We start from the raw sequence: 114,403 nt of genomic DNA, 5'->3' as shown, positions 1-114,403 counted from the left end.
CCGAGAAGAAGAAAGTGTCGCGAGGGGAAAGCGTGGCGCCGAAGCTTTCCTCGACCTTGCCGAGCGAGCGGCCGTTTTTGAACCGCACGTTGAGCATCGTCGCCTCGACGATGATCCCGGCGTTCAGGCGATGCTGGGCGATGAATTTGGGGTGGCTGACGCGCCACAGGCCATCAGCGCCCAACGCCAACCGCTTGAACTTGTCATAGGCCTTGAGCGCATAGCCGCCATCGGCGATGAACTGCAGCACCCGGGCGAATATTTCGTCCGGCAGCGCCGAATAGGGCGTCGCCGAGCGCACTTCGGCGAGCATCTCTTCGCCCCGGAGGGGCGCGGCGCACGCGCACGCCATGATATGCTGGGCGAGCACATCGAGGGCGCCGGTGCGGAACACCTCGCCATCGAGCTCGCCCGCCTCGACCGCATCGAGTGCCGCCCGCGCTTCTAGATATTCGAAACGATTACCCGGCACGACGATTGCCTCGGACGGCTCGTCGAGCCGGTGATTGGCCCGCCCGATCCGCTGCAGCAGCCGCGACGATCCCTTGGGCGCGCCCATCTGGATGACGCAATCGACATCGCCCCAGTCGATCCCCATGTCGAGGCTGGCGGTGCAGACCAGGCCGCGCAACCGCCCCGCGGCCATCGCGCTTTCCACCTTGCGCCGCGCTTCCAACCCCAGCGAGCCGTGGTGGATGCCGATGGGCAGCTGCATCGTGTTCGCTTTCCACAAATCCTGGAAGATCAGCTCGGCGAGGCCGCGGGTGTTGCAGAAGACCAGCGTCGTCTTGTGCGTCTCGATCTCGGCGATCACCTGATCGGCGGCATAGCGGCCCGAATGGCCCGACCAGGGCACGCGACCCTGGGGGAGCAGGATGGCGATGTCGGGATCGGCACCCGGATCGCCCTGCACCAGCCGCACCGCATCGATATCGCCATCGGGCGCCAGCCAGGCGCGGAAGGCATCGGGATCGGCAACCGTCGCCGACAGCGCGACGCGGCGCGCGGCGGGCGCGATCGCCTGCAACCGCGCCATGGCGAGCGCCAGCAAGTCGCCGCGCTTGCCGCTGGCAAAGCCGTGCACCTCGTCGACGATGATCGTTTTGAGCCCGGCGAACATCAGGAAACTGTCCGGGTAGCTCAGCAGCAGCGACAGCGATTCGGGCGTGGTCAGCAGGATTTGCGGCGGGCGCACCCGCAGGCGCACCTTGCGATCGTGCGGGGTATCGCCGCTCCTCGTTTCGACGCGGATGTCGAGGCCCATTTCCTCGATCGGCGTCTCCAGATTGCGCCGCACATCGACCGCGAGCGCCTTCAATGGCGAGACATAGAGCGTGTGCAGCCCCTCGCTCGGCGCTTCGATCAGCTCGACCAGGCTGGGGAGGAAGCCGGCCAGCGTCTTGCCCGCCCCCGTCGGCGCCACCAGCAGCGCATGCTCGCCGGCGCGCGCCGCCGCCAGCATCTCGAGCTGATGCCGCCGCAGCGCCCAGCCCTTGGCGGCGAACCAGTCGGTAATGGCGGCAGGCAGCGGAGCGCTCATCCCCCCGATATGGCGTGTCGAGCGGCGATGGCCAATTGGGGGGCCAATTGGCGGGCCAATCGGGAGCGAAGTTGACGAAGTTTACACTACGTCCCCCCTTTGTTGCCCCCTCGTGCATCCCGACGATGTTGGAGAAACGGCGATGCGCGGCGGGAGCCATGGCGCGCATTGTGCCTGTGCCGGTCCAGGTAGGACAGCCGCCGCCGCGAAAGCCATTGCGCTGGCGTAAAGCTTGTGTAGCACCGGGCGACATGGGGGATTTGCCGGAAAACGAGGTCGCGCGGGATGCAGCCGCCGCCGCTGCGCCCCCGCTGCCCGAGGACGCGCCCATGGACATCCACAAGCCCAAACCCGTCCACAATCTCCGCGAATTTCTGAGCGAGATCACCGTCATCGTCATCGGCGTGCTGATCGCGCTGGGGTTGGAGCAGGCCGTGGAGGCGTGGCATTGGTACCACCAGGTCGAGACGACGGAACAAGCGTTGCGCGCTGATTTGCTTGAAACCTACGATACCGCGGCAGATCGGATCGCGATCACCGGTTGCCTTGAACACCGCCTCGACGAAATCGCTGCCATTGTCGATCAAGCCGGCGCCACCGGCCGCCTGCCGCCCATCGGCCGGTTGGGCAGTCCCCCCAATTTTGTCGGCAGCCAGGCGACGTGGGAAAGCGCCTTGGCAGGGCAGACGGCCGAGCATCTCTCGGTCCGCCGGCGTCGGGCTTATGCGGCAATGTACAGCTTTGACGCGCGCATGATCGACGACAACAAGCGCGAGAGCGAAGCGTGGAACGCCCTCTACACGCTGGTCGGGCCAGGACGCGCCGTAACCCCGGCTGAGATCGCCAACTGGCGCGCCGATGTCGGGCGCGCCCGCCAGGAAAGCGAAACGATGGCGCTGCTGTCGGTTCGCTTCCAGCAATTGATCGATTCGTCGCCTCTCGCCAAGGATCACAAACCCTATTCGGCGACATCCCGGTCCATGTCGGCAGCGTGCCAGCCCATTGGACCCGCACCGGCGCATTACGGCAGTTCCTTGTTCGTCGATGGTATCGCGCACGCGCGCCAGGCGCCGATCACAAGCGATTTTCCCAAGGATCCCTAGCCATGGCCGAGCCTTTACCGCCCGGCGCCGCGCTGCCCCCCATGCTGCCCGATGGCGAATTCGCCGTCTCCAAGTCCGAGGACGCCCCGATGGACATCCACAAGCCCAAACCCGTCCACAATCTGCGCGAATTCCTGAGCGAGATCACCGTCATCGTGATCGGCGTGCTGATCGCGTTGGGACTGGAGCAGGCGGTCGAGGCGTGGCATTGGCATGAGGAGGTTGCCGCCGAGCGCGCTGCGTTCCGGGCGGAGGAACTCGACGGGCGATCGCTTTTCCTGCTCAGGCAGCAGCTGCAACCCTGCATCGATCGGCGCCTCGCCGAAGTGAAGCTGGTGTTGCAGCGGCATCATGACGGCCAGCCGCTCGGCATTATCGGCCCGCTCGGTCGGCCGAACGGCTCGGGGGTGTCGCTGGGCAGCTGGCAGATGGCGCTGACCGGCCAGGGGCTGGCGCATATGCCGCTGCAGGAAAAACTCGACCTCAGCCAGCGGTTCAGCTCCTACGAAAAATTCAACGCGATCATTGAGGATGAGCAGCGGCTGTGGACCAAGCTTGCGGTGGTGGACGATGCCGAGCTGCTGACAGCCGCGAATTGGAGCGACTTGAGCGACACCTTTGCCGAGGCAAAGGCGATCAACAATCGCCTGCGGACGAACATACCGCCGTTTCTCGCCTTCCTCCCCAAAGAGGCGAAGGACGCCGGCGCACCGCCCGTCGACCCGGATGGCAAGGCCCAAGGCCAATCGGTCTGCCGGCCGATGCTGGCGTCGTCGCCCGGCACGCCGCCGCGCTAGCATCGCGAGCCGTTGCGCGGGCCATATGGTTGTCCGCCAGCAGGCGCGCCCCATATCCAGCCGATGGCCAAGCTCGGCGACTGGATCGAACCACACCCTGAGGGCATCTACGTCCCCGCCGCCGACGCGTGGATCGATCCTTCAATGCCCAAGCCGCGCGCGCTGGTGACGCATGGCCATGCCGATCATGCGCGCGGCGGGCATGGCGCGGTGTGGGCGACCGCCGAGACGCTGGCGATCATGGCGGCGCGGTACGGTGCGCAGGCCGCGCATCCGGTCGGCTATGGCGAGACGATCGACTTTGGCGAAGTGGCGGTGCGCTTCGTGCCGGCGGGGCATGTGCTGGGATCGGCCCAGATCGTGCTCGCGCATCGCGGCGAGACGATCGTCGTGTCGGGCGACTACAAGCGGCGGGCCGACCCGACCTGCGCGCCGTTTGAGCCGGTGAAGTGCGACGTGTTCATTACCGAAGCGACCTTTGGTTTGCCGGTGTTCCGCCATCCCGAAACGGGCGACGAGATCGATAAGCTGACAACAGCACTCGCCGCCAATCCTGATCGCTGCGTGCTGGTCGGCGCTTATGCGCTCGGCAAGGCGCAGCGGGTGATTGCCGAACTGCGTGCGCGGGGGTTTGCCGAGCCGATCTACATTCACGGCGCGCTGCAGAAATTATGCGACCTCTATGTCGCGCACGGGGTCGAGCTCGGCGAGCTGCGGCCGGCGACCGAAGCGAGCAAAGCCGAGCTGGCCGGCCGCATCGTCATCGCGCCGCCCTCGGCGCTCAACGATCGCTGGTCGCGGCGCTTGCCCGATCCGATCACCGCGATGGCGAGCGGTTGGATGCGGGTCCGCCAGCGCGCGGTGCAGCGCGGCGTCGAGCTGCCGCTGATCCTTTCCGACCATGCCGACTGGGACGAACTGACCGATACGCTGCGCGAGCTATCGCCGCGCGAGGTATGGGTCACCCACGGCCGCGACGACGCCCTCGTCCACTGGTGCGCGACGCACCAGATCAAGGCCCGCGCGCTGGCGCTGAGCGGCTATGAGGACGAGGATGATTAGCGGCTCGGGTTATTCATCACCCGTCATTCCCGCGCAGGCGGGGATCCATTGTCGCTGCGGCCAGCGCCTATCTGCCAGCGCCCGCCCGAATGGATTCCCGCCTGCGCGGGAATGACGTCGAGAAAAATCGCTACCCCGCCAGGCTCTTCGATGCCTGCTCGAACATGTCCTTCGACAAGCCCGGCGTCTTGAGGATGCGCTCCAGCTCGGCGCGCATCTGGGTGGCGCGGCCTTCATCGAAGCGTTGCCAGCGGCCGAGCGGGGGGAGCAGCTTGGCGGCGGTCTGCGGGTTGAGTTTGTCGAGCGCGATCAGCTGATCCGCCAGGAAGCGATAGCCGCGCCCGTCCGCCGCATTGAACGCGCGCTGGTTGACGCTGAACGCCCCGACCAGCGCGCGGGCGCGATTGGGATTGGCCAGCGTGAAATCGGGGTGGCGGGCCAGCTCCATTACCACGTCGGGCGTATCGTCGCGGGTCGAAAAGGCCTGGGTCGAGAACCATTTGTCGAGCACCAGCGGATTGTCTGAATAGCGGTTGTAGAAGATGTCGAGCGCGGCGACGCGGGTGTTCGATTGGCCGTTGACGAGCGTGGCGAGCGCGCCCTGGCGGTCGGTCATATTGTCGGCGGCTTCGAATTGCTGGAAGGCGATTTCGTACGCGTCCCCGGCGCCTGAAGCGGCGATATAGCCGAGTGCGACGCCCTTCAGCCGGCGCAGGCCCTTGGCTTGCGGATCGTAGCGATAAGCGCCGGCGTCTTTCCCCCGCGCATAAGCCGCGCGCCAGCGTGCCTCCAGCGACTTGCCGAGGTCGCGGCGCAGGCTTTCGCGCGCGCGGAAGATCGCCTCGGGATCGACGATGGCGAGTTGGTCGCCGATGAAGCTTTCCGAGGGCAGCAGCACCACTTCGGCAATGAACGCGGGGTCGAGCGCGGCATCGTCGAGCGTGTCGGCGACGGCAGCAATGACCGGGGCGTGATCGGCGCGGCCCTGGCGGACGCTGGCGATCAGCGTGTCGAGCATCAGCTGCTGCATCGCTTCGTAGCGCGCGAAGGGATCGTCATCATGCGCCGACAGGAAAGCGAGCGCGCGGGCGCCGCGATCGCTATCGACGATGACGGGCGTCGAGAATTCTCGGTTGATCGACAGCACCGGCGGCTCGGTGATGTCGTTGAACGTCAGCGTCTGGGTCGGCTGGGCGAGCAGGACCAATTGTTCGTCGGTGAGCGGCTTGTTGCTCGTCTCGCCGAACAGCCGGGTCTTGAGCGGCAGCAGCATCGGCGCCTTGTCGGGCTGGCCGGGGGTGGGCGGCACGGACTGGGTCAGCGTCAGCGTCGCGGTGGCGGCGGCGGGGTCATGCGCCAAGGCAGCGGAGACGCGCGGCGTGCCGGCCTGGCTGTACCACAAGCGGAACTGGCCAAGATCGATGCCGCTTGTCTGCTCCATTGCCTGGACAAAATCTTCGCACGTCGCCGCGGTGCCGTCATGCTCGGCGAAATACAGGTCGGTGCCGGCGCGGAACTTGTCCGGGCCCAGGATCGTCGCCATCATGCGGATGACTTCGGCGCCCTTGTTGTAGATGGTCGCGGTGTAAAAGTTCGAAATCTCGATATAGCTTTCGGGGCGCACCGGGTGCGCCAGTGGCCCGGCATCTTCGGGGAATTGCGCGGCGCGCAGCGCGCGGACATCCTCGATCCGCTTGACCGCCGCCGAGCCTTGATCGGCTGAAAAGCTCTGATCGCGAAAGACGGTGAAGCCTTCTTTCAGGCTTAGCTGGAACCAGTCGCGGCAGGTGACGCGATTGCCCGACCAATTGTGGAAATATTCGTGCGCGACGACGGCGGCGATCGCGTCATAATCATAATCGGTCGCGGTGTCGGGGTCGGCGAGGATGTAGCGGCTGTTGAAAATGTTCAGCCCCTTATTCTCCATCGCGCCGAAGTTGAAATCGTCGACCGCAACGATGTTGAACACGTCGAGATCATATTCGCGGCCATAGACTTGCTCGTCCCAGCGCATCGCGGTCTGCAGGCTGGCGAGTGCGTGGCCAGTGCGGGCCAGGTCGGCGGCGCGCACCCAGATGCCGAGTGCAACCTCGCGCCCGCTCATCGTGGTGAAGGTGGCGCGATTGGCGACGAGATCGCCCGCGACCATCGCGAACAGATAGCAGGGCTTGGGGAAGGGATCGTGCCATTCCGCCCAATGCCGGCCATCGGCGAGCTCGCCTTGCGCGACCGGATCGCCATTGGCGAGCAGCACCGGGTAGCGCGCCTTTTCGGCGGTCATCCGCACCTGATAGCGGCTCAGCACATCGGGCCGATCAGGGAAGAAAGTGATGCGGCGGAAGCCTTCCGCCTCGCATTGCGTGCAGAGCAGCCCGCCCGAGGCATAAAGTCCCATCAGCTGGGTGTTGCGCTCCGGCGCGATTTCGCAAGCGGTTTCGATGACGTGGCTGTCGCCGTCGAGCGGCACGACCAAAGTATTGCCCTCGAACGACCAATCGCCGCGCTCGGCGCCATCGACGCGGACATAAAGCGGGCGTTGACCGCCGCCGTCGAGCCGGATCGCGCGCGCGTCTGCGCTGTTGCGGGTGACGGTCAGCGTCGCGCGCACCGCGGTGTTGCTGGCGGCGAGATCGAAATCGAGCGCGATATCGGGCACCAGCCATTCGGGCGCCGTGTAATCGCTGCGCCGAGTGACGTGCGGCTGGGCAGGCGAGGCATTGAGATCGATCATGGCCGCCAGATAGGCCGATCGCTCGCCGACTGCCAATCGAAACCGTCACTTACAGTAAGCGATATTGCGTACCGGCGCGCTGCTGCTATGCCCCGGCAAAACACCGGGAGACGCTATGCCTGTTTTTTCCTTCGCCGCGCGTGGCCTGCTGGCCGGCGCCTCGCTTGCCCTGATCGCCGGCGCCGCCGTTGCGCAGACCAATGCGCCGGCACCCGCGCCCGCGCCGGCCCCGCTGACGCCCGCGCAAGTCAACGCGATCGTCGATGCGCCGCTGCCGCCCGACCAGGCCGCGATGAAGGCGCATGTGATGTTCCTGGCGTCGGACGCGCTCAACGGGCGCGATGCGGCGAGCGGCGATTTCGCGGTGGCGGCGCAATATGTCGCGGCGCAATTCTATGCGGCGGGGTTGCGGCCGGCGGGTGACGATGGCGGCTATCTCCAGCACGTGCCGCTCGTCCAGTATCGCGCGGCGGATCCGGGCAGTTTCGCACTGGTTCACGGCAAGACGAACGAGGCGCTGGCGTTCGGCACCGATTACATCCCGAGCGCCAACCCGGCGGCGCGCGACACGCAGGTGACCGCGCCGGTGGTGTTCGTCGGCCAGGGCATCGTCGCGCCCGAGAATGGCATTGACGATTATGCCGGCGTCGATGCGCGCGGCAAGATCGTCGTGCTGTTCGGTGGCGCGCCGACCACGCTCAACAGCGAGATTCGCGCGCATTTCGGCGGGCTTGCTGCCAAGGCCGCGGTTGCCGGGGCGCATGGCGCGGTCGGCGTGATCCAGCTCGAATCGAGCGCCAAGCCGGGGCGCAGCACGCCGAGTTTTGCACAGCTCAAACTCGGCTATGCCCGGCCGCGCACCATCTGGGCGACGCCCGACGGCGTCGGCGGATCGGTGCCGGGGAGCGCGCCGGTGCTCGGCGTGCTGAGCCAGGCAGGCGCGGCCAAGCTGTTCGCCGGCGCACGCGTGCCATGGGCGAAGCTCGCCAAGCTCTCGGCAACCGATAACCCGCGCTACCGCGCCGAGCCGCTCAAGGCCAAATTGGCGGTGGCGACGCATACCAGCTTCGACGCGCAATCGAGCAGCAATGTCGCCGGCATCATCCCCGGTAGCGACCCCAAGCTGGCGAGCGAAGTCGTCGTGCTCTCAGCGCATCTCGACCATATCGGCGTCAACAAGAACGCCAAGGGCGACCAGATCAACAATGGCGCCGAGGATGACGCGGTCGGCATCGCCTCGCTGATCGAGGAAGCCAAGCGCTTCAAGCAATCGGGCAAGCCGCCACGCCGCACCGTGCTGTTCCTGGCGGTGACGGCGGAGGAGAAGGGGCTGGTCGGCTCGGATTATTATGCCCGCCACCCGACGCTGGGCAGTGACAAGATCGTCTCCGACGTCAATCTCGACATGCCGATCCTGACGTATAAGTTCGAGGATATCGTCGCGTTCGGCGCCGATCGCTCGACGCTCGGGCCGATCGTGAAGGCCGCGGCAGCAGCAGCGGGCGTGCCGACGTCGCCCGATCCGATCCCGGAGGAAGCGATTTTCGTCCGCTCCGACCATTATCGCTTCGTCCAGCAAGGCGTGCCCTCGGTGTTCCTGTGGCCGGGGCAGATGGGGCCGGGCAAGGCCGCGACCGAGGATTTCCTGGCGCATCATTATCACCAGCCTTCGGACGATCTGACGCTGCCGATCGACTGGTCGCAGGGCGTGCGCTTCGTCGACGTCAATTACCGCATCGCCCGCGCGATTGCTGATGGTGATGATCGGCCGCGCTGGAACAAGGGCGATTTCTTCGGCAAGCTCTATCACGGTTATGGCGCCGAGTGACGCCGCGTGGCCCGGCTGCTGATCTTCGGGCTGGGCTATAGCGCGAGTCATCTAGCGGGGCGGGTGCGGGCGCTGGGCTGGGAGGTTGTCGGCACGAGCCGGAGCGGGCGCGAGGGGACGATCGCGTTCGATGATGCGGCGGCGGTGACGGCAGCGATCGGGCGGGCAACGCACATCCTGTCCTCGGTACCGCCGGATGATGCCGGCGATGCGGTGTTGGCGCATTATGGCGCGGCGCTGAGCGCCTCGGGCGCGTGGTTGGGCTATCTCTCTTCGACCGGCGTCTATGGCGACACTGGCGGCGCGTGGGTCGATGAAAGCGCGCCGATCGGGGGCCGGCGCCCGGCGCGCAACGCAGCAGACGCGGCGTGGTTGGGGCTGGGCGCGCGCGTCTTTCGGCTACCGGGCATCTACGGACCGGGCCGCTCCGCGCTCGACCGGGTCAGGGCTGGCACCGCGCATCGCGTCGAGCTCGCCGCCCAAGTGTTCAGCCGCGTCCATGTCGACGATATCTCGAGCGGGGTGATTGCCGCGTTCAGCGGCCCGCCCGGTGCTTACAACCTCGCCGATGACCAACCGGCCAGTCAGAATGCCGTGATCGAGCATGCCGCGCGGCTGCTCGGGCTCGACCCGCCGCCGCTGGTGCGGCTCGCCAGCCTGTCGGCCATGGCGCGGGGCTTCTACGCGGAAAACCGCCGGGTCGCCAACGGCAAGGCCAGGCGGTTGCTCGGCTGGCGGCCGGCCTATCCCGATTATCGCGTCGGTCTCGGCGCTCTCAACGCGATGACCAGCCCGGCAAGCGCCAGCAACGCACCCGCCACCGCCACTGCCGACCAGCGATAATGCTCGAACAATGTTGAAAACAGCATCGCGATGACCGGGATGACGACGCTCGAATAAGCCGCCTTGGCCGCGCCGATCACGCGGATCAGCTGGAAATAGAGCGTGAACGCCACCGCCGAGGCGACGACGCCGAGATATAGCAAGCCGATCAGATACGCCGGGCGCAGCTCGATCACCGGGGCACCGACTGTGGCCCAGGCATAGAGCGCGTCGATCCCGCCGCCGATCAGCATGGCGAGCGCGAGCATCGGCGCCATTGGATAAGCGCGCGCGGTCGCGGTGCCCTGCATGACATTGGCGGTGGACGCGCACATCACCCCGGTCAGCGTCAGGCCCACGCCGGCGAGCACATCGCCCAGTCCGCGCGGCGCGACGCGCGCTTCATGCACGAACAGCAGCGCGACGCCCGCCACCGCCACTACCGAGCCGATCAGCAATTGCCGCCCGAGCACCTGGCCAAGGAAAATCCGCCCGAGGATCGCATTGGGCACCAGCAGCAGCGCGAACACCACCGCGACGAGGCCCGAAGCGATATGCTCCTCGGCGCGATAGACGAAGTTGAAGTTGAGCACGAACTGCATCAGGCCGAGGATTGCGGCGAACCGCAGGCCGCGCAGGTCGCGCGGCAGCGGCTCGCGCTTCCACGCGGCATAGGCGAGCATGGCGAGGCCGGCGGTCAAGAAGCGATAGCTGACCGACCAGCTCGGCGGCACGACCGCGAGCTGGTCACGAATGACGATCCAGGTCGATCCCCAGATCAGCGTGATGATCGCAAACGGCACCAGCACCGCCGCGCGCGTCGACTGGACGCGCACCGAGGGATCGACGGTGATCGTCATGCCGCCATTAAAGCGCCGCGATCGCGTCGGCGAGCGGGCGGATATCGGTTTCGCCCTGCTGCCACGAGACGACAAGCCGCGCTTCGCCCGGGCCCCAATCGTAGAAATCGAAACCCTGGGCGCGCAGCGTCGCGGCCTCTTGCGAGGTCACTTTCAGGAACACTTCGTTCGCCTCGACCGGGTGGACCAGCCGGTCGCCCGCTGCGGCCGCCAGCATTGCCGCGCCGGCATTGGCGGCGCGCGCGTTCCTCAGCCACACATCGCCGTCGAGCATCGCCAATATCTGCGCGGCGAGATAGCGGCCCTTGGAGAGCAGATGCCCGGCGCGCTTGCGGCGATAATAGGTGGCCGCCGCCAGCTCGGGCTTGAAGAAGACGAGCAGTTCCGCCGTCATGCCGCCATTCTTGATGAAGCCGAAGCTCAGCGCTTCGACCCCCGCACGCCACGTCACGTCCGCGGGCGCGCAGCCGAGATGGGCGATGGCGTTGGCGAAACGGGCGCCATCCATGTGCAGCCCGAGCCCGCGCGCGCGGCACAGATCGCCGATCGCGGCGACTTCGGCGGGCGTATAGACCAGGCCATATTCGGTCGCATTGGTGATCGAGACGGCGTGAGGCTGCACCTGATGGACGTCGTTGCGCGTCGCGGCGAGCACGGCGTTGATCATCTCGGGGGTCAGCTTGGCGCCGTCGCCCTCGGCGAGCAGCAGCTTGGCGCCGGCGGTGTAGAATTCAGGCGCGCCCGCCTCGTCATTCTGGATGTGCGCGTCGCGATGGCAGATGACCGCGCCGTGCGGCGGGCAGAGCGCGGCGAGCGCGAGGCAATTGGCCGCGGTGCCGCTGGAGACCCACAGCGCCTTTACGTCAGTCTCGAACAGCGCCGAGAGCCGCGCGTCGAGCGACTGGCTCCACCGGTCGCCATCATAAGCGGTGTCGACGGTGTTGACGGAGGCAAGCGCCGCCAGCACTTCGGGGCAAGCGGGCGCGGCGTTGTCGGAGAAGAAGCGCATGGCGGAGCCCTTGCTGCGCAAGGGCGGCGGCGTCAAGCGGGGCGGGAGGACATCTTCCTCTCCCGCTTGCGGGAGAGGATAGCGCAGCTTAGCGCGCCAGCGCTTAGCGTAGCTTGGTGAGGGCAGCCACAAGGGCGACCGTCGGAATTACCCCTCACCCAGCTCCGACTAAGGCCCTTCCGGGCCTAAGTCTGCGCAACCCTCTCCCCTTCCAGGGGCGAGGGAAGTAATGAGAAGCTAACGCCCCTCCCCCTCCGGCGGCGGGCGTGGTCGATCGCGGGGATCGGGCGCGCGATCGGCGGGCGTATCGCGGCGGGGGCGGTCGCGTCGCACCTTGATCGATCCGTCGCGGCCGATCGAGAGGTTCAGGCCCAGGCCGTTGATGTTGCCGACCACTTCGGGCGCCGGTGCGTCTTCTTCGGGCATCGTGGCGTTGCCCGCATCGGGGCTGGCGGCATCGGGATCGACCAGCGCGTCCATCGCATTGCTGATCGTGCTGAAGATGTCGGGCGCCGGCGCCGCGCGCGGGCCGACATTGAGCGCCTGCTGCATGAAATCGCGCCACAGCCGCGCCGGAATGCCGCCGCCCGACAGCCCGGCGCTGGGTGAGTTATCGTCATTGCCGACCCAGACGCCGCAGACGAGATCGCCGGCAAAGCCGATGAACAGCGCGTCGCGGCTGTCCTGCGTCGTCCCGGTCTTGCCATAGCTCGGGATGCTCAGCGCTGCCTGCCGCCCGGTGCCGGTCGCGATCGAGGCGGCGAGCAGGTCCATCATCTGGCTCCGCACCCGCTCGTCCATGCGGTGCGGGCCGCTGGCCCATTGCTGCAGCCAGCTCTTGTCGGGCGCGTCGGCCAGCCCGCGCGCGCCGACCGGATAGTCGCCACCGGCCACCGCTGCATACGCCGCGGTCAGCTCGAGCAGCGAGCCGGTCGCGGTGCCGAGCGCGATCGTCGCTTCGTTGGGGATCGGGGTGGAGATGCCCAAGTCGCGCGCCGCCTTGATCACCTTGTCGACGCCGACTTGCTGAGTCAGCCGCGCGGCCGCGACATTGCTCGAAATCGCGAACGCTTGGCGGAGCGTGATCTGCCCGCGATAGCGCCCGCTGCTGTTGCGCGGCTCCCATTGGCCGATCTTGATGGGCTTGTCCTCGATGGTGGAATCGGGCGTCATCCGGCTTTTGAGCGCGGCGTAATAGACGAAAAGCTTGAACGTCGATCCCGGCTGGCGGCGCGCCTGCGTCGCGCGGTTGAACGGGCTGTCGTCATAATTCTTGCCGCCGACCATCGCGACGACGCGGCCATCGGGGTGCATCACCACCATCGCGACTTGCGCCTTGCCGAGCCCGATATGGCGGACGCTGCGCTCGGCGGCGCGCTGCAACCGGGCGTCGAGCGTGGTGGTGACGGTGGATGCCGCGCTGATCGCGCCGGCCCGGTCGCGCGCGGCGGGCAGCACCCAATCGGCGAAATAGCTGCCGTCGGGCAAATCGGCGACCTGATCGGGGTGAAGGCGCGCGGGCTTGACCGCTGCGGCGGTGGCGCGGTCGATCAGCTTGTCCTCCGCCATCGCATTGACGACGACCATCTGCCGCGCCTGCGCGCCGGCGAGATTGCCGGTGGGGGCGAGGCGCGACGGCGCCTTCACCAGCCCCGCCAGCATCGCCGCCTGGCCGATCGTCAGCTTGGCGGGCGTGGTGCTGAAATAATGCTTTGCCGCCGCTGACAAGCCATAGACGTTGTCGCCGAAATAGACGTTGGAGAGGTAGCGCGACAATATGTCGTTCTTGCTCAGCCACGCCTCGAGCCAGAAAGCGATCATCACTTCGCGGATCTTGCGCCCGGCGGTGCGGTCGGAATCGAGAAAGGCGTTCTTGGCGAGCTGCTGAGTGATCGTCGACCCGCCTTCGCGCAAGCCGCCGGCGGCGACGTTGCGGAACATCGCGCGGCCGATGCCCCAAGGGTCGACGCCCCAATGGTGATAAAAGCGGCGATCCTCGATCGCGATGAACGCGTCGGTGACATGTTTGGGCAATTTGGCGGCATCGACCGGCTTGCCGATGATCGCGCCGCGCCGGGCGATCGGCGTGCCGTCCGAGGCGAGCAGAGTGACGCTCGGCGGCGCCGGCGGTTGGAGCGATTTGGAGAGCGGCGCGGTCAGCGCCAGCCAGCCGACGCCTATGAAGAACAGCACGAGCAACGCCGCCAGCCCGCGCATCACCCAGCGGAAGCGGCGCGGGCGATAGGCGACGGGCAGGTTGGTGGTGTAGCTGCCGGGCGGCGGCGGGGGCTCGGTCGGCGCAGTGTCGCGCCACGCTGGCGCCCGGCGCGCGTCCGGCGGCGGCATGCCGTTGGTCAGCTCCAGCGGCTCGTCGTCAAAAGGGAATCCGCGCATGCCCGTCATGTCCCGCAGCCCGATACGCGGCCGCGACGCTGTATTATTCGCATAATACGCATATCGCAAGCCGCTTTGCGATGGATGGACGGAGGGGCGCTCGGCATGCCAAGGTGGAGCTTATAGCTGCTTTCGCTCGCGCGGAAACGGTGATTAGGGGTGGCGCCAGGCGTGCGAGTGACGATCAAGGATGTGGCGCGCGAAGCCGATGTGTCGATCAAGACCGTGTCGCGCGTCCTCAACAACGAGCGCTATGTGGGCGAGGAAACGCGCCGCCGCGTTGCCGATGTGGTGGCGCGGCTCAATTTCCGCCCTAGCGTCGCGGCGCGCTCGCTCGCCGGGCGGCGCTCGTTCCAGATCGCGCTCATTTGCGACAATCCCAGCCCTTATTATGTCTATGAGATGCAATCGGGCATCCGCGACCGCTGCGAGGCGGATGGCGTGCGGATGATCGCGCAGCCCTATGATCGCGACAGCCCGAAACTGCTCGACGAGATCGAGAGTCTCGTTGAGGCGACGCATGTCGACGGCCTGATCCTGACGCCGCCGGTCAGCGACCATCGCCAGGTGCTCGATCTGCTCCAGCGGCGCGGGGTGCGCTATGTGCGGGTGTCGCCGGGGAGCGACGTCGATGCGGCGCCGTCGGTGTTCATCGATAACGAGGCGGCGGCGGCGGCAATGACGCGGCACTTGCTCGCGCTTGGGCACACCCGCATCGGCTTCATCGCCGGCCACCCGAGCTATGCAACGAGCGCGCAGCGGCTGGAGGGCTATGGGGCGGCGCTGCGCGAGGCGGGCCTCGCACTTGATCCGGCGCTGGTGGTCACCGGTAATTACGACTTTGCGAGCGGCGCCGCGCAGGGTGAAGCGCTGCTCGCACTACCCGATCCGCCGACCGCGATCTTCGCGTCGAGCGATGATATGGCCGCCGGCGTGCTGGCGGCGGCGCACCGGCGCGGGCTCGACTTGCCGGGTGAGCTGTCCGTCGCGGGGTTCGACGATACCGCGCTCGCTGGCTACGTCTGGCCGCCGCTCACCACGATCCGCCAGCCGACGCGCGACATGGCGTTCGCGGCGGCCGACTTGCTGCTTGGTGGCGAGGGCGAGACCGAGCGGCGCGAGATCGGCTATGAGCTGGTGGTAAGGGCGTCGACGACTGGAGCACGCTAGGTCAGCAGCTTCACCCCCACCACTGCCAGCGTCGTCGCCAGCAGGGGCCCCAGAATCCGGTCTGGCGCGCGCGCCGCAAGCAGGCTGCCGATGATGATGCCGGGGATGGAGCCGACCAACAGCGACGCCAGCAGATCGAGATTGACCGTTCCCAGATAGAGATGCCCCAGCCCCCCTAGCAGCGTAAGCGGCACCGCATGGGCAATGTCCGAGCCGACCAGCCGGTTGACCGGCATCTGCGGGTAAAGCAGGATCAGCGCGGTCATCCCGAGCGCCCCCGCGCCCGCCGAGGTCAGCGTCACCAGCACGCCCAGCACCATCCCGAGCACCACGGTCAGGATCGCCACGCCGTGCGGCTCGATCCGCGCGAACCGCGGCGCTATCCAGGCGATCAGTCGCTGGCGCAGGAAAGTGGCGAGCGCGGTCAGCACCAGGATGATCCCCAGCACCGTCGTGATCAGGTGTGAGATCGCGGGGGATTGCTGGCCGTAATCGCCGATTAGCGCGATCGTCGCCAGCGTCATCGGCACGCTGCCCAACGCGAGCAGGCCGACGACGCGCCAGCTCACCGTGCCGCGCCAGCCATGCACGCTGGTGCCGACGGTCTTGGTCGCCGAGGCATAAAGCAGATCGGTGCCGACCGCTGTCGTCGGGTGGAAGCCGAAGAACAGCACGAGCAGCGGCGTCATCAGCGACCCGCCGCCGACGCCGGTCAGCCCGACGAGCAGGCCGACGAGCACGCCGGCGAGCGAATACATGGGGTTGATCAGCGGCATCGGACGATCACAGGCCTATCGGCCCGAGCCGGGTCGGCGCGACCTCAACCCGCCTTGGCCGCGGTGTTGACGCCCATCTGCTGGAGATAGCGCTTCACGTTGCGCGCCGCCTGGCGCAGCCTTTGTTCATTCTCCACCAGCGCGATCCTCACATAGCCTTCGCCAAGCTCGCCATAGCCGACCCCGGGCGCGACCGCGACCTTGGCATGGACGAGCATTTGTTTGGAGAACTCAAGGCTGCCTAAATGCTGGAGCGCGGGCGGCAGCGGTGCCCAGGCGAACATGGAAGCGGCGGGCGCGGGGATATCCCAGCCGGCGCGGGCGAAGCTTTCGACCAGCACGTCGCGGCGCTTGTGGTAAAGCTCGCGGTTCTGCGCGACGATGTCCTGCGGGCCGTTGAGCGCGGCGCAGGCGGCGGCCTGAATGGGGGTGAAGGCGCCGTAATCGAGGTATGACTTCACTCGCGTCATCGCCGCGATCAGCTTGGGGTTACCGACCGCAAAGCCGATCCGCCACCCCGCCATCGAATAGGTCTTGCTGAGGCTGGTGAATTCGACCGCGACGTCCTTGGCGCCTTTCACCTGCAGGATCGAGGGCGTCGGGCGGCCGTCATAATAGAGCTCGGAATAAGCAAGGTCGGAAAGCACCCACACCTTGTTGTCGCGCGCCCAGGCGACGAGCCGCTCGTAGAAAGCGAGGTCGACCGTCTCTGCGGTGGGGTTGGAGGGATAGTTGACGACGAGCACGCTGGGCCGCGGCACGGTGAACGCCATCGCGCGCTCAAGCGCCTCGAAATAGCGCTCATCGGGCGTGGTCGGCACGGCGCGGATGGTGGCACCAGCGATGATGAAGCCGAAAGTGTGGATGGGGTAGCTGGGGTTGGGCGCCAGCACGACATCGCCGGGCGCGGTGATCGCGGTGGCGAGGCTGGCGAGCCCTTCCTTCGAGCCCATGGTGACGACGACTTCGCGCTCAGGATCGAGCTCGACGCCGAAGCGGCGGGCGTAATAATTGGCCTGGGCGCGGCGCAGGCCCGGAATGCCCTTGGACTGCGAATAGCCGTGCGCATCAGGCTTGGCGGCGACTTCGCAGAGCTTCTCAATCACATGCGCCGGCGGCGGCAGATCGGGATTGCCCATGCCGAGATCGATAATGTCCTCGCCGCTGGCGCGCGCCTCGGCCCGCATCGCGTTGACTTCGGCGATGACATAAGGCGGCAGGCGTTTGATGCGGTAGAAATCGTCGGACATCGTGGCTTTTCGATCCTTGGCTTCGGCTTGTCGGGCGAACATACGCTATTTATCGCCGAGCGGGAATGACGGCGGCGTCGGCCTGCGCTAGAGCAGTCGCGAACCGCCCGAAGGTGAGCGATCCCATGGCCGATTCCCCTGCGCCGACCACGCCTGCCATCCCGCCGCTCCCCAGTCTGGAGGACATGCAGCACTGGACCTGGGTGATGGGCCGCGCTCAGCAGATGGCGATGGAAGCCGGGCTGAAGGGCCTGCGCGAGGCGGGCATGATGCCCGAGATCAAGGGCTTCACCGACGACGCGACGCTTGATCGCGTGCAATCCTTCTGGGATGACAGCTTCCAGCTCTGGCAGCGCTTCCTTGATCCCGAGGCGAAGCCCACCGAGGAGCCGCCCGCGCTCGCCAAGGACAAGCGCTTCGAGGATCCCGCCTGGCGCGAGAACCCGGTGTTCGACTGGCTGCGGCAAAGCTATTACCTGATCAGCGACCATCTGCTGCGCAATGTCGAGGCGGTCGAGGGCGTCGACCCGAAGATGAAGGAGCAGCTTCGCTTCGTCTCGCGTGCTTTCGTCGACGCGGTCAGCCCGAGCAATTTCCCGATCACCAATCCTGAAGTGCTCGATCGCACCATGGCGACCGGCGGCGAGAATCTGCTGGCGGGCATGCAGAATATGCTGGCCGACATCGCCAGCGGGCAGATGAAGCAGACCGATTCCGATGCTTTCGAAGTCGGCCGCAACATCGCGATTACGCCGGGCAAGATCATCAAGCGCACGCCGCTGTACGAGCTGATCCAGTATTCCCCGACGACGGATGAGGTGTACGAGACCCCGCTCATCATCTTCCCGCCCTGGATCAACCGCTTCTACATCCTCGATCTGAGCCCGGAGAAGAGCTTCATCAAATGGGCGGTCGACCAGGGGCTGACCGTGTTCATGGTCTCGTGGAAATCGGCCGACGCGACGATGAAGGACGTGGTGTGGGACGATTATGTCGAAGCCGGGCAGATCGACGCGATCGACACGGTGCGCGATCTGCTGGGTGTCGAGAGCGTTCACGCCATCGGCTATTGCGTTGCCGGCACCACGCTCGCGGCGACGCTGGCGGTGCTCGCGGCGCGGGGGCAGGCGGCCAAGGTGAAGAGCGCGACTTTCTTCACCGCGCAGGTCGATTTCAGCCAGGCGGGCGAGCTGCTCAACTTCGTCGATAACGAGCAGCTCGCGATGATCGCGCAGCTGTCGCCCGACGGCTATCTCGACGGGCGCTATATGGCGGCGACCTTCAATCTGCTGCGCGGGCGCGACCTGATCTGGAATTACGTCACCAACAATTATCTGCTCGGCCGCGATTATGCGCCGTTCGATCTGCTGTTCTGGAACAGCGACACGACCAATTTGCCGGCCAAGTGGCACCTCTCGTACTTGCGCGATCTCTACCGCGACAATCTGCTCGTGAAGCCCGGCGCGCTGTCGGTCAGCGGCACGCCGATCGATTTGAGCCGCATCGAGACGCCGGCCTATGTCCAGGCAGGGCGCGAGGACCATATCGCCCCGCTCGCCAGCGTGTGGAAGCTGACTGAGACGTTGCAGGGCCCGGTGCGATTCGTGCTGGCGGGCTCGGGCCATATCGCTGGCGTCGTCAATCCGCCGGCGGCGGGCAAATATCAGTATTGGACCTATGACGGCGCGGCCAAGACGCTCGACGAGTTCGTTGCCCGCGCGACCGAGACCAAGGGCAGCTGGTGGCCCGACTGGATCGGCTGGATCGCCGAGCAGAGCGCAGCAAAAGTGCCCGCCAAAAAAGCACGGCAGCCGGGCAAGGGTGCGATGAAAGCGCTCGACGACGCGCCCGGCCGTTACGTCCGCGCTCGCTGATAAAAGCCATAAATGCTATAGGCTTGGCCTGCGCCGGAACGCTTTTGTTGCACTGCACAAAAAACGCTTGAATTTCGTTGCGCTCGGTTTATATTGCACTGCAGCAAATAGCTGTGGAGGGCCCGATGGCCGACAAGGATGTAAAGCCCGTCGCAAAGACCCCGTCGCCCGTTGCCAAGGCGGCACCGAAGGCTGCGGCCAAGCCCGTCGAGGCGGCCAAGCCTGTTGAGGCGCCCAAGCCGGTGGTGAAGGCGCCGGTCGCAAAGCCCGCCGCGCCGGCCGTCGTTGTGGCCCCGGCACCCGTCGTCGCCAAGGAAGCGGCGCCCGAGCCGGTCGTCGCGCCGGTCGTCGTCACGCCCGCGCCGGTTGTCGCCAAGGCAGCGGCGCCGGTCGAACCCGTTTCAGTACCAACCAAGCAAGAAGAGGCTGCCGCTCCGGCCGCCGTTCAACCCGCACAGAAGGAAGTGACCATCATGGAAAACACCATCAAGCAGGCGACCGACAAGGCGCAGACCCTGTTCACCGAACTGAACGACCGCAGCAAGGCAGCGGTTGAGCGCGGCACCAAGCTGTTTGCCGAGCTCAACGACTTCAACAAGGGCAATGTCGAAGCGCTGGTCGAATCGTCGAAGATCGCCACCAAGGCGTTCGAGACGCTGGGCCAGGAAGCCGCCGACTATACCCGCAAGTCGTTCGAGCACGCGACCGCGACGCTGAAGAGCCTGTCGACGGTCAAGACCCCGACCGAGTTTATGAAGCTGCACAGCGATTATGTCCGCCAGTCGTTCGACTCGATCGTCGCTGAGACGTCGAAGGCGACCGAGACCTTCCTCAAGGTTTCGAACGACATCGCGCAGCCGATTTCGAACCGCATCGCGGTGGCCGCTGAGAAGATCAAGATCTCGGCGTAACGGCTTCGTTCCCCACCGGGGAGCGCAGACAAAACAGATGGGGCGGCTGCCGATGCGGTGGCCGCCCCATTTTTCGTGGTTTACAGGCCCAACGCCCCCCTTGCCCTCACCGGCCCTTGTCCCATATTTTAGGCTTCCATGATCACGGCGATGCAGATGACACGCGCCATGGCTGATGAAGGCCAGGGCGATGACGACGAGGGCGGCGGCACCGGCGTTGGCGTCGCCACGCGCACGCGCACCAAGACCAAGCGGCCGACGCCTTATCGCGTGCTGATGCTCAACGACGATTATACGCCGATGGAATTCGTCGTGCTGGTGCTCCAGCGCTTCTTCCGGATGAATATCGAGGAAGCGACGCGGGTGATGCTCCACGTCCACCAGAAGGGCGTTGGCGTGTGCGGCGTGTTCCCCTATGAAGTCGCCGAGACCAAGGTCGCGCAAGTGATGGATTTCGCGCGCCAGAACCAGCACCCGCTGCAATGCACGCTGGAAAAGGCCTAAGCTAGGGCGCGCTGGTTAGGCCCGCTTCGGCAGCCAAGTCATATCCAGGCCCCGGCGCGGGTCGCGGCGCGCGGCCAGCCGTTCCAGCCCGCGTTCGTCGACCAAGGTGATCCGCGCCGCTTCGCGCACTGCCAGCCCGAGATCGCCGAGCTTGCCCATCGCACGGATCGCTTCGGCGGGCCGCAGCGCGATCGCTTCGCCCATTTCCTCGGTGGTGAGCGGCGTGACGAAGCTGTGGCTGATCGCCGGGTCGACCGCGCGCAGCCTGTCGCGCAGTTCGATCAGCAGCGCGGCGAGGCGGGCATGCGGCGGCTGGGTTTCGATCGCGATCAGCCGGTCGGTCAGCGCCATCCGCTCGACCTGCTCGTCGGCGAGCAGCAGCAGCGCGAGGCGCGGATGCCGGGTGAGCGCATCGCCCAACGTCGCGCGATCGACGCGGTGGATGACGGCATCGGTCAGCGCGACCACCGTCTCGCTGCTTTCGCGCATCGCCAGCATGCCGGTGCTGACGAGATCGCCGGGCAGATAGAGCCGGGTGAGGCGCCGCCAGCCTTCGGTCGCGGCCATCCGCCCGGCGAGCGCGCCGCGTGCGACGATGGCGAGTTCGGTCACCCGTTCGCCCTCGGCGATCAGCGTTGCGCCGGTGCGCAGATGCCGCTCGCGCTGCTCGATCTCGGTCAGCGCGGCGCGTTCGGCGTTGGACAAGGGGGCGATCCGGCCGATCCGGTCGGCCAGGCTGGCATGCGGCATGGGGTGGGTCCTTCGGCCCGAATTGGCGTGTTGTCAGCAGCGCTAGCACGGCGCGTCTCACCACCAGCTTAATGCGATAACATGTCGGCGGCGTTGCACTTGGGCGCGGGCGCAGTAGTAACGACGGGATGGACCGAATCCTCATCCGCGGCGGCCAGCGCCTGGCTGGCCGCTTGCCCATTTCCGGCGCCAAGAACGCCGCGCTCACCCTGATGCCGTGCGCGCTGCTCACCGAAGAGCCGCTCACCCTGCGCAACCTGCCGCGCCTTGCCGATGTCGATGGCTTCGGCCACCTGCTCAACCAGCTTGGCGTCTCCACCCTGGTCGAGGGCGCGCGGCCTGAGGATTTCGGCCGGGTGATGACGCTGCGCGCCAATCGCCTCACCTCGACCACCGCGCCTTATGACATCGTGCGGAAAATGCGCGCCTCGATCCTGGTGCTCGGCCCGCTGGTCGGCCGCGCGGGCGAAGCGACGGTGTCGCTGCCCGGCGGCTGCGCGATCGGCAACCGCCCGATCGACTTGCACCTGAAAGCGCTGGAGGCGCTTGGCGCCGAGATCGAACTGGCGGCGGGCTATGTGAAGGCGACCGCCCCTGGCGGTCGGCTGGCCGGCGGCCGCGTCGTCTTCCCGCTCGTCTCGGTCGGTGCGACCGAGAATGCGGTGATGGCCGCCGTCACTGCCAGGGGCGGCACGATCATCGAAAATGCGGCGCGAGAGCCTGAGATCGTCGATCTGTGCCAATGCCTCGTCGCGATGGGCGCGTCGATCAGCGGCATCGGGACCGAAACGCTCGAGATCGAAGGGCGCGACCGGCTGCACGGCGCGACCTATCGCGTCATGCCCGACCGCATCGAAGCGGGCAGCTATGCCTGCGCCGCCGCGATCACCGGGGGCGACCTGGAATTGGCGGGCGTCGCCCCGCACGACATGCTGGCAACGCTCGCCGCGCTGCGTGAGGCGGGCGTGGTGGTGGAGGAGCGCGCCGACAGTGTGCGCGTCGCCGCAAACGGCCATCTGGGGCCCCTGACGCTCTCGACCGCGCCGTTCCCCGGCTTCGCGACCGACATGCAGGCGCAATTCATGGCGATGCTCGCGCTCGCCGACGGGGCCAGCGTGCTGACCGAGACGATTTTCGAGAACCGCTACATGCACGTGCCCGAACTGGCGCGGATGGGCGCCGACATCCAGGTGCGCGGCCGCGTCGCGGTGGTGCGCGGGGTGGACCGGCTCGTTGGCGCGCCGGTGATGGCGACCGACCTGCGCGCTTCGATGAGCCTGATCCTCGCGGGCCTGGCAGCGGAAGGTGAGACGCAGGTGCAGCGTGTGTATCACCTCGACCGAGGCTATGAGCGGCTCGAGGAAAAGCTGCAGGCTGTGGGCGCGGATATCGAGCGGGTCAGTGATGGGTGAGGGGCGCCGTGCAACCCGCGAAATAAAATCGTCCGATTACACTGCTAGGGACTGCCTGATCTTAATTTAGGAACCACGGATGTTCGACTTTCTAGTGGCGGCGATGGCGTTGGCCGCTCAGCCCGCTCCCACCGCCGCTACTGAAATGCTTCGGATTGATGTGCCGGACGAATTTCAGGTCGGCTATCATCACCGCACTGCGCACGGCGACCTGATGGAGATGGTAGTTCCCCCTGAAACCGTGGATAACTGGTCAACGCTGATAACGGGCCTGGACTTCTTCGACACCGCCAAAGTCGGTGTTGAGAATTTTTATCCGATATGGCGCCGGGGGATGATTGCCGCCTGTCCGGGAATGACGGAAACTTTTGCCAAGGGGACCGTTGACGGGCATCGGGCCATAAAGGGCGTTTTGTCCTGCCCACTCAATCCCAGAACCAACAAGCCCGAAAACCTGACGGCGATTTTTGTCCAAGGCGACGTCAACCTGCTGAATGTGCAAGTCGCATTCCGTCACAACGTAGGCGCTAAGGATCAGGCTCTCATCGACCGAATATCTGCATCGCTGAAGGTGTGCGACCAGCAAGCGATGGATGCTTGTACGGCGCGTAAAGCAATGGGTTTTGTAGTCGCCCGCTAGGCGGACCATCAAATTTCTTCGGTCTTGATCTTGCGCTACCCCTGCGCCTGCACCGCCCCCGTCCGTTCCAGCTTGCCCCAGCCGACGACCCAGCCCCCCATCGCTGAGGTGATCGCGCGGATGACGACCCAGTACATGATCTGGCGGTAGATGAAGCGCTGGGCGACGAGCAGGAAGGCGGGGTAGCGCTTCTCGCGCACATCCAGCCGATAGGCGATCGCGCCGCACGTCACGTCGATCGCCAGGAAGCCCAGCCAATAGACGCCCATGCGCAGCACGTCGGTCTGCGTCTGCGCCCAGCCATGCTGGGACACGCGCAAGATGGTCGCGATGATCGAGGCGGCGAGCGCGAGGTCGATGAGCGGCGAGATCGCGGCGAAGATGATCTGAAACAGCCACGCCTGCGGCATGCCGACAAAGGCCAGCCCCGGCGGCCGCGCGGTGGGGATCACCCGGCGGTGCTTCCACAGGCATTGCAGCGTGCCGAACGCCCAGCGGAAGCGCTGCTTGGCGAGCGCGCGGAAGCTTTGCGGCGCCTCGGTCCAGGCAACGGCCTCGGTATCGTAATCGACTCGCCAGCCGGCGCGCTGGATGGCGATGGTGAGGTCTTGGTCCTCGGCCAGCGTGTCCTCGGGGTAGCCGCCGACCTCGTCGAGCGCCGCGCGGCGCCACGCGCCGACCGCGCCGGGGACGACCGTCATCGCATCGAACCGAGCAAGCGCGCGGCGTTCGAGATTCTGCGCGGTAACATATTCGACCGCTTGCCAGCGGGTGACGAGATTGACCCGGTTGCCGACCTTGGCATTGCCCGCGACCGCGCCGATGTCGGGGTCGCCGAACCAGCGGGCGAGGCGGCGAATGGTCAGCGGCTCGAACTGGGTATCGGCATCGAGCGCGATGATGACGTCGCCCGAAGCCTCTTTCAGCGCGCGGTTGAGCGCGCTTGCCTTGCCGCCATTGACGAGGGTGAGCAGCCGCACGCGCGGATCGTCGCCGAATGCCTTGGCGACGACCTCGCTCGTCCCGTCCGACGAGCCGTCATCGGCGACGATCAGCTCCAGCGCCGGATAATCGCTCGCCAGCACGCGGCGGACCGAGCTCTCGATCACCTTGGCTTCGTTGTAGGCGGGGATGATCACCGAGATGCTCGGCGTCGCCGCGTCGATCGGTGGCGGCTTGCGGTTGCGATCGCCGATCGCGAGCAGTGCGATCAGCACCGCGCGACCGATGCCGAGACCGATGGCCAGGAAGAACGTCCATTTGAGCGCATAGGCCAGCGCGGCGAGCACCAGGAAGACGCCGATGTCGAAGCGCACTTCGGTCAGGTCGCTGCCGGTGACCGGCGGCATCACCTGGGTCGGGGTCAGGCCGGCGAGCTTGGAGACGGGCACGAACTGATAGCCGCGCGCGCGCAGCTCGGTGATGATGCGCGGCAGCGCCGCCAGGGTCTGCGATCGATCGCCGCCGCCATCATGCAGCAGTACGATATTCTCCGATCGATCGGGGTCGTCGCCTTCCACCTGGGCGATGGTGCTGTTGACGATCTCGTCGACGCCCGGCCGCTTCCAGTCGCCTGGGTCGGCGTGCAGGCCGACAACGGTATAGCCATTCTGCTGCGCGATCAGCGCGGGGAAGAGTTCGTCCGCCGTGGTCGGCTCGGCGTCCCCGAAATAGGGCGCGCGGAACAGCTTGGTGCCGCGCCCGGTATAGGCCTGGAGCAGCCGCTGCGTCGCATTGAGCTCGATCTCGGTGCCGGTACGCGAGACGAGCGCGAGATTGGGGTGGGTGTAGGTGTGATTGCCGATCTCGCTCCCGCCGGCGACGATGCGGTTGAGGATATTGGGGTGCTGCAGCGCATTCTCGCCGATGACGAAGAACGTCGCCGGCACGTGCATTTTCTCGAGAATGTCGAGGATCGGCGGCGTCCAGTCGGGATCGGGGCCGTCGTCGAAGGTGAGTGCAACATAATGCGGATGCGCGCCGGTGCGGCTGACGACATAAGGCGTCGGCAATTGCGCGTATTTCTCGTCGCGGATCAGGCCCTGCGCGTCGAACGTGACGCTGCGGCTGCCCGATTGCGGTGTCGCGGTAATGCGCAGGATTTCGCCCTGGCCCTCGATATCGACATTAGTCGGCTCATTCAGCACGCGCAGATCAGGCCGGCCGCCATTGCGGAAGTGGGTGAGCGCTTCCCACACGCCGGGGTCTTCGCTGCCCAGCCGCCACAGCGCGACTTGCTGAATGCCGAGCGCGCGGGCGGCGGCGAGCTGGTTCCAGGCGGACGCCGCATCGAGCATCCACACGTCGTGATGGCCATCGTCATCATCATAGCCGAAGCCGGCATTGCCGCTTTGCTTGTCGAAGATGATCGAGGCCGTACTGTCATTGGCGCGCGTCCACGCTTCTTCGATGCTCAGCCCCTCGGCCTGCTTGCCTTGCCAGTCATAAGCATAGCTGCCGATCGCGACGATCAGCTTGTCACGCCCGATCTGCGCGATCGCGCGGCGCAGCTCGTTGACGAAAAAGGTCTGCGGCGAAATCGGGCCGGGATCGCCGCCCTGGAAATGGAGGTCATAATCCATGATGAAGATGCGATCGGCAACGTCGGCAAAGGCGCGCGGCGGGAAATCCTCGTCGCCCACCGGCACCGTCACGCCGATGATGCCGCCATTGGGGCCAAGCGCGGTGCGCATGTCACGCAGCAATTGCCGATAGCCGCCCAGCGAAGTGCCGGGAAGATTTTCGAGATCGAAGACGATGCCGGCGTCGTGATTCTGCTTGACGCTCGCCGCCAGCGCATTGGCGAGCTTGGCGCGCTCGATCCGGCTGCCGAGCAAGGCGGCGGCGCCGGCACTGTCCCACACGCCGAGATGCGCGTTCTGCACCATCGGCAGCACTTGCGGGCGGCGCGCGGTCGTCGCGAGGATGCGGCCGAGCCGGGTATCGAGGTCGCGCGTCACCTGGTGAGTCGGGCCGATCACCGAGATGGTCGAGGGCACCAGCCAGTCGATCTGGCCGATATGCTGGGCCAGCGAGGCGCCGCTGGTGCCGTCATCCCAGGGCACGTAGAAGCCGACGGTGAGCGGCGTCAGCTGGCGCGTTACCTTGCCGCGCGGCAGCCAGGCGCTCACCCCGCGGTTGATCGCGTTGATCTGGCCGCGCAGCCGCGCGGGCTGGGCGCGCTCGAACAGCAACGGCAGCGATCCGCGCGGCGGCACGCGCACCACGGTGAAGGCGAACAGCGCCGCCGCCAGCACGACGACCGCGATCAGCAGCCCCACGGTGCGACCGGTCCAGCGCCGGCGCGTGCCGCTGGGATCGTAGAAAACCGGGCGCGTCACTGTCCCCCGCCGCTCCCCCAAATTACCCTCTTGCCCGTTGCCGTAGCCTCAAGCCGTTTGCTCATCAATCGATGCCGTCGATCCTCCCCCGCAAGGGGGAGGTGGCACGCGGAGCGTGACGGAGGGGGCGGACTTACCGCAGGCGTTTGGGCGTCCTCCCCCTCCGTCGCTATCGCGACACCTCCCCCTGGCGGGGGAGGATTGAGATAAGTAGCGGCGACACACATGATCAAATCGCGGCGAGCGCCTGATCAAAATCGGCAATCAGATCGTCGGCATCCTCAACCCCGATCGAGATGCGCACCAGATTGTCGGTGATGCCGAGCGCTTGTTTGCGCGCTTCGGGCACCGAGAGGTGCGTCATCCCCGCCGGATGGCTCGCCAGCGTTTCAGTGCCACCGAGCGAGACCGCGAGCTTGGCGATGCGCAGCGCGTCGAGGAAGGCGAAGCTCTCCTTCTCGCCGCCCTTCAGGAACAGCGAGAAGGTGCTGCCCGCGCCAGTGCAGTGGCGGCGATAGATATCGGCCTGGCGCTCATCGCCGGGGGTATCTTCCAGAAAGCCGAGATAGCCGACGCGCTCGACCTTGGGATGCTGGCGCAGGAAAGCGCAGACCTTGGCAGCGTTTTCGCCGGCGCGGGTCATGCGCAGTTCGAGCGTTTCGAGGCTGCGGAGCAGCATCCACGCGGTGTTGGGATCGGTGATCGTGCCGATGGTGTTGCGCATCAGCCGGATCGTGTCGATCAGCGCCTTGGGGCCGAGCACGCCGCCCGCCACGAGATCCGAATGCCCGCCGGCATATTTGGTCAGGCTGTACACGACGATATCGGCGCCGTGCTTCAGCGGCTGGTGCCACAGCGGCCCAAGGAACGTGTTGTCGATCGCGATCGGCGGTTTCTCGGGCAGATGGCCGAAAATCGCGTCGCGGCTGGCGGCGACGGCTTCGACATCGACGAGCGCGTTGGTCGGGTTGGCCGGGCTTTCGAGATAGATGAGCGCGACGCGGCCCGATGCCGCCTTGCTCAGCACCGTGTCGATTTCCTCGCGGGTCGCGCCGGCGGGGAAGTCGAGGAAATGCACGCCGAAGCGGCCGAGCACGCGCGCGATAAGGGTTTCGGTCGCGGCATAAAGCGGGCCCGAATGGACGATGGTGTCGCCCGGCCGCACCAGAGACAGGAACAAGGTCGCGATCGCCGACATGCCCGACGAGAAGCTCAGCGCGTCTTCGGCTTCTTCCCAGATGCCGAGCCGGTCTTCGAGGATTTCCTGGTTCGGCCCGTTGAAGCGCGAATAGACGAGGCCCTCGGCGCCGCCCGGCCGCTTGCCGGTCACGCCTTCGAAATGGCGCTTGCCGGCAGCGGCGTTGGGGAAAACGAACGTCGAGGTGAGGAAGATCGGGGGTTTCAGCGAGCCTTCCGACAGCATCGGATCATAGCCATGCCCCATCATCAGCGTCGCGGGCTTGAGCGCGTGGCCCCCCACCGTTTCGACGGGTGGCTTGGGGCGCCGGCGCGGGGCGGCGGCGTCGGATTCCTCGGTCATGCTTACTCCTGGGGACGAGCTTATCTTCTGCGGCCACCTATAGAGCGTGCGCGCGATCAGCCAAGCGCGATCAATGCGATCTGCCGGCCATAATCGCTTTCGCCGCGATGGGTGGCGCGGCGGTAGCTGAAGAAGCGATCCTCATCGGCATAAGTGTCGAGCCCGAGCGCTTCGACTTTGCCGATGCCGGCGGCGGCGAGCCGGTGCGCGACATAGGCCTCAAGGTCGAACTGATGATGGCCGGGGCGACCGGGCGCGAAGAAGCGCTCATTGGCGGGATCGGCTTCGGCGAAGCGGTGCAGGAACGCATCATCGACTTCATAGCTGGCGCGCGCGATGCACGGGCCGATCGCGGCGACGATGCGGCTGCGCTCGGCGCCCAGCGCTTCCATGGCATGCACCGTCGCGTCGGTGATGCCGCCGAGCGCGCCTTTCCAGCCGGCATGCGCGGCGCCGACAATCCCGGCCTGCGTGTCCGCGAGCAGGACCGGCGCGCAATCGGCGGTAAGGATGCCGAGCGCGATATCGGGCCGGGCCGTGACCATCGCGTCGGCGCGCGGCCGCAGAAGATGTTCGTACGGCGTGACGATGGTAACGGCGTCGGCTGAGTGGAGCTGATGGACCGTCGCCAGCGCGGCTCCAGGAGCGACCGCCTCCACTGCCCGCGTGCGGTTCTCCTCGATCGCGGCGGCTTCGTCGGCCGAGCCGGTGCCGACATTGAGGCCGGCATGGACGCCGGTCGACACGCCGCCGCGCCGGCCGAGAAAGCCGTGGCGCACCCCGGCCAGCGCATCGGCGCGGATCACCTCGACATCGCTCATAAAGCCAGCCGCATGATATGGTCCTCATCCGCCTGATCACCGACCATGAAGGCGTAGTTCTGGACGAATTCAAAACCGCGCTTTTCGTAAAAGCGCCGCGCCCGGTGATTGTCGGTGAAGACCGAGAGATAGAGCTCGTCCGCGCCGCGCGCCCGCGCCGTCTCTATGGCCCAGTCCATCAGCTCGGGCGCAATCCCCGCGCCATGCCAGGCGGGCAGCACATAAAGCTGGCGCAGCTCGATCGGCCGCCCGCGCGGCTCGAACGGCATGGCGTGCGGACCGAGCTTGCAATAGGCGATCGGCGCGCCCTCGTCCTCGGCGACGCGCACTGCATAGGTGGGGTCGGCAAGCTGTTCGGCCCAGCGCTCGGGCGCGTGCGTTTCGAGAAACGTGGCGAGGTTTTCGGGCGAATAGAGATGGCCGAAGGTGTCGGCGAAGGTTTGCTTGCCGAGCGTGGAGAGGGCCGCGGCATCCGCTGGGGTGGCATCACGATAGCGGATCATCGGAAGCCTTCCGGCGCCGGCCAGCCGGGCGCGGTCAAGGCCAGCGCCTTGAACAGGTTGCCCATCTGGTCGGGCTGGACGAGCCGGTCGCGATCCGCCGCCACCGATGGCCCCAGCCGCGCCGCGCGCGCATCGATGCCGAGCGCGGTCAGGAAGGCGCCCTGCTCGACCGGGCCGTGCGCGGTGGCGCCCGCCGCTTCCGCCGCCGCCGCCAGCGTCGCGAAATCGACATGCGCGGTCAGGTCGCGCTCGCCGGGCGCCTCGAACGGGTTGGCATAAGTATGGCCGCGCACCGCTTGGAGCGTGTCGCCGATCGCCGGGCCTTCATAGCCATAGTCGACGATCAGCGCCGCGCCGCCCTGCCGCACCAGCCGCTCAGCCAGGGCTTGCATGATGGCGACACCCGCCGGGCAGGTTTCGATGATCGCGCCGGGCGGGGCATCGGTGAGCGCTGCGGGGATGATCGCATCTGGCACAGCCTTGCCCCTGATCGGCAGGAACAGCGTATCCTGGCAAGCGACGAGCCTCTCATGCCAGCCATCGGCGCCTCTCACCAATTGGCGGATCGGTAGCGCATCGAAGAATTCGTTGGCGATGATGAGCAGCGGCTGATCGTCGGGTAAGGTCGCGACATCGTCGTGCCACGTCGCCTCGGCCACGCGCTCGGCCTGTGCGGCGCGGAGCACCGGGCTCGTCTCGACGAAATGGACGGGCGGCTTGAGCCCTGCCGTCGCCATCGCGCGTAAGGCATCCGCCGCCAGCGTCCCGCGCCCCGGCCCCAGCTCGACATAAGCGCATGTCCGCCGCCCGGCGCGGTCCCACAGATCGGCGAGCCACAGCCCGATCAGCTCGCCGAACATCTGGCTGATCTCGGGCGCGGTGATGAAGTCGCCGTCCGCGCCCAGCGGATCGCGCGTCGCATAATAATGCGCGTTGGCCGAGGCCATGAATTGCGCGACCGAAATCGGCCCGGCGAGCGTGATCGCCCGCGCCAGCCGTTCGGCAAGCGCCGGTTCGGCCGTCACTACCATGTCAGGCGACGCTTTCTTGGCCCGCCACCGGCTCGACCCGCGCGCGCCGCTGCGCTGCCGTCACGATCAGGTAAATGCCGCCGGCGATCATCGGCAGATCGAGCAATTGCCCCATATGCAGCCCTGCCGTGCCGAGAATCGCGTTATGGGCATATTGCGCATCGGGCTCGCGGAAGAACTCGACAAAATAGCGGCAGCAGCCATAGCCGGCGAGGAAAATGCCGACGAGCTTGCCCGGCTCATAGCGCGCCTTGGTCCGCCAGAAGAAGAACCACAAGATTGCGAAGAGCAGCAGGCCTTCAAGGCCCGCTTCGTAAAGCTGGCTCGGGTGGCGCGCCGGCTCGGGGAAGCCATCAGGCACGGTGTGCGGGAAAACGATCGCCCAGGGCACATCGGTCGGCCGCCCCCACAGCTCGCCATTCACGAAATTGGCGAGGCGGCCGAAGAACAGCCCGAACGGCACGCAGCAGGCGATATAATCATGCACGCGCAGCCAGTTGAGCTTGTGCTGCCGCGAGAACAGGGCGAGGCCGATCGACGTGCCGATCGCGCCGCCATGGAAGCTCATGCCGCCATCCCATAGCCGCAAAATCTCCAGCGGATGCAGGATCATGTCGGGCGCGTAGAACAGCACATAGCCGATCCGCCCGCCCAGGATGACGCCCATCGTTGCGTAGAAGACCAGATCGTCGGCATGGCGCCGCGCCATCGGCGCGCCGGGCTCGGCGAGCAGCTTGAGCAGATACCACCAGCCGACGACGATCCCGGCGATGTACGAGATCGAATACCATTTCAGGCTGAACCAGCCGATCGTGAAGATTCGCGGGTTCAGGCCCAGCTGATCGAAGTGGATATGGGCGTGGGTCGCGACGGTCGAGAGGATCAAGGCTTTTCCCCAGGTTGCGACGCCTCCATAAGGGCGGCAAACGATAAACCCAAGGGGAGAGAATCATGCCGAGCGCGCTTGATCGTCGCATGGACGCCGCAATGGCGGGGCTGGTTGCCGAAGGCGGGATGATGGCGGTCGCGCCGGTCGAGCATCGCGGCCGGACCTGGCCGGCGATCAGCGCCGCGCCGCCCGCGCTGAGTTACTATTTCGCGCATTTCTGCGCCGAGCATGCCGACAAGGAATTTCTCGTCGCCGGCGACGAGCGGCTGACCTTTGCCGAGGTGCATCTTCTGGCGCTCAGCGTCGCGCGCGCGCTGGTCGAGGGCTATGGCGTCAAGAAAGGCGATCGGGTCGGCATCGCGATGCGCAACTCGCCGAGCTGGATCGCGCTCTACATGGGCATCACCATCGCGGGCGGGGTCGCGACCTTGCTCAACGGCTGGTGGCAGGGGCCCGAGCTCGCTGCTGCCATCGCCGATGTCGATTGCGGGCTGGTGTTCGCCGATGGCCCGCGCGTGCAGCGGCTGAACGAAGTGACTGGCGTTGCCGCGCGCATCGTCGCGGTCGATGACCGGCTGCGGCTGCGCGAGGCGCTGATCCACATCATCGATACGGGGAGTCCGGCGGCGGCGCTGCCGATGCTGACCGGCGAGGACCACGCCACCATCCTGTTCACCTCGGGCTCGACTGGCCAGTCGAAAGGCGCGCTGAGCGATCACAAGGGGGTGACCCAGGCGATTTTCAACTACCTCGCCAACGCGATCATGATGCTGCAGCTGTCGACCGAGGACGGCAAGGCGCCGGCGCCGCAGCAGGCGATGTTGCTTAACGTGCCGCTGTTCCACGTCACTGCCGAAGTGCCGGTGCTGCTGCAGAGCTTCGCGATGGGGCGCAAGCTCGTCCTGATGCCCAAATGGGATGCCGAGGAAGCGATGCGGCTGATCGAGCGCGAGCGCGTGACTTATTTCGTCGGTGTGCCGCTGATGAGCTTCGAGATCCTGACGCACCCCAACCGGCACAATTATGATCTCTCCACCGTCACCGATTTCGCCGCCGGCGGCGCGCCGCGGCCGGTCGAGCATGTGCGGCGGCTGAACGAGGAAATGGGTGGGCCGGCGCCGCTGATCGGCTATGGCCTCACTGAGACCAACGGCGTCGGCTGCGGCAATTTCCGCGACAATTACCTCGCCAAACCCAATTCGACCGGCCGCGCCTCGGCGCCTTTGGTCGAGCTCGCCATCCTCGACGGCATGGGGCGGCCGGTGGCGCAGGGCGAGCGCGGCGAAGTCGCGATCCGAACGATCTGCAATTTCATCGAATATTGGGGCAACCCGGCGGCGACGGCGGCCGCGTTCAGCCCTGACGGGTATTTCCTGACCGGCGATATCGGCTATCTCGACGAGGACGGCTATCTCTTCATCGTCGACCGCAAGAAGGACATCATCATCCGCGGCGGCGAGAATATCTCGTGCCAGGAAGTCGAAGCGGCGCTCTATGAGCATCCCGATGTGGCGGAGGCAAGCGTGTTCGGCCTGCCCGACGAGCGGCTGGGCGAAGTGCCGGGCGCGGTGGTGCATCCGCGCGACGGTGCGGCGCTGACGCGTGAGGTGCTGTGCGAGTTCCTGTCGCACCGCATCGCCGCGTTCAAGGTGCCGCAGGTGATCTGGTTCTCCGCCGACTTGCTGCCGCGCCTGGGCACCGAGAAGATCGACAAGGTGTCGCTGCGCGCAACCTATCGCGCGCGCTATCTCTCGGAGCTGGCCGCCGGCTGACCCAATAGCCCATCTGGCGCGGGGCGCGTGGCGCCGCTACAGCGCGAGCCGATGACCTCGGCTCCCCTCCGCCAGCGCCTCGCGACGATCGATCGCCGCACGCTGCTCATCGGCGGCGGCGCGGGGCTGGGGCTGGTGCTCGCCTGGGCAATCTGGCCGCGCGATTATCCGCTCAACCTGACCGCTGCGCCGGGCGAGACGATCATCAACGGCTGGCTCAAGATCGGCACAGACGGCCATGTCGCGGTCGCGGTGCCGCAAGCCGAGCACGGCCAGGGCGTCTACACCGCTTTGCCGCAGATGCTCGCCGATGAGCTCGGCGCGGACTGGCGGACGATTTCGGTCGAGCCGGCGCCGCTCAACCCGCTCTACGTCAACACCATGGCGGTCGACGAGCTGTTCGAGGGGCTGTTCGGCGCGGTGCCCGAAGGCGCGAAGCATGGCCATGCCGCGCGCAACGCGCTGGTGCTGACGGCGGGCTCGACCTCGGTCCGCGCGTTCGAGGACCCGATGCGCGCTGCGGGTGCTGCCGCGCGATCGCTGCTGTGCCAGGCGGGCGCGGCCAAGCTCGGCGTCGCGGCGAGCGCGTGCGACACCAAGGACGGCTTCGTGTTCTCAGGCCAGCGCCGCCTGCGCTTTGCTGAACTCGCTGCCGATGCGGTGCGCTATCATGTCCCCGATCAGTTGCCGATCCGCGATGGCACCGGCGGGCTGTACGGCATCGAGCTGCCCCGGCTCGACACCCCGGCCAAGGTGGATGGGAGTGCCGGGTTCGCCGGCGACGTCCGCCTGCCCGGCATGGTGTTCGCCGGCATTCGCCAGGGGCCGCCGGGCGACACGCGGTTGACGGGCTATGATCGCGCAGCGGCGGCGAAAGTGCGCGGCTTCTTGACCGTGGTCGAGCAGCCCGGCTGGGTCGCGGCGGTCGCGACCGATGGCTGGGCAGCGAACCGCGCGCTGAACGCGCTGCGCCCGCGCTTCGAGACGCAAGGGCCCGTAGTGAACTCGGCAAGCATCGACGCGGCGCTGACCAAGGCGCTCTCGGGTCAGGGCGAGCGGATGGCGGCGCGCGGGGATCTCTCCGCCGTGTTCAAGGGCGCGCGGGTGATCGGCGCCGACTATCGCGTTGGCCTGGCCCCGCATGCCGCACTCGAGCCGATGACGGCAGTCGCGCATTACGACAATGGCCGGCTCAGGTTGTGGCTGCCGACCCAGGCACCCAGCCTGGCGCGGACGGCGGCAGCAGCGGCGCTCGGCATCGGCGAGGGGCGCGTGATCATCCACCCGATGCTGATCGGCGGTTCATTTGGCGCCAATCTCGAGCATGAGGTAGCGGTGCAAGCCGCGATCATCGCGCGCGACGTCGGCCGGCCGGTGCAGCTCACCTGGTCGCGCGCCGAAGATTTGATGCACGATCGCTTCCGTGCGCCTGCCGCCGCGCGGATGACGGCGCGCTTGAATGCCAATGGCCAGATCATCGGCTGGCAAGCGCAGATCGCCGCGCCGGGCACCGGCCGCGAGCTGGCGCGCCGCTTGTTCGATCACGACACCGCCGCGCGCACCGTCGCATCAACCGGCGGCATCGGCGACCCCTATGCGATTGCCGGCGCGGTGCCCTTTTACCGCTTCCCAAGCTTCGCGATCGATCATCACCCCGCTGATATCGGCCTGCCGACCGGCCATTGGCGATCAGGCGCGCACAGCTACACCTGCTTTTTCAACGAGTGTTTCCTCGATGAGCTGGCCCACGCCGCGAACACCGAGCCCCTGTCGTTCCGCGTCGCGCTCGCCGCCGACACCCGGCTGGTGCGCTGCCTGTCGACCGCGACCGCGCTTGGCGGCTGGGAAGGCGGGGTTGCCGGTAGTGGCCAGGGGATTGCCTGCCACAGCTTTCGCGGCAGTTTCATCGCGGTGCTCGCCGAGGCGCATTTCGACGATGGCAAGCCGCAGGTCGATCGGCTGGTCGCGGCGGTCGATTGCGGGCGGATGGTCAATCCCGATCTCGTTCGCCAGCAGATCGAGGGCGGGCTGCTGTTCGGCATGGCGGCCGCGCTCGGCGCGCCGATCGAGATCGATCGCAACCTGCCCACCGCGCGCGGCTACCACGCGCTCGACTTGCCGCGCCTCGCCGACATGCCCGACATCACCGTCGAGCTGATCAAGAGCGAGGCGGTGCCGGGCGGGGTGAGCGAGCTGGCGGTGCCGCCGGTCGCGCCCGCCATCGCCAATGCGCTGCAAGCCTCGGCCGGCTATCGGTTGCGGCAATTGCCGCTGAGTCTGGGCAAATGATGCTGCCGCCCGATCATCCGCCGGTGCCGCGCCCCCGCATCGGCGTGCTGCTGGTCAATCTCGGCACGCCCGATGGGCCCGATGTCACCTCGGTGCGGCGCTATCTCGCTGAATTCCTGTCCGACCCGCGCGTCGTCGAAATCCCGGCGCTGCTGTGGCAGCCGATCCTGCGCGGCATTATCCTCAACACTCGCCCGCGCAAATCGGCGGAAGCTTATGCGCAGGTGTGGCGGCCGGAAGGGTCGCCGCTCGCGGTCATCACCAAAGCGCAGGCGGCAGCGCTGGAGGGCGCCTTCGGTCCAGAGGTGATCGTCGACTGGGCGATGCGCTACGGCAAGCCGAGCATCCCCGACCGGCTCGAGGCGATGCGCGCGGCGGGCGTCGACCGGCTGCTCGTCGCGCCGCTCTATCCGCAATATAGCGGCGCGACGACGGCGACGGTGAACGACCTCGTCTTCGATACACTTAAGGCCTGGCGCTGGCAGCCGGCGCTGCGCACGCTCGCGCCTTATTACGACGCGCCCGAGCATATCGAGGCGCTGGCATCGTCGGTGCGCGCGGGCCTCGCCGGCCTCGATTTCGAGCCGCAGGCGCTCGTCACCAGCTTCCACGGCATGCCGGCACGGACGCTGCTGCTCGGCGATCCCTATCATTGCCAGTGCCAGAAGACGGCGCGGCTGTTCGGCGAGGCGCTGGGCCGCGACGTGACGGTGACGTTCCAGTCGCGCTTCGGCCGCGCCAAATGGCTCGAACCCGCGACCGACGAGACGCTGGAGGAACTGCCCGCCAAGGGGGTCAAGCGCATCGCCGTTGTCGCGCCAGGCTTTTCCGCCGACTGCCTGGAAACGCTGGAAGAACTGGCGATTCGCGGCCGCGAAAGCTTCGTCGAGGCCGGCGGCACCGACTTTGCTTATCTCCCCTGCCTCAATGACAGCGAGACAGGGATTGCCATGTTGCGTGCTTTACTTGCGCGTGAGCTTGCCGGGTGGCTGCCAGCGTCTTAGCGTTGGCGCCAAATCATAACGGAGAGGCTTGATGACACGCGTTGCAATCGTGACCGGCGGCACCAGAGGCATTGGCGAGGCGATCAGCCTGGCGTTGCGCGACACGGGTGTCACCGTTGCCGCCAATTACGCCGGCAATGACGAGCGCGCCCACGCCTTTACCAATCGCACCGGCATCGCTGCGTTCAAATGGGATGTCGCCGATTTCGATGCGTGCCAGGAAGGGGTGAACGCGGTCGAGACGGCGCTGGGGCCGATCGACATCGTCATCAACAATGCCGGCATTACGCGCGACGGCACGCTGCTCAAGATGACCTACCATATGTGGAAGGAAGTCATCGACACCAATCTCGGCGGGTGTTTCAACATGGCGAAGGCGACGTTCCCCGGCATGCGCGAGCGCAAATGGGGGCGCATCGTCAATATCGGCTCGATCAACGGCCAGGCCGGGCAATATGGCCAGGTGAATTATGCGGCGGCGAAGTCGGGCATCCACGGCTTCACCAAGGCGTTGGCGCAGGAAGGCGCCAAGGTGGGCGTAACCGTCAACGCGATCGCGCCGGGCTATATCGATACCGACATGGTCGCGGCAGTGCCGGCGGACGTGCTCGAGAAGATCGTCGCGAAGATCCCGGTCGGCCGCCTGGGTCAGGCGCATGAAATTGCGCGCGGCGTGGCGTTTTTGTGCTCGGAGGATGGCGGCTTCATCACCGGCTCGACGCTGAGCATCAACGGCGGGCAGCATATGTACTGACGGGCGCAGGCCCGCGCGCCGCGGGCCGATGAGCGCAGCGCAGCGCCCGGCACGGCCGGCGGGTCGGGCCTCGCCCGAACCCGGCCGACGGCTTCGCCGTTGGCTCTCCCGCCAAGCCCCACAACAAAAGACCGGCCCGCTCCCACATCGGGAACGGGCCGGCCACCCTCGCTACGCCACGGGAGGGTTGGGCTTAGCGGCGGCAGCGGTTCGCGTCGGCAATCGCGCCGCCCGCGATGGCGCCGCCGGCGGCGCCGACGATGGTGCCCGCCGCGCGGTCATGCCGGCCCGCAACCACGTTGCCGAACAGGCCGCCGATCACCGCACCGAGCAGGGCGCCGTTGGTCGCATCGCCCCGGCAGCGCCGATAATCGTAGCGATAGTCGCGGTAATCGCGATTGTCGTAGCGGCGATAATCATAGCCACGATCATCGTAACCCCGATTGTCATAGCCGCGGTTGTCATAACCACGATAATCACCGCGATAACCGTCATAATCGCGGCCACCATCGTGATAGTAACCGCCCTGATACTGGCCGTAAGTCTGGGCACTGGCGGGCACGGCACCGATGATACCCGTGGTCGCCATCGCGAGCGCGCTTGCGGCAATTGTGATCTTCTTCAACATCGTTCATCTCCTTCGGCAGCTCGTCGAAGCGCCGTGCTTCGAGATTCCCTGTCGTCGTGAGGACTATTTGCTCCAGGCGCGTTGAGCCGATGCTGAATGGCCTCGTTATCTTGCGTTCAGGATCGTTTCGGGACGGATCGGGCCGATTGCGCCGCCCGGAAACGCGCCTAAAGCGGCGGGAATGCGCTTGTTGCTCTCGCTGATCCTGGCCTTGCTGCTCGTCCCCGGCTGGAGCGGGCTCGATCGCAATGCGCCGCTCGATCATGCCGCGCCGTTCAGCCTGACGCCGGTGGTGATTCGGCGCGACGGCGGCAATCGCGTCGGGCAATTGCGTTTCCTGCGCGGCTATCGGCTGACGAGCAACGATCCGGTGTTTGGCGGCTGGTCATCGCTGACCGTGGTGGGGGATCGCTTCACGTTGCTCAGCGACGGCGGTGAGATGTTGCGCTTCAATCTCGACTCGGGAGGCCGTGTTCGGGCGCCCGAGATGCAGAGCCTGCCCGCTGGCCCCGGCACCGGCTGGAGCAAGGAAGATCGCGACAGCGAATCGATGGTGCGCGATCCCCGGACCGGGCAGCTATGGGTGGGGTTTGAGAATTGGAACGCGATCTGGCGCTACGCGCCGGGCTTCGCGCGAGCCGAACGCCATGTCGAGCCGCGTGAGATGGCGGGCTGGCCCCCCAATGGCGGGCCGGAAACGATGGTGCGGCTCAGCGATGGTCGCTTCATCGTCATTGCCGAGCAGACCCGCGACGGCGCTCCGAAGGATCGCCGCGAAGCATTGCTCTTCGATGGTGACCCGACCGAGTCGCGCGCACGTCCGTTGCGCTTTTCCTATGTGCCGCCGCCCGGCGGCTTCGATCCGTCGGACGCGACCGAGCTGCCCGATGGGCGCATCATCCTGCTCAACCGCCGGCTGCATCTGCCCGGCGGCTTTGAGGTGGCGGTAACGACCATCGATCCCAAGGCGATTCGCCCCGGCGGGCGGCTGATTGGCGCCGAGATCGCGCGTTTCGCCGGCGATGTGCTGCACGACAATTATGAAGGGATCGCGGTGGGGCCCGACGCGCAAGGGCCGGTCATCTGGATCGTCTCGGACGATAACCAGAGCATTTCCCAGCAATCGCTGCTGCTGGCATTTAGGCTGGAGCCGGCGCCGCGCGGGCGCCGGTAACCGACTCAGGCCGCGGCCTGTGCCTTCTTGCGAATGTCGCGCTTCAGGCGACGCGCGCGCAGCGACAGATCGTCGTCGCTCGTCTTGAGCAGCCAATTGTCGAGGCCGCCGACATGTTCGACCGAGCGCAGGCCGTGCGTCGAAACGCGCAGCTTGACGCTCTTGCCGAGCGCGTCAGAGATCAGCGTCACATTCTGCAGGTTGGGCAGAAAGGTCCGCTTGGTCTTGTTGTTGGCGTGGGAAACATTGTGTCCCACCTGCCGGCCCTTGCCGGTCAGCTCGCAAATGCGCGACATCGTCGGTAAATCCTGATCTACGGTTGCCCAGAAAGGCCGCGCAGATAGCTGCTTGGGCGCGCGACGTCAACTCTGGATGCCGCAAGAGCGGTAAAAACCGAAGAAACCATTTCGCAGCTTGCCGCGTTACCCGACCAACGATCTGGAACGGGAGAATAACGATGCGAGGGATTTTTGCGCTGATCGGTATCGCCGCGCTGTTGCTTATCGGGGCGATGTCGCTGGGGCTGGTCAACGTCCGGCAGACGCAGCAGGCACAGCTGCCCAATGTCGCACTGCAAGGCGGCCAGGCGCCGGCGTTCAAGGCGGACGTCGCCAATGTGACGGTCGGGACTGAGGAAAAGACGGTGAAGCTGCCGACCGTCGCGCTGCAGGAGCAGAAAGTTGCCGTGCCGGCGATCAAGATCGATCGGCCAACGGGTGCGGCCACGACCGAGACGGCGCAGAATAGCGCGGACGGCGACACCCGCAACTAAGCCACTGGCGGCGCGCGCGTCGCCCCGCCATATCGGACACGCGATGTTTCCGCTGCCCGACCCGATGCGCCGCGCGCTCGATGCCGCGCATGCCGCTGCCCGCAAGGGCGAAGTGCCGGTCGGCGCGGTGGTGATGCTGGGTGACAGCGTGATCGCCACCGCCGCCAATGCACCGCGCGCGCTGCACGATCCGACCGCGCACGCTGAGATGTTGGCGATTCGCGAGGCGGCGGCGGCGCTCGGCCGCGACCGGCTCGATGGCTGCGACTTGTGGGTGACGCTGGAGCCGTGCGCGATGTGCGCCGGCGCGATTGCGCTCGCGCGGATCGACCGCGTCTATTACGCCGCGCCCGATCCCAAGGGCGGCGCAGTCGAGCATGGCGCGCGGGTCTTCGCGCAACCGACCTGCCATCATCGCCCGGAAGTGTTCAGCGGTATCGGTGAAGGAGAGGCGGCTGGGTTGTTGCGCGATTTCTTTGCCGAGCGGCGCTGATCGCGCCCCGACGCATGCGGTTGTCGCCGCCGGCAAAGTAAGGCAAAGCAGGCGCGCAACAGGCGCCATGCAACCGCTTCCTCCTTTTCCCTGGATCGACGTCGCGATCATTTTCGCGCTCATCATCGTCAATGCCGGCTTCGCCATGTCGGAACTCGCGATCGTTTCGGCGCGCAAAGCGCGGCTGGAGGCGATGGCGCGCGCGCATGTGCGGGGTGCGCGGACCGCGATGATGCTGGCGGCGGATCCGGGCAAATTGCTCTCGACCTCGCAGATCGGCATTACGCTGATCGGCATCATCTCGGGCGCTTATTCGGGCGCGAGTCTGGGCGAGCCGACCTCGGCGCGGCTGGCGCTGCTCGGCTTCGGGCCGAAGACCGCCGAGACGCTGGGCTTTGCGCTCGTCATCGGGCTGACCACCTATGCCTCGCTGGTCGTCGGCGAACTCGTGCCCAAGCAGATCGCGCTGCGCAACCCGGAGCGGATTGCCGCGGTGGTCGCGGTGCCGATGCGCTGGCTGGCGCGCGCGACCGCGCCGATCGTCTGGCTGCTCGATTCGACCAGCCGGCTGCTCTTCGCGCTGCTGCGGCTCACCCGCGAGGCCGATGACGATGTGACCGCCGAGGAATTGCACCTGATCGTCGCCGAAGCCTCCAAATCAGGTGTGATCGAGGAGCATGAGCGCTCGATCATCTCGGGCGTGGTGCGCTTAGCCGACCGGCCGGTGCGCGAAGTGATGACGCCGCGCACCGATGTTGAATGGCTCGATGCGACGCTCGATGAGGCAGGCGTCCGCGCGGCGCTGGGTGCGGCGCAGCACAGCCGCTTGCCGCTGGGCGAAGGCTCGATCGACAATATCATCGGCGTTGTCCAGGCGCGCGACGTGGCACAGGCGCTGGTGGCCGGGCGGCCGCTCGATCTGCTGGCGCTGCGCCGCTCGGCGCCGGTCGTCGTCGACCAGATCGACGCGATGGACGCGCTCAACACGCTGCGCGCCGCCGACGTGCCGATGGCGCTGATCCATGACGAATATGGCCATTTCGAAGGCGTGGTGACGCCGGCTAACCTGCTCGCCGCCATCGCCGGCGAATTCGCGTCGGACAGCGGGCCCGACGATGCGCCCTGGGTAGTCGAGCGCGACGACGGATCGCTGTTGGTCGCGGGGCAGATGCCGGTCGATCTGCTCGCCGAGCGGCTCAATCTCGATCTGCCCGAGGATCGCGATTATGCGACGGTGGCGGGGCTGGCGCTGGCGGTGCTCAAGCGTCTGCCAGACGAAGGCGAGAGCTTTGCCGAGCAGGGCTGGCGGTTCGAAGTGGTCGATCTCGACGGCCGGCGGATCGACAAGCTGTTGGTCAGCGTCGCGGCATAGTGGTACGCTTTCACCGCGCCGAACGCTTATTAGGACCTTGGAGCCGATCGATGCCGAAAAAGGATCTCGAGGGGGAACCATTCGATCCCGAGCAGGAATCGCACTTCTACGCAACCATGGTGCGATATTTTCCAGAATTGGACTGGTGGAGTCGATGGAATGACCGCGACGGTCCTGCGGAACCGGTCGAGGGGCCTTTGCCTCGATCCGGCCCGTTAAGCGGTGGCGCTATCGTTGCCAGTCAACGCTCGCGCGAGTTCGGCCCGTCCTGACCGTTGATCCCTTCCCGCGCCACTTCCCGCCAGCCAATGTCGCGGCGGTAGAAGCCGGTGGGGAAATCGATCGCGTCGACCGCGCGATAGGCGGCCCCCTGGGCCTGCGCGACAGTGGCGCCGCGCGCGGTGACGGCGAGGACGCGGCCGCCGCTCGCGATTAGCGCGCCGTCCTTGAGCGCCGTGCCCGCCTGAAACACGATCGCACCGGTTGCCTCCGCCGCGTCGATCCCCGCAATCGCGCCGCCGGTTTGCGGCGTGCCGGGATAGCCCTTGGCCGCCATCACGACCGTCAGGGCGACATCGTCGGCGAAGCGCGCCGCCGGTTGCTCGCCAAGCCGCCCCTCCGCCACCGCCAGCATGATGTCGAGCAGATCGCTTTCCAGTCGTGCCATCAACACCTGGCATTCGGGGTCGCCGAAGCGGGCGTTGTACTCGATCAGTTTGGGGCCGTCCGCCGTCAGCATCAGCCCGGCATAGAGCACGCCGGCAAAGGGCGTCCCCGCGGCCGCCATCGCCGCGACGGTGGGCTTGACGATCTCCTCGATTGCGCGCGCTTCCAACTCGGGGGTCAGCACGCGCGCGGGGGAATAGGCGCCCATGCCGCCGGTATTGGGGCCGGTATCGCCCTCGCCGACGCGCTTGTGGTCCTGCGCCGAGCCGCAGGTCATGATCGCGGTGCCGTCGGTCAGCACGAATAGGCTGGCTTCCTCGCCCTCCAGAAATTCCTCGATCACGGCAGCGCCCGGCCCGGCGAAGATCGCGTCGATCGCCGCTTCCGCCTCGGCCATCGTCATCGCCACCGTCACGCCCTTGCCGGCGGCGAGGCCATCGGCCTTCACCACCACCGGCGCGCCGAACCGGGCGAGCGCGGCGCGGGCGGCGTCGAGGCTCGCAACCCGCTCATACCCCGCCGTCGGAATGACGGCGCGCGCGCACAAATCCTTGGTGAAGCCCTTGGAACCCTCCAATTGCGCCGCCGCCGCGCTTGGCCCGAACACCGCGATGCCCGCCGCGCGCAGGTCGTCCGCCAGTCCCGCAACCAGCGGCGCTTCCGGCCCGATCACCACCAGCCCGATCGCGTGATCCGCGCAGAAAGCCACCACTGCCGCATGATCCGTCACATCCAGGCTTGCGAGCCGGGCGTGGCGCGCTATCCCGGGATTGCCCGGCGCGGCATGGAACGTGCCCAGCCGGGGCGATTGCGCCAGCTTCCACGCCAGCGCATGCTCGCGGCCGCCCGATCCCACCAGAAGGACGTTGATCAACTCTGCCATGGCCACTGACTTCCCCGAAGCGCGCGGCCGGCTGGTAGCCGAGGTGGCGCCCGGCGACAACGCCGCGCCGATGAGCGTGAGCGAAGTCGCCCAGCGGCTGAAGCGCGTCGTCGAGAGCGAATTCGGCCATGTCCGCCTGCGCGGCGAGATTTCTGGCTATAAGCGCGCCGCCTCGGGCCATGCCTATCTGGCGCTGAAGGACGAGGGCGCGGTGATCGACGCGGTGATCTGGAAAGGCGTGGCGGGTTCGCTGCCTTTTGCGCCGCAGGACGGGCTCGACGTGATCGCGACCGGCAAGCTGACGACGTATCCCGGTCGTTCCAAATACCAGCTGGTCATCGATCGGCTCGAGCTGGCGGGCGAGGGCGCGTTGATGGCGCTGTTCGAGCGTTTAAAGGCGCAGATTGCGGCGGAGGGGCTGTTCGCCCCGGATCGGAAGAAGCCGCTGCCCTATCTGCCGCGCGTGATCGGCGTGGTGACATCGCCGACCGGCGCGGTGATCCGCGATATCCTGCATCGCCTCGCTGATCGTTTTCCCAGCCATGTCGTGCTGTGGCCGGTGCTGGTGCAAGGCGAGGGCGCGGCCCGGCAAGTTGCGGCGGCGATCCAGGGTTTCGACGCGCTGCCCCCCGATGGCGCGGTACCGCGTCCCGACCTCGTCATCGTCGCGCGCGGCGGTGGCTCGATCGAGGATCTCTGGGCATTCAACGAGGAGCCGGTGGTGCGCGCGATCGCCGCCTGCCGCATCCCGATCATTTCGGCGGTCGGGCATGAGACCGACACGAGCCTGGCCGATTTCGCTGCCGATCGCCGCGCGCCGACCCCCACCGCCGCTGCCGAAATGGCGGTGCCGGTGCGCGCCGATCTGATCGCGACCGTCGAGGGCCTCGGCACCCGCCTTGATCGCCAGATCCGCCGCCAGATCGAGCGCGGGCGCGAGCGGCTGGCGGCAATGGCGCGGCTACTCCCCCGGCGCGATGCGCTGCTCGGGCCCCAGCGCCAGCGGCTCGACGACGTGGCCACGCGCCTTGATCGCGCGCTCGCAGATCGGGCCAGCCGCGCGCGCCGCGAGCTTGATCGCACCGGCGCCATCCTGCGCCCGGCGATGCTCGACCGGCGGCTGGAGGCAGCGCGCGCGCATCTCGATCGGACCGCGCGGCTCTTGGAGGCGGTCAATCCCGATGCGCTGCTCCAGCGCGGCTATGTCCGCGCCTCGGCCCGCCCCGGCGGCGCGGTGCTGACCAGCGCCGCGGCGGCACGCGAGGCCGGCACGCTCACGCTGCATTTTCGCGATGGCCCGCTCGACGCGCGGGTTGAGGGTGCGACCACCAAGCCTTATGACAAGCCGCAGACCAAATCGGGGCCGGCCGCGCGCGCCGACCAGCCGAAACTGCTTTGACTTGTCGCTACCCGAGTAATGCCGATGCTGATGTCTGCCAATGATCGCCCCGCCCGCCTCCACTATATGGCGAACGGCTTTCGCGTGCTTGCCCCCGGCGATCACGTGCTGTGCGCGGTGACGGGCGAACGCATTGCGCTTGAGGAACTGCGCTATTGGAGCGTGCGCCGGCAGGAAGCCTATGCCAGCCCCGAAGTCGCGACGCGCGCCATGGCGGGGCGATGAAACGCGCGAGCCGATCGGCGTTGCTGGCGCTGACATCGGCCGCCATGCTTGCCCAGCCGGGCACATCGCAGCCGGCGCCGACGCACGTGACGACCGCCAAGACGATGCCGGCCTTGCCGCCGCTCGATCCTCGTCCGCAGCCCGCGACGAAGCGCGCCACTCCAGATGCCAATGGCTTCATCTTGAAGGGCCCGATGACGCAAGGCGGCGCGATCATCGGCCACGCGCCCGCCGGCACCGTCGCGCTGAGCCTGGATGGCGCACCGGTGCCGTTGACGCCCGACGGCCGCTTCCTGATCGCGTTCGATCGCGACGCCAAGCCGATCGCGGTGCTCGTCGCTCGGCTTGCCTCGGGGGGCGTCGTTACCGATCCGCTGACGATTTCGCCGCGCGGCTGGGATATTTCGCGGCTGCCGACTTTGCCCAAATACCCCGTGCCCGAGCCCGAATTCGCCAAAATCCGCCCGGCCGAGCTTGCCCAGATTAATGCCGCGCGCGCGATGGTAACCGATGCGCATGGCTGGGACCAACCGTTCCTATGGCCGGCGCTGGGCCGCATCTCGACGCTGTTCGGCTCGCAGCGCATCTTCGCCAATGGCGAGGCGGGCAGCTATCATTCGGGGACCGATGTCGCGGTGCCGATCGGCACGCCGGTGTTCGCGCCGGCCGATGGCGTTGTCATCCTGGCGGCGGACCATCCCTACAGCCTCGAAGGCAATCTGCTGATGGTCGACCATGGCATGGGCCTGTCGAGCGCGTTCCTCCACTTGTCGCAGATCGAGGTTAAGGTCGGCGAGCATGTGAAGCGCGGCCAGGAAATCGCCCGATCGGGCATGACCGGCCGCGCCACCGGCCCGCACCTCCACTGGAGCCTCAAATGGCGGGAAGCGAAAATCGACCCGCTGCTGATGGCGGGGCCGATGCTGGGACTGCATTAGTAGTATCCACAAGTCCCCGTAATTTAATTACAAAATTCTAATACGTAATTACCGGGACGGAGCTGTTGCACAATTGCTACAGCTCCCATGAAAGCGCTAGTGCCGCTTCGGCCACGCTTTACACGTCGATTCCTGCCCGCCATCAGTCGACCATCAGCGAAAAGGGCGGTTTCCGCCCGGCTCGATTGTGCTTGGCTTATTTGGCGTCGATCAATCGATCGACATGCCTAACGGGAGGAAAAGTTACCGTGAAGAAATCACATCTCGCGCGCACGCTCAGCATGGGCTCCGCGCTGCCGGCCCTGGCGCTGGCGATGAATGCCGCGCCCGCGTTCGCGCAGGCAAAGGCCGATCAGCCTGCCGCCGCCGATGACTCTGCCGATGCCGGCAAGGAAATCATCGTCACCGGCACGCTGATCAAGAATCCCAACCTGTCGTCGTCGACGCCGGTTAGCGTCATCGGCGAGCAGGAAATCACCAAGCGGTCGCCGAACACGGTGGAAGAGTTGCTGCGTCAGGTTCCCGGCGTTTCGCCCGGCATCGGTACGCAGGTCAACAACGGCTCGAACGGTCTGAACACCATCGACCTTCGCGGCCTTGGCGTGCAGCGCAACCTGGTGCTGCTGGACGGCAATCGCCTGGTCCCGTCGCGCGCCGACGGCGCGGTTGACCTCAATGCGATGCCGCTCGCGCTCATCTCCAACGTTCAGTTGCTGACTGGCGGCGCATCGACGACTTATGGCGCCGACGCTGTGTCCGGCGTGGTCAACTTCATCACGCGCAAGGACTTTACCGGCCTCGATTTGCGCTTCGCCAACCGCATTCTCGGTTCGGGCGATGGTTACGGGTTCCGTGCCGACGTGACGGTCGGCGCCAATTTCGCTGACGATCGCGGCAACGCCGTGATCAGCTTCGGCTACACCAAGATCGACCCGGTTTATCAGGTGCAGCCGTTCTCGCTCTTCGGCATCAGCAGCACCACTGGTCGCGCTTCGGGTGCCTCGTTCACCTCGGTGCCGACGACCATTTCGTTCCCGACGGCCGACTTGCAGGTTGATCCGACCAGCTCCTCGCTCGTCCCGCAGTATCAGGGCTTCAACTTTAACCCCTACAACATCTTCCAAACGCCGCTGAACCGGAAGAGCATCTACGCCGCAACGACGTATGACGTTGCCGATGGCATTCAGTTCTACGCGCGCGGCACCTTCTCGCAGAATGTCGTCCGCTCGATCATCGCGCCGTCGGGCGTGTTCGGTAACGCCCTGACCATTCCTGGCCAGAACCCCTATCTGAACACAACGATCCGCAACCAGCTTTGCACGGCCAATGGCATCGCGCTCGGGCCGACGTGCGACAACAACCCGGCGATTCCGCTGCCGGCCGTCTATCGTCGCTTGGTCGAACTCGGGCCGCGTATCGGTAACTACGAAACGCAGCTTTATGATGCGCGCATCGGGACGACCGTTGACATTGCCAAGTGGGTGAAGTTTGACCTGCAGGGCAGCTATGGCCGTTCGGAGCAGACGCTGACGCAGTCGGGTTATGTCATCAACCCGCGCGTTCAGCAGGCGTTGAACGCGACCAACACCACGTCGTGCACCGTCACCACCGGCAACTGCGTGCCGATCAACCTGTTCGGTCAGGCCGGCAGCATCAGCCCGGCGCAGGTTGCCTTCGTCCAGGGTCAGTCGACCACGCGCATTAACACGTCGCTCGCGCAGATCCATGGTCTGTTCACGGGTGAGGTGTTCACGCTCCCCTCGGCGAGCAAGGCGATCAACTACGCTGTCGGCGCCGAATATCGCGATTACAACTATGAGCGTATCCCGGATGCGTTCGCGCAGGATCCCTCGACGCTCGGCGGTGCTGGCGGTGCGGTTCTGCCGTTCGCGGGTGGCTATGACGTCAAGGAAGTGTTCGGCGAAATCCTCGCCCCGCTGGTGAGCGACAAGCCGCTTCTCAATGATCTGACCGCGGAAGCCGGCATTCGTTATTCGTCGTACAACATCCGCGCGGCAGGCAACCCGCACTTCAACACCACCACCTACAAGTTCGGTGGCAGCTGGACGCCGACGTCGGGCCTCAAGTTCCGCGCGAATTACCAGCGCGCGGTACGTGCCCCGAACATCGGCGAATTGTTCTCGCCGACCGCAACCGGCCTCACCAACCTGACGACGGATCCGTGCGCGGGCGCGGCTCCGACCACCAACGCCAACCTGGCGAATGTCTGTCTTGCTCAGGGCGCTCCTGCGGCATCGATCGGTTCGATCCAGAACCCTTCGGCTGGACAGGCCAACGCGACGTTCGTGTATAACCCGGCGATCCGGCCCGAAAAGGCCGACACCTTTACCGTTGGCGCCGTGTTCACGCCTGATCGGCTGATCCACGGTCTGACGGTGTCGGTCGATTATTTCGACATCAAGGTGAACAACGCCATTACCTTCGCCACGCCTGGCGATGCCATCTCTGCGTGCTTCGGCAACGTGACGGCTGCTTCGGCAACGTCGGCGGCCTGCACGGTGATCCGTCGTAACCCCAGCAACGGCCGCTTGAGCGGTTCTGCTGCGAATACGCCGGGCCTGTTGCTGGTCGAGTCGAACCTGGGTCGCTTGGCTACTGACGGCATCAACTGGAGCGTTGGCTACAAGAACAAGCTCGGCAAGGTTGGCCTCGATCTGACCTGGGACGGCGTCTGGACCGATCACCTGCGGTTCCGGGCTTCACCGGCGTCGCTGAACCGTGAATGCGTTGGCTATTACAGCGTCAACTGCGGTCCCAGCCTCGGCCAGATCCTGCCGGCGGTAACCTGGAACCAGCGGACCACGCTGTCGGCGTTCAACATCAGCGCGTCGCTGCTGTGGCGCCATATCTCGCCGGTGAACTATGAACCGGCGGCTGGCACGCTGTTCTCGGGAACTGTGACCAACGCGTCGGGTGCCAACTCGGCGCTGGCGGGCCAGACCTTCAACTTCAACCACATTCCGGCGTACGATTATTTCGACCTGTCGTTCACCTTCGATGTGACCAAGCATTACCAGCTGGTGCTCGGCATGACGAACGTGTTCGATCGGCAGCCGCCGGTGGTTGGTGGCCAGGCCGGGTCGACGACCGCGAACAGCGGCAACACCTTCCCGTCGACCTACGACCCGCTCGGTCGTGCGTTCAGCGCGGCGGTGCGCCTGAAGTTCTGATCGGCATCGGTTTGATTAAAGACGGAAAGGGGCGGTCCTTAGGGCCGCCCCTTTTCATTTGGATCGGCTGGCAGTTCGGCGAGGCGCTGCCCGAACGCGTCGTCAGGTTAGTCGATCAGCGCGTTGGGCAGGGCCATGGCAACCCCAGCGCTGTCCGCGACGCGCTCGGCCCAGGCCATCACCATCTTCAGCTCTTCCGCGTGAACGGCAGCGCGTGCTTCCTGGCGCGAGGCGCGCGCGCCGGCCTCGAATTGCGTGCCGGTCTTGGCGTCCCTGCTGAACACGGCGCGCACGACCTCGTCGCGTTCCGGCGCGCTGCTGTCGATGCCCAGCACCATATCGAGCTGCTCGAGCGCGGCCAGCGGATCGGCAAGCAGCACCTCGGAATTCAAGGTCCGCACTCGCTGAGGCCATTGGCGGGCGATCTTTGCGAACAGGGCATGCTGCGCCAGCCATCCCAGCGCCGCCACCTGCAAATCCGATTGCAGAAAGACATCCTGTTGCGAGACGCCGAGCTCGACGAGCCCGTCCACCCATTGCTTGGCGAGCAGATCGCGCACCCATAGCCGCCCCCACAAGCCCTTGTCGGCAATCGAGGCGAGATAGTCGGCGAGCGGCGCGTGGAGCAGCAGTACGCCCGCTTCGGGCCGAGCGGCGATCAACGCCGTCGCCAAGCCATTCACTACGTTCGACGGCTTGATCACCCCGCGCTCGCCGGCCTCGAATGGCCGAGCACTTACCTCCATCGCGTCGCCCAGCACGGCGGAAACCTGCGCCGCCGGCCCGCCGCGATGGCGCCAGCCGACGATATCATTCAATACTACCGGCTCCTTCAGGCTGAACGCGCGGCCGGGCCGATCATAGGCATTGGCGATCAGCGTCGAACAGCAATAAGCCGAATGGAAGACGAAGCTCAGCTTGGCGCCGGGCGCTCCCGTTACGTCCTGCCGGCGCAGCGCCACCGGCGGATCAAGCGGCGCGAGCAATTCGTCGGTCAGAAACGCGACCTGGCGGCGCTTGTCACGGCTCACCTGATGGAATTGGAAAGCGTCATGGCCGGGGTCGTAGCGGTGCGCCAGCCAGTTGGGCGCCGGTATCTGGCGTTGGGGGGGGGGGGCCATCGGCACGATGTGCCGCGCCCGCGCCCTGCGATCAAGGGTGCGGTGCTTGCCAAGACGCTACGCTCGGCGGTAGCCATTCGCGATGGCCAGCATCGCCCCTTCGCTCCAGGATAGCCTCGCCCGCGCTGCCGCGGCAGGCCGCGCCGGGCGCGCCAATGAAGAACGCGCGATCCTCGATCAGGCGGTCGCGCAGCATCCTGACAGCCCGCACGCCCACAATGCCCGCGGCATGCGCGCGCTCGCCGATGGCGCGGCGGCGCTGGCGGCCGAACGCTTCGCTCGCGCCACAGAGCTCGATCCGCGCGAGCCGGCGCTGCTCATCAATCTGGCGACCGCGCATCGCCAGCTCGGCGATGCCGCGGCGGAGCGTGCCGCGCTGGAAGCCGCGCTCGATATCGATCGCGTGCATTTCGTCGCGCATCTCCGGCTTGCCGAACTCCACGAACGGCTGGGCAATGCAGCACTCGCGGCGCAGCATTGGAGCGGCGTCGTCCAGCTGGTCGATAACGCCGGCGACGTCCCGCCCGCCGCCAAGGAAGCCGCCGCGCGCGGGCGCGCCTTTCTGGCCAATCACAACGCCGCTTATGCCGTCGAGCTGGATGGCGCGCTTGGGCACACGATCGGTGCGGGCGAGGCGGATCGCCGCTTCCGCGCGTGCGTCGATCACATGCTGGGCCGCCGCAAAGTCTATCAGAACGATTGCGCCGGGGTTTACTTCCCGTTCCTGCCTGCCGACGAGTTCTTCGAGCGGCGCTGGTTCCCCTGGTTTGAGGCGCTGGAGGCGCAAACCCCGGCGATCCGCCAGGAGGCGCTGGCGCTGCTCGCCAGCGGCAATGAAGCGATCCGCCCCTATGTCCGCCAGGATCGCGGCACGCCGACCAATAAATGGACGCCGCTCGATGGCTCGCTCGATTGGGGCGCATGTTTTTTGTGGGAATATGGCGTGCGCAACGATGCGGTCTGCGCGCTATGCCCGGAGACGGCCGTCGCGCTCGATGCCGCACCGCTCAGCGTCATTCCCGGCAAGGCGCCGTCGGCCTTTTTCTCGATTCTGCGGCCCGGCGCGCACATCCCGCCGCACACCGGCGTTACCAATACGCGCGCGATCATCCATTTGCCGCTGGTGGTGCCGGAGGGCTGCACTTTCCGCGTTGGTGGCGAAACGCGCGCCTGGCGCGAGGGCGAGGCCTTCGCGTTTGACGATACGATCGAGCATGAGGCGCGCAATCCGAGCAACGAGCCGCGCATCGTGTTGATCTTCGATGTGTGGAACCCGCATCTGACCGAGGCGGAGCAGCAGCAGCTGGTCACCTTGTTCGACGTCGCCGAGCGCGGCCAGGTCTCGCCGCGCGCCTGATCTCATAAGCGCCCGGTCAGACGCCGTCGGCCTCGGCGTCGAACCCTGCGTTGCGCAGCAGGCGGCGCACCCCGTCAAGGGCATGGGCATAATGGCGCCACCGGCCCGACGAGCGCGCATGGAGCGGCTGGCGCACCTGGATGTTGCTCGCGGTGCGCACCGCGCCTGAAGACCCATCGGTCGCCAGGCATTGCTCTTCCCAGTCGAGCCCCATGGCGCCGAGCGCGGGCATCAGCGTATCGTGGGGCGCGCGGACGAGCTGATCGTAATCCAGGTCGATCAGCGCCTCGCCCATCACTAGCCGCCAATGCGCCAGCATTCGGCGATACTGGATATAGTAATGCGCGACATCGGCCAGATCATTGCCATAGGTCACGCCCTCGCCGAAATGCAGGAAATAGACCGACAGGATATTGTCGAGCGCGATGCGCCGTGTGTGGATGATCGGCGCGGCGGGGAATAAACGGCGCACCAGGCCGAGATGAAAGATATTGTCGCAGCGCTTGTCAGTGACGATGCCGGCTGCCGGCAGCCGTTGACCATAGCGGCGCCGATAATCCGCCAGCGTCGCCGGGCTTAGCTGCGGGACGCTGCCGGGATAGCCAGCGATGCGGGCGGCGAACGCCGGTATCTCTTCGCGCTCGCCGCCGCTGGTGATGCGCGAATGGCGGCCAAGCAAGGTTTCGGCGAGCGTCGAGCCCGACCGGAACATGCCGCAGATGAAGGACGGGCGAGTGGAGTCTGCCGCTATCGTCTCCCCGACTTTTGTAATGTCCGGCGAGGCGAAAGCCGCGATCTGGGCGTTGACCAACTGCTCCTGCGCGGCACGCTGGTATGCAGGCGCGCCTAAGCGCCGGGCGATGACGTTGGCGGCCTCATAGGCATAAAAGGCATCGCGATAATCGCCGGCGGCATCCTGCGCGGCGCCAAGCGCGAAGAGCAATTCGGCGATATCGGCGTCCTGACGCGCGGCCGCCAGCGCGCGTTTCAGCGCATCGACGATCTGGCCCGCGCCAGTCGTCGCCAGATCGAGCGCGGCGATGCGCGCATGAGCGCGACCATTGCCGGGGGCGATCGCGAGCACGCGGCGATAGGCATCGCGCGCTGCGTCGAACGCGCCGTGGTCCTCGCGCAGATTGGCGAGCCCGAGCCATGCCTCGACGAAATCGGGCCGCCGCCGCAGCGCGCTATCAAGCGCTGCGATCGCTTCGTCGGTGCGGCCGAGATGCTCGGACAGGATCGCCGCGCGGTTGAGCTCGACTTCCTCGGGCCGCACGATGACGTGCCGCAGCGCCGCGTCATAAGCTACGAGCGCTTCCTCGAACTGTCGATCCGCGCGCAACGCCCAGCCGAGATTATACCAGCCATCCGCGCGCGCCGGCGCTGCTGCCAGCGCGGCGCGGTAAGCCGCGATCGCGCCGGTGAGATCACCCTGGCCAAGCGCGCGATCGGCCGTGCGCAACAGGGCATCGGCGTCGGTCATCGGCGGCAGCGGGCGGGCAAGCGGGGCATCGTGCCGAGCGCGGTGCCACAGCAAGGCCCCGGCCCGCAAGCACGCGTGCTAGGTTACGCTCAGCACCAATGCGCCATCGCCTTCGTCAACATGCACCGTCTGCCCGTCCTTGACGCCGCCTGACAGGATCAGATCGGCGAGCGGGTCTTGCAGATAGCGCTGCACGGCGCGCTTCAGCGGCCGCGCGCCATAGACGGGATCGTAGCCGACGCGGCCCAGCCAGTCGCGCGCGGCCGGCGTCAGGTCGATGCTGATCTTGCGATCGGCCAGCAACTTGCCGACGCGGGCGACCTCGATGTCGACGATCGGCGCCATCTCGCTCTGGCCGAGCCGGTGGAACAGTACGATCTCGTCGAGCCGGTTGAGGAATTCGGGGCGGAAATGCGCGCGAACGACTTCCATCACTTGCGGCTCGACGCTGGCGACATCCTGGCCTTCCTCGATCGCGGTCAGATACTGGCTACCGAGGTTGCTGGTCAGCACGATGATCGTGTTGGTGAAATCGACCGTGCGGCCCTGGCCGTCGGTCAGCCGGCCATCGTCGAGCACCTGGAGCAGCACGTTGAACACGTCGCCATGCGCCTTCTCGACCTCGTCGAACAGCACGACCTGATAGGGCCGCCGCCGCACCGCCTCGGTCAGCACGCCGCCTTCCTCATAGCCGACATAACCGGGCGGCGCGCCGATCAGCCGGGCGACCGCGTGCTTTTCCATGAATTCGCTCATGTCGATGCGGACCATCGCGTTCGGGTCATCGAACAGGAATTCGGCGAGTGCCTTGGTCAGCTCGGTCTTGCCGACGCCGGTCGGCCCGAGGAACAGGAAAGAGCCTAGCGGGCGGTTGGGGTCCTGTAGTCCTGCCCGTGCACGGCGGACGGCGGTCGAGACCGCGCGCACCGCCTCACGCTGGCCGATGACGCGTTTGCCGAGTGCTTCTTCCATATGAAGCAGCTTCTCGCGCTCGCCCTCCAGCATGCGGTCGACCGGAATGCCCGTCCAGCGGCTGACCACGGCGGCGATGTCGTCGGCGGTCACTTCCTCGCGCAGCATGGCGCTCTGGGTCTGGCTCTGTGCCTCTTCCAGCTGCTTCTGCAGCGCCGGGATGGTGCCGTAATTGAGCTCGGCCATCTTGCCCAAGTCGCCGGCCCGCTGCGCCTGCTCCAATTCGGTGCGCGCGGCGTCGAGCTGCTCCTTGATCCGCGCTTCGCCGGCGATCTTGTCCTTCTCAGCCTGCCAGCGCGTCGTCAGCTCCGCCGATTGCTGCTCGAGATTGGCGAGCTCGCCTTCCAGCGTCGCCAGTCGATCGCGCGAGGCGGCGTCCGATTCCTTCTTTAGTGCCTCGCGCTCGATCTTGAGCTGGATGATACGCCGGTCGAGAGTCTCGATTTCCTCTGGCTTCGACTCCACTTCCATGCGGATGCGGCTGGCCGCCTCGTCCATCAGGTCGATTGCCTTGTCGGGTAGGAAGCGGTCGGTGATGTAGCGGTTGCTGAGCGTCGCCGCGGCCACGATCGCCGCATCGGTGATGCGGACGCCATGGTGCAGCTCGTATTTTTCCTTCAGCCCACGCAGGATGCTGATCGTGTCGGGCACGGTCGGCTCGCCGACGAAGACCGGCTGGAAGCGGCGCTGGAGCGCGGCGTCCTTCTCGACATATTTGCGATATTCATCGAGCGTGGTCGCGCCGACGCAGTGCAGCTCGCCGCGGGCGAGCGCGGGCTTCAGCAGGTTGCTGGCATCCATCGCGCCGTCGGTCTTGCCCGCGCCGATCAGCGTATGCATCTCGTCGATGAATAGGATGATATGGCCCTCGCCCGCGCGCACTTCGTCGAGCACACCTTTCAGCCGCTCCTCGAACTCGCCGCGATATTTGGCGCCGGCGATCAGGCTGCCCATGTCGAGCGCCATCAGCGTGCGGTCTTTGAGCGTATCGGGCACGTCGCCATTGGCAATGCGCAGCGCGAGACCCTCGGCGATCGCGGTCTTGCCGACGCCGGGTTCGCCGATGAGGACGGGGTTGTTCTTGGTGCGGCGGGCGAGAATCTGGATGGTGCGGCGGATTTCCTCGTCGCGGCCGATGACGGGGTCGAGCTTGCCGTCGCGCGCAGCCTCGGTCAGGTCGCGGGCGAATTTCTTGAGCGCGTCATAGCGGTCCTCGGCGCCGGCAGTGTCGGCGGTGCGACCCTTGCGCAGGTCGTTGATCGCCGAGTTCAGCCCCTCGGGCGTAACGCCTGCTTCCTTCAGTGCCTTACCGGCAGCGGTGTTGAGGCTGAGCGCGAGCGCGACCAGCAGCCGCTCGACGGTCACGAAGCTGTCGCCTGCCTTTTGCGCGACCTGCTCGGCCTGGTCGAGCACGCGTGCCGCTTCGTTATTGAGGCCGGGTGGCTGGTTGGCGCCGGAGCCCGACACTTCGGGGATTTTGCTCAGCGCCAGGTCGGTCTCGCTCACCGCGCGCCGCGCATCACCGCCCGCCGCCTTGATCAGCCCGGCCGCCATGCCCTGCTCATCCTCGAGCAGCGCCTTCAGCAGATGCTCGGGCGCGATTTGCTGGTGGTTCAGGCGAGTCGCGACGGTCTGCGCCGATTGCAGAAAGCCGCGTGCGCGATCGGTGAATTTTTCGAGGTTCATGGCCATCCCTGTCCTTCGTCTCGCTGTGATATAGTGTTGCCATTATGCAACACAAGCCACCGGTTGCGATCGCCCTCGCCGCGCGATACCGCTAGCGCGTAACAAACGACAAAGACAGGGGAGGGCGGGAATGCGCTTGATCGGACGCTTGGCGTTGGCCTTGGTGCTGCTGCTCGTGATCGCCGCGGTTGGCCTCGCTGTCTGGGAGCCGTTGACCGCGCAACCCCCCGCGCCGCCTGCGGCGCACACTTATGATACCCGCATCGTCCGCGACAATTTCGGCGTGCCGCATATCTTCGGCACCACCGATCCCGATGTCGCGTACGGCGTCGCCTATGCCCATGCCGAGGACGATTTCAGCACGCTGCAGGAAGTGCTCGCCATGACGCGCGGCCGCGCCGGCGCGATGCTGGGCGCGGACGGGGCGAAGGTCGATTTCGCGCTGCACCTGGTCGATGCGCGCGGCACCGTCACTCGCCATTATGCCGAGCAGCCTGCAGACGTGCGCGCGCTGCTCGATGCCTATGCCGCCGGTCTCAATCACTATGCCGACAAGCACCCGGGCGAAGTGCGGCTGGCGCGGCTGTTCCCGGTGACGGGCGAGGATGTCGCGGCGGGCTTTGCGCTGCGCTCGCCTTTCTTCTTCGGGCTCGATGCGGTGCTCGGCGCGCTCGCCGACAACAAGCCGCTGCCCCCCGAGACCGCCGGGCCCAATCCCGACGCGCCCGACCCGACGCCGCTCGCGCCCACCGGCGGGCAAGCGAGCGACGAGGGCAATCGCAACGGATCGAACGGTTTCGCGATCGCGCCGCGCCGGTCGAGCGACGGCCATACCCGCCTCATCTCCAATTCGCACCAGCCCTGGCGCGGGCAAGTCGCCTGGTATGAGCTGGTCGTCCATTCCAAGCAGGGTTGGGACTTCGCCGGCGCCAATTTCCCCGGCGCGCCGTATCCGCTGCTCGGCCACAACAAGACGCTGGGCTGGACCAACACCGTCAACCGGCCGGATCTGGTCGATATCTACAAGCTCGTGCTCAACGCCGATCGCACGCAATATCGCTATGACGGCAAATGGCTGCCGCTCCAGGCGACGCGCGTCTGGCTGCCGGTGAAGCTGTGGGGGCCATTCGTGCTGCCGGTCCCCAAGACGGTCTATCGCGCGGTGCAAGGCCCGGTGATCTGCAACGACAGCGGCTGCTACGCGCTGCATTATGCCGGCGCCGACAATCTCAAGATGGTCGAGGAATATTATCGCCTCAACAAGGCGCGCGATTTCGCCGAATGGCAGCGCGCGCTGGCGATGCAGGGCGTGCCCGCGACAAACTTCATCTACGCCGATGCCGCCGGCAATATCGGCCATTTCTACAATGCGAGCTTCCCTAACCGGAAGCCGGGCTTTGATTATCGCCACGTCCTGCCCGGCGATACCTCGGCGGATTTCATGCCCGGCACGGTGCCCTGGGCGCAAGTGCCGCGCAACGTGAACCCCGCCTCGGGCTTTATCGTCAACGCCAACAATACGCCTTATCAGGCGGCGGGCGCGGGGTCGGAGCTCAACCCGGCCGATTATTCGCCGCTGCTCGGCATCGAGACCGACACCACCAACCGCGCCACCCGCGCGCTTGAACTGCTCAGCGCCAACCCGTCGATTTCGGCCGACGATCTCTATCGCATCAAGTTCGACAAGGGCGTCAGCCGCAACAGCTGGGTGGCGCGCTGGTTCGCGATGGTGCTCGCGGTCGACCCCAAGGGCGACAAGACGATCGCCGACGCGCAAAAGCTGCTCGCCAATTGGGACTGGCAGTTCGACGGCAAGAACGGCGCCGACGCGCTTGCCCAATTCCTGCTGCGCGACGGCAATAAATGGCATCATCGCCGCTTGCCGCCGAGCGATCCGCGCGCGGACCTCAAAGCCGCGACCGACCATCTGATCAAATATTTCGGCCGGCTCGATCCGCCTTATGGCAGCATCATGCGGCTGCATCAGGGGCCGGGGCCGCACACCATCGACTTGCCGCTTTATTGCGGGGCGGATGTGCTGCGGGCGTGCTCCAGCTGGGATGTCGCCGCCAACGGCCAGCTCGCTTCCGACCATGGCGACAGCTTCATCATGTTCGTCGATTGGGACCGCCAGGGCCATGTCAGCTCGCGCTCGATCCAGCCCTATGGCGCGGCGACGACGCGGCCCGACTCGCCGCATTATGCCGACCAGGCGCCGCTGTTCGCGCGCGAGCAGTTGAAGCCCGTGTGGTTCGATCCGGCCGATCTCGCCAAGCATACCGAGCGGAGCTATCGGCCCTGATCGTGCTTGCCGTAGCGGCAGCGCGTGCGCGCGCTGACTGGGCGCGGCCAAGCGCTTGACTTGGGTCAGCGCCCGGTTGAGGGGTGGCGCTACGCCGCCCATGCCGGGCCGGCCGCAGGATCTGGGAGAGACGACAATGGCAGTCGATGGTGTCTATGAAACGGTCGTGAAATCGCCGCTCGGCGACCAGAAGGCGACGCTCACGGTCAAGACCGATGGGGATACTTGGTCGGGCAGCCAGGCTGGCGCGATGGGTACCGCCGAAATCACCGGCGGCAAGGTCGACGGCAACACGATCAGCTGGACGATGAGCGTTACCGTCCCCATGCCGATGAGCCTCGATTGCCAGGCGACAATCGACGGCGACACCGTCACAGGCAGCGTCACCGCCGGCGCGTTCGGCAGCTTCCCGCTGACGGGCACTCGCATCGGCTGATTGCAGCCGATCGGTCGTGGCTAGAAAAGGCCCGTCTCCGCACCCCGGAGGCGGGCCTTTCCCGTTGCGTGGCCCGCAATCGCGCGCCAAGATACCGTGAAAATACTGAACAGGGGGAATGGCTGATGCGTGCTCAATGGCTTGTCGGATCGATGTTGCTTGCCTTGGCGACGGCAGGCGCCGCTGCGCCTGCGCAAACCTATGACGAGCGCCCCGCCGTTGCTCGCCCGACCAACGAAGGCGCCAATTACGAGCGCCGCATCGTCGACATCCCGATGCGCGACGGGGTGAAGCTCCACACCGTCATCCTTATCCCCAAAGGCGCGCATGACGCGGCCGTCCTGATGACGCGCACCCCCTACAATGCCGAAGCGTGGACGATGAACACCAAGGCGGGCGACCTCGCCACCGCGCTCGAAGGCTATGACAACGCCTATGACGTGATTGCCGAGGGCGGTTACATCCGCGTCGTTCAGGATATTCGCGGCAAATATGGCTCGGGCGGCACTTATGTGATGAACCGGCCGCTGGTCGGCAGTTCGCTCAACCCGACCAAGGTCGACGACTCGACCGATTGCTACGACACGATCGAGTGGCTGGTGAAGAACCTGAAGGAGTCGAACGGCAAGGTCGGCATTCTCGGCATTAGCTATGACGGGTACGAGCCGCTCGTCGCGCTGATCAACCCGCACCCGGCGCTCAAGGTCTCGGTGCCGATGAACCCGATGGTCGATGGCTGGCGCGGCGACGACTGGTTCCACAATGGCGCCTTCCGCCAGATGAACATGGAATATGTGTGGGAGCAGGTGGCGACCCGCGACAATTCATTGCCCTGGTTCCACAATTTCGCCGACCAATATGACGAGTTTCTGGATGCGACCAGCGCCGGCGAGCTTGGCCGCCGCCACGGCCTCGACCAGATCGGCACCTGGCAGAAAGTGACGGCGCATCCGGCTTATGACGCTTTCTGGCAGGAGCAGGCGATGGACACCATCCTCGCCAAGCAACCGCTGAAAGTGCCGGTGATGCTGGTCGATTCGCTGTGGGACCAGGAAGACATCTATGGCGCGCTCGCCGTCTATCGCGCGATCAAGCCCAAGGATGTGAATGGCGACATGGTCTATCTGTCGATGGGCCCCTGGTATCACGGCCAGGAAATCAGCAGGGCGAGCAATCTTGGCAATATCGAATGGGATCAGGACACCGGCAAATGGTGGCGCCACCAGGTGCTTGGCCCCTTCCTCGCCCATTATCTGAAAGGCGAGCCGATGCAGGTGCCGCCGGTCAGCGCGTTCCAGTCGGGCAGCAACAAATGGCAGGCGCTCGACCATTGGCCGATCGCGCCGGCGGCGACGCCACTTTATTTGAAGCCCGGCGGCGCGCTCGGCTTTGATCGTGCCGATGGCGACGCGCAGACCGCCGATTATGTGTCGGACCCGGCGCACCCGGTGCCGTTCGTCCCTCGCCCGGTCGCGCCGATCGGCTATGATGGCGATCACTGGACGGCGTGGCTGACGAGCGACCAGCGCAATGCGTCGTCGCGCCCCGACGTGCTGACTTTCGAGACCGAGGCGCTGACCGCACCCGTCACGCTTGCCGGCCAGCCGATGGTGCATTTGAACGCCGCGACCAGCGGCACCGAAAGCGATTGGGTGGTCAAGCTGATCGACGTTTATCCGGGCCAAGTCGCCGGTGACCAGAAGATGGGCGGCTATCAACTCGCCGTCGCGATGGACATTTTCCGCGGCCGTTATCGGGAGGGGCTCGACAAGGCCAAGCCGATCACGCCTGATGCGCCGCTCGATTATCAATGGGCGCTGCCCGCGGTGAACCATGTGTTCAAGCCCGGCCACCGTATCATGGTGCAGGTCCAGTCGAGCTGGTTCCCGCTTTATGATCGTAACCCGCAGAAATTCGTCGACAATATCTTCTTCGCCAAGCCCGGCGATTATCAGAAGGCGACGCAGCGGATCACGGTGGCCGGCGCAAATGCCAGCTATATCGCGCTGCCGGTGGTGAAATGAGGAGCAAGAGCATGCTTGATCGTCGCGATGTGTTGAAAGCCGGCACGGCGCTGGGCGCGGTGGCGCTGATCCCGGCGGCGGCGCGCGCCGCGGTGGGCGAGGGCGCGACGGCGGGCGCCGGCGATGCCGCGCTCTACCAGCTGTTCGATGCGATGTTCGCTGAGGGCCTTGCGCAGAACCCCGAAGGTGCGACTCAGCTGGGGCTCGATACCGGTGCCAACGCGGCCTTGCGCAGCCAGCTCGCGATCGGCAGTGCCGCGCGGCGGGCGCAGCAAAAGGCGCTGACCGAAAAGCAACTTGGCCAGTTGCTTGGCGTCGATACCAAGGCGCTGTCGCCGCGCGCCAAGCTGCAATATGATGTCGTGCTCTACACCTGCCGCTCGGCGCAGGCGGCGCAGCGCTTCGATTTCGGTGGCGCCTCGTACAGCCGCTCGCCCTATGTCGTCAGCCAGATCACCGGCGATTATCAATCGACGCCGACCTTCCTCGACACCAAGCACCCGATCGCCAACAGCGCCGATGCCGAAGCCTATGTCGCGCGCGTCGGCGCGTTCGCCGATCAGCTCGATGCCGATACCGCGCAGATGCAGGCCGATGCGGCGCGCGGCATCGTCCCGCCCGATTATCTGCTCGACGAGACGATCCTGCAGCTTTCCCAGACGATCCAGCCGGCCGACAAGGCAACGATCGTCACCTCGCTGCGCACGCGCGGCGCCAAGGCGGGGGTCGACGCCAAGGTGATTGCGGCCGGCGAGGCAGCCTATACCAGCCGCGTCGTGCCTGCCCTGCAGCGCCAGCTTGATATCGCCAAGGCGCTGCGCAAGACCGCGACGCACGATGCCGGCGTGTGGAAGTTCAAGGAAGGCCCCGAATTCTACGCGGTCGCGCTCGCCGGCACGACAACGACGCGGCTCAGCCCAGAGGAAGTCCACAAATTCGGTCTCGACCAGGCGGCTATGATCGGCGCGCGGCTGGACGGCGAGCTCAAAAAGCTCGGCATGACCAAGGGCACGATCGGCGAGCGGATGGCGGCGCTCTACAAGGACCCCAAGCAGCTTTACCCCAATACCGACGACGGCAAGCTGCAGGCGATCGGCTATTGCAACGATCGGCTGACCGCGATCCGCGCGTTGCTGCCCAAGGCGTTCACCCATCAGCCGCAATATCAGTTCGAGGTGCGCCGCGTGCCGCCGGAGAATGAAGCCGGCGCTGCGTCTGCCTTTTCGCAATCGCCCTCGCTCGACGGCAAGCGCCCGGGGCTCGTTTATTTCAACCTGCACGACAGCGCCGAATGGCCCAAATTCTGCCTGGCGACGACGGTGTTCCACGAAGGCCTGCCGGGACACCAGTTCGAAGGCGGGCTGTCGCTCGCCAACAAGGATTTGCCGCTGATCCTCAAGACCACAGGCTTTTCGGGCTATGCCGAGGGCTGGGCGCTTTATGCCGAGCAATTGGCGGACGAGCTTGGGGCGTATGACGATGATCCGCTCGGGCGGCTCGGCTATCTCAAATTCCAGCTGTTCCGCGCCAATCGCTGCGTCGTCGATACCGGCCTGCACCATTATAAATGGACGCGCGAGCAGGCGATCCAGCGCTTTGTCGAGAATGAAGGCGAAGCGCCGGGCTTCGCTCGCCGAGAGGTCGATCGCTACACCGCGCTGCCTGGCCAGGCGTGCAGCTACAAGCTCGGCCACTCGGTGTTCGTCAAGTTGCGCGGTGAGGCGCAGGCAGCGCTCGGGCCCAAGTTCGACATCAAGGGCTTCCACGATGCCGTGCTGGGGTGTGGCCGCGTGCCGCTGGAGATATTGGAGCAGGTCGGGCGCGGGTGGATTGCGGGGATTAAGGGCCTCGCCTAGCTGTCATGCCAGCGAAAGCTGGCATCGTTCGCCTTGGCCGCACCGTAATTGCCGACGATCCCAGCTTTCGCTGGCATGACGCTGTCGGGTTACCGCTCCAACCGCGTTACATGTCCCATCTTGCGGCCCGGGCGCACCGTCTTGCCGTAGAGATGCAGGTGCGCGTCGCGTTCGGTGAGGTAGGATTGCGCCTTCACCGCTGCTTCGCCGATCAGGTTGAGCATCTCCACCCGCCGCGCCGTCAGCCCCGTATCTCCGAGCGGCAAGCCGCAGATGGCGCGGATATGGTTTTCGAACTGGCTCGTCACCGCGCCTTCGATCGTCCAGTGGCCCGAATTATGGACGCGCGGTGCCATTTCGTTGAACACCGGGCCGTCTGAGCTCACGAAGAATTCGCAGGTCAGCACGCCGACATGGCCCAGCGCCTCGGCAATCCGTCCGGTCAGCGCCGCCGCTTCACCCCACACCGCCGCGATTTCGGTAGGGGCAGGCAGCGTCGAGCGGGCGAGGATGCCGTCGACATGCTCGTTCCACGGCGGCGGATAGCTGACCATGGTTCCATCGGCGGCGCGGGCGAGGATGATCGAGAATTCGTGGCTGAACGTGACGAAACCTTCGAGGATCGCTGGTCGCCCACCGATCGCGGCCCATGCCGCCTCGGCTTCGTCCGCCGCGTTCAGGCGAACCTGCCCCTTGCCGTCATAGCCGAGCCGCAAGGTCTTCAGGATCGCGGGGCAGCCAATGTCGGCGATCGCAGCTTTCAGATCGTCAACGCTCTCGACCTTCGCCCAGGGTGCCGTCCGCCCGCCAAGGTCGCCGACAAACGCTTTCTCGTTCGCGCGGTCCTGCGCGACCAGCAGTGACTTGGGCCCGGGATGGACAGGCAGCTTCGACGCCAGATACTCCACCGGCTCGAGTGCGATATTCTCGAATTCATAGGTCACCACGTCGCACGCGCCGATGAAGTCGTCGAGCACGATGCGGCTGTGATAATCGGCGCGGGTGAAGCTCGTCGCGGTCTGCGCGGCAACGGCTTCCTCATCGGGCGCGAGGACGCGCGTGTTATAGCCCAGTTGCGCCGCCGCGACGCCAAGCATGCGGCCAAGCTGGCCGCCACCCAGGATGCCGATCGTCGCGCCGGGGGGAAGGGGGGTCACGCCGGGTCGGTCGCGACGCTGTCGGTCTGCGCCTGGCGCCACGCCTTCAGCCGCTCGGCGAGCGCGGCATCGCCTAGCGCCAGGATGGACGCGGCGAGCAGCCCGGCATTTTTCGCCCCCGGCTTGCCGATCGCCAGCGTGCCGACCGGAATGCCGCCCGGCATCTGGACGATCGAGAGCAGGCTATCCATGCCGTCGAGCGCCTTGGATTGCACCGGCACGCCCAGCACGGGCAGATGCGTCATCGATGCCGCCATCCCCGGCAGATGCGCCGCGCCGCCCGCACCCGCAATGATCACCTTCAGCCCGCGCTCAGCAGCGCTCGTCGCATAATCATAGAGCCGCGCCGGCGTGCGATGCGCGGAGACAACCTTGGTCTCATACGCGACGCCCAGCGCATCGAGCATCTCGGCGGCGTGCGCCATCGTCGCCCAATCGGACGTGCTGCCCATGATGATGCCGACTTGGGCGTCCATCGGCGGCGCTTAGCGGTCGATCCGCGCTAGAGCAACCTTACTGGCTCTTGGCGGCATCATACCAGGCAGCAAGATCGTTATGCAGCTGGGCGAGGGCATCGGGGTTCAAGTAAATCATGTGCCCTGCCTCATAATATTTGAAGCTGATGTTGCGGCGGCGGCTCTCGTCGAGCTGCATGTGGTTGGCGTCGAACTCGGTGCCGTAGAAGGGCGTTGCCATGTCGTAATAGCCGTTCAAGAACAGCACCTTGAGATAGGGATTTGTCCGCATCGTATAGGCAAGGTCGACGGCGGTGTTGGGTGCGGGCTGCGGCTGGTTGCTGCCCGGCGCGCGATGGCGCCAGTCCCAATCCCAACCCTGTTCACGCGCCGACAGCTTATAGGGCATCTGCGTTTTGAAGCCGAGCGTGCGCGCCGCATAATCGTTGAAGATCGCGGTATAGGCGCCCGTCGTCGCGGTCGAGGTGGGGTCGTCGATCGGGCTTTCGGCATTGGCGTCGGCGACATCGCCCAGATAGCGCGAATCGAGCCGGCCGGTCACTTCACGCTGGTCGCGCAACAGCTCGGTCTGGAAATGCGCGAGATCGACGCGGAGATTGGCGCGCAGAATGAACGCTTCGGAGAGGCCGGTATAGGCCGCCATCTGCTTGGCGACGGCCTGCGCTTCCTCGGGCGAAATCGTGTCGCCCTTGGCGAGTGCTGCCGCATAGGGGCCACTGACGAAGCGCCGCACTTCGGCTAGGAACGCGGGCAGATCGTCGGGCCGATTGGCGAGGCGGTGGTGATACCAGGCAGTCGCCGCATAGCCGGGCAGCAGCACCATGTAATTCTGGTCATAGCCCGGCTGGCGCACGCCGTAATTGAGGATGGTGGACAACAGCACAATGCCGTTCAGGCTCACCCCGCGCTGCTCAAGCACGGCCGCCACCGCGCCCGAGCGCAGCGTGCCATAGCTTTCGCCGAACAGGAATTTGGGCGAGGTCCAGCGGTTGTTCTTGTCGATATAGCGAGTGATCGCGCGGGCAAAGGCGTCGGCATCCTGGTCGACGCCCCAGAAATCCTTGCCGGTCTTGTCGCCCAGCGGTCGCGACCAGCCGGCGCCGATCGCATCGATGAAGACAAGATCGCTCTTGTCGATCAGCGAATTGGGATTGGGCCCGAAATTATAGGGGGCAGGGTGGACATAATCCGGCGTCGTCGTGTTGATCCGCACCGGCGACAAGCTGCCCATGTGCAGCCAGATCGTTGCCGATCCCGGCCCGCCATTGTAGAAGAAGGTAACCGGCCGATTGCCGCCGCCATCCTTGGTGTAGGCGGTATAGAACACGCTGGCGATCGGCTTGCCGTCATTGTCGCGGATGGTGAGCGTGCCGGCGGTGGCGGTATAGGCGATCTTCTCGGCCCGGACGGTGACCGAACCGTGGCTGACGGCGGAAACTTCCTCGACCGGCGGCTTGACCCAATCGGCCTCGGCCTCGGCGATCATCGCATCCTTGTGCGATTTGGGCGCGGGGCCTTCCGCCTTCTTCTCCTGCGCCAATGCAGGCATGGCGGTGGCGAGCAACAGGCTAGCGAGCAACAGACGCATGGCGATCCCCCGGTAAGGCTATGTTATGCCGGTGTGATGCCGCGCCGCCCCGGCGCGTGCAAGGGGGCCGATCAGCGCTCGCTCAGATAATAGCGGTCGGTGGGGTTGAGTGCTGCGTCCAGCTCGTAAACGATCGGCTGGCCGGTCGGGATTTCGAGAGCGGTGATCTCGTCGTCCGGAATGCGCGATAGATGCTTGACCAGCGCGCGCAGCGAATTGCCGTGGGCGGAGATGAGCACCCGCAGCCCGCCCTTCAGCGCCGGGGCGATGCGCGCCTCCCAATAAGGCAGCACCCGCGCGATCGTGTCCTTCAGGCTTTCGGTCGCGGGCACGGTGATGCCGGCGTAGCGGCGGTCGGTGCTCAGGTCATAGGCGCTGCCCGGCTCCAGCGGCGGCGGCGGCACGTCAAAGCTGCGGCGCCAGATCTTCACCTGCGCGTCGCCATGCTTGGCCGCCGTCTCGGCCTTGTCGAGGCCGGTGAGGCCACCATAATGTCGCTCGTTCAACCGCCAGTCCTTCTCGACCGGCAGCCACAGTCGCCCCATTTCCTCGAGCGCGAGGTTGAGCGTTTTGATCGCGCGCGTCTGCAGGCTGGTGAAGCACTGATCGAAATCGAGGCCTTTCGCCGCCATCAGCCGCCCCGCGGCGCGCGCTTCCTCGGCACCCTTCTCGGTCACGTCGACATCCCACCAGCCGGTGAAGCGGTTTTGCAGGTTCCAGGCGGACTGGCCGTGGCGGATGAGGACAAGGCTGGGCATGACGGGCTTTGGTCCTGTGCGGGCTGGCGTGGCGATGCGGCGCTGATAAAGGGAGGCGGCGCCCAAACACAAGCAGGAGAGTCGGCCATGAGCATCGTTCGCCAGACCATCGTTTATGACGGCCCCGGCGGCCCGTTCGAAGGGGTGATCGCCTATGACGACGAAGTGGAAAGCGCGCGGCCGGGCGTGCTCGTCGTGCCCAATGTGCTGGGGCAGAAGGAATTCGACAACCAGAAGGCGGAGGCGCTGGCGCGGCTCGGCTATGTCGGCTTTGCCTGCGATGTGTTCGGTCAGGGCAAGCGAACGACGCGAGCTTCGCCCGATATGGGCATCTATATGAACGAGCTGAATGCTGACCGACCGTTGCTGCGCGATCGGTTGGCGGCGTCGCTCGGCGTGCTCAAGGATTTCGGGCGGGTCGATGCCGGCAAGACCGCGGCAATCGGCTTCTGCTTCGGCGGCAAATGCGTGCTCGATATCGCGCGTAGCGGGCAGGACGTGCTGGGTGTGGTGAGCTTCCACGGGGTCTATGACCGGCCCGGTTATGCGAACGTCACCCCGATCAAGGCCAAGGTGCTCGTCTGCCATGGCTGGGACGACCCGCTCTGTCCGCCTGAGGCGACTGTTGCCCTTGCCCGGGAATTGACCGAGAGCGGCGCTGATTGGCAGATCCATGCGCATGGCGGGGCGGGGCATGCCTTTACCGATGTAGGGCTGAAGGACGTCGCGACGCCGCCGGGCTTTGGCTATCACGAGCCGACTGATCGGCGCAGCTGGCAAGCGATGAAGGATTTTCTGGCGGAATTGTTTGTTTGAAGGCTGCCGGGTAACGGAAAAGATACATTGTCACCCCGGCCTTGAGCCGGGGTCTCGCTTCTTCTGGTGGCGGGCATTGGGACCCCGGCTCAAGGCCGGGGTGACGATAGAAGCAGGAACGGACTAAAGCCTTATTGTCGCCAATCCAGCACCGTCCACCCCCGCGCTTGCGCCATTGCGCGGAGCGGCGGGTGCGGGTTGACCGCGAAGGCCTCGTCCGCCCAGGCGAGCGCCGGCGCGTCGGAGACATGGTCGGAGTAGAAGCGCACCGTTGCCTTTTCCCTCGCGATCCCCTCGCGCGCCAGCCACGCTTCGATCATCGCCAGCTTGGCGGCGCCATAGCAATTCTCGCCCGCCAGTCGCGCCAGGATGCGCCCCTTGGCATCGCGCTGGTTGTCGGTCGCGACGACATCGGTGATGCCAAGCCGGGCACCGATCGCGTCGACATAGAAGCGGCATGAAGCAGTCGCGAGGACGACACGATAGCCTTCGGCCCGGTCCGCCGCGATGCGAGCGAGCGCTTCGGGATAGACACCGTCGGCGATCAGCCGATCGGCGAACGCAGCGGCGACGGGCGCGACATCGGCCGGGTCGACGCGTGGCCCCATCAGCAGGCCTTGCGCGATTTCCTTCAGCCGCCCGCGCCCGATCCACCCTACCGCGTAACCCAGCGCCGCCAGCCCCGCGACCGGCAGCAGCGCCAGCCGCCACGGCGCCTTCGCCCGCGCATACGCCACCAGGAACGGCGTCCAGGTCGGTGCTCGGGTGATGGTCTTGTCCATGTCGTAAATGGCGAGGCGCTGCATCGCCGGCTTATTGGCCGCTATCGACTTGCCGATCCAGCCTCTTTGCCCCTAAGACCGCGACTGATGGCGCGCGACGCAGCTTTTCAGGTGGAAGAGGCCGGCGGCGCGGCAACGCTGCGCATCAGCGGCGCGTTGACGCTGTCGCATCTTGGCGATTTCCCGGAAGCGTTGCGCGGTTATGAGGGGCCGGTGTCGCGCGTCGACTTGTCGGGCATCGAGACGATCGACACGATCGGCGCCTGGCTGGTTCACCGCTTCGCCAAGGACAAGGCCGTCGAGGTGACCGGCCTCAGCCCCGATGCCAAGCATCTGCTCGATCAGGTCAGCGCCGCCGACCAGCCGGTCAGGATGCGGCCCAACAGCGAGGGGCTGTTCACGCGCCTGCTTGCCGAGATCGGCCTGGCGACGCTGATTTCGCTGCAGACGCTGTATGGCCTGCTCGGTTTTTTCGGCGCGATCATCATTGCGCTGTTCAACGTCACCATTCGCCACCCGAGCAAGTTCCGCTTCAACGCGACGGTGCAGCGGTTCGAGGTGGTCGGCGTCACCGCGCTCGGCATTATCGGCCTGATGAGTTTCCTGATCGGCCTCGTCATCGCCCAGCAAGGCGCGGTGCAGCTGCGTCAGTTCGGCGCCGAGGTGTTCACGATCAATCTCGTCGGCCGTATCACGTTCCGCGAGCTCGGTGTGCTGATGACCGCGATCATGGTCGCGGGCCGGTCGGGCTCGGCGTTCGCGGCACAGCTCGGCACGATGAAGCTGACCGAGGAAATCGACGCGATGCGCACCATCGGCGTGTCGCCCCTGGAAGCGCTGGTGCTGCCGCGCGTGCTCGCGTCGGTGCTGATGATGCCGCTGCTCGGTTTCTACGCCTCGATCGTCGCGGTGGTCGGTGGCGGGCTGTTCTGCTGGGCGGACTTGCACATTCCGCCGATCACGTTCGTCCAGCGGCTGCGCGAAGTGACGCCGATGACCGACGTGTTGATCGGCTTGCTCAAGGCGCCGGTGTTCGGCCTGATCATCGCGATGGCGGGGTGCTTTCAGGGCATGCTGGTTGAGGCGGATGCGGAACAAGTCGGCCGCCGCACGACTTCTGCGGTCGTGCAGGCCATTTTCCTCGTCATCGTGCTTGATGCGTTCTTCGCGGTGTTCTTTACCTGGCTCGGCTGGACCTGATGGCGGGCGAAACCGTTATCCGCGTGCGCGGGCTGGTCAATGCGTTCGGCGAGCAGGTCGTCCATGACGGGCTCGACCTCGAGGTGAAGCGCGGCGAGATATTGGGCGTCGTCGGCGGCTCGGGCACCGGCAAATCGGTGCTGATGCGCTCGATCATCGGCCTGCAGCGCCCGGTCTCGGGCGAGGTCAGCGTGTTCGGTGAGTCGATCATCGGCAAGGACGAGAATGACGCGCTCGATGTGCGCAAGCGCTGGGGCGTGCTGTTCCAGGGCGGCGCGCTGTTCTCGACGCTGACCGTTGCCGAGAATACGCAAGTGCCGCTGCGCGAATTCTATCCGCATCTCAGCACCGAGCTGCTCGACGAGATCGCCGCCTATAAGGTGGTGATGACCGGATTGCCCGCCGATGCTGGCCCCAAATACCCCGCCGAACTGTCGGGCGGCATGCGCAAGCGCGCCGGCCTCGCGCGCGCGCTCGCGCTCGACCCCGAGCTGTTGTTCCTCGACGAGCCCACCGCGGGGCTCGATCCGATCGGCGCTTCGGCGTTCGATGATCTCACCAAGTCGCTCCAGCGCACGCTGGGGCTTACCGTGTTCCTGATCACGCACGATCTCGACTCGCTCTACGCAATTTGCGACCGCGTCGCGGTGCTGGCCGACAAAAAGGTCATCGCGGTCGGCACGATCGATGAGCTGCTCGCGCTGGACCATCCGTGGATCCAGGAATATTTCCGGGGACCGCGCGGCCGCGCTGCCGCCTCGACCGATGAACGCATGGCGCTCGATGCGCACGGGGCCGGCGGCGGCGCCGGAATGGGGGACTGATGGAAACGCGATCGAACCAAGTCCTTGTCGGCAGCGTCGTGCTGATCCTGCTGTTGATGGTGGCGGTGTTCCTCGTCTGGCTCGCGCGCGGCTATGGCACCGAGGAGAAGGAGTTTGACATCTTCTTCAAGCAATCGGTCAACGGCCTCAACAAGGGCTCGGGCGTGTCGTTTGCCGGCGTGCCGTCGGGCCAGGTGAAAGAGATCGCGCTGTGGAAGGAGAACCCTGAGTTCGTCCGCGTCCGCATCAGCGTGAAGGAAGACACGCCGATCCTGCAGGGCACGACCGCCTCGATCCAAGGCGTCGGCTTCACCGGGGTGAGCGAAGTTCAGCTCGATGGCGCGATCAAGGGCGCGCCGGCGATCGTCTGCCCGGACGATAATGCGCAGCAGGCGTGCCCCTATGGCGTGCCGGTCATCCCCACACGGCGCGGCGGGCTGGGCGCGTTGCTGAGTTCAGCGCCGCAGCTTTTGGAAAAGCTCAACAATCTGGCGGCACGGCTGACCGAGCTCTTGTCCGACAAGAACCAGGAATCGATCACCGGCATTCTTGCCAACACCAACCGGCTGACAAAGGCGCTCGCCGATCATTCCGAGGATATCGGCGCGACGCTCGCCGAGACCAAGATCACGATCAAGAAGGCCGGCGATGCGGCGGAGAAGATCGGCGCCTTGTCCGAAAACGCCAATGGCTTGCTGAAGGACGATCTCAAGCCGTCGCTGCAGAACCTCAACAAGGCGATCGGCTCGGCGCAGCACAGCATGGATACGCTCGACAAGCTGCTCAACGATGCGCGCCCGGGCGTGCAGAGTTTCAGCAAGGAAACGCTGCCGGAAGCGGCGCAACTCGTCCACGACTTGCGGCAGATGTCGCAAGCGCTGACTTCGGTCGCCGAAAAGGTCGATCGCGGCGGCGTCGGCTCGGTGCTGTCGTCGCCGCGGCTCCCGGATTACAAACCCAGCAAGTCCAAGGAATGAGGCCGGCCATGATGCGCGCATCCCCCACGCTTTCGTGCGCCGCGCTGGCGCTGTTGCCGCTGCTGTCGGGCTGCATCAGCCTGGCGGGCAAGCCGCCGGTGCAGCTGCTGACGCTGACCTCGGCCGAGCAGCCCGCGCCTGGCCAGACGGTGAGCACCGCGACCGCGCATACCCTGTCGCTGGAAATGCCGGTGACGCCCGCCGCCGTCGCCGCGCCGCGCGTGATGGTCGTAACTCGGCCGGGCGCGGTCGCTTATGTGAAAGGCGCGGTGTGGAGCGAGGCGCCGGCGCGCCAGTTCGCTCGCGTGCTAAGCGACACGATCGCGGTGCGCACCGGGCGCGTCATCCTGTCGTCCGCGCAGGCGCTTGGCGATCCCGGTGCGCATTTGTCGGGCGAGCTGCGCAGCTTCGGCATTGACGAGGCCAAGGGCGAGGCGGTGGTCGTCTACAATGCCTCGCTGCGGCGCGGCGTCGACCGCGTTTACGAGACCCGCCGGTTCGAAGGCCATGCGCCGATCGGCAAGATCGACGAGAACAGCGTCGGTCCCGCGCTCAGCGCCGCTGCCAATCAGGTCGCAGCGGAGGTGGCGGACTGGGTGGGCAAATAGCGCCTGTCCTACCGCCGCGCCTCAGTTTAATCCGACGCCGCGCTCTTTCTGATCGTCGACCCCGTAGTCGTTGTACTGATCGCGCAAAGCATCAGGTCGCGCGGCTGGAAACATGCGCATGAGTGGGAACATTAGGGAACATTCGCCGATGGCGCCGGTCTGGCCCGGTGCGGTTATTTGGTTTGTGCGCCGCCGTTCACTGCCCGCACCGGTACTGGCACGTTGCACACATCCGCGCCGCCGGCCGGCTTAATGAAGAACGAATCCTGACGGTTGGCGCGCGCCGTGGCATAATCGGCAAAGGTCGCGCTGGCCGTGTCGAGATACTGGAAGCGCGGGCGCTCGGCGGCGGGCAGCTCGCTCGCCAGCCGGATCGAGGTGATCGGCACGCGCTGCTCGGCCTTCTCGTAGAAGCCCAGCGCGCCGGTGCCGCGCGGCAGGCTCGACAGCTGCTCGATCCCGCTCACCACGCGGCCGACCAGCGCGATGTTGCGATCAAGGTGGCGCGGCGCATGGCCGATGATGACGTAAAGCTCGGCACCCGTCCCCGCATCGGGCGCGAGGCCCCGCCCGACACCGACCATGCCGTAGCAATGGACCGGCCAGGCATGGTCACCGTCCCAGCCGATCGGCCAGCCCGATTTGAAGCCGACATGCGGCGCATAATTGCCGTCGCGGAGGAAGGGAAACCACGTGCCGAAGCCCGAGGCGCGCGGGGTGGCGTAGTCATCCTGCGAGGTCTTCGCCAGGCCCGCCGGCAACGCCTTGGCCTTGGCGCCATCGTCACCATTGGGGTCGCCCCATTGCACGACATAATTGTCCTGCACGCGGTTGATGCTGGTGCCGTCCCACCAATGCGCGCTGGCGAGCGCCCGGATATTGCCGATCCAGGCTTGCGAGAATGGCGCCGGCATCAGCTGGATGATCACGCGGCGCGGGCTGCCGGCGGCATCGGGCGCGAGCGTCATCACCAGCAAGTCGCTCGGCGCGATCTCGACCCAGTCGCCCGGCTTGGCCGCGGCTATGATCTCGCCCGGCGTGCGCGGCGCGGCGGCGGGCGTGGGGGTCGCAGGAGGAACGGCAAGCGCTGCGGCGGCGAAAGCGCCAAGCGCAAGGACGGTGAACGGGCGAAGCAGCATCATCCGCACAACATGCCACGCCGCGCCGCCTTGCGAAAGCACGACACTGCCGCTACGGCTCGCCGCCTTCCAGTGCCTTGATGCGGAGCGGTGGCCGAGTGGTCGAAGGCGCTCGCCTGGAAAGTGAGTATACGGCAAAACCGTATCGAGGGTTCGAATCCCTCCCGCTCCGCCATTTACCGTAGATTCCGGCCTTCCCAAACCTCTGGAAAATGGCTATTCTCTAAGTGTTTGGAGCGATATCGGCGTCCGCAGAAATCCACTCCAATCCGTCCGTTCCTACCAGCTCTGGTGGGAACGATTGTGGGTACTGGAAGGAGGATTCGAACATGGGACAGCTAACCGTCGCGCGCATCAAAGCGATCCGGGAGCCAGGCCGATATACTGACGGCGATGGTTTGATTCTGGTCGTGAAGCCGAGCGGCGCTCAAAGCTGGGTGCTTCGCGTTCGGATCGGTGGCGAACGTCGCGATATTGGCCTCGGCTCAACCAAAGTGCTCACGCTGGCGGAAGCGCGGACCAGGGCGTCCGATCTGCGTCGGGAGATTGCACGCGGTATCGATCCGGTTGCCGAGAAAAAGAAGGTTGTCGATGCCGTTCCGACTTTCCGCGAGGCCGCCGTGCGCGTCCACGAGGAACACAAGGCCAGCTGGAAGAACGGCAAGCATCAGGCGCAATGGATCACGACGCTCGAAACCTATGCCTATCCCTTTCTCGGCGACCGGCTGGTCAACACGATTGAAGGGCCGCAAATCCTGAAGGCATTACAGCCGATCTGGCTGAGCAAGCCTGAGACGGCTCGCCGCGTTCGACAGCGTATCGGCGCAGTGCTCGACTGGGCCTACGTCAACGGATATCGCGACAGCGAGGCCCCGTTGCGCTCGCTGTCGAAGGGCCTGCCGCGCCAGCCCAAGGATGACGGCCATTTCGCCGCCATGTCGTTTGCCGACGTCCCGGGGTTCCTGGCGAAATTGCGTGAACGCGTTTCGGTCGGTCGGGTGGCGCTCGAAGCGCTGATCCTCACCGCCGCGCGTTCTGGCGAGATACGCGGCGCGACCTGGAGCGAAATCGATCTCGAAGCGGCGCTGTGGTCGATCCCGGCGGAGCGGATGAAGATGGCGCGGCCTCATCACGTCCCGCTCGCCCCGCAAGCGATCGATGCGTTCGAGCGCGCCAAGGCATTCAGCGCTCCGTGTACCGATCTCGTCTTTCCGGGCATAAAGCTGAAAAAGCCGATGTCGGACATGACGCTTCTCAAGATTTTGCGCGACATGGACGCGGGCGTTACCGTCCACGGTTTTCGCTCGGCGTTCCGCGATTGGGTTGCGGAAGAAACCACCTATCCCGGCGAGGTTGCGGAAGCGGCGCTCGCCCATGCCAACTCAAACAAGGTCGAAGCGGCTTATCGCCGGACGGATTTTCTCGACAAGCGTCGATCGCTGATGTGCGAATGGGCCGATTTCTGCACGAGCAAAGTCGAACCGTCCTCAAGCTGATCCATTCTCGATCAGCTTGCGCAGGCTGGCCATGGTCACCAGCGTTGCGGTGCCAATCTTGACGGTCTGCAGCTGGCCAGCCTTGATCAGCTCATAGAGTTTCGATCGCCCGATACCGGTCAGCCGGATCGCGACCGGTATCCGCACGGTGAGCGGCTCCAGCGGCAGCGCATATTGCGCTGGCTGATCGCCGGGTCCGATCGACTGGGGCTTGGCGCGGTGCATGGCGGAAGCATCATGCAGCCATTATCTGCATATCAAGCCCTTGGTCACGCTGGTCGCGCTGTAGCGAGCAATCACCTGAAATCGGCGACGTCATTAAATTCCCACCAGGCTGCGAGTTAGGATGCCGCAACGCGTTCGACAACCCGCATCGGCAATACAAGGCGCTCCGACTCCGGCAGTCGAACATCTTGGCCAGCTGGGTCCGGAGATATCGATCAACGGCCTCGATGCCGCACGAAAATGCGGCTCAGTCGCAGCCTCCATTTAGGAAAAGGACGACCCGGTCAGTGTCAGGTCCGGCCATCGATCACGCGCCGACGCGACGGCTATGCTCCGCAAATGCGCGCGCGAGCCGCTTGCCGGGTTCGGGCGGATTGATCATCGCCTCGAAGAAGGCAGCCCGGTCGCGATCCGACAGGTTTAGCGTCTCATGCTCTGCGATGGTCCGCCGCGCGGCCTCGACAATGGCCGTAAGGCAATAGTCGCTGACCTTGCGCCTTTCGAGCTGCGCGGCGCGCTTGATCAACCCCTTGGTCTGTTCGTCGAGCCGAAATTCAAGACGGTGCGCACGGACGATACGTTCACTGCGGGCTGATATTTTGCTGGCCATCGGATTCTCCATCGTGGCGAAAATGTAAGTCAAAACGACGGACACATCGAGCGCATGCTGCCCAGAAGGCCCGATAGTGCCGTAAAGAGCGCTGAAATTACTGGAGAATCTGCTTCGCGCGGCACGCGCGCCGACCGGACGGCACGGCGAAAACCAAGCCCAGTCAAGGGTTTGGGAGGCGCCAGTGCCATCGCTTTCATCTTGCCCTCCTAAATCTCTCCTTCTTCCCCTTCCCGGCCAACTTCCTCTTTCATTTCCGATGGCACGCCAGGACAGCAGGGCACGCGATATACTACGACGGGGCAGCTTATTGCCTTTCGTGACACTCAGCTTTGCTAGGAAGAGCGCATCCCGTTACTACTCGCAAGGTCCAGGAGGCGCTTTTTGGCTGATCTTGAGCTCTTGTTTTCGGCGAGCGGCGGAGATGATTTCCTGTGGCGCTCGCAGGGGTATGTTGCGACGGTGCATGGTGGCAAGCTGATGAACAAGCTGTTCTGAACGACGTGGCCGCACGCGATGCCTGGACCGATGTCGAGAATGACGCGATCGTCGCGGACTATTTTGCGATGCTCGACGAGGATGTGGCGGGCAGGCCTTATAACAAGAGCGAGCGACGACGCGCGCTGGCTGCGCTGATTGGGCGCGGCGAAGGTTCGATCGAGTATAAGCACCAGAATATCAGCGCGGTGTTGAAGGGACTCGGCGAGACCTGGATCGACGGATACAAGCCCGCGTTCAATTTTCAGGCATCGTTGATGGATGCCATCGCGCGTTGGCTGGCGCGACGACCTGAATGGTACGCGCGAGCGGCACGGGTCGATGAGGCATCGACCTCCCGCGTACGCACGATCACCTGCTTTGGATCGGCCCCCCGCCGACGGTCAGCAATGCGCCGCCACCCGACGAACTCGAACAAATGCTGGCGGTTGCCCGACGTTTCGACGTCGCTGCCCGCGACGCCCGCAATCGCGCGCTTGGCAAAGCGGGCGAGCGCTGTGTGTTCGATCACGAACGCGCCACGCTCGCGGCGGCGAACCGGCACGATCTCGTGGAGAAGGTGCGATGGGTGGCCGATCTCGACGGCGACGGGGCAGGTTATGATATCCTGAGCTTCGAGCCCGACGGGCGCGAACGCCTGCTCGAAGTAAAAACCACGAACGGCTGGGAGCGGACGCCTTTCCACATCACGCGCAACGAACTCGCGGTGGCGGACGCGCGCCGGGAAACGTGGCAGCTGATCCGCCTACATTCTTTCGCCCGGCAACCCCGCGCCTTCGCCATCTGCCCGCCGCTCGACGCCCATGTGACGCTGACTCCGACCAGCTTCGTGGCGGGGTTTTCTTGACGGGCGAGTGCCGACGCGCAGCCGGGAGCTGCATCGCGTGATTCACGGCTGCTTGAACGCATTCACGCCCGGTGATTGGGTCGGGCGCTATCAGCGGCCGGAAATGGACCGCCAGTTGCCTGACCGGTTCTGGGATCTCGCCTGCTGAAGCAGACATGTGCTGGAATAGCATACAGCGCGCGCTAATCGCGTTCATTGTCTTCCTGTTCGCGTCGGCGCTGTTCGGGATTGCAGGCGACACCGCAATGCTCAGCAGCAGGCATGTCCCCGGCCGGGATGCCGTAAGCCGCACGAGCGCCAAGCTGTCCGATGTGCCGCCGCTCGCCGATACGCCACGCGCCTATGACCCGTATAAGAAGCTGCCTAGCCTATTGAGGAGCTAAGCCGAGACTGACGTGCGCACGTGTGCGATGCAGAGCTGTCGGCGACGGCTGCCAAGCCCAAGACTGTATTGATCGAGGGCACATAGCTGAGACCCGTCAAATCAGGTAAAAGCCCACGGTTTCAGAGGACTTTTGATTGACCGAGTTAGAGAGCTTGTTTGTCAAATTGCGGAAGATCGTCGGCGATGTGATCCCAGTTTGCTTTCGATCCTACCCAGACATGGGCCGTGATATTGGCATTCGCATCGGCTGAAAGGCTGCCCAAGCGTATCCGGATATGGTCAGTATCCCAGTCAACCTTTGAGAAAACCGGCGCTCCACAAACCGAACAGAAGTGCTTGTGAGCGCCGGGCGATGACTCAAAGGACGTAATCGCGCTAAGCTGCTGGACCACGCGAAAACGGTCCAAAGGCACTTTAGCGTGGGCGGAATAGGCGCTGCCATTCGCCCAGCGACAGAGTTGACAATGACATAGACGGACATCGCCGATTGGGCGGTCGATCTCAAACTGGAACGCGCCGCATAAACAGCGTCCCGAGGTGACGTCCTTATCCATCCAAGCAGTTTAGCATTGTCGGTGGTAAGTTCCATGCCAAGGTCGGCTTGTGTGGCAGCGGACGGCCCGCGGGACGCACCGTCTCAAGTGAAGACATCAGAGTTTTACCCGGAAGGTCACACCATAACGCGCCGGCTGGTTATAATTGACCGTGCGCCCGAGATAGGCCGTGACCCCCGCTCCGGAGGGTGCGGCGAGCAGCGCTTGCGAGATGAGGTTGCGCTGGTCGGTCGCGTTATACGCATAGGCTGACAAATCATATTTGCCGTCGGCAAACCGGACCCCGGCGCGCAAGTCCAGGTTAAACTGGCCGGGCACCTGGGTGTAGATCGATTGCGTCACGCCCGTGCTGTAGTCGCTGGTGTAGGAATATTGTGCGTAGCTGTAGAATTCGGTGTGCGCGCTAATCTTGTGATCAAATGACGGCGTCACCGAAAGCGCCCATTGGGGTGAATACGGCGCGCGCTGGCCGGTCGCATTGACGTTCGCGATACCATTGTAACTGAGTTCCGCCGGCGCCGGCAGCGACGGCGCCCGGGTGTAGACCCCGTCATTATAGTTGCCGTCGAAGCTCAGTCGGATTCCGCCGCCTAGATTGCCGGCCAAACTCCATTCGAACCCTTGCGCGCGAATATCACCGACATTGGTCGCGCCGCGTTGGGAAGTGCCGTCGGGCAGGATGTAGGCGATCGAGGTTTGGAAGCCGTAGAGCGTCTCGCGATAGGCAGCGACGCTGAATGTCAGCCGCCGATCGAACAACGCACCCTTCACGCCGACTTCGATATTTTTGGTCGTGGTCGGTTGGATCGCCGGCGCGGCGGGACTCAATGAGCGGTTGTTGAGGTCGAGCCCACCCGCCTGGAAGCCGGTCGCATAAGTGAAATAGGTGTTGATATCGGGCGTGATTTTGTATGTCAGGCTTGCCGTCCACGACACATTGTCGTTCGAGGTCCGCAGATTCAGCGGATAGCCCGAAGCTGTGACCGTCGTCGGATAGCCCGGCACCGCATAAGTCAGGCCGGTATTGCGCTGGACCGCATCGATCGCGTTGTAAAAGGCGTTGAGCTGCGCGTTGGTCACCCCGGTCGGCAGCGAGGTCGGCAGCAGGCTGGTATCGACCGAGCTTGTACCATTCTTGCGGTCGTAAGTGTAGCGCAGGCCGCCGGTCAGCGCGAGGCTCCGGGTGAGGTGCCATGTCGCTTGACCGTAAACCGCCGCATTGCGGTTCTCGACGAGGGTGTTCTCGATGATCTCTGCGCCAGTCAGCTGCGACCGGAAGGAAATCGGAATGGGCGTGAAGGCAGTGCCGGCGACCGTGTTATAGGCATTGTACCAGGGGATGGCGTCGGCGCCGAACTGATGGACGATATAATGGTCCCTCAATCGCGAATAATAGAGGAAAGCGCCCGCCTGCCAATCGATCGGCCCTTTGTTATCAGAGGCGAGGCGAAACTCCTGACTGAACTGGTCGCTGCGGCTGATCGCCTCATTCTGGTAAATGTCGATCGGCGTGTTGTCGCTGTCCTGCGGCGGATTGAACGTCCAGTAGCGCCACGCGCTGATCGACGTCAGCGTCGCCCAGGGGAATTTATAGTCCGCGGTCAGCGAAACGCCGCCATTCTCGGTGTGGATATGGTTGTAATTGTTGATGATCGACGCGCGCGGATTGACCGTGGGCACCCAATTCTGGACGCCGCCGAAATTGGTGAGCTGTGCCAGCGCGGTGCGCGCGTTGGTCACGCGCGTCTGCTGCGCTGCGGTCGTGTTGATCCCCCAGTTGCCGGGGCCGAACAGCTCGATGATCCCGCCGCCCGAGCTGTATCCAGCCGAACTATCGGCCTCGACATTCAGATCGCCGGACAGATTGATCTTGAGATTGCCGGCGTCGAGCAGGAATTGCTGGCGAAAGCCGAAACGACCGGTTCCGGCCGTCTTGTCGTCGCTGGTCGCGGTGGGCGCATAAATCCCTTGCGCGAGTGCCGCGCTCCGAAAGGTCGGTCGGAAGGGCGTTTGAATCCAGCCATCGGCACGCGTGCCATAGATGGCCGTGCGAAAGGCAATATTGTCGGTAATCGGCCCCGTCAGGATGATCTTGCCCTGGGCGAAATTATACCGGCCATAAGAGAGTTCGACGCTTTCGCCGCGCGTGAAGCTGGGCTTGTTGAACGTGATATTGAGCGCGCCGGCCGCCGCATTGCGGCCAAATAACGTTCCTTGCGGGCCGCGCAGCACTTCAAAACTTTGCACATCGACCAGGTCTTGCAGAACCTGCCCCGGACGCGCCTGATAGACGCCATCGAAATAGACGCCGATCGCGTTGTCGAGCCCGTCGGCGGCGGTCGGCGCATAGCCGACGCCGCGGATCGTCACCGAAAAGTTGCGCGGATTGCCGCCGGTTGAATTCAGGCCCGGCGTCAGGTTGATCAGATTTTGCAGATCGATGATGCCCTTGCGCTCGAGTGTCTCGCCGCTGACCGCCTGCACCGAGATCGGCACATCGCGAATATTCTCGGCGCGGCGGCGCGCGGTGACCAGGATGTCGCCCGTATCCTGGGTATCAGCAGGCGCGGCGGTATCGGCAGGTGCTGCGTCCTCTCGCCCTGCTTGCGCGTGGGCCAAGGTCGGGAAGGCAAGGCCTGAAGCGGTTGCCAGCAAGGCTTGTGCAATCATCGCTTTTTTCATGACGTCGCCCCCAAATCTAATTCCCATTAATCCGATAGGGGTTTTGTCGAGGCAATTCCTACTGACCAACTAGGAAATATGCGCTCGGTGAAAGTTTTCCTGAATCGCCATCGCGTTGGCGCCGGTTGAGATTGATCATCGATGGAGGCGTAAATGCCGAAAATTGAAACGTTCGATGTCAGCCGGCAGGGTTTTGGCGCCATGGGCTTATCCCATGTCTATGGGCAGGCGGATGAAACCGAGTCGATCCGCACCCTTCATCGCGCGATCGATCTGGGGATCACGTTCTTCGATACCGCTACGGCTTATGGCAGCGGGCATAATGAGGAATTGCTGGGCCGGGCCATCGCCGGGCGGCGCGACCGCCTCGTCATCGCCAGCAAATTCACGCACCGCCAGAGCAACGGCGAGCGTGTATCGCCCCGCGACGCCGTCGAGGCCAGTCTCAAGCGTCTGAACGTCGAGCGGATCGACCTCTATTATCTCCACCGCGTCGACCCGGAGATACCGATCGAGGAGTCGGTGGGCGCGCTCGGCCGATTGCGCGAGGAAGGCAAGATCGGCGGCGTCGGCGTGTCAGAATCGAGCGCTGCCCAATTGCGGTCAGCTCATGCGGTTTCCCCGTTGACCGCACTGCAGAGCGAATATTCCTTGTGGACGCGCGACGTGGAGGTGGAAATCCTGCCGACCGTGCGCGAACTCGGCATCGGCTTCGTCGCCTACAGCCCGCTGGGGCGCGGCTTTCTTGCTGGCGCCGGGCCGGTCGAGGACAATGACCGCCGCCGTATCCATCCGCGGTTCGAGGCCGACGCGGTTGCCGCCAACAGTCGCCGCCGCCGCACGATCGAGGAGGTGGCTGCGCGATTGGGAGCGACACCGGCGCAGGTCAGCTTGGCCTGGGTGTTGTCGAAGCAGGTCGTGCCCATCCCCGGCACGCGCCACATCCGCCATCTGGAGGATAATTGGGCTGCCGGCGATCTCCATCTCGACGAGGGCACAATCGCGGAACTCGAGGCCGCCTTCCCGCGCGGCGCCACGGTCGGCGATCGCTATCCGGCCGAGCAGATGAAATCGGTCCCGCCCGAGCCCGTCTACAGCTGATGCCAGCCGCGGCGTCACGGTGGCCGAAAGGGTCGTCGGCGCTGGCGGCATTCGTCGCGGTTTCGGTTGGTTTGCTGATCCTCTTTGCGCCCGCCTGGCATGCGGCTGGAGCAAGATCCAATGCCGCGCTTGCCGCGCCGCTTCCCGATCAGGTTCCGCCCGGCGTCGTGCTCCGCGTGGGGGAGCCGGTTGCTCGCTGGGTGTTCCAGCATAATGGCTGGGACAAGCAACTGCCCTTCCGCATCGAATGGGCGGAGATTACCGGTGGCCCTGAGGTAACCGAAGCATTTCATGCCGGCGCGCTTGACGTCGGCGCCGGCGCAAGCATGCCGCCCATCCATGCGGTGTGGACCGGAATACCGGTGCGCATTATCGCGTTTCGCGAATATGCGGATAGGGCGAGGCGTAACGCCTATGTCTTTGGCATCGCGCCCAACGCCAACATCCGCACGCTGGCGGACCTGCGCGGCAAGCGGATCGCCTTCAGCCCGAGCCAAGTGCAGGCGCAAATCGTGCTGGAAACGCTGAAAGCGGTTGGCATACCGCGCTCGGCGGTGACGCTGGTCGAGCTGCCGTCAAGCATCGGCGGCGACGTCTATGCCAATGCGCTGGCTTCTGGGGCGATCGACGCCGCGCCGATCCGTGCCGATCTCGTCGCGCAGCGCTACATTCGCGATTACGGACCGGACGGCGCTCACCTCCTCAAGCATCCGCCGTTCCGCGACGACGGCGCGAGCCTTTATGTTCCTGAAACGGTACTGGCCAATCCCGGCAAAGCGGCGGCGCTGCGCCTGTTCACGCAATATTGGGGCCGCGCCCAAGCATGGATCAACACCCATCCCGAAGAGCTCGCGCAGGGGTATTTCGTCGGCAAGCGCGGGCTGCCCCTCGCTGACGCTCGCTTGATGGCGGCGTACACCGCCAACCTCTCCGTTCCGCGCCGCTGGGACGAGGCGATCGCTTATGAACAATCGGCGATCGACACGCTCGCTCCCGAAACCCGGCATCCCCGCTTCAATGCCGCGACCTTGTTCGACCGTCGTTTCGAAGGACTCGCTGCCGATGGTGCGGCGCTCATACCAGGAAACCCATCATGAACGCCTATTCGGATCAGCTTCACTGGGCAGCGGTAGAGACGCAGAGGTCGGCGGCGGAGCGGCCAAGCCGCGTGGCTTCACCGAAAGTGCGCCTGAGCCCCCAAGCGCCAGCACGATACGGCACACTGCTCGGCCCCGGGCTTCTACTCCTCTATTGGTCGGTGCTTTCGGTAACGGGCTGGCTTGACCCGCGGATTCTGCCGCCACCCTGGACGGCAATCACAACCGGGCTGGACCTTATCCGCGAGGGACGGCTCCAGGAAAATCTGCTGATCTCCGCCTGGCGCGCGATGGCGGGACTGGCTTTTGGCGTAGTTGTGGGCGTTGCACTTGCGTTGCTGTCGGGCCTGTCGCTGCTTGGCGGCTATGTGATCGACGGTCTGGTTCAGCTCAAGCGCGGTATCCCCATCCTGGCGCTCATTCCCTTCATGATCCTGTGGCTGGGGATTGGCGAGACGATGAAGGTCTCAATGATCGCCGTCGCTGTCTTCTTTCCCGTTTATATCAACACCCACAATGCCTTGCAGGCAATCGATCTGGGCTATGTCGAACTCGCCGAAACCTTGGGCCTAAGCCGTTGGCAGTTCCTGCGCTCGGTCATCGTGCCCGGATCGCTTCCCGGGTTTCTCGTCGGCCTGCGCTTCGGTGTAACGTCAGCTTGGCTGGCACTGGTGGTGGTGGAACAGCTCAACGCGACGAGCGGGATTGGCTATATGGTCACGCTCGCCCGCAGTTATGCGCAGACCGATGTCATGCTGGTCGGGCTGGTGGTCTATGCGCTGCTCGGCTTCGGGTCGGATGCGCTGGTCCGCCAACTCGAGCGACATCTGCTGCGCTGGCGCCGGACGATCGGCCGATGAACGCGGCCATCGACCATCCAGCTGTGCAGGTGCGCGGGCTGGTCCGCAAGTTTGCGCGCAAGGGCGTGCTGAACGGGATCGATCTTGACATTGCGCCGGGCGAGTTCGTCGCGCTGCTCGGGCGGAGCGGATCGGGCAAAAGCACGCTCCTGCGCGCGCTTGCCGAGATCGACCACGAAGCCATCGGCAGCGGCGAGATTCGCCTGCCGGCGCGCTTGTCGGTAATCTTCCAGGATGCGCGGCTGCTGCCATGGCTGCGGGTGCTCGACAACGTCCTGCTCGGCATAGAGGGGCGGGGGCGGCAGCGCGGGCGCGATGCGCTGGCCGAGGTCGGCCTCTCGGGCCGGGAACGCGCCTGGCCGCATGAGTTGTCCGGCGGCGAGCAGCAGCGCGTCGCGCTTGCGCGGGCGCTGGTCCGTGAACCCGAACTGCTGCTGGCAGACGAGCCATTCGGTGCGCTGGATGCGCTGACCCGCATCCAGATGCACAGTTTGCTCAGGCGCTTGTTCGATGTCCATGACCCTGCGGTGCTGTTCGTCACGCACGACATCGACGAGGCGATCGTGCTCGCTGACCGCATTCTGATGCTCGATGACGGTCGCATCGTTAGCGACATTGCGGTCGACCTGCCGCCAGGTGGGATTGAGCGCCGCGAGCGGATCGCGGCCCTGCGCGCGCAACTGCATCGCTTGCTTGGCGTCGACGAGGCGCCCGCGGATTATCACGAGGACCGGCATCCCCTGGTTACCGGGCAATGGACGTCCTCTGTCGAAACAGGTGAAGCCGCATGAGTGAAATCGCCCTGGTCGAAGCGCCGAGCGAGCCGGCAAGTCGCCTCGGTGGCCGTCTGTTCGATCGCTACCGCGAAGGACTCGACTTGCCGATCCGGTGGAGCGAGACGCTCGACACGCTCCTCGCGCATCGCTCGGTCCGCGTTTATGCCGACGAGGCTTTGCCCGATGGTGTGATCGAGCTCGCGGTGGCAGCGGCGCAATCGGCTGCAAGCTCTTCGAACCTCCAGCCGTGGAGCGTCGTCGCGGTCGAAGACCCGGCGCGCAAGGCGCGGCTCGCAGCACTTGCGGGGAACCAGAAGCAGATTGTTCAGGCGCCCCTGCTGCTGTTATGGGTCCTCGATCATCACCGCCTTGCCAATGTCGGCGAGCGGCTGGCCACGCCGGCCGAAGCGCTACATTATCTCGAAAGCTTCCTGCTCGGCGCGGTCGACACCTCGCTCGCCGCGCAGAATGCGGTAGTGGCGCTGGAGGCGATCGGGCTCGGCACCTGCTATATCGGTGGCATCCGCAACAAACCCGCCGAGGTCGCAGCCGAGATCGGCCTGCCGCCGCAAGCCTTTGCGCTGTTCGGGCTGACCGTGGGCGTGCCTGATCCTGCCGCGCCGGCCTCGGTCAAACCGCGTCTGCCACAGGCGGCTGTCTTGTTTCACGAGAGCTATGGCGAGGCCGCGGCGCCCGCCGTGCTCGCCGATTATGATCGCCGCCTGCGCAGCTTCCAGGCCGAGCAACAGATGGTCGAGCGTGACTGGACCGAGCAGGCCTCGCAGCGCGTGCGCGGCCCCGAAGCGATCGCCGGGCGCCACGTGCTGCGCGAGGTGCTTCACAAGCTCGGGTTTCAGCTCCGGTAGCGCGCCCCGGTCGCGGTCCTACCACATCATCAAGGAACGCCAATGTCTCACCCATCGGAATTTTTGTGGTACATCCCCAATCAGGTTGAGGGTGGCCATCGCGGCGACACCACACCAGCCAATGCGTGGAACCTCGATACGCTCACCAGACATGCGCTGGCCCTCGAGCAGCATGGCTGGGGTGGCGCCTTGATCGGCACGGGCTGGGGGCGGCCCGATACCTTTACCGTGGCGGCGGCGTTGACCGCGCGAACCACGACATTCGAGCCGCTCGTCGCGATCCGTCCCGGCTATTGGCGGCCGGCCAATTTCGCCTCGGCGGCTGCCACGCTCGACGAATTGTCCGGCGGTCGCGTCCGGATCAATATCGTCTCGGGCCAGGATAACCTTGCCGCCTATGGCGACAGTGAGGGCGATCAGGCGCATCGTTACGCGCGTACCAAGGAGTTCATGCGGCTCGTCCGGCGGCTATGGACCGAAGAGGCGGTGAGCTTTGAGGGCGCCCATTTCCAGGTGGCGGGGTCGACCGTCGTTCCGCGTATCACGCCGCACGGCGACCGGCGCCACCCGCGCCTCTATTTCGGGGGCGCCTCGGAGGCGGCGGAGCGCGTCGCGGCGACCGAGGCCGACATCCAGCTCTTCTGGGGCGAACCCCTCGAAGGCGTCGGCGAGCGGATCGCCCGACTGAAGCGCCTGGCCCGCGACCTCGACCGCGATCTGCCGCCGCTCGAGTTTGGGCTGCGCATCACCACGCTTGTCCGCGATACAACCGAGCAAGCCTGGGCTGACGCCGAAGCCAAGGTCGACGACATGGCGCGCAAACACGGCCAGGCCGACCAGCATCGCCGCTCACCGGCAGTCGGGCAGCAGCGCCTGCTCGATCTCTACCAGCGCGGCGACGTGCTCGATGACAATCTCTATACCGCACCGGGGCGCTATGGCGGGGGCGGCGCTGGGACGACATGGCTGGTCGGATCAGCGGCCGACGTCGCCCGATCGCTGCGCAACTATCGCGATCTTGGCGTGACCCACTTTGTTCTTTCCGACACGCCCTATCTGGCCGAGATCAGCCGACAGGGGGACCAACTGCTACCACTGCTGCGCGGTGGATCCTCTCTTGTGGCACCTCGGGAACACTCCCAAGAATTGACGTGAACTCTGCCGATATTGAGCGGCTTTCAATATCAAAGAACGTCACAACCTGGGCCGGAAGCGGAATAGCGGTTCCCGGCGCGAAATTTGTGAAAGCCGCCGCGCGCTAATCGAACGCGTCAACGTCGATCAACACTCCGGATGCCGCTTGGTGCCGCACTGGCGATTGGTGTCACCTGGCATGAAAGGAGGCGTTCATTGCCGCGATCCGGCGGGGATCCTGACTAACGCTGCTGGCGCTGAGACCTTGCGCCGAACGAAAATCTGCAATCAGCCCTAATTAACAGACTGATAAGCTGTGGTATTTCGTCGCGATAGTTTTTCCTCTCCACGGGCAAGCCTAAATCTCTTCCCTCCCTTAGTTCATACTAAAATGGTAGGATTAAAAGAGGCGGAGTTTCCGAGATGAATTTGATTGCACTTGTACGCGGCGAGAGTCTGCGCGGTATTTTGGCGGTCCTGCCCCCTCACGCGGCGGACGTTGAGACAGCCGCCGCCAAAGCGACGTCGGCGGTTGCTGCCCACGATCCACCGGCGGGACGCTGCGCGACTATCTTGGCTTAGCCATTCCGACCCTGGCAGATCCGCCAGCGCCTGTAAGTGGAGGCCTTACATGATGATCGAGCGAGCCTATTCCAACCATCCCGATCCGCTGATCCCGCTCGACATTGCCCCGGTCGGTGGCCGTATTGGCGCGGAAGTTCGGTCATTGAAACTGTCAGCCGATCTCGCCCCCGCGACGCTCGCGGCGGTGCGCGCAGCACTTGTCCGCCACAAGGTTCTGTTTCTCCGGGGGCAGCATCATCTCGACGATGACGCGCAGGAAGCGTTCGGTCGCGCCTTCGGTGAGCCGTTCGAGCACCCGACTGTGCCATCGCGCGGCAATTTCCTTTTCGAGTTGGATTCACGTCGCGGTGCGCGTGCCAATCACTGGCACACCGACATCACCTTCGTCCCGGCTTATCCGTTCGCGTCGATCCTGCGCGCCGTGACCATCCCGCCGGCAGGCGGCGACACGGTCTGGGCCAATACGGTCGCGGCCTATAATGACCTGCCGGAGGCGCTGCGTGCATTCGCCGACGGCCTGCGCGCGATCCATACCAACGCTTATGATTATGCTGCCCAGCGGCCCACCGCCACCGAGGAACAGCGGCGCCAGTTCAAGACGGTGTTCACGTCCACCGTCTACGAAACCGAACATCCAGTGGTCCGCGTGCACCCCGAGAGCGGCGAGCGAAGCTTGCTGCTGGGCGGCTTCGTCAAGCAGTTCGTGGGCTTGCCGGTCCTCGATTCGCGTGCGTTGTTCGAGCGGCTGCAAAGCTATGTCACCCGGCTGGAGAATACGGTGCGTTGGCGGTGGAGCGAGGGCGACGTGGCGATCTGGGACAATCGTGCGACGCAGCATTACGCGATCGACGATTATGGCAGCCAGCATCGCGTCGTCCGCCGCGTAACCTTGCTCGGCGAAGTCCCGGTCGGCGTCGATGGGTATGAGAGCCGGTTGCTCACCCCCGCGCCGGTGCCGCAACTGGAGGCGGCGGAATGATTACCCGCCGCCAATCGCTCGCGCTGATCGGCGGGGCCGCCACGACTGCCGCGCTGAGCGCGTGTGGCCAAAAATCCGCGGGCAAGGAAATCGTCTTTGCAACGCAGAAGAATGGCGTGCCGTTCCTGGCGCAGGCGCGCGGGGAATTTGCCAAGCGACTGGCGGCGCGCGGGGTCGGTCCCGTCAAATGGGTCGAATTTCCTTCGGGGCCGCCGCTGCTGGAAGCGGTGCGTGCCGGTGCGGTCGATATCGGCTTTGTCGGCGACACGCCGGTCGTCTACGCGCAAGTCGCGAAAACCGATTTCTATTATGTCGCCGCGCAATCCTATCCGGGGCTGATTGGCACGGGCATCCTCGTTCCGCCGGGATCGACGATCACCTCACTCGCCCAACTCAAGGGCAAGAAGATCGCCTATACTAAAGGATCGGCCGCCGAATTCGCGCTCGCGGTCGGCCTTGGGCAATCGGGCCTGAAGCTGCAGGATATCACCCCCGCCAACCTTGCGCCCGGCGATGCGCAGACCGCGCTCGCCAACGGGTCGGTCGATGCCTGGGTGATCTGGGATCCGTTCTACACGCTGGCGCAGGTGCGCGGCGGCGATCGACCCGTGCCGTTGCCGAGTTCCGACATCAAAACGGTTTCCTTTTACGTGGCGTCGGGCTCGTTCGTGCGCGATCGCGCTGATGTCCTGCGCGCAACGCTTGACGAACTGCGCGCCGAAGCGGCCTGGGGCAACGCCCATCGCCTTTATTATCGCGACGCGATCGCCAAGGCGACGCGGCTGCCGCCCCCAGTGCTGGACGGCATGCTCGCCCGGTACAAGGATTTTCTGTTCGCGGTCGATCCGATTACGCCGGCGGTCATCGCTAACCAGCAGCGCGTCGCCGACTATCTGTTCAATGCCCATATCATTCCGGCCAAGGTCGATGCCGCGAAAGCCGCCTGGACCGATTGGCATCCCAGGACATGACTCGGCCAGGCTGGCGCGACAATGTCATCGTATCAGCGATCGTGCCGATCCTGCTGATCGGCACCTGGCAAGTCGCGTCGAGCGCCGGGCTGCTGCCGTCGCAAATCCTGCCGGCGCCGACCGCCGTGCTGAAGGCGGGCGCCGAACTGACGGCGGATGGCGAACTGCCGCATCATCTGGCGGTCAGCACCGGCCGGGCGCTCACCGGGCTGGCAGCGGGCGGGATCATCAGCTTCGCGCTCGGCCTGTTGTGCGGCTTGTCGCCCTTTGCGCGGCGCCTGCTCGATCCGACGCTGCAGATGGTCAGGACCATTCCGCATCTGGCATTGCTGCCGCTTGTGATCTTGTGGTTCGGGATCGGCGAGCAGGCCAAGATTCTGCTCGTCGCCTGGGGTATCTTTTTTCCGATCTATCTCAACACCTATCATGGCGTCGTGTCGGTCGATCCCCAGTTGATCGAAATGGGCCGGATTTACGGCATGAACCGCTGGACGCTGTTCCGTAAGGTCATCTTTCCCGGCGCGCTCCCCTCGATCCTCGTTGGACTGCGGTTCGCGCTGGGCATTATGTGGCTGACGCTGATTGTCGCGGAGACGATCGCCGCCAGTTCGGGCATTGGTTACATGGCGACGCAGGCGCGCGAGTTCAGCCAGACCGACATCATCGTGCTCGCCATCTTCGTTTATGCGGCGCTGGGTAAACTGGCGGACACGCTGACCCGCGCGCTCGAGCGACGCCTGCTCCGCTGGAATCCCGTTTATGCGCGGGGCTGAGCGATGAACAATCCAGTTTTTCGCCTGGACGCCGACCGTGCCGCGCCCGTCAGTGCGCCGGTCTCGATCCGCGACTTGTCGGTCTCGTTCGGCGCGAACCTCGTCCTCGATCGACTGAGCCTCGACATCGCCCCTGGCGAATTCGTCGCGATCGTCGGCCGATCTGGTTGCGGCAAGAGCACGTTGCTGCGCGCCATTATGGGCCTTGTCCAGCCGACAGGCGGCACGATCGACGTCGATCGCGGCACGGCCCGCTTGGTCTTTCAAGAGCCCAGGCTGTTGCCTTGGCTCAGCGTCCGCGACAATGTCGCAATCGGGGCCTCGGACGCGCTGGCCCGGACCGTACTCGACGCGCTGATCGACGCTACGCTCGACGAGGTCGGGCTCGCCGACAAAGCGGGCGAATGGCCCGCCAATCTCTCCGGCGGGCAGCGCCAGCGCGTCGTGCTCGCCCGAGCATTGATCAGCCGACCCCGCCTGCTCGCGATGGACGAACCGCTGGGTGCCCTTGACGCGCTGACCCGGATCGAGATGCAAGCGCTGGTCGATACGGTTCGCCGGAACGAGGGATTTACCGCGCTGCTCGTAACGCATGACGTCGCCGAGGCGGTTGCGCTTGCGGATCGCGTCATTGTCCTGGAGGGCGGGCGGATCGCCGTCGATGTCGCCATTCCGGTCAAACGGCCGCGGCGCCACGGCGACGCCGCCTTGGCAGCGATCGAAGGCCAGATACTCGATCGTCTGCTCCGTCGCCAGCCCATCAGGTAACGCGCGCCGCCGATGGGATCGAGAAGCCGGCCTCGCTCGCCGTGGCGGGCGGCAGGAAGGGTCGTAGCGCCGGCAAGGCGCGAACATGGCGGTTAGGCAGATTGAGGTGCGGGAACAGCAGCTCGGCGACGCGATAAGCTTCTTCGAGGTGCGGATAGCCCGAGCCGATGATCGTATCGACACCGATATCGGCATAGTCCTGCAAGCGATCCGCCACCGTCGCCGGATCGCCGACCAGAGCCGTGCCGGCCCCGGTCCGCACCAGCCCGATCCCGGCCCATAAATTGGGGGCGATCTCTAGATCGGCACGGCTGCCCCGGTGGAGCGCTTGCATCCTTGCCTGGCCGACCGAATCCGATCCCTTGGTCAGATAGGTCTGGAACTGCGCGATCTGATCGTCAGTGACGTAGCGGATCAGGTCGTTGGCGGCATCCCACGCCTCGCCTTCGGTTTCGCGGATAATGAAATGGAGGCGCAGACCAAAGCGGATGGTGCGGCCACGCTTCGCTGCCCGTGCCCGGACGTCGTCGATCACGTCGCGCAGCTGCGATGGCGGCTCCCCCCAGGCGAGGTAAACGTCGACATGCTCCGCCGCGATTTCCCGCGCGCTGTCCGACGAGCCGCCGAACCACACCGGCGCATGCGGCGTCTGCACAAAGGGGTGAAGAAGTTGGCCGTCCTCGATCGAGAGATAGTGGCCGTGTCGCGTGACTTGCTCGCCGCGGGCGAGCGCGCGCCAGATATCGAGGAACTCGGCGGTCTGCTCGTAGCGCTGGTCATGGTCAAGGAAGATGCCGTCCTGAGCGAGCGCGCGCGGATTACCGCCAGTGACGACGTTGAGCAGCGCGCGTCCGTTCGACAGGCGATCGAGCGCCGCTGCCTGGCGAACAGCCTCGGCCGGCGCGGTCAGGCCCGGACGCAGCGCCACCAACAATCGCAGCTGATCGGTGAATGGGGCGATCGCTGCGGCTGTTATCCAGGCGTCGGCGCAGGCCGCACCCGTTGGCAATAGGACGCCATAGTAACCGAGACGATCCGCCGCGACCGCGATTTCTCGGAGATAAGCGGGGTCCGGCGCACGTTCGCCCGCCGGCCATGCCAGCCGACGATTGTCGCCCCCCGACGGAATGAACCAGAGAAAATCCAGGGGGCTTCGGCCGCTGACAGGTTCAGTCGCCACGATCGATCCCTCTCTTGCGCTCCATCGTTCAGAGACACTCTCAAAAAAATGGCCCGGCGCCAAGCCAGGCCAAGGCTGCGGAGAGCATTTGAGGTTTAATTCCTATCGACTCGATAGGAGTACAATTTCTGCTTTGACGCTGCCAAGCAACCCTTTGTTCCGGGGACCAAGGCGATGTGATTGGCGACCTCGGCCTTGGCATGCGCCCGCGCCGTTACCGTGGCGACAATTTGCGATGATGGCGCCGCGACTCACAAACGATGAAAAACTGGCGGGAACACGATGAAAATACCCAATGCAGCGCGAATCCTGATCGGCCTGATTGCAGGCTTGGCTGGGGGCTATCTGGCGGGCTCGCAGGCCGCTGCATTGCCGGCGTTGCAAACGATCGGCGGCCTTTGGCTTGATGCTCTACGCATGCCGATCGTTCCGCTCGTCTTTGCCTTGATCGTCACGGGTCTTGGCACAACGGCGAGCGGCGGGTCGACGCGGGTGGCGCGGCGCGCGATCGGCGCGTTCATCGTCTTCCTGTTTGCCTCTGCCGTGTTTGGTGTCGCGCTCGGCTGGGGGATGTTCAGCAGTTGGCAGGTCGCCGGCCTCGACGCGCTACGCATCGACGCGGGCAAAGTCCCCAGCTTGCCGCCCCTGCAGGACAGTTTGCGCGCGCTGGTCCCCGTCAATCCGATCGCCGCCGCGGCGCAGGGGGCGATCGTGCCTGTCGTCATCTTCGCGCTCCTGTTCGCGGTGGCGCTGCGCCGCATCGAGGCGCGCCATGCCGCCGCTATTGGTGAGTTCTTCCAGGGCGTCGCCGACGCCTTGCTCGTCATCATCGGATGGGTGCTGCTGGCGGCGCCGCTCGGGGTGTTCGCCCTCGCCTTCGACGTCGCGGCGCGCAGCGGCCTCGGCGTCGGTGCGCTGCTCGCCTGGTATGTCGCCGCGCGGGTGATCGCTGGCATTGTCCTGATGGCAGCGTTCGTTCTGCTCGTCGCGGTCGCCGCGCGAACACCGCTGCGCGCGTTCGCCCGGGCGGCGCTGCCCGCGCAATCGGTCGCGTTCAGTACGCAATCGTCGCTAGCCTCGCTGCCCGCGATGATCGAAGGAGCGCGCGCGCTCAATCTGCCCGACCGCCAGGTAGGGACGGTGCTTCCCCTTGCTGTCGCTCTGTTCCGGATCAACGCCCCGGCCGCCATCACGCTTGCGATTCTCGCGCTGGCCAAGCTGAATGGCGTGGAGCTGAGCCTGGCGCAGCTGGCGCTTGTCGTGCCGCTGTCCGTGCTCAACAATCTGGTGATCGCCGGCTTGCCCAATCAGATCAGCTTCTTCGCAGCCTATGCCCCCGTCGCTCTTGCGGTTGGCGTGCCCATCGAGCTGCTGCCGCTGTTTCTCGCAGTGGACACGATCCCCGACATGTTCGCGACGACCGCAAACGTAACTGCTGACCTCGCGGTCACGACGCTGTTGACCGAGCGAGGCGGTGACGACGAACCGGCCGACGACGCGTGAGCGCAGCTCTTGCGAGCGACCGATATCCGAGGGCGACCGTTCCCGCCCCCATTTGCAGTCATTCCCCGATTGATCGAAAAATAGTCCATGCGATGCTATTTTGTCTTCATTCACGGAAAATTGCGCTGGAATGTCGCCGCGCCTAATGATCCGGACTGCTATCAACCGAGCGGCTTCTACTGCCATCGTTATGTGCTGGCGTCCGACGAATACGGGGCCACGCGCAAGGCGTTTGAACGCGTGCGCGAGAACCTTGATCGACGCGGACGGTGGTTGAGCAGCGGCAATGCGGCCTTAGACTTGGAAGCCGACGAAGTCAGCGTCGCTCCGCTTCACACGGCCTAAGCCCGACAATCGCGGCCTTGCGTTTTACGAAGAAGATTGACGGCAGCTAACCAGCCGATAGCCGCCCTTGTCGGGCTGTCCGTGGCACAGCAGCTTTCAGGCAACGCGACGGCGAGGCGGAATGACTGGACTTGAGGCGTATTCCTGACCAGCTTTCCGCGTTATCTGGTTGCCGCCTGAAGTCCGTTCAGCCATGCGCGATACCATTTCTGAAACTGCAGCGAGGGTGCATCGGACGGCATCGACACCTCCTCGCCAGTCGTTGGCACTTCCGACGGCCAGGCAGTCGTCATATTGCGTTCGTCTTCGCGGAAGATCATCGGCGTGAAGGCATCGAACAATCGCGGGATCGGGCTGTATCGACTATGGTTGCGGCGCGCGATGATGATCTGCCGCGACCGGCCATCGGCGAGCGGCACCAGATAAATATAGAGCAGCGACTGCTTATCGCCTTTTTGCGATACCACCAGGCTCATGCCGTTGGGCGGGTGAAACTCGACCCAGCCGGCATCGGCCGGCCGAACGTCATCGCCGCCATCGATCCACCAGTCCATGCGGAACCCGCCATCGGAGCGAAGCGCCATGCGGTGCGATATCTGCGCGTTGGGCGTCTTGCCGAGCTTGCGGCCGAACGCGACGCCGATCGTCGTGCGATGGACGAATGGCAGGTGCGCGACATCGAGCGCGGTCTGCACGGCGCGGCTCCAGTGGACGTCCCACTCATAATGAAGGATCGAGCCAAACCATCCCCCGCTCAGCGCTGGCGGCAGGTCAAGCGGCAGCGCATCGGCCGGATCGCCGGCAAACAGCCAGAGCAGCCCGTCGCGTTCTTCGCACGCCAGTGCCTGGGCATGGACGACCGACAACTTGTTGGCCCTGGGATTGAACGGGATCGCCCGGCATGCCCCCGTACCGTCAAAGCGCCAGGCATGATAGGCGCACTGAATTGTGCCGTCGCCGGGCAGCTTGCCGACCGACAGCTTCACGCTGCGATGCGGGCAGCGATCGACCAGCGCCTGCGCCGTGCCATTCTGGTCGCGGAACAGCACGACGGGCACGCCGTCGAGCACGTCCGCCAGGGGTTTCCTGCGGAGGTCGCGCGCGGCGGTCAACGGCGTCCAGCACCCTTGCAGCGACGGGAAGTTGACGGTTCGGCTCATGGCGCATCCTGGGCTAGGGGTTTGTCGGCGACGAGGATCCACATCAGCGCACCGGCGATCGCGAAAGCCGATCGTGACCGCTCGATGCGCAGTCCTGCTGATCGCAACGCGGCGGCGTAATCGTGAGTCGGGACATAATCGCCGATCACGACGCGGCCGCCGGGCTTGAGCACGCGGGCGATCTCGGCGCATGCCCTGACCTGATCGGGCTTGGGCTCGATATTGTGGAGGCAGAGCAGCGAGACGACGATGTCGAACGACGCATCGGCGAAAGTCAGCGCGGTCGCATCGCCGGTTTGCACATCGACGCGATCGGCGACCCCCTCGATCGCACTGTTCCGAAGCGTCGCGGCGGACGAGTTGTTGCTCAAATCCTTCGCCGACCAGATATCGATACCGGTCGCCCGGCCGCCCCTGTCCAGCCTTTTGGCCGCAGCAATCAACAACGTGCCCGCGCCGGTGCCGACATCAAGGACGGCCTCGTCACCCCGCCAGTCGATCAGGCCGATCAGCGCGTCTCGAGTGCGCAGCTTCCCGACCAAGCCATATTGCAGCATCGCCAGGCCGAGGATGGTCGGCACCATGCCGATCAGGATCAGCGCCACCGCGACCGGGGTCGCCAGCGCGAACGGCTGCACGCGCAGGACCAGCAGCGCGGCGACCAGAATGACCGAGCCCGCGACCAGAAACCCGACCATGACCCCGGAGGCATCCCACCCATAGGCAGGCTTTTGCTTGGCTTGATGGTTGGAGAGGGGCATAAATGAAAGGCCATATTAATAGACGGACTCGTCTATATATAAATGCTGACGGGGATCAAGCGCGCATCGTGACCGACCGCAAAAAGGCTTCCTCTCGCGCGCCGGGACGTCCGCCCGACCCCGCCAAGGTCGAGGCTATCCTCGAAGCGAGCTGGCGATTGTTCTTGGCGTACGGCGTCGAAGCCGTGACGATCGATCGCATTGCCGCTGAAGCACGCGTCGCCAAAATGACCGTCTACGCCCACTTCGCCGACAAGCGCGCGCTGTTCCGCGCGGGTGTCTTGCGCGAGACCGAGCGGATCGAAACGGCGCAGCAGCAGGGCATCGCGGTGGATACGGGCGGGTCACTGCGCGATGCGCTGATCGCTTTTGGCTGCGAGCTGCTATTCTTTCTAATTACGCCGGGTGCAGTCGATTTCTACGGGACGTTGTCGGGCGATCTGCGGCGCGATCCTGATCTGGGGCGGACCTTTTACGACGCCGGCCCGGGTCGCACGCTCAGCAACCTGACCGCTTTGTTGGCCGGACCCTTGGCCGGGGATTTGGCAATCGACGATCCTGCTCAGGCGGCCGAACTGCTGTTCGGTATGTGGCAAGGGGCATCGAACTTCCGGTTGATGTTGGGTGTAGAACAAGCTGGCGTCGACCCCGGGATTGAGCACCATGTCGTCCACTGTGTCGATCGGTTCCTAGCAGCATATGCGGCTTAACACGATCCCCCCGCGCGGAGCTGCCGGCTACAGCGACCTCGACGAACGGAACGGCCGCCACAGCGACCTTGGTAGAGTGCCAACTTCAAAGATGAAGTCGGCTATCCGGCGAGAGGCGATCGATCACCCATGACCGCTATTAGGGCGCAAAACCGCCAGTCGCAAATGCATGATCTGCAGCCACCCATCACAGTTCGACATTTCAAGTTGATCGCGCCACTTTCCGCCACGCCTGTGTTTTTGACAATTGCGGATCTGGCCGTATGCATCGTCATTGCGCCTGATCCCGATATAACCGGCATCATTCTAATCCGAGTATAGCCTAAAACTTAGATTTCTGGCCTTTCCAACCGGCACGAAAACCGGCACAACAACCGGCATGGATGTCAGTTCGATGGAACCCATGCTGCCCGCTGAGGCGGAGCGCTCGCTCGACGATGTGACGTTCGAGCTGGTGCGCGAAGCGTCGATGCTGGCGGGGCGGGTGCATCCAATTGTGCAGGAAGCGATCGGCGCGCTCGTGCGGTCGATGAACTGTTATTACTCGAATCTGATCGAGGGGCACGACACGCATCCGCGGGATATCGATCGGGCGCTCGCGCAGGATTTTTCGGTCGAGCCGCGCAAGCGGGCGCTGCAGCTGGAAGCGGTTGCACATATCGACGTACAGCGGCGGATCGATCTTGGGGATGATCCGCAGGACTGGCCAGCGAGCCGCATCTATGCCGAGTGGCTGCATCGAGCTTTTTGCGAAAAGCTGCCTGACGAACTCCTTTGGGTCGAAAATCCGGACACAGGCGAACGGCTGCGCGTGGTCCCGGGTGAATTGCGCCAGCGGGAAGTGATGGTCGGTCGGCATCTTCCGCCCGAGGCCGACGACCTACCGCGATTCCTGGCGCGGTTCGAGGAGGCTTATAATCCGGCGCGGCTCAACCAGATGCGCCAAGTCGAGTCAGTCGGCGCGATCCACCACCGGCTACTCTGGATTCACCCATTTCTCGACGGCAACGGCCGGGTAACGCGGTTGATGAGTCATGCGCTGTTCAAGCGCCTGGGAATCGGGACGAGCCTCTGGTCGGTGTCGCGCGGGCTTGCCCGGGATGCGCAGCGCTACAAGGCCCTACTTGCGGTGGCCGACGGCCCGCGTCGCGGGGACCGCGATGGGCGGGGCGCGCTCACACAGGCGGGGCTGGTCGAGTTTTGCGATTTCTTCCTGCGGACCTGCGTCGATCAGGTGCGCTACATGGCCTCGATCCTCGAGCCGCAGGAACTGCTGCGGCGGATCGAAGCCTATGCCGATGACGAGGCGCACGCCGGGCGGTTGCCCAAGGGCGCGTTTCCGATTCTGCGTGAGGCTTTGCTGACCGGCGAATTGTCGCGTGGCGAAGCCGGTCGGCTGACCGGCTATCAGGAGCGCAAGGGGCGTGAGGTCGTCGCGTCGCTGCTGGCGAAGGGCTTGCTGGTGGCGACGACGCCAAGCCATAAGTCGGCGGTGCGGCTGGGCTTCCCTATCGACGTCGTCGAGCGCTGGTTCCCCAGGCTATATCCAGTCGGGCTTTCGTAAAGGACAGCGCAGACATCGGTGGACGCCGGTGGATTGCAAATGCGGCCAGTGGGAACGATTGTGGGCTAGAGCATAGACGACCTTGTAAATATTGCCGTTTTACAACGTTATAGATCAATAAAGCGGCACCCTCCCGCGCCGCCAAGCAGTCGTCGAACTTACCTATCCTTGGTGTGGTGGTGTCATTGGCTTTACGGGCGGCATAGGCCTCATTACAAAACAGAATGATAGCCAAACCAGCCTCAACCGCTGACCCCTGAGCGACAAGGGCGAGCCCTCATTTTTAGCAAGCCAGCCGGCTGCGCCCTCGCGTTGAAAGAAGAAACGCATCTATCTCATCAAGGTCGCGTTCGCGCGCCGCCATGCGATCTGCGGCATTCATGCCAAAATAGCCACGCGACCGCGCGAAGGCGAGGTCGGACAGCATTGCCGCTTCAAGCGCTGAAATATTCTCTGTGCTTCCCAAGATTACCGCCAGATAAGTGCGCGATTTCCGTCCGCGGAAATAGCGCAGATTGGCGGCCAATCCTTTGAGCGCGCTGTCGCGAGCTACGGCGAGGATCAACTCGTTCATCGCCAGCCGACTAAGCGCCATTTCCGGCGTTTCCTCGGCGCCCAGCGTCGCTTCACGCAAATCTTCGTATTCCTTGCCGGAGATCCCGGGCACCGGCGCCAAATCCTGACCCATGGTCCGCCAATAGACGGTCTCATAGGCAAGGTGCATCAGATCTGCGCTGGTCCGGCAGTGATAGGACACCGCGCCCAAAGTCAGCCCCGCTTCAGCGGCGACGGCGCGATGGGTGAGACCGCCGGGGCCGTTGCGCGCGACCAAATCTGCGGCAGCATGCGCGATCCGCTCAGGGATGGCGCCTTCCGGTATGACCGTTGCCGCTGTCTTCGCCGCATTAAGCCGGGCATGGCGTCGCCACGGCCCTTCCGCCGCCGGTCGCCCCGCCAACCAGTCGCCCCAACCCTGGCAAAGCTCCACCAGGCAGGCCGCATCTGCAACCGCATCTCCCTGGATCAGATGAAGAAAGCCCTCGCCATCGAACAGGTAATAATTGAGGCGGGCATAATCGGGCATACCGTAGCGCTCGGATACCCGTTGCCAGAAATCGGCCCAGAGCGAGTTCCACCCCTCCAGCGCTGGTGCGAATTTGCGGTTGCGCGCAGCCACAAGTTGGCATTCGCGCCAGGCAAAGGCGAGCGCGCGATGATTGACCGACCAATCCTGGATTAGCGCCGCCATCAATGGCGACATCACCTTACGCGCATCATCGTCGTCGACCGGTGTCGGCATCGACTGCAATTGTCGCGAGCACCATTGCTTGGCGTGTTCCAGTGCGCGCTGCTGTGACGCGATTAACAAGCGTTCAAGATCATCAAAGTGATAATAGATGCTGGACACTGGCTGGCCCGCTGCATGAGCCAGAGCGCGGGCCGAAATTCCCGCATAGCCATGATTTTCCCACGCAGTCATCGCGACATCGATCAAGCGTTCGGACGTAGACCGCTGTAGGCTTCGCTCTTCAATCACCGGTACACCGGCGAGGCCAGCGACGCCGGTATCTTGAGTGACAGTTGCCGTAACATTCTCTGAGCCGCCGGGCGCAACCGGTGCCCCTTCAAGATCACGCTTACGCGGAACCATACAACTGTCCAAACTGTCCAAAATCTGAAACTCGCCGACGTTATAAACACTACAGAATCGAAGGAAAGCCTATGGTCTCTCGCTCTCGCTCTCGCTTTCGCGTTCTGCGGCGCAAAGGGCACCCGATCGGCACAAATCGGGATATCCAGTGGTGGGTAGCGCCAATTGCAGTGCTGGCGCTATCGGCGTGCGGCAGCGAACAGAACGGCCAGGCCGGTTGGCGCGGCCAGGTCAATGAGCTGCGCATTTCGGTGCCTACGCCGTCACTGGTCGAACCGTCGGGGCGCTCAACCAGCTTGGGGGCGTTCCAGGATTATATGGCGACAGCGACGGGATTGCCGGTGCGTGTGCGCCAGACCACAGACATCTACACATCGACGATCCAAGCGCTAAGTTCTGGGCAAGTCGATGTCGCACTGATCGCGGGTGGCGGCTACGCCAATGCGCATGAGCAGATCGGCAATCTGGTCGCGCCGCAGCTGATCATGATCGGCGCACATGGTGAGACGGGCTATTATTCATCGCTCATCGTGCGGGCAGACAGCCCCTATCACTCGATTGCCGATCTCAAGGGCAAATCGCTCGCCGTCGTCGATTATAATTCGACCTCGGGATATCTCTATCCCATGCACGCCATGCGCGGGCACGGCATTGATCCCGAACGATATTTCAGCCGCATCGGCGTCGCTGGTGGCCATCCCCAGGCGGTGTCAGCGGTTTACAACCAGCAATATGACGCGGCTTGGTCGTTGTCGTCCAACGGTACGCCCAAAACCGGCTTTGCCATCACGACCTGGGATCGGATGGCGGATCGCGGCATGATCCCGCACGGAGCGATCCGCGATATCTGGGATGTGGGTCCAGTGCCCAATCTGGCGCTCGCGGTGCGCACCGATCGACCCCAGGCGCTACAGGATTTGGTGCGCGGCGCGATGGCAGCCATTCCCTATGACGCGCCTGAGGTGTTCCGCGCATTCGACAATCTGCCCGGCGTATCGTTCACCGCCGGCAACGACTCGATGTTTGCTGAGACCTACACGCTGCGCAAGGAAGCGATTGCCGATCAACGGGCCAGCGCCAACGGCGCCGCGCCGCAGCTGCCCCATTGATGCGCGCGTTAGCGCCTGTCGCTGCAGCGATGGCGATCACCGGCGCGTCGGTTTCGGCAGCACCAACGCCGATGCCATCAGTGCTTCGGTTGGGCATTCAGGCCGCGAGGGCTGGGCCCTGCGCGACACCCAGCTCCTCGACTCCAGCCTCGCTCGCCGCGCTGGCCAAGCATTTGGCTGGCCGGCTGCGCTTGTCGGTCGAGCTTTGCCCCTTTGCTGACACAACAGCAGCAGCGACGGCGCTGGCGAAGGGAAGCGTCGATCTGGCGCTGCTGACGCCCGCCACCTGGCCGATCGTCAACGGCAGGGGTCGGCCGATCCTGACGCTGCGTCCGCAAGGTGCCTTGCCCCGCTCCCCAATCCTTGCGGTAACGCGCGCAACGGCCGGACCCCTAACCGCCGCCGCCATCGCCGCGCGCCGGGTAATCACCGTAAAACATGATGCGCTTGGCTATGATGCCGCCCGTGCCGCCGTCGCAACGCACGGCGGTGATGCTATCAATCGCCAGCCCTCTACGGCCGTTGGGTCGTTCAGCGCTGCGCTGGCAACGCTGGCGGCGGGAAAGGCGGATGTAGCACTGGTGCCGACCGATTTGTGGTTTGTTGGCTGCGGCGCGAGCAAGACAGTGTGCGCGCCATATCGGATCGCTTGGCAGAACCGTCCGATTGCGCAGCATGCCTGGGTGCTGCGCGGCGGGCTGCCGGATGAGCTCCGCTATCGCCTTATCGGTATTTTCATCGCGTTGCCGCTCGATAATCCGCAAGCCTTTGCCGGCGCGGCGGGTGGCGTGCGCGGGGCGTTCGAGCCTACCGAGGCCAGCGCGCTCGATGCCGGCGGCAAGGGTCGGTGACGATGCCCCTGTCGGGCAATGCGGGCCTGGTCGGCACGTTCGAGGCGCAGCGACGGCAAGTTGCGATCCGTGGGCGCATAATAGCGGCGGCGATGTTGCTTGCCCTCGGTATTTTGCTGGCCGTGTCGGCGCAGCAGAGCGAATTTCTCGAAGGAGACTATGGCGACGCTCCACTCGCGCGGGTGGCGAGCTTCCTCCAGCGCATGAACCCCCACCTCAGCGCGGCAAAGCTTTTTGCCGGCAGCCCTGCGCCGGGGTCGCTCGCTTACTGGTTCTATGCTTTCCCCAAATGGCTCCGCGCCTTGTGGACCAGCATTGAAATGGCGGTCCTGGCAACCGTGATCGGCGGGGTTTTCGCCTTCGCGATGTCATTGGTGATGGCACGAACCGTGACGCGGCACGTGGTCATTCGTCAAATCGCGCGGCTGCTTCCCAATATGGTGCGCACTATGCCCGCCTTCATTCTGGCGATGCTGTTGGTGCCGGCGGTCGGGCCGGGCGCGGTGGCGGGAACGCTGGCCCTCACCCTTATCTGCTTTACCGGCCTGGCGCGGCCCTTTGCCGATATTCTGGAAAATGCCGATACTGGTCCTATGGAAAGCGTTCGGGCCGCCGGCGGCGGGCGAATGGCGCAAATTCGTTACGGCCTGGTCCCGCTCGTTGCGCCCAACATGCTTTCCTATGTCTTTGCTTGGGTCGAGATCAACGTGTCGATCTCCACTGCGCTTGGCATAGTCGGGACGGGGGGAATTGGCCAGGAGCTGGCCAACGCGCTCGCTTACAATCAATATGACAGCTACCTCGCGATGATGCTGATGATCGCGGTGGTGATCATCGCTACCGACCTCAGCTCAGAAGCAGTGCGCCATCGTTTCTTCGGCCTCGAGCTGGCGCGATGACCAGCCTGGCCGTGCCCGCGCCCCAGGCAATCGCGCAAGCGCGGCTGATTGCCGGCGCGGCCGTCACGCCCGCGCCGGTGCGTCGCCTGTTGCGCTGGCTGGCTTGGGGACTGAGCCTCGCCGCGCTGCTCGCGATGGCTGGCGATATCGGGTTAACACCGAAGCTGCTGGTCGCAGGTTTTTGGCGATCAGGACATCTGATCGCGCTGATGTGGCCGCCGACCGCCAATGGGCAGGCGACGGCGATCTTCGTAGCACTGGGCCAGACGCTGGCAATGGCGTTTCTCGGCACCGCGATTGTCGTGGTGGCGGCCTTTCCGCTGGGGCTTCTGGGCGCGCGATCAGTCGTCGCGCAACCCGTTTTCCACTTTGTGCTGCGCCTGTTCTTCGACTTGGGCCGAGCGATCCCGGTATTGGTCTGGGCCATCATTCTGGTCGCGGCATTCGGCCTTGGCCCGCGCGTTGGCGTTGCCGCCATGGTGCTGGCGGAGATACCCTATCTCGCCAAAATCTTCGCCGAGACGATGGAAAACCGCCGCAAGGGTGTGATCGAATCGGTTCAATCGGCGGGTGGGTCGCGGCTGCAGGTGCTGCGCTACGGGCTGTTGCCGCAAGTGCTGCCGCTTGCCGTTGGTCAGGCGATGCTACTGTTTGAGAGCAACCTGCGCGAATCGGCCGCGCTGGGGCTGGTGGGCGCTGGGGGCATTGGCGTCCTGCTGGTGACGCGTATCCAACTTCTCCAACTTGATCAGGTCGCTTGGATTCTCGTTCTCTTCATGATCATGGTGATGACCATCGATTTGCTGTCGCAGATGGTGCGGCGGCGGCTGATCGAGGCCATGCCGCAACGCGCTGTGAGTATGGCCGATGCTTGAATTGACCCGGGTCCGCAAATGCTATGGCGCCAAGGTCGCGATCGACAACCTCAATCTTCGCGTTGAACCGGGCGAAATGGTGGCGATCATCGGCCGATCGGGTGCCGGCAAATCGACGCTGCTCCGCCTGATCAATCGCCTGACCGAGGCTGATGCGGGCGAAATTCGCTGGCAGGATCGTGACATCGGCGCGTTGAACGGCCGGGCGTTGCGCGAATGGCGCGCACATTCGGCGATGATCTTCCAGCGGTTCAATCTCGTCGAGCGGCTGGATGTCATCACCAATGTGCTGATCGGCTCGCTCCACCGCCGTCGATCGCTGGCGTCGTTGATAAAATATTTCCCGGTTGAGGATCGCGCTCGCGCCATCCTCGAACTGGATCGGGTCGGCATGGCCGACAAGGCGCTGCAGCGCGCCGAAACCCTGTCGGGTGGCGAGATGCAGCGTGTCGCCATCGCGCGCGCCATGATGCAGCAGCCGGGCCTGCTGCTCGCCGATGAGCCGGTGTCGGCGCTTGATCCGTTCAATGCGACGGGCGTGATGAACGCGCTGGTCGCCGCCAATCGGGAGCGGGGCATCACCGTGCTGGTCAACACGCACACGCTCGATCTTGCCAAGCGGTTCTGCCCGCGCCTGATCGGCCTGCGGGGCGGCGCGGTCATGTTCGACGGCTCGCCCGCCGAGCTCGACGAGCGGCTGGAGGCGGACGTGTTCGGCAACCATGCTTTTAGGCCCGCTGCATGAGCCAATCCCCGCGCCTTGCCGATCATCCGCTTGAGCCCGGTGATCGCTACATCGAGCAGCATTGGCCTGCGCGCCATCACGCTAAGGGGCAGGTCGACTCCGCGCCGATCATCGATCCCGACGCGATGATCCGTGATTGCGTGCTTGGCCCCTGGACTCAGGTCGGCGCCCGCTGTTCGCTCGCTGAAGTGACCTTCGGCGCCTATAGTTACATTGTCGCTGATGCGAGCGCGATTTATGCCGATATCGGCAAATTCTGCTCAATCGCGCAGGCCGCGAGGATCAATCCGGGCAATCACCCGCTCCATAAGGCAGCGTTGCACCATTTCACCTATCGGTCAGTCACCTATGATGTCGGCAATGCCGATGACGACGCGTTTTTCGACTGGCGCCGATCGCATCGCGTGACATTGGGGCATGATGTGTGGATCGGCCATGGCGCGGTGGTCCTGCCGGGCGTGTCGATCGGCACTGGTGCGGCAATCGGCGCGGGCGCGGTGGTGTCGCGCGACATTCCAGCCTTCGCGGTGGCGGTCGGCGTGCCGGCCCGACCGATCCGCGATCGCTTTCCCAGCACTGTCCAGCAGGGCCTGCTTGATCTCGCCTGGTGGGATTGGGAGCATGACCGGCTGCGCGAGGCACTGGCCGATTTCCGGGCACTCGGCGCGGCGGCGTTTGTCGCCAAATATCGCGGGTGAAGGCGTGGCAGGCGTTTTTCTGCCGGTGGTTGGTCCTAGCGGCGCCGGCAAGGATACGCTGATCGACGCGGCGCGTCATCAGCTTGTCGGGGATGACCGGTTTCACTTCGTGCGCCGGGTGATCACGCGTCCGGCCGATGCGGGCGGCGAGCAACACGTCGCCGCGACACTGGCAACCTTCGGCGCGCTGGAGGCGGCCGGCGGGTTCGCATTGTCCTGGCGAGCGCATGATCTCGCTTATGGCATCCCGGTCAGCGCCGACGGCGAATTGGCGAATGGCCGACACGTCATTGCTAATCTGTCGCGTGGCGCGATCGGCGCAGCGGTGGCGCGTTATGCTGCAGTGTGCGTGCTCCACGTTACCGCGCCGGCCGAGTTGCTGCGCGCGCGGCTGACGGCGCGGCAACGCGAGGATGAGACAAGCCAGGGAGCGCGCCTCAAGCGCGTTGCCGTCCTTCCCGATGGCGTGCGGGTAATCGAGATCGTCAATGACGGATCGATCGAGCTCGGCGCAGGCCGCTTGCTCGGCGCGCTTCAGGCAGTGGCGGCAAACGGCGCGCGGTGAAGCACGCGAAACGGCAGCCCGGCCTCTGGCTGTTCAAACAGGCAGATCGCATCGACAATAAACGGCTCGGCAATGGCAGGCGCGAAATGCTCGGCCAGCAGCGCCGCGATGCCAGATTGCTGCTCGGGCGGCAGACGACCCGTTAGCGTGAAGTGCAGGCGAAACTCGTCAAGCACGTAAGGATAGCCCCAGGTGGTGAGATGCGCCTGCTGGCGCGGGCTGAGGCCCGTCGCCAGGCGGCGCGCCGACTCGGCTTGCGTGAGCGGCGCGCGGAACGGTTCGAACGCTGTCAGGCCATCGGCATGGAGCGCCGCGATGGCGGCAGTCGGTTTCCGCTCGACCAGCGCCAGAAACGCGCCAATCGCCGCCAAGTGCAGGTCGATTGAAAATGGCGCGCGCGTCGTCGCGAAGTCGTCAGCGGCAGCGCATAGGGCGTCAACCGACGTACCTGCCGCCAGCCGGAACGGCGCCTTGATCGTCGCGTGGAAGCCATAATGCCGCGCCTCGGCGGTCATCGCGTCGGCGCGCAGCGTATCAATGCCTAGCGGCCCGACATAGGCCATATCGCTGTCAACGGCAGCATCGCGCGCCAGCCATGCGCAGGCGGTTTGCCACAGTGGTGTATCGGGCGCGGGGGCGAGATAGACGGCGTAGCGTGCGCTCATCGGTCAGGCGACGCGCCGACCCTCGCGCCAGACGCCGTGAACGACCGGCCAGCCATCTTCGGAAAGCGCGACGCGAACCAGATCGGCGCGCTTGCCGGGCGCGATTTCGCCGCGATCATCGAGTTTCGTCACCCGCGCCGGCGCGGCGGTGACGGTCGCGATCGCCGCGGGCAAGGGCAGCATGAAAGGGGCTTCGGTGAGGCGAAAGGCAGCGCGCAGCATCGACATCGGGATATAGTCTGAGGCAAATCCATCAAGCGCGCCCGCCGTCACAATTTCGGCGGCCGACACATTGCCCGAATGCGATCCGCCGCGGATCAGATTAGGCGCGCCCATGAATACCGCGATCCCGCGCCGCCGCGCCTCGATCGCCGCTTCGATCGTCACCGGAAATTCGGAGATGAGCGCGCCGTCTTCATCGGCCTGGCGGATGTGGTCCTCATTCTCGTCGTCATGCGTGGCGAGCGGCAAGCCGCGCTCGCGCGCGATGTCGACGACCGCGCGCCAATTGTCGGTTGCCATCTCGCTGGTCTGGCGATTGCGCCAGCCATCCACCACGTCCTCAACATCGGTGGCCGCATGGCCCATCGCCAGTGCCCGGCGACGGATTTCGGCCGCGTCGAGGTTGCGATACTGGCGCTGGCCCGGCGTGTGGTCCATTACCGACAACAGCTTGAGCAGCGGATTGTCGAGATGCATTTCCAGCGTCGGGATCAGCTTGGGATTGCGCACCTCGCAGCGCAGATGAAGGAAATGCTCGGCGCGCAGGATGTTTTCCTCGCTTGCCGCTTGCAGGCTCGACACCATGGGCATCAGCGCGGTCGAGCGGTCGATGCTTTTTTCATGTCCATGCAAGGCGATGCTGTCGAACACCGTGGTAATGCCGGCGCAGGCCATTTGCCCATCATGCGCAAGCACCGCGCCGAGCGCGTCCCAGCGCACATCGGGGCGCGGCTCATAATGCCGCTCAAGATTGTCGGTATGGATGTCGATCAACCCCGGGATCAGATAATCGCCCTCAAGGTCGATCGTCTCGCCATGCGGGCCAAGCGACGGCTCGACCGAGGCGATCCGCCCGCCCGAGATAATAACACCGCCGTTGTTGACGGCATCGGGCGTCACTACCGCCGCGTTGACGAACCGTATCTCAGTCATGCGGCGATACCCTCTTTAGGTGCGTTGGCGGCGAAATTGCTGATCGTGAATTCGCGTGTCCCGACGCGCTGGCGAACATCGACGTCGTGGAAAATGCCGACAATGGCAACGCCGTCCGCCAGCGCTTCTTGGATCAGGCTGACAACAACGTCGCGGTTGACCGGGTCGAGCGAGGCGGTCGGTTCGTCGAGCAGCAAGATCGGGTAGCGGCGGGCAAACCCCCGCGCGACGTTGACGCGCTGCTGCTCGCCGCCGGAGAACGTCGCGGGCGGCAAGGACCATAGCGATTCGGGCAGATTGAGCCGCGCGAGCAGATCGCGCGTGCGCTTGGCGGCGGCATCGCGTGTCCAGCCATTGGCGAGCAACGGCTCCATCACGATCTCGATCGCCGGCACGCGCGGGATGACACGGAGGAACTGGCCGACATGGCCCAGCGTCTTGCGGCGGACATCGATGACCAGTTGCGGCGCAGCGGTAGCGAGATCGACCATCGCATCGCCATGGCGGACCAGTATCTGGCCCTGCGACGTCCGGTAATTGGCGTAGATCGCGCGCATCAGTGTCGATTTGCCAACGCCGGACCGGCCGGCCAGCACGACGCACTCACCCGGATAAACGTCAAGCGCCAGCCCGCCGAACACGGGGATCACAGCACCATGCTGGTTGTGCAGCGTGAAAGTCTTGGCGAGCCCGCTCACGCTCAGATTGGGAAATGTCGGCGTCGGCTCCCCCATCACATGGCCGCCGACACGAGCAGCTGGGTATAGCCATGCTGGGGATCGTCAAGCACCTGGTCGGTCAGACCGGTTTCGACGACACGGCCATCCTTCATCACCATCAGCCGATCGGCGAGCAGCCGCGCCACCGCGAGGTCGTGCGTTACCACCATCACCGCCAGGCCAAGCTCGCGGACCAGTCCACGCAGCAAGTCGAGCAGCCGCGCCTGCACCGACACGTCAAGCCCGCCGGTTGGCTCGTCCATGAAGACGAGGCGCGGTTGGTGGGCAAGCGCACGGGCGATCTGCACGCGCTGCTGCATGCCGCCTGAAAATTCGCGCGGGCGCTGGTCGACCCTGGCCGGGTCCAGCTCGACTCGGCTCAGCCACTGCAACGCTTCGCCGCGCATCCGGTCATAATGGCGCTCGCCGCACATCAGCAGCGGCTCGACGATGTTGCCGCCCGCGCTGATCCTGAGGCGCAGCCCGTCGCGTGGATTCTGGTGGACGAACCCCCATTCCTCGCGGCGCAGCCGCCGGCGTTCGGGCTCGCTCAGCGCATAAACATCGGCCAGGCCCTGGCCGCGCACATCGAACAGTACTTTGCCCGCCGCCGGGCGCAATCTGCCCGACAGACAGGTAAGCAGACTGGTCTTGCCCGATCCGCTTTCCCCGACAATCCCCAGCACTTCGCCGGCCCGCAAGTCGAGCGAAACGACGTCGCACGCGATCGTCGCGCCATAGCGCACGGTAACGCCGCGCGCTTCGAGCAGGATGTCGCTCATCGGCATCACGACTGCTCGGCCATCGCTGGCGTCGTGCTTGACGCTTCTCGCTGGGTCGCGCAGTAATGGGTGTCGGAGCAGACATACATGCGTCCACCGCGATCGTCGGTGACAATCTCGTCGAGATAGGAGTCGGTCGATCCGCACAATTCGCACGCGCCGCCCCAACGCTGCGTCTCGAACGGCTTGCCCTCCAGATGCAGGCTTTGGACCGGGGTATAAGGCGGCACCGCGTATATCCGTTTTTCGCGGCCCGCGCCGAACAGCTGCAATGCGGGGCAATGGTCGAGCTTGGGGTTGTCGAAGGACGGGATCGGCGAGGGCGACATCACATAGCGCCGGTTGGTCAAGACCGGGTGCGAATTGGTCGATGCTGACCGGCCCAGCCGCGCATAGCTTTCGTACAGGCCGACATAAGGCAGCGCATATTCGCGATAAGCGTGCATCGCGCGGGTTTCGGTTTCACGCGGCTCGAAAAAGCGCAGCGGCTCGGGCTGGGGAACCTGATAGACCATGATCTGCCCTTCGCGCAGGCGATGTTCGGGCGTGCGGTGGCGCGACTGGATGATCGTCGCCGCCTCGGTATCCTCGGTCGTGCTGACCGCCGCCACTTTGGCGAAAAAGGCGCGGATCGACACTGCATTGGTCGTGTCGTCCGCACCCTGATCGATGCACTTGAACACGTCATCGCCGCCGATCAGGCTGGCCGTCACCTGAATGCCGCCAGTGCCCCAGCCATAGGGAATCGGCATTTCGCGCGAGCCGAACGGCACCTGATAGCCGGGGATTGCAACGGCCTTCAGGATCGCCCGGCGGATCATCCGCTTGGTCTGCTCGTCGAGATACGCGTAATTATACCCGGTAAGGGAGCCGACAGATAAGGCCGGAATGGTCACTCTGCTGCCTCGGCCAGCACATCGGGATGGGTCAGGTGGCTTTGGTCGGCGGCTTTGCGCTGCGAGTCGAACCAGTCAGCGCGCCGGTTGCGCAGCAACTGCAGCTCGGTCTGGAAATCGACATAATGCGGCAGCTTCAGGTGCAACACGAAGCCCGACGCTTCGACATGGTCGGCATGTGCAAGCACGAACTCCTCGTCCGCCGCGCCACGGGGATTATCGACCGACCGACCGGCAGCAAGCGCGCGGTCGACGATCGCCATCGCCATCGCCTTGCGCTCCGACCGGCCGAAGCTGAGGCCATAGCCGCGCGTGAAATAGGGCGGACGATCCGCTTCCTCGGCGACATTGCCAATCATCTGGCATTCGGTCAGCGTGATGTCGGCGATGTCGACCGGGAAGCCGAATTCTGGCGCGTCGATTACCACCGACACCTCGCCCATGCGCACCTCGCCACACAGCGGATGGTCGCCGCCCCAGCCACGCAACGCCGAATAGCTGAGCGACAGCAAAAAGCCTTCATCACCGCGTGCCAGCGCCTGGAGCCTTTGGTCCCGGTCAGCGGGATAACGCGGCGGGTCGCGCGTCAGGTCATAAGGGGCAGTGTCGGTTGCGGCTGCCGTTTCCGGCTGCAAGATACCTTCCGCCGCCATGGCGTCGGCGATCGTCTTGACCACTTGCGCGACGGGCGCGTTAGCAATTTCGGCGGGCGTCGGGTCCGCCCTGCCGTCATCATCCGCGAGACCGAAATCGAGCAGGCGATGCGTATAATCAAAGGTCGGCCCCAGAATCTGGCCGCCTGGCAAGTCCTTATAGGCAGCCGAAATCCGCCGACGCACCGCCATGGCGGTGGTATCGACGGGCTCGCTGACGCCGAACCTTGGCAACGTGGTGCGATAGGCGCGGAGCATAAAGATCGCCTCACCCACATCGCCCCAAGCCTGTTTGAGTGCCAGCGCGGCGAGGTCGGGATCATAGCATGAGCCCTCCGCCATCACCCGGTCGACGGCGAGACCGAGCTGCTCGCGGATTTGGGCGACGCTGATTTCGGGCACCGCCGGATCGCCGCGCCGTTCTTCGGCAAGCAGCTTGTGCGCTGCCTCGATCGCCTTGGCCCCGCCCTTGACCGCGACATAGGCCATTACGCCATCTCCTCGATATGGATGGTGCGGGGGATTGCCAGCAGTTCGGTACCCGCGGCCAGGAACAAGTCGACGCCGAGCGGCAAGAACGACCACAGCGCCTCGCGCTCGGCCCAGAGATGCGGTGGCAAACCCTGCGGCGCCAGCGCGATCGACCCATCGATGCCTGGTCCGGTGGCGAGCAAAGGTCGTCCGCCCATCAGCGCGTCGCACTCGATGATCAGCGTCGTCGATATGTCGGGACGCTCCGGATCGTCGAGCCTTGCCGAGGATAGTGGTGGCATCCTATCACCACGCCCGACCAGCGCAAAATCGACCGAAAGGTCATTCTCCACAGAGATGGGGCAGCCGGCGTGAAAGCGGAGCCACGGCGCTATGCCGTCCCGCAATGACGGTGACAGCCAAAGGGTGACATCAAGATCGAGCAGGGTCAGTGCCAGCGCGGCCCCCGCAATGCTAAGCGGTGGCGGTGGACCGAGAGCAATGCCGATCGCCTCAATCCGGCCAGGATAAGCGGTCGCAGCGAGAACGCGCCGGAAGACCTGCTGACTGTCCCGCGCAGGATCGGTAAAACCAGCGGCGAGGTCCATAAGCGGCGCCATCATCAGCGCACCTCCGATGCAAGCGTAAAGAAATCGACCCGAGTAGCGGCCGTTTTGCGAGCGGCAAGCGCCCGCCGTTCATCGGCCTCGCGAGCGAGTGGCTCGATGATCGCCGCAGACAAAGCTTCATGATGGATGGGCGACTGCAGCAGCGCATCGAGCCAGGCCGCCACCTCGCTATGAGCGACATCGCTGCCCCGCACATAGCTGTGACCCAGCGTGCCGTCGCTCAGCCGCACCGAACAGCGGGTAACCGTCATCTCGCCCAGATTGAACGCGGCGCCCGTGCCGCCGGCGCGGCCCTGCAGCATGATCAAACCCGTTTCCGGGCCCCGCAACCGCTCATAGGTAGGGGCCAAGCCGAACGCCTCGACGAGCTGTTGGAGGGAGGCAGGATCGGTCTTGGCGAGCACGCTGACCCAACGCTGGCGCCTGGCAATAAGTGCCTTATCGGCGGAGGAAGGGGTCACAAGCTACCTCGCGGCCAAGGTGTCGTTCTACGATCAGGTTCCGTAATCTCGCTGCATGACCTTTTTGTGGCAATCCGCCAAAAAGTTGAACGATCGTTCTGTAGCGATTCGCGCCTGTCACGTTTCTATGGCGCATGAGGGCACTGTATCTCGCCAAGAAAAAGATTTACAAAAAAGATGATGTTCCGATCACAAATTTTTTGATTAGCGCACGCTGCGTTCCCCAATCCGCAAGCCATTATAAACGAATGTATTGTTGGCTGTGCGGGCTCGGGCGGCCCGCCCTCGCCCTATTTGGCAGCCGATGTTGCGCCGCAAAATTGCAACAAAAACCAGCCGTGAAGTGTCACAATAGCGAGATATCGCGCCGCCCAGATTTAGCTGGGGGAAACACGATGAACACGAACACCGTGGTTGCACGACGTCTACTTTGCGCGACCGCGCTTTGCGCTGGTGTCGTCGCCATGCCCGCTCATGCGGCGAACGAGCCGGAACCCGCGCCCGCGACCGGCACAGCCGCCGACCAGAAACAGGATGCGAACGGCGCGCTGACGGAAATCGTCGTTGTCGCTCAAAAGCGTGAGGAAAACCTTCAAAAGACGCCGATCTCGATCTCGGTGCTGAAGTCGGAAGACATTGAAAACCGCCACGTCCAGTCGCTGCTTGATCTGCAAGACGGCTCGGTCCCCAGCCTGCGCATTCTGCCGTTCTCGGGCCGCAACTTCAGCCTCGTGATCAACATCCGCGGCGTGGGCGTGCTTGGTGACAGCAACCAGCCGGCGCGCGATGCTGGCGTCGGCGTGTATGTTGACGGCGTCTACCTCGGTCGTCCGCAGGGTCTGAATGCTGCGCTTTATGATCTCGAAAGCATCGAGGTTCTGAAAGGCCCGCAGGGCACGTTGTTCGGTCGCAATACCGAAGGCGGCGCGGTCAACATCGTGACCAAGAAGCCTACGGGCAAGTTTGGCCTGTTGGTAACCGGTGGCGTGGGCAATTATGGGAGCTACGAGAGCGAAGGTCACCTCAACCTGCCGGAGACGCACAATTTCTCGCTGAAGGTCGATGCCCTCATCACCACGCGCGGTGGCACGGTGCGTAACACCTATCCCGGCGCGTCGAACTTCAACGGCTATGATCGGCGCGGCGCGCGTGCGCAGCTGAAGTGGCAGCCGCTGTCGAACCTGAGCGCGCTTTATGCTTATGACTATGTCTATGACGCCTCGACGGTTGGCTATACGCAGCGCGTTCAGGCCGGCACCGGCGCCGTGCCTGCGGTTGCATTGCAGCCCAATCGTGCGGACGTGGTCGATTATGGCGTGCCGTTACAGCCCAGCATTGGCCGCCAGAGCGGGCACCTGCTCACCGTTCAGTGGCAGGCGCTGCCGCATCTGTTGATCAAGTCGATCTCGTCCTACCGCGAGTTGTCGCAGACCCAGTATGACGGCGGCGGCTTCAACAACGCCGCCTATGTCACGCAAGCTGCGCCGAACGGCATTGTCCAGCATGACAATGTCGATGGGCGTTACAGCCTCGCCGCTTTCTATCAGTATCAGTACAGCCAGGAATTGCAGGCGATTGGCGAAATCGGCCGCGTCAAGTTCGTGCTGGGTGGCCTTGCCTATTACGAGCATGTCCGCGACCAGGCGCAGGCGTTCAACGTCGGCTACCTCGACGGTTCGGGCAATTTTATCGTACAGCTGCCTGGGCCGACGAATCTGATCAACAATCAGGTGATCCCTGGCACGACGACGCCGCTGCCGATCACCAATGCTGTGGTGCCGCTCTACCCTTATGCCGGGGTCGACCGCGCCAGCATTGCGCGAACCCAGAGCTACGGCATATTCGGTCAGGCGACCTGGACGCCCGCCATCTTCCAGGACCGGTTGCACCTAACCGGCGGTGTGCGCTGGACCGACGACCTTAAAAAGGGCACCTTGCTCATCACCAACAACTATCCGCCGCTGAACAGGGACACGACGTATCAGCCGATCAACTTCCGCGGTTCGTGGAAGCGGGTTGATCCGATGGTCAACCTGGCAGTTGACGTAGCCCACGACGTTCAAGTCTACGGTAAGTGGGGCACCGGCTATAAGTCGGGGGGTGCCAATTCGCGCTCGCTCAACTATCGTGCTTTCGACCCTGAATCGGTCTCGATGTTTGAAGTCGGTTTGAAGAGCGAGTTCCTCAACCACCATGTCCGCTTCAACATCGCCGGCTACACTGGCATCTATAAGAACCAACAAGTCGACTTCAGTGTGCCGTATTACTGCTTCAGCTCGACCGGCACGGTTATCCCGTGCACTGGAACCGTGATCACAACTCGGACGACGACCAACACCTATAACACGCCGCAGCACGGTCGGGTCAGCGGCATCGAAACCGAACTGACGGTCGCGCCGTTCCGCGGGCTGACGCTTTCTGGCCAATATACCTATGCCTATGTCCGTGTTGGGGCCGCTGTGGACCCCTATTGCGAAACTCAGGCGAGCGGCGCGTGTGTTATCGACCTAACCCCCCGCGCGCAGCAGGGCATCAATACGCCCAAACACGCTGCCTCAGGCCAGATCGATTACGAAACACCCGTCGGTGACTATACCTTGCGTGGCCATATTGATGGCGCGTGGGACTCGGGTTCGTTCAACAGCAGCAACCCCAATGCGGTTGGCGTGTATAACCCGCGCAGCCAGCCCGGGTTGGTGATCAACAGCCGAGTGTCGCTAGGTGACATCAAGTTCGCCGGTAGCGACGCCAACGTGGCGGTGTCTTTCTGGGTCCGCAATTTGTTCAATGAACAACATCTCGTCTCGCGGAGCTACAGCATCGGCACCGGCATCTCGGGTTACTTCAACGATCCGCGGACTTTTGGCGCGCAGGTTAGCGTGAAGTTCTGACTCTTACCGGCGGGGTTGGCCAAGGGAGGTATCCATGCGCTCGTTACGATCCATGATACTCCCTCTAGCCGCCCTGCTGGCTCTTCCTGCAGCAAGCCATGTGGCTATCCCACAGCCGGTAGGGCCTGCGCCGCATGTTCGGCTGTTGCCGTTGCAGGGTGGCCAGAATTTCCGCGACCTGGGCGGCTACCATACCCGCGACGGTCGAACCGTGCGCTGGGGCCTGCTGTTTCGCTCAGGATCGATGCATGCACTGACCCCGGCAGATTACAGCTATTTGCTGAGCCGAGGCATCCGCACCGTCTGCGACTTCCGTTCGGTCGAGGAACGGCACAGCGAACCAGTGGCATGGCCTAAGGACAAAGCACCGCAAATCCTGAGCGACGATTATCCTATGGCATCGCTGATGAGCGGCATCGGACTCAAACCCGGCGTGCCCGCGACGGCGGCGACCGTGAAAGCGGTAATGACGGTGTCCTACCCTAGGATGCTGACGCAATTCAACGGCCAGTATCGCCGTATGTTCTTGGAATTGCTGGCCGGGCGGGTACCGCTCGCGTTCAATTGCTCGGCAGGCA

The 114,403-nt window shown here is 65.2% G+C and carries 101 protein-coding genes and 1 tRNA gene (2 of these 102 running past the window's edge); 60 read left to right on the top strand and 42 right to left on the bottom strand.

Features of this window, described 5'->3' with window-relative positions:
- On the bottom strand, positions 1–1,540 hold the 5' portion of the coding sequence (locus ACLB0R_RS05905; protein WP_416642412.1) for a ligase-associated DNA damage response DEXH box helicase. Its footprint begins 875 nt before the window's first position; only the first 1,540 of its 2,415 coding nucleotides appear in the window; the start codon lies at positions 1,538–1,540; its stop codon lies off the left edge, out of view.
- A 251-nt stretch (positions 1,541–1,791) separates the two neighbouring features.
- On the opposite strand from ACLB0R_RS05905, the gene ACLB0R_RS05900 reads away from it, so the two are divergent.
- From ACLB0R_RS05900 to ACLB0R_RS05890, 3 genes are all read left to right on the top strand, one after another.
- The gene (locus ACLB0R_RS05900) at positions 1,792–2,643 is read left to right on the top strand and encodes a hypothetical protein (RefSeq protein ID WP_416642411.1); all 852 of its coding nucleotides are present in this window, start codon (positions 1,792–1,794) and stop codon (positions 2,641–2,643) included.
- Between the two features lie 2 nt (positions 2,644–2,645).
- The gene (locus ACLB0R_RS05895) at positions 2,646–3,440 is read left to right on the top strand and encodes a hypothetical protein (protein WP_416642410.1); all 795 of its coding nucleotides are present in this window, start codon (positions 2,646–2,648) and stop codon (positions 3,438–3,440) included.
- 63 nt (positions 3,441–3,503) lie between these two features.
- On the top strand, positions 3,504–4,502 hold the full coding sequence (locus ACLB0R_RS05890) for a ligase-associated DNA damage response exonuclease (protein WP_416642409.1): 999 nt from the start codon (positions 3,504–3,506) through the stop codon (positions 4,500–4,502).
- 130 nt (positions 4,503–4,632) lie between these two features.
- Here ACLB0R_RS05890 and pepN read toward each other — a convergent pair whose 3' ends face one another.
- On the bottom strand, positions 4,633–7,233 hold the full coding sequence (gene pepN, locus ACLB0R_RS05885) for an aminopeptidase N (RefSeq protein WP_416643026.1): 2,601 nt from the start codon (positions 7,231–7,233) through the stop codon (positions 4,633–4,635).
- 115 nt (positions 7,234–7,348) lie between these two features.
- On the opposite strand from pepN, the gene ACLB0R_RS05880 reads away from it, so the two are divergent.
- Entirely contained in the window at positions 7,349–9,061 is a 1,713-nt protein-coding gene (locus ACLB0R_RS05880; protein WP_416642408.1) for a M20/M25/M40 family metallo-hydrolase, read from the top strand.
- 6 nt (positions 9,062–9,067) lie between these two features.
- On the top strand, positions 9,068–9,904 hold the full coding sequence (locus tag ACLB0R_RS05875) for an NAD(P)-dependent oxidoreductase (RefSeq protein ID WP_416642407.1): 837 nt from the start codon (positions 9,068–9,070) through the stop codon (positions 9,902–9,904).
- Here the strand turns inward: ACLB0R_RS05875 and ACLB0R_RS05870 are convergent.
- The 3 genes from ACLB0R_RS05870 to ACLB0R_RS05860 all read right to left on the bottom strand — a co-directional run bounded on the left by ACLB0R_RS05870 (position 9,814) and on the right by ACLB0R_RS05860 (position 14,146).
- Positions 9,814–10,743, bottom strand: a complete 930-nt coding sequence (locus ACLB0R_RS05870; protein ID WP_416642406.1) for a DMT family transporter — start codon at positions 10,741–10,743, stop codon at positions 9,814–9,816. The genes ACLB0R_RS05875 and ACLB0R_RS05870 overlap by 91 nt on opposite strands.
- Positions 10,744–10,750: 7 nt before the next feature.
- A complete protein-coding gene (locus tag ACLB0R_RS05865) occupies positions 10,751–11,752 on the bottom strand; it encodes a threonine aldolase family protein (RefSeq protein ID WP_416642405.1) in 1,002 nt (333 codons plus the stop codon).
- Positions 11,753–11,989: 237 nt separating this feature from the next.
- Entirely contained in the window at positions 11,990–14,146 is a 2,157-nt protein-coding gene (locus ACLB0R_RS05860; protein ID WP_416642404.1) for a transglycosylase domain-containing protein, read from the bottom strand.
- Between the two features lie 171 nt (positions 14,147–14,317).
- Between ACLB0R_RS05860 and ACLB0R_RS05855 the strand changes: the two genes are divergently transcribed.
- Positions 14,318–15,316: a LacI family DNA-binding transcriptional regulator gene (locus ACLB0R_RS05855; protein ID WP_416642403.1), complete on the top strand. Its 999-nt coding sequence runs from the start codon at positions 14,318–14,320 to the stop codon at positions 15,314–15,316.
- On the opposite strand, the gene ACLB0R_RS05850 is transcribed toward ACLB0R_RS05855, so the two are convergent.
- Both ACLB0R_RS05850 and ACLB0R_RS05845 read right to left on the bottom strand, forming a co-directional pair.
- A complete protein-coding gene (locus ACLB0R_RS05850) occupies positions 15,313–16,092 on the bottom strand; it encodes a sulfite exporter TauE/SafE family protein (RefSeq protein ID WP_416642402.1) in 780 nt (259 codons plus the stop codon). The two genes, ACLB0R_RS05855 and ACLB0R_RS05850, sit on opposite strands and share 4 nt — an antisense overlap.
- A 44-nt stretch (positions 16,093–16,136) precedes the next feature.
- On the bottom strand, positions 16,137–17,342 hold the full coding sequence (locus tag ACLB0R_RS05845) for an LL-diaminopimelate aminotransferase (RefSeq protein ID WP_416642401.1): 1,206 nt from the start codon (positions 17,340–17,342) through the stop codon (positions 16,137–16,139).
- A gap of 125 nt (positions 17,343–17,467) precedes the next feature.
- On the opposite strand from ACLB0R_RS05845, the gene ACLB0R_RS05840 reads away from it, so the two are divergent.
- From ACLB0R_RS05840 to clpS, 3 genes are all read left to right on the top strand, one after another.
- The gene (locus tag ACLB0R_RS05840) at positions 17,468–19,216 is read left to right on the top strand and encodes a PHA/PHB synthase family protein (RefSeq protein WP_416642400.1); all 1,749 of its coding nucleotides are present in this window, start codon (positions 17,468–17,470) and stop codon (positions 19,214–19,216) included.
- 125 nt (positions 19,217–19,341) lie between these two features.
- Positions 19,342–20,127: a phasin family protein gene (locus tag ACLB0R_RS05835; RefSeq protein WP_416642399.1), complete on the top strand. Its 786-nt coding sequence runs from the start codon at positions 19,342–19,344 to the stop codon at positions 20,125–20,127.
- Positions 20,128–20,295: 168 nt separating this feature from the next.
- Positions 20,296–20,631, top strand: a complete 336-nt coding sequence (clpS, locus tag ACLB0R_RS05830; protein WP_416643025.1) for an ATP-dependent Clp protease adapter ClpS — start codon at positions 20,296–20,298, stop codon at positions 20,629–20,631.
- Positions 20,632–20,646: 15 nt separating this feature from the next.
- On the opposite strand, the gene ACLB0R_RS05825 is transcribed toward clpS, so the two are convergent.
- Positions 20,647–21,381: a Crp/Fnr family transcriptional regulator gene (locus tag ACLB0R_RS05825; protein WP_416642398.1), complete on the bottom strand. Its 735-nt coding sequence runs from the start codon at positions 21,379–21,381 to the stop codon at positions 20,647–20,649.
- A gap of 128 nt (positions 21,382–21,509) precedes the next feature.
- Between ACLB0R_RS05825 and murA the strand changes: the two genes are divergently transcribed.
- Together murA and ACLB0R_RS05815 are read left to right on the top strand one after the other, a co-directional pair.
- The gene (gene murA / locus ACLB0R_RS05820) at positions 21,510–22,793 is read left to right on the top strand and encodes a UDP-N-acetylglucosamine 1-carboxyvinyltransferase (protein ID WP_416642397.1); all 1,284 of its coding nucleotides are present in this window, start codon (positions 21,510–21,512) and stop codon (positions 22,791–22,793) included.
- Between the two features lie 79 nt (positions 22,794–22,872).
- Positions 22,873–23,433, top strand: a complete 561-nt coding sequence (locus ACLB0R_RS05815) for a hypothetical protein (RefSeq protein ID WP_416642396.1) — start codon at positions 22,873–22,875, stop codon at positions 23,431–23,433.
- 35 nt (positions 23,434–23,468) lie between these two features.
- Here the strand turns inward: ACLB0R_RS05815 and ACLB0R_RS05810 are convergent, their stop codons facing one another.
- From ACLB0R_RS05810 to lgt, 6 genes are all read right to left on the bottom strand, one after another.
- On the bottom strand, positions 23,469–26,774 hold the full coding sequence (locus ACLB0R_RS05810) for a glycosyltransferase (RefSeq protein WP_416642395.1): 3,306 nt from the start codon (positions 26,772–26,774) through the stop codon (positions 23,469–23,471).
- A 229-nt stretch (positions 26,775–27,003) separates the two neighbouring features.
- Positions 27,004–28,314 carry a cystathionine gamma-synthase family protein gene (locus tag ACLB0R_RS05805; RefSeq protein WP_416642394.1) on the bottom strand — a complete coding sequence of 437 codons (1,311 nt, stop codon included), beginning with the start codon at positions 28,312–28,314 and terminating at the stop codon, positions 27,004–27,006.
- Between the two features lie 56 nt (positions 28,315–28,370).
- The gene (gene pgeF, locus ACLB0R_RS05800; RefSeq protein WP_416642393.1) at positions 28,371–29,135 is read right to left on the bottom strand and encodes a peptidoglycan editing factor PgeF; all 765 of its coding nucleotides are present in this window, start codon (positions 29,133–29,135) and stop codon (positions 28,371–28,373) included.
- Positions 29,132–29,638 carry a GNAT family N-acetyltransferase gene (locus tag ACLB0R_RS05795; RefSeq protein ID WP_416642392.1) on the bottom strand — a complete coding sequence of 169 codons (507 nt, stop codon included), beginning with the start codon at positions 29,636–29,638 and terminating at the stop codon, positions 29,132–29,134. Before ACLB0R_RS05795 ends, pgeF begins: the two co-directional genes overlap by 4 nt.
- Positions 29,635–30,669: a class I SAM-dependent methyltransferase gene (locus tag ACLB0R_RS05790; RefSeq protein ID WP_416642391.1), complete on the bottom strand. Its 1,035-nt coding sequence runs from the start codon at positions 30,667–30,669 to the stop codon at positions 29,635–29,637. Before ACLB0R_RS05790 ends, ACLB0R_RS05795 begins: the two co-directional genes overlap by 4 nt.
- Position 30,670: 1 nt before the next feature.
- Positions 30,671–31,555 carry a prolipoprotein diacylglyceryl transferase gene (gene lgt, locus ACLB0R_RS05785; protein ID WP_416642390.1) on the bottom strand — a complete coding sequence of 295 codons (885 nt, stop codon included), beginning with the start codon at positions 31,553–31,555 and terminating at the stop codon, positions 30,671–30,673.
- Between the two features lie 65 nt (positions 31,556–31,620).
- Between lgt and ACLB0R_RS05780 the strand changes: the two genes are divergently transcribed.
- From ACLB0R_RS05780 to phbB, 4 genes are read left to right on the top strand one after another with little or no spacing between them, the layout of a single operon-like run.
- Positions 31,621–33,330 (top strand): class I adenylate-forming enzyme family protein, encoded by a 1,710-nt coding sequence (locus ACLB0R_RS05780; RefSeq protein WP_416642389.1) that lies wholly within the window; start codon positions 31,621–31,623, stop codon positions 33,328–33,330.
- Positions 33,331–33,381: 51 nt separating this feature from the next.
- Positions 33,382–35,619, top strand: coding sequence for a xanthine dehydrogenase family protein molybdopterin-binding subunit (locus tag ACLB0R_RS05775; RefSeq protein ID WP_416642388.1), 2,238 nt, complete (start codon positions 33,382–33,384; stop codon positions 35,617–35,619).
- Positions 35,616–36,623 carry a ferrochelatase gene (hemH, locus tag ACLB0R_RS05770; protein WP_416642387.1) on the top strand — a complete coding sequence of 336 codons (1,008 nt, stop codon included), beginning with the start codon at positions 35,616–35,618 and terminating at the stop codon, positions 36,621–36,623. The genes ACLB0R_RS05775 and hemH overlap by 4 nt, the downstream gene beginning before the upstream one ends.
- 31 nt (positions 36,624–36,654) lie before the next feature.
- Positions 36,655–37,377: an acetoacetyl-CoA reductase gene (gene phbB / locus ACLB0R_RS05765; RefSeq protein WP_416642386.1), complete on the top strand. Its 723-nt coding sequence runs from the start codon at positions 36,655–36,657 to the stop codon at positions 37,375–37,377.
- A 193-nt stretch (positions 37,378–37,570) separates the two neighbouring features.
- Here phbB and ACLB0R_RS05760 read toward each other — a convergent pair whose 3' ends face one another.
- Positions 37,571–38,005: a glycine zipper 2TM domain-containing protein gene (locus ACLB0R_RS05760; RefSeq protein WP_416642385.1), complete on the bottom strand. Its 435-nt coding sequence runs from the start codon at positions 38,003–38,005 to the stop codon at positions 37,571–37,573.
- Positions 38,006–38,186: 181 nt separating this feature from the next.
- Between ACLB0R_RS05760 and ACLB0R_RS05755 the strand changes: the two genes are divergently transcribed.
- A complete protein-coding gene (locus tag ACLB0R_RS05755; RefSeq protein ID WP_416642384.1) occupies positions 38,187–39,179 on the top strand; it encodes an esterase-like activity of phytase family protein in 993 nt (330 codons plus the stop codon).
- A gap of 5 nt (positions 39,180–39,184) precedes the next feature.
- Here ACLB0R_RS05755 and rpmB read toward each other — a convergent pair whose 3' ends face one another.
- The gene (rpmB, locus tag ACLB0R_RS05750) at positions 39,185–39,475 is read right to left on the bottom strand and encodes a 50S ribosomal protein L28 (protein ID WP_416642383.1); all 291 of its coding nucleotides are present in this window, start codon (positions 39,473–39,475) and stop codon (positions 39,185–39,187) included.
- 161 nt (positions 39,476–39,636) lie between these two features.
- Between rpmB and ACLB0R_RS05745 the strand changes: the two genes are divergently transcribed.
- From ACLB0R_RS05745 to ACLB0R_RS05735, 3 genes are all read left to right on the top strand, one after another.
- Positions 39,637–39,951, top strand: coding sequence for a hypothetical protein (locus tag ACLB0R_RS05745; protein ID WP_416642382.1), 315 nt, complete (start codon positions 39,637–39,639; stop codon positions 39,949–39,951).
- 43 nt (positions 39,952–39,994) lie between these two features.
- Positions 39,995–40,444 (top strand): nucleoside deaminase, encoded by a 450-nt coding sequence (locus ACLB0R_RS05740; RefSeq protein ID WP_416642381.1) that lies wholly within the window; start codon positions 39,995–39,997, stop codon positions 40,442–40,444.
- A 67-nt stretch (positions 40,445–40,511) separates the two neighbouring features.
- Positions 40,512–41,816 (top strand): hemolysin family protein, encoded by a 1,305-nt coding sequence (locus ACLB0R_RS05735; protein ID WP_416642380.1) that lies wholly within the window; start codon positions 40,512–40,514, stop codon positions 41,814–41,816.
- 241 nt (positions 41,817–42,057) lie between these two features.
- On the opposite strand, the gene purD is transcribed toward ACLB0R_RS05735, so the two are convergent.
- A complete protein-coding gene (gene purD / locus ACLB0R_RS05730; protein WP_416643024.1) occupies positions 42,058–43,353 on the bottom strand; it encodes a phosphoribosylamine--glycine ligase in 1,296 nt (431 codons plus the stop codon).
- Between the two features lie 10 nt (positions 43,354–43,363).
- Here purD and xseA point away from each other — a divergent pair, with 10 nt between their 5' ends.
- The 4 genes from xseA to ACLB0R_RS05710 all read left to right on the top strand — a co-directional run bounded on the left by xseA (position 43,364) and on the right by ACLB0R_RS05710 (position 49,118).
- Positions 43,364–44,764 carry an exodeoxyribonuclease VII large subunit gene (xseA, locus tag ACLB0R_RS05725; protein ID WP_416642379.1) on the top strand — a complete coding sequence of 467 codons (1,401 nt, stop codon included), beginning with the start codon at positions 43,364–43,366 and terminating at the stop codon, positions 44,762–44,764.
- A gap of 24 nt (positions 44,765–44,788) precedes the next feature.
- Complete coding sequence (locus ACLB0R_RS05720; RefSeq protein WP_416642378.1) at positions 44,789–44,989, top strand: DUF2093 domain-containing protein; 201 nt, start codon at positions 44,789–44,791, stop codon at positions 44,987–44,989.
- Positions 44,986–45,927: a M23 family metallopeptidase gene (locus ACLB0R_RS05715; protein WP_416642377.1), complete on the top strand. Its 942-nt coding sequence runs from the start codon at positions 44,986–44,988 to the stop codon at positions 45,925–45,927. The genes ACLB0R_RS05720 and ACLB0R_RS05715 overlap by 4 nt, the downstream gene beginning before the upstream one ends.
- 248 nt (positions 45,928–46,175) lie before the next feature.
- Positions 46,176–49,118: a TonB-dependent receptor domain-containing protein gene (locus tag ACLB0R_RS05710; protein WP_416642376.1), complete on the top strand. Its 2,943-nt coding sequence runs from the start codon at positions 46,176–46,178 to the stop codon at positions 49,116–49,118.
- A gap of 107 nt (positions 49,119–49,225) precedes the next feature.
- Here ACLB0R_RS05710 and ACLB0R_RS05705 read toward each other — a convergent pair whose 3' ends face one another.
- Positions 49,226–50,239: a hypothetical protein gene (locus ACLB0R_RS05705; protein WP_416642375.1), complete on the bottom strand. Its 1,014-nt coding sequence runs from the start codon at positions 50,237–50,239 to the stop codon at positions 49,226–49,228.
- 82 nt (positions 50,240–50,321) lie between these two features.
- Between ACLB0R_RS05705 and ACLB0R_RS05700 the strand changes: the two genes are divergently transcribed.
- Complete coding sequence (locus ACLB0R_RS05700; protein ID WP_416642374.1) at positions 50,322–51,596, top strand: aspartyl/asparaginyl beta-hydroxylase domain-containing protein; 1,275 nt, start codon at positions 50,322–50,324, stop codon at positions 51,594–51,596.
- Positions 51,597–51,612: 16 nt separating this feature from the next.
- Here the strand turns inward: ACLB0R_RS05700 and ACLB0R_RS05695 are convergent, their stop codons facing one another.
- Together ACLB0R_RS05695 and clpB are read right to left on the bottom strand one after the other, a co-directional pair.
- Positions 51,613–53,079, bottom strand: coding sequence for a sulfotransferase (locus tag ACLB0R_RS05695; protein ID WP_434953774.1), 1,467 nt, complete (start codon positions 53,077–53,079; stop codon positions 51,613–51,615).
- 78 nt (positions 53,080–53,157) lie between these two features.
- Positions 53,158–55,737, bottom strand: coding sequence for an ATP-dependent chaperone ClpB (gene clpB, locus ACLB0R_RS05690; RefSeq protein ID WP_416642372.1), 2,580 nt, complete (start codon positions 55,735–55,737; stop codon positions 53,158–53,160).
- 130 nt (positions 55,738–55,867) lie between these two features.
- Between clpB and ACLB0R_RS05685 the strand changes: the two genes are divergently transcribed.
- From ACLB0R_RS05685 to ACLB0R_RS05670, 4 genes are all read left to right on the top strand, one after another.
- Positions 55,868–58,039, top strand: a complete 2,172-nt coding sequence (locus ACLB0R_RS05685) for an acylase (protein WP_416642371.1) — start codon at positions 55,868–55,870, stop codon at positions 58,037–58,039.
- A gap of 136 nt (positions 58,040–58,175) precedes the next feature.
- Positions 58,176–58,475 (top strand): hypothetical protein, encoded by a 300-nt coding sequence (locus ACLB0R_RS05680; protein ID WP_416642370.1) that lies wholly within the window; start codon positions 58,176–58,178, stop codon positions 58,473–58,475.
- 125 nt (positions 58,476–58,600) lie between these two features.
- Complete coding sequence (locus ACLB0R_RS05675) at positions 58,601–60,499, top strand: CocE/NonD family hydrolase (RefSeq protein WP_416642369.1); 1,899 nt, start codon at positions 58,601–58,603, stop codon at positions 60,497–60,499.
- Positions 60,500–60,510: 11 nt separating this feature from the next.
- A complete protein-coding gene (locus ACLB0R_RS05670; RefSeq protein WP_416642368.1) occupies positions 60,511–62,355 on the top strand; it encodes a DUF885 domain-containing protein in 1,845 nt (614 codons plus the stop codon).
- Positions 62,356–62,444: 89 nt separating this feature from the next.
- Here ACLB0R_RS05670 and ACLB0R_RS05665 read toward each other — a convergent pair whose 3' ends face one another.
- The 4 genes from ACLB0R_RS05665 to gpmA all read right to left on the bottom strand — a co-directional run bounded on the left by ACLB0R_RS05665 (position 62,445) and on the right by gpmA (position 66,334).
- Positions 62,445–63,512: a 5-(carboxyamino)imidazole ribonucleotide synthase gene (locus ACLB0R_RS05665; protein WP_416642367.1), complete on the bottom strand. Its 1,068-nt coding sequence runs from the start codon at positions 63,510–63,512 to the stop codon at positions 62,445–62,447.
- On the bottom strand, positions 63,509–63,988 hold the full coding sequence (gene purE, locus ACLB0R_RS05660; protein WP_416642366.1) for a 5-(carboxyamino)imidazole ribonucleotide mutase: 480 nt from the start codon (positions 63,986–63,988) through the stop codon (positions 63,509–63,511). The genes ACLB0R_RS05665 and purE overlap by 4 nt, the downstream gene beginning before the upstream one ends.
- Positions 63,989–64,025: 37 nt before the next feature.
- The gene (locus ACLB0R_RS05655; protein WP_416642365.1) at positions 64,026–65,576 is read right to left on the bottom strand and encodes a S10 family peptidase; all 1,551 of its coding nucleotides are present in this window, start codon (positions 65,574–65,576) and stop codon (positions 64,026–64,028) included.
- A 71-nt stretch (positions 65,577–65,647) separates the two neighbouring features.
- Positions 65,648–66,334: a 2,3-diphosphoglycerate-dependent phosphoglycerate mutase gene (gene gpmA / locus ACLB0R_RS05650; protein WP_416642364.1), complete on the bottom strand. Its 687-nt coding sequence runs from the start codon at positions 66,332–66,334 to the stop codon at positions 65,648–65,650.
- Positions 66,335–66,421: 87 nt separating this feature from the next.
- Between gpmA and ACLB0R_RS05645 the strand changes: the two genes are divergently transcribed.
- The gene (locus tag ACLB0R_RS05645; RefSeq protein ID WP_416642363.1) at positions 66,422–67,150 is read left to right on the top strand and encodes a dienelactone hydrolase family protein; all 729 of its coding nucleotides are present in this window, start codon (positions 66,422–66,424) and stop codon (positions 67,148–67,150) included.
- 131 nt (positions 67,151–67,281) lie between these two features.
- Here ACLB0R_RS05645 and ACLB0R_RS05640 read toward each other — a convergent pair whose 3' ends face one another.
- Positions 67,282–67,956 carry an HAD family hydrolase gene (locus ACLB0R_RS05640; RefSeq protein WP_416642362.1) on the bottom strand — a complete coding sequence of 225 codons (675 nt, stop codon included), beginning with the start codon at positions 67,954–67,956 and terminating at the stop codon, positions 67,282–67,284.
- Positions 67,957–68,019: 63 nt separating this feature from the next.
- On the opposite strand from ACLB0R_RS05640, the gene ACLB0R_RS05635 reads away from it, so the two are divergent.
- Genes ACLB0R_RS05635 through ACLB0R_RS05620 form a run of 4 tightly spaced genes read left to right on the top strand, consistent with a single transcriptional unit; the run spans position 68,020 to position 71,541 of the window.
- Positions 68,020–69,132: an ABC transporter permease gene (locus ACLB0R_RS05635; RefSeq protein WP_416642361.1), complete on the top strand. Its 1,113-nt coding sequence runs from the start codon at positions 68,020–68,022 to the stop codon at positions 69,130–69,132.
- Positions 69,132–69,956, top strand: coding sequence for an ABC transporter ATP-binding protein (locus tag ACLB0R_RS05630; RefSeq protein WP_416642360.1), 825 nt, complete (start codon positions 69,132–69,134; stop codon positions 69,954–69,956). Before ACLB0R_RS05635 ends, ACLB0R_RS05630 begins: the two co-directional genes overlap by 1 nt.
- On the top strand, positions 69,956–70,933 hold the full coding sequence (locus ACLB0R_RS05625) for an MlaD family protein (RefSeq protein WP_416642359.1): 978 nt from the start codon (positions 69,956–69,958) through the stop codon (positions 70,931–70,933). Before ACLB0R_RS05630 ends, ACLB0R_RS05625 begins: the two co-directional genes overlap by 1 nt.
- An 8-nt stretch (positions 70,934–70,941) precedes the next feature.
- Positions 70,942–71,541, top strand: a complete 600-nt coding sequence (locus ACLB0R_RS05620) for an ABC-type transport auxiliary lipoprotein family protein (protein WP_416642358.1) — start codon at positions 70,942–70,944, stop codon at positions 71,539–71,541.
- A gap of 173 nt (positions 71,542–71,714) precedes the next feature.
- Here ACLB0R_RS05620 and ACLB0R_RS05615 read toward each other — a convergent pair whose 3' ends face one another.
- On the bottom strand, positions 71,715–72,683 hold the full coding sequence (locus ACLB0R_RS05615) for a peptidylprolyl isomerase (protein ID WP_434953772.1): 969 nt from the start codon (positions 72,681–72,683) through the stop codon (positions 71,715–71,717).
- An 81-nt stretch (positions 72,684–72,764) separates the two neighbouring features.
- Between ACLB0R_RS05615 and ACLB0R_RS05610 the strand changes: the two genes are divergently transcribed.
- Together ACLB0R_RS05610 and ACLB0R_RS05605 are read left to right on the top strand one after the other, a co-directional pair.
- Positions 72,765–72,855 (top strand) — tRNA-Ser (locus ACLB0R_RS05610).
- A 154-nt stretch (positions 72,856–73,009) separates the two neighbouring features.
- Positions 73,010–74,176, top strand: a complete 1,167-nt coding sequence (locus ACLB0R_RS05605) for a tyrosine-type recombinase/integrase (protein WP_416642357.1) — start codon at positions 73,010–73,012, stop codon at positions 74,174–74,176.
- Here the strand turns inward: ACLB0R_RS05605 and ACLB0R_RS05600 are convergent.
- Positions 74,168–74,401, bottom strand: coding sequence for a helix-turn-helix domain-containing protein (locus tag ACLB0R_RS05600; protein WP_416642356.1), 234 nt, complete (start codon positions 74,399–74,401; stop codon positions 74,168–74,170). The two genes, ACLB0R_RS05605 and ACLB0R_RS05600, sit on opposite strands and share 9 nt — an antisense overlap.
- A gap of 307 nt (positions 74,402–74,708) precedes the next feature.
- Positions 74,709–75,011: a DUF1778 domain-containing protein gene (locus ACLB0R_RS05595; protein WP_416642355.1), complete on the bottom strand. Its 303-nt coding sequence runs from the start codon at positions 75,009–75,011 to the stop codon at positions 74,709–74,711.
- 916 nt (positions 75,012–75,927) lie between these two features.
- On the opposite strand from ACLB0R_RS05595, the gene ACLB0R_RS05590 reads away from it, so the two are divergent.
- Complete coding sequence (locus ACLB0R_RS05590; RefSeq protein ID WP_416642354.1) at positions 75,928–76,356, top strand: DUF3883 domain-containing protein; 429 nt, start codon at positions 75,928–75,930, stop codon at positions 76,354–76,356.
- A 7-nt stretch (positions 76,357–76,363) separates the two neighbouring features.
- Positions 76,364–76,504, top strand: coding sequence for a hypothetical protein (locus ACLB0R_RS05585; RefSeq protein WP_434953771.1), 141 nt, complete (start codon positions 76,364–76,366; stop codon positions 76,502–76,504).
- A 380-nt stretch (positions 76,505–76,884) separates the two neighbouring features.
- Here the strand turns inward: ACLB0R_RS05585 and ACLB0R_RS05580 are convergent, their stop codons facing one another.
- Positions 76,885–77,295 carry a GFA family protein gene (locus ACLB0R_RS05580; protein ID WP_416642353.1) on the bottom strand — a complete coding sequence of 137 codons (411 nt, stop codon included), beginning with the start codon at positions 77,293–77,295 and terminating at the stop codon, positions 76,885–76,887.
- A 96-nt stretch (positions 77,296–77,391) separates the two neighbouring features.
- Positions 77,392–79,977: a TonB-dependent receptor gene (locus ACLB0R_RS05575; RefSeq protein ID WP_416642352.1), complete on the bottom strand. Its 2,586-nt coding sequence runs from the start codon at positions 79,975–79,977 to the stop codon at positions 77,392–77,394.
- A 153-nt stretch (positions 79,978–80,130) separates the two neighbouring features.
- On the opposite strand from ACLB0R_RS05575, the gene ACLB0R_RS05570 reads away from it, so the two are divergent.
- The 10 genes from ACLB0R_RS05570 to ACLB0R_RS05525 all read left to right on the top strand — a co-directional run bounded on the left by ACLB0R_RS05570 (position 80,131) and on the right by ACLB0R_RS05525 (position 89,887).
- Positions 80,131–81,078: an aldo/keto reductase gene (locus ACLB0R_RS05570; RefSeq protein ID WP_416642351.1), complete on the top strand. Its 948-nt coding sequence runs from the start codon at positions 80,131–80,133 to the stop codon at positions 81,076–81,078.
- Between the two features lie 71 nt (positions 81,079–81,149).
- Positions 81,150–82,175 carry an ABC transporter substrate-binding protein gene (locus ACLB0R_RS05565; RefSeq protein WP_416642350.1) on the top strand — a complete coding sequence of 342 codons (1,026 nt, stop codon included), beginning with the start codon at positions 81,150–81,152 and terminating at the stop codon, positions 82,173–82,175.
- Complete coding sequence (locus ACLB0R_RS05560; protein WP_416642349.1) at positions 82,172–83,035, top strand: ABC transporter permease; 864 nt, start codon at positions 82,172–82,174, stop codon at positions 83,033–83,035. The genes ACLB0R_RS05565 and ACLB0R_RS05560 overlap by 4 nt, the downstream gene beginning before the upstream one ends.
- Complete coding sequence (locus tag ACLB0R_RS05555; protein ID WP_416642348.1) at positions 83,032–83,826, top strand: ABC transporter ATP-binding protein; 795 nt, start codon at positions 83,032–83,034, stop codon at positions 83,824–83,826. The genes ACLB0R_RS05560 and ACLB0R_RS05555 overlap by 4 nt, the downstream gene beginning before the upstream one ends.
- The gene (locus tag ACLB0R_RS05550) at positions 83,823–84,677 is read left to right on the top strand and encodes a nitroreductase family protein (protein ID WP_416642347.1); all 855 of its coding nucleotides are present in this window, start codon (positions 83,823–83,825) and stop codon (positions 84,675–84,677) included. Before ACLB0R_RS05555 ends, ACLB0R_RS05550 begins: the two co-directional genes overlap by 4 nt.
- Before the next feature lie 42 nt (positions 84,678–84,719).
- Positions 84,720–85,832, top strand: a complete 1,113-nt coding sequence (locus tag ACLB0R_RS05545) for an LLM class flavin-dependent oxidoreductase (protein ID WP_416642346.1) — start codon at positions 84,720–84,722, stop codon at positions 85,830–85,832.
- 610 nt (positions 85,833–86,442) lie between these two features.
- Positions 86,443–87,375: a TauD/TfdA dioxygenase family protein gene (locus ACLB0R_RS05540; RefSeq protein WP_416642345.1), complete on the top strand. Its 933-nt coding sequence runs from the start codon at positions 86,443–86,445 to the stop codon at positions 87,373–87,375.
- Positions 87,372–88,346: an aliphatic sulfonate ABC transporter substrate-binding protein gene (locus tag ACLB0R_RS05535; RefSeq protein WP_416642344.1), complete on the top strand. Its 975-nt coding sequence runs from the start codon at positions 87,372–87,374 to the stop codon at positions 88,344–88,346. The genes ACLB0R_RS05540 and ACLB0R_RS05535 overlap by 4 nt, the downstream gene beginning before the upstream one ends.
- The gene (locus tag ACLB0R_RS05530; protein ID WP_416642343.1) at positions 88,343–89,119 is read left to right on the top strand and encodes an ABC transporter permease subunit; all 777 of its coding nucleotides are present in this window, start codon (positions 88,343–88,345) and stop codon (positions 89,117–89,119) included. The genes ACLB0R_RS05535 and ACLB0R_RS05530 overlap by 4 nt, the downstream gene beginning before the upstream one ends.
- Positions 89,120–89,122: 3 nt before the next feature.
- A complete protein-coding gene (locus ACLB0R_RS05525; protein ID WP_416642342.1) occupies positions 89,123–89,887 on the top strand; it encodes an ABC transporter ATP-binding protein in 765 nt (254 codons plus the stop codon).
- Here ACLB0R_RS05525 and ssuD read toward each other — a convergent pair.
- Entirely contained in the window at positions 89,880–91,067 is a 1,188-nt protein-coding gene (gene ssuD, locus ACLB0R_RS05520) for an FMNH2-dependent alkanesulfonate monooxygenase (RefSeq protein WP_416642341.1), read from the bottom strand. The genes ACLB0R_RS05525 and ssuD overlap by 8 nt on opposite strands.
- 282 nt (positions 91,068–91,349) lie before the next feature.
- On the opposite strand from ssuD, the gene ACLB0R_RS05515 reads away from it, so the two are divergent.
- Positions 91,350–92,570 carry a dicarboxylate/amino acid:cation symporter gene (locus tag ACLB0R_RS05515; protein ID WP_416642340.1) on the top strand — a complete coding sequence of 407 codons (1,221 nt, stop codon included), beginning with the start codon at positions 91,350–91,352 and terminating at the stop codon, positions 92,568–92,570.
- 87 nt (positions 92,571–92,657) lie between these two features.
- On the top strand, positions 92,658–92,915 hold the full coding sequence (locus tag ACLB0R_RS05510; protein WP_416642339.1) for a hypothetical protein: 258 nt from the start codon (positions 92,658–92,660) through the stop codon (positions 92,913–92,915).
- A gap of 161 nt (positions 92,916–93,076) precedes the next feature.
- Here ACLB0R_RS05510 and ACLB0R_RS05505 read toward each other — a convergent pair whose 3' ends face one another.
- Together ACLB0R_RS05505 and ACLB0R_RS05500 are read right to left on the bottom strand one after the other, a co-directional pair.
- Positions 93,077–94,075 carry a Rieske 2Fe-2S domain-containing protein gene (locus tag ACLB0R_RS05505; protein WP_416642338.1) on the bottom strand — a complete coding sequence of 333 codons (999 nt, stop codon included), beginning with the start codon at positions 94,073–94,075 and terminating at the stop codon, positions 93,077–93,079.
- Positions 94,072–94,836, bottom strand: a complete 765-nt coding sequence (locus tag ACLB0R_RS05500) for a class I SAM-dependent methyltransferase (protein ID WP_416642337.1) — start codon at positions 94,834–94,836, stop codon at positions 94,072–94,074. The genes ACLB0R_RS05505 and ACLB0R_RS05500 overlap by 4 nt, the downstream gene beginning before the upstream one ends.
- A 68-nt stretch (positions 94,837–94,904) precedes the next feature.
- On the opposite strand from ACLB0R_RS05500, the gene ACLB0R_RS05495 reads away from it, so the two are divergent.
- A complete protein-coding gene (locus tag ACLB0R_RS05495; RefSeq protein WP_416642336.1) occupies positions 94,905–95,546 on the top strand; it encodes a TetR/AcrR family transcriptional regulator in 642 nt (213 codons plus the stop codon).
- A gap of 379 nt (positions 95,547–95,925) precedes the next feature.
- Positions 95,926–97,110, top strand: a complete 1,185-nt coding sequence (locus ACLB0R_RS05490; protein ID WP_434953768.1) for a Fic family protein — start codon at positions 95,926–95,928, stop codon at positions 97,108–97,110.
- A gap of 283 nt (positions 97,111–97,393) precedes the next feature.
- On the opposite strand, the gene ACLB0R_RS05485 is transcribed toward ACLB0R_RS05490, so the two are convergent.
- Complete coding sequence (locus tag ACLB0R_RS05485; RefSeq protein ID WP_434953767.1) at positions 97,394–98,761, bottom strand: TetR/AcrR family transcriptional regulator; 1,368 nt, start codon at positions 98,759–98,761, stop codon at positions 97,394–97,396.
- A gap of 170 nt (positions 98,762–98,931) precedes the next feature.
- Here ACLB0R_RS05485 and ACLB0R_RS05480 point away from each other — a divergent pair, with 170 nt between their 5' ends.
- The 7 genes from ACLB0R_RS05480 to phnN are packed head-to-tail and all read left to right on the top strand — an operon-like array spanning position 98,932 to position 104,503.
- Positions 98,932–99,870, top strand: a complete 939-nt coding sequence (locus tag ACLB0R_RS05480) for a phosphate/phosphite/phosphonate ABC transporter substrate-binding protein (RefSeq protein ID WP_416642334.1) — start codon at positions 98,932–98,934, stop codon at positions 99,868–99,870.
- A gap of 29 nt (positions 99,871–99,899) precedes the next feature.
- A complete protein-coding gene (locus ACLB0R_RS05475; RefSeq protein ID WP_416642333.1) occupies positions 99,900–100,721 on the top strand; it encodes a PhnD/SsuA/transferrin family substrate-binding protein in 822 nt (273 codons plus the stop codon).
- Between the two features lie 2 nt (positions 100,722–100,723).
- The gene (locus ACLB0R_RS05470; RefSeq protein ID WP_416643022.1) at positions 100,724–101,620 is read left to right on the top strand and encodes a PhnE/PtxC family ABC transporter permease; all 897 of its coding nucleotides are present in this window, start codon (positions 100,724–100,726) and stop codon (positions 101,618–101,620) included.
- Entirely contained in the window at positions 101,617–102,495 is an 879-nt protein-coding gene (gene phnE / locus ACLB0R_RS05465) for a phosphonate ABC transporter, permease protein PhnE (protein ID WP_416642332.1), read from the top strand. The genes ACLB0R_RS05470 and phnE overlap by 4 nt, the downstream gene beginning before the upstream one ends.
- Positions 102,488–103,240: a phosphonate ABC transporter ATP-binding protein gene (gene phnC, locus ACLB0R_RS05460; RefSeq protein WP_416642331.1), complete on the top strand. Its 753-nt coding sequence runs from the start codon at positions 102,488–102,490 to the stop codon at positions 103,238–103,240. The genes phnE and phnC overlap by 8 nt, the downstream gene beginning before the upstream one ends.
- A complete protein-coding gene (locus ACLB0R_RS05455; RefSeq protein ID WP_416642330.1) occupies positions 103,237–103,938 on the top strand; it encodes a chloramphenicol acetyltransferase in 702 nt (233 codons plus the stop codon). The genes phnC and ACLB0R_RS05455 overlap by 4 nt, the downstream gene beginning before the upstream one ends.
- A 4-nt stretch (positions 103,939–103,942) precedes the next feature.
- Entirely contained in the window at positions 103,943–104,503 is a 561-nt protein-coding gene (gene phnN / locus ACLB0R_RS05450) for a phosphonate metabolism protein/1,5-bisphosphokinase (PRPP-forming) PhnN (RefSeq protein WP_416642329.1), read from the top strand.
- On the opposite strand, the gene ACLB0R_RS05445 is transcribed toward phnN, so the two are convergent.
- From ACLB0R_RS05445 to phnG, 8 genes are read right to left on the bottom strand one after another with little or no spacing between them, the layout of a single operon-like run.
- A complete protein-coding gene (locus ACLB0R_RS05445; protein WP_416642328.1) occupies positions 104,473–105,168 on the bottom strand; it encodes a DUF1045 domain-containing protein in 696 nt (231 codons plus the stop codon). The genes phnN and ACLB0R_RS05445 overlap by 31 nt on opposite strands.
- A 3-nt stretch (positions 105,169–105,171) precedes the next feature.
- A complete protein-coding gene (locus tag ACLB0R_RS05440) occupies positions 105,172–106,323 on the bottom strand; it encodes an alpha-D-ribose 1-methylphosphonate 5-triphosphate diphosphatase (RefSeq protein WP_416642327.1) in 1,152 nt (383 codons plus the stop codon).
- A complete protein-coding gene (phnL, locus tag ACLB0R_RS05435; RefSeq protein WP_416642326.1) occupies positions 106,320–107,057 on the bottom strand; it encodes a phosphonate C-P lyase system protein PhnL in 738 nt (245 codons plus the stop codon). Before phnL ends, ACLB0R_RS05440 begins: the two co-directional genes overlap by 4 nt.
- Positions 107,057–107,824: a phosphonate C-P lyase system protein PhnK gene (gene phnK / locus ACLB0R_RS05430; protein ID WP_434953766.1), complete on the bottom strand. Its 768-nt coding sequence runs from the start codon at positions 107,822–107,824 to the stop codon at positions 107,057–107,059. The genes phnL and phnK overlap by 1 nt, the downstream gene beginning before the upstream one ends.
- A gap of 5 nt (positions 107,825–107,829) precedes the next feature.
- On the bottom strand, positions 107,830–108,720 hold the full coding sequence (locus ACLB0R_RS05425) for an alpha-D-ribose 1-methylphosphonate 5-phosphate C-P-lyase PhnJ (RefSeq protein ID WP_416642324.1): 891 nt from the start codon (positions 108,718–108,720) through the stop codon (positions 107,830–107,832).
- Positions 108,717–109,862, bottom strand: a complete 1,146-nt coding sequence (locus ACLB0R_RS05420; protein ID WP_416642323.1) for a carbon-phosphorus lyase complex subunit PhnI — start codon at positions 109,860–109,862, stop codon at positions 108,717–108,719. The genes ACLB0R_RS05425 and ACLB0R_RS05420 overlap by 4 nt, the downstream gene beginning before the upstream one ends.
- Positions 109,862–110,467 carry a phosphonate C-P lyase system protein PhnH gene (gene phnH, locus ACLB0R_RS05415; protein ID WP_416642322.1) on the bottom strand — a complete coding sequence of 202 codons (606 nt, stop codon included), beginning with the start codon at positions 110,465–110,467 and terminating at the stop codon, positions 109,862–109,864. Before phnH ends, ACLB0R_RS05420 begins: the two co-directional genes overlap by 1 nt.
- Positions 110,467–110,934 (bottom strand): phosphonate C-P lyase system protein PhnG, encoded by a 468-nt coding sequence (phnG, locus tag ACLB0R_RS05410; RefSeq protein ID WP_416642321.1) that lies wholly within the window; start codon positions 110,932–110,934, stop codon positions 110,467–110,469. Before phnG ends, phnH begins: the two co-directional genes overlap by 1 nt.
- 134 nt (positions 110,935–111,068) lie before the next feature.
- On the opposite strand from phnG, the gene ACLB0R_RS05405 reads away from it, so the two are divergent.
- Both ACLB0R_RS05405 and ACLB0R_RS05400 read left to right on the top strand, forming a co-directional pair.
- Complete coding sequence (locus ACLB0R_RS05405) at positions 111,069–113,825, top strand: TonB-dependent receptor (RefSeq protein ID WP_434953765.1); 2,757 nt, start codon at positions 111,069–111,071, stop codon at positions 113,823–113,825.
- Positions 113,826–113,859: 34 nt separating this feature from the next.
- Positions 113,860–114,403, top strand: partial view of a tyrosine-protein phosphatase gene (locus ACLB0R_RS05400; RefSeq protein WP_416642319.1) — the 5' portion only. 320 nt of this gene lie beyond the right edge of the window; only the first 544 of its 864 coding nucleotides appear in the window; it begins with the start codon at positions 113,860–113,862; its stop codon lies off the right edge, out of view.

This window comes from Sphingomonas sp. GlSt437 (genome assembly GCF_048015635.2).
Taxonomy (GTDB): domain Bacteria; phylum Pseudomonadota; class Alphaproteobacteria; order Sphingomonadales; family Sphingomonadaceae; genus Sphingomonas.
This window is presented reverse-complemented; position numbering and strand designations above follow the sequence as displayed.

Coding starts and splice junctions, on each gene's coding strand:
- ACLB0R_RS05900 (WP_416642411.1), top strand. CDS start 1,792: ATGGGGGATTTGCCGGAAAACGAGGTCGCGCGGGATGCAGCCGCCGCC.
- ACLB0R_RS05895 (WP_416642410.1), top strand. CDS start 2,646: ATGGCCGAGCCTTTACCGCCCGGCGCCGCGCTGCCCCCCATGCTGCCC.
- ACLB0R_RS05890 (WP_416642409.1), top strand. CDS start 3,504: ATGGCCAAGCTCGGCGACTGGATCGAACCACACCCTGAGGGCATCTAC.
- pepN (WP_416643026.1), bottom strand. CDS start 7,233: ATGATCGATCTCAATGCCTCGCCTGCCCAGCCGCACGTCACTCGGCGC.
- ACLB0R_RS05880 (WP_416642408.1), top strand. CDS start 7,349: ATGCCTGTTTTTTCCTTCGCCGCGCGTGGCCTGCTGGCCGGCGCCTCG.
- ACLB0R_RS05870 (WP_416642406.1), bottom strand. CDS start 10,743: ATGACGATCACCGTCGATCCCTCGGTGCGCGTCCAGTCGACGCGCGCG.
- ACLB0R_RS05865 (WP_416642405.1), bottom strand. CDS start 11,752: ATGCGCTTCTTCTCCGACAACGCCGCGCCCGCTTGCCCCGAAGTGCTG.
- ACLB0R_RS05860 (WP_416642404.1), bottom strand. CDS start 14,146: ATGCGCGGATTCCCTTTTGACGACGAGCCGCTGGAGCTGACCAACGGC.
- ACLB0R_RS05850 (WP_416642402.1), bottom strand. CDS start 16,092: ATGCCGCTGATCAACCCCATGTATTCGCTCGCCGGCGTGCTCGTCGGC.
- ACLB0R_RS05845 (WP_416642401.1), bottom strand. CDS start 17,342: ATGTCCGACGATTTCTACCGCATCAAACGCCTGCCGCCTTATGTCATC.
- ACLB0R_RS05840 (WP_416642400.1), top strand. CDS start 17,468: ATGGCCGATTCCCCTGCGCCGACCACGCCTGCCATCCCGCCGCTCCCC.
- ACLB0R_RS05835 (WP_416642399.1), top strand. CDS start 19,342: ATGGCCGACAAGGATGTAAAGCCCGTCGCAAAGACCCCGTCGCCCGTT.
- clpS (WP_416643025.1), top strand. CDS start 20,296: ATGGCTGATGAAGGCCAGGGCGATGACGACGAGGGCGGCGGCACCGGC.
- ACLB0R_RS05825 (WP_416642398.1), bottom strand. CDS start 21,381: ATGCCGCATGCCAGCCTGGCCGACCGGATCGGCCGGATCGCCCCCTTG.
- murA (WP_416642397.1), top strand. CDS start 21,510: ATGGACCGAATCCTCATCCGCGGCGGCCAGCGCCTGGCTGGCCGCTTG.
- ACLB0R_RS05815 (WP_416642396.1), top strand. CDS start 22,873: ATGTTCGACTTTCTAGTGGCGGCGATGGCGTTGGCCGCTCAGCCCGCT.
- ACLB0R_RS05805 (WP_416642394.1), bottom strand. CDS start 28,314: ATGACCGAGGAATCCGACGCCGCCGCCCCGCGCCGGCGCCCCAAGCCA.
- pgeF (WP_416642393.1), bottom strand. CDS start 29,135: ATGAGCGATGTCGAGGTGATCCGCGCCGATGCGCTGGCCGGGGTGCGC.
- ACLB0R_RS05795 (WP_416642392.1), bottom strand. CDS start 29,638: ATGATCCGCTATCGTGATGCCACCCCAGCGGATGCCGCGGCCCTCTCC.
- ACLB0R_RS05790 (WP_416642391.1), bottom strand. CDS start 30,669: ATGGTAGTGACGGCCGAACCGGCGCTTGCCGAACGGCTGGCGCGGGCG.
- ACLB0R_RS05780 (WP_416642389.1), top strand. CDS start 31,621: ATGCCGAGCGCGCTTGATCGTCGCATGGACGCCGCAATGGCGGGGCTG.
- ACLB0R_RS05775 (WP_416642388.1), top strand. CDS start 33,382: ATGACCTCGGCTCCCCTCCGCCAGCGCCTCGCGACGATCGATCGCCGC.
- hemH (WP_416642387.1), top strand. CDS start 35,616: ATGATGCTGCCGCCCGATCATCCGCCGGTGCCGCGCCCCCGCATCGGC.
- phbB (WP_416642386.1), top strand. CDS start 36,655: ATGACACGCGTTGCAATCGTGACCGGCGGCACCAGAGGCATTGGCGAG.
- ACLB0R_RS05760 (WP_416642385.1), bottom strand. CDS start 38,005: ATGTTGAAGAAGATCACAATTGCCGCAAGCGCGCTCGCGATGGCGACC.
- ACLB0R_RS05755 (WP_416642384.1), top strand. CDS start 38,187: ATGCGCTTGTTGCTCTCGCTGATCCTGGCCTTGCTGCTCGTCCCCGGC.
- rpmB (WP_416642383.1), bottom strand. CDS start 39,475: ATGTCGCGCATTTGCGAGCTGACCGGCAAGGGCCGGCAGGTGGGACAC.
- ACLB0R_RS05745 (WP_416642382.1), top strand. CDS start 39,637: ATGCGAGGGATTTTTGCGCTGATCGGTATCGCCGCGCTGTTGCTTATC.
- ACLB0R_RS05740 (WP_416642381.1), top strand. CDS start 39,995: ATGTTTCCGCTGCCCGACCCGATGCGCCGCGCGCTCGATGCCGCGCAT.
- ACLB0R_RS05735 (WP_416642380.1), top strand. CDS start 40,512: ATGCAACCGCTTCCTCCTTTTCCCTGGATCGACGTCGCGATCATTTTC.
- xseA (WP_416642379.1), top strand. CDS start 43,364: ATGGCCACTGACTTCCCCGAAGCGCGCGGCCGGCTGGTAGCCGAGGTG.
- ACLB0R_RS05720 (WP_416642378.1), top strand. CDS start 44,789: ATGCTGATGTCTGCCAATGATCGCCCCGCCCGCCTCCACTATATGGCG.
- ACLB0R_RS05715 (WP_416642377.1), top strand. CDS start 44,986: ATGAAACGCGCGAGCCGATCGGCGTTGCTGGCGCTGACATCGGCCGCC.
- ACLB0R_RS05705 (WP_416642375.1), bottom strand. CDS start 50,239: ATGGCCCCCCCCCCCCAACGCCAGATACCGGCGCCCAACTGGCTGGCG.
- ACLB0R_RS05700 (WP_416642374.1), top strand. CDS start 50,322: ATGGCCAGCATCGCCCCTTCGCTCCAGGATAGCCTCGCCCGCGCTGCC.
- ACLB0R_RS05695 (WP_434953774.1), bottom strand. CDS start 53,079: ATGACCGACGCCGATGCCCTGTTGCGCACGGCCGATCGCGCGCTTGGC.
- clpB (WP_416642372.1), bottom strand. CDS start 55,737: ATGAACCTCGAAAAATTCACCGATCGCGCACGCGGCTTTCTGCAATCG.
- ACLB0R_RS05685 (WP_416642371.1), top strand. CDS start 55,868: ATGCGCTTGATCGGACGCTTGGCGTTGGCCTTGGTGCTGCTGCTCGTG.
- ACLB0R_RS05680 (WP_416642370.1), top strand. CDS start 58,176: ATGGCAGTCGATGGTGTCTATGAAACGGTCGTGAAATCGCCGCTCGGC.
- ACLB0R_RS05675 (WP_416642369.1), top strand. CDS start 58,601: ATGCGTGCTCAATGGCTTGTCGGATCGATGTTGCTTGCCTTGGCGACG.
- ACLB0R_RS05670 (WP_416642368.1), top strand. CDS start 60,511: ATGCTTGATCGTCGCGATGTGTTGAAAGCCGGCACGGCGCTGGGCGCG.
- purE (WP_416642366.1), bottom strand. CDS start 63,988: ATGGACGCCCAAGTCGGCATCATCATGGGCAGCACGTCCGATTGGGCG.
- ACLB0R_RS05655 (WP_416642365.1), bottom strand. CDS start 65,576: ATGCGTCTGTTGCTCGCTAGCCTGTTGCTCGCCACCGCCATGCCTGCA.
- gpmA (WP_416642364.1), bottom strand. CDS start 66,334: ATGCCCAGCCTTGTCCTCATCCGCCACGGCCAGTCCGCCTGGAACCTG.
- ACLB0R_RS05645 (WP_416642363.1), top strand. CDS start 66,422: ATGAGCATCGTTCGCCAGACCATCGTTTATGACGGCCCCGGCGGCCCG.
- ACLB0R_RS05640 (WP_416642362.1), bottom strand. CDS start 67,956: ATGCAGCGCCTCGCCATTTACGACATGGACAAGACCATCACCCGAGCA.
- ACLB0R_RS05635 (WP_416642361.1), top strand. CDS start 68,020: ATGGCGCGCGACGCAGCTTTTCAGGTGGAAGAGGCCGGCGGCGCGGCA.
- ACLB0R_RS05630 (WP_416642360.1), top strand. CDS start 69,132: ATGGCGGGCGAAACCGTTATCCGCGTGCGCGGGCTGGTCAATGCGTTC.
- ACLB0R_RS05625 (WP_416642359.1), top strand. CDS start 69,956: ATGGAAACGCGATCGAACCAAGTCCTTGTCGGCAGCGTCGTGCTGATC.
- ACLB0R_RS05620 (WP_416642358.1), top strand. CDS start 70,942: ATGATGCGCGCATCCCCCACGCTTTCGTGCGCCGCGCTGGCGCTGTTG.
- ACLB0R_RS05615 (WP_434953772.1), bottom strand. CDS start 72,683: ATGATGCTGCTTCGCCCGTTCACCGTCCTTGCGCTTGGCGCTTTCGCC.
- ACLB0R_RS05605 (WP_416642357.1), top strand. CDS start 73,010: ATGGGACAGCTAACCGTCGCGCGCATCAAAGCGATCCGGGAGCCAGGC.
- ACLB0R_RS05600 (WP_416642356.1), bottom strand. CDS start 74,401: ATGCACCGCGCCAAGCCCCAGTCGATCGGACCCGGCGATCAGCCAGCG.
- ACLB0R_RS05595 (WP_416642355.1), bottom strand. CDS start 75,011: ATGGCCAGCAAAATATCAGCCCGCAGTGAACGTATCGTCCGTGCGCAC.
- ACLB0R_RS05590 (WP_416642354.1), top strand. CDS start 75,928: ATGCTGGCGGTTGCCCGACGTTTCGACGTCGCTGCCCGCGACGCCCGC.
- ACLB0R_RS05580 (WP_416642353.1), bottom strand. CDS start 77,295: ATGGATAAGGACGTCACCTCGGGACGCTGTTTATGCGGCGCGTTCCAG.
- ACLB0R_RS05575 (WP_416642352.1), bottom strand. CDS start 79,977: ATGAAAAAAGCGATGATTGCACAAGCCTTGCTGGCAACCGCTTCAGGC.
- ACLB0R_RS05570 (WP_416642351.1), top strand. CDS start 80,131: ATGCCGAAAATTGAAACGTTCGATGTCAGCCGGCAGGGTTTTGGCGCC.
- ACLB0R_RS05560 (WP_416642349.1), top strand. CDS start 82,172: ATGAACGCCTATTCGGATCAGCTTCACTGGGCAGCGGTAGAGACGCAG.
- ACLB0R_RS05555 (WP_416642348.1), top strand. CDS start 83,032: ATGAACGCGGCCATCGACCATCCAGCTGTGCAGGTGCGCGGGCTGGTC.
- ACLB0R_RS05550 (WP_416642347.1), top strand. CDS start 83,823: ATGAGTGAAATCGCCCTGGTCGAAGCGCCGAGCGAGCCGGCAAGTCGC.
- ACLB0R_RS05545 (WP_416642346.1), top strand. CDS start 84,720: ATGTCTCACCCATCGGAATTTTTGTGGTACATCCCCAATCAGGTTGAG.
- ACLB0R_RS05540 (WP_416642345.1), top strand. CDS start 86,443: ATGATGATCGAGCGAGCCTATTCCAACCATCCCGATCCGCTGATCCCG.
- ACLB0R_RS05535 (WP_416642344.1), top strand. CDS start 87,372: ATGATTACCCGCCGCCAATCGCTCGCGCTGATCGGCGGGGCCGCCACG.
- ACLB0R_RS05530 (WP_416642343.1), top strand. CDS start 88,343: ATGACTCGGCCAGGCTGGCGCGACAATGTCATCGTATCAGCGATCGTG.
- ACLB0R_RS05525 (WP_416642342.1), top strand. CDS start 89,123: ATGAACAATCCAGTTTTTCGCCTGGACGCCGACCGTGCCGCGCCCGTC.
- ACLB0R_RS05515 (WP_416642340.1), top strand. CDS start 91,350: ATGAAAATACCCAATGCAGCGCGAATCCTGATCGGCCTGATTGCAGGC.
- ACLB0R_RS05510 (WP_416642339.1), top strand. CDS start 92,658: ATGCGATGCTATTTTGTCTTCATTCACGGAAAATTGCGCTGGAATGTC.
- ACLB0R_RS05505 (WP_416642338.1), bottom strand. CDS start 94,075: ATGAGCCGAACCGTCAACTTCCCGTCGCTGCAAGGGTGCTGGACGCCG.
- ACLB0R_RS05500 (WP_416642337.1), bottom strand. CDS start 94,836: ATGCCCCTCTCCAACCATCAAGCCAAGCAAAAGCCTGCCTATGGGTGG.
- ACLB0R_RS05490 (WP_434953768.1), top strand. CDS start 95,926: ATGGATGTCAGTTCGATGGAACCCATGCTGCCCGCTGAGGCGGAGCGC.
- ACLB0R_RS05485 (WP_434953767.1), bottom strand. CDS start 98,761: ATGGTTCCGCGTAAGCGTGATCTTGAAGGGGCACCGGTTGCGCCCGGC.
- ACLB0R_RS05475 (WP_416642333.1), top strand. CDS start 99,900: ATGGCGATCACCGGCGCGTCGGTTTCGGCAGCACCAACGCCGATGCCA.
- ACLB0R_RS05470 (WP_416643022.1), top strand. CDS start 100,724: ATGCCCCTGTCGGGCAATGCGGGCCTGGTCGGCACGTTCGAGGCGCAG.
- phnE (WP_416642332.1), top strand. CDS start 101,617: ATGACCAGCCTGGCCGTGCCCGCGCCCCAGGCAATCGCGCAAGCGCGG.
- phnC (WP_416642331.1), top strand. CDS start 102,488: ATGCTTGAATTGACCCGGGTCCGCAAATGCTATGGCGCCAAGGTCGCG.
- ACLB0R_RS05455 (WP_416642330.1), top strand. CDS start 103,237: ATGAGCCAATCCCCGCGCCTTGCCGATCATCCGCTTGAGCCCGGTGAT.
- ACLB0R_RS05445 (WP_416642328.1), bottom strand. CDS start 105,168: ATGAGCGCACGCTACGCCGTCTATCTCGCCCCCGCGCCCGATACACCA.
- ACLB0R_RS05440 (WP_416642327.1), bottom strand. CDS start 106,323: ATGACTGAGATACGGTTCGTCAACGCGGCGGTAGTGACGCCCGATGCC.
- phnL (WP_416642326.1), bottom strand. CDS start 107,057: ATGGGGGAGCCGACGCCGACATTTCCCAATCTGAGCGTGAGCGGGCTC.
- phnK (WP_434953766.1), bottom strand. CDS start 107,824: ATGAGCGACATCCTGCTCGAAGCGCGCGGCGTTACCGTGCGCTATGGC.
- ACLB0R_RS05420 (WP_416642323.1), bottom strand. CDS start 109,862: ATGGCCTATGTCGCGGTCAAGGGCGGGGCCAAGGCGATCGAGGCAGCG.
- phnH (WP_416642322.1), bottom strand. CDS start 110,467: ATGATGGCGCCGCTTATGGACCTCGCCGCTGGTTTTACCGATCCTGCG.
- ACLB0R_RS05405 (WP_434953765.1), top strand. CDS start 111,069: ATGAGGGCACTGTATCTCGCCAAGAAAAAGATTTACAAAAAAGATGAT.